The following is a 115343-nucleotide window of genomic DNA, read 5'->3' as shown; positions in this document are numbered from 1 at the left end:
GCCGAAGCGCAAGGCTCACAAGCCCGCTTCTGCGAACCGACAACCGCGACATGCCCATGCGTGCCCCAGCGGCCGCCGCATCGTCGCTTACAAGGGAGGAGTTCATGCAAAAGTGGAAGAGGTTTGCATTCGGCTTCGTGCTGGCCACGCTCGGTCTGACGGGTCTGGCCACCGCCGAGGACTACACCTCCTTGCCGCGCAAGGAGACGCTCATCGTTGAAAATCCGGAAGGGACGATCAAAAATCCCGGCTGGTTCAACATCTGGGTCAATGGCGGCGGCGGGGTTTCGACCGGCCTGCAGCAGCTGACCATGGATACGCTCTGGTATATCGACCCTGAACAGGGGCTTGGCGGCGCGGCCTGGGACAATTCGCTCGCCGCCGACAAGCCGCAATATAATGCCGACTTCACCGAAATGACCGTGAAACTGCGCAAGGGGCTCTATTGGAGCGACGGCGTCGAATTCACCGCCGATGACGTCGTCTATACCGTCAAGACGCAGATGGATCATCCCGGCATGGTCTGGAGTGCGGCCTTCTCGGTGCAGGTGGCCAGCGTCGAGGCGACCGATCCGCAGACCGTGGTGTTCAAGCTGAAGAAGCCGAATTCGCGCTTCCATGCGATCTTCACCGTGCGCTGGAACGGCGCCTGGATCATGCCGAAGCATGTGTTCGAGAAGGTCGAAGATCCGCTTCGCTACGATTTCGCCAATCCCGTTTCGCTCGGCGCCTACAAGCTGAAGGCCTACGATCCGCAGGGCAAATGGTATACCTGGGAGAAGCGCGACGACTGGCAGCGCACCTCGCTTGCCCGCTTCGGCGAGCCGGCCCCGAAATACGTGACCTATACCGATCCCGGCCCGCCGGATAAGCGGACGATCGCCCAGCTCGAGCACAATCTCGATATCATTCACGACAACACGCCGGAGGGCATGTTCACCCTCAAGGAGAAGTCGAAGACCATCGACACCTGGTTCCCGGGCTTCCCCTTCGCCCATCCGGATCCGACGCTGCCGGCCGTCATCTTCAACACCCAGGAAGCGCCCTTCGACAATGCCGATGTGCGCTGGGCGCTGGCCCTCCTGATCGACATCAAGGCCGTCGACATGGCGAGCTATCGCGGCGCGGCGACGCTCTCGGCACTCGGCGTGCCGCCGACGGCGGCGACGATGAAAGACTATCAGGCGCCGATGCAGGACTGGCTGAAGGATTTCGAAATCGATACCGGCAAGAGCAAGATCAAGCCCTATGACCCGACCGTCGGGCAGCAGATCGCCGATATCCTGCGCAAGCAGCCGAAGTTCAAGGACCAGATCCCGACCGATCCCCAGGCGATCAGCGGTGCCTTCGGCTATGGCTGGTGGAAACCGAACCCGAAAGCGGCCGGCGAACTGCTGGAAAAAGCAGGCTTCAAGAAGTCAGGCGGCAAATGGCTGACCCCCGACGGCCAGCCCTTCAAGATCCGGATGACGGTCGAAGGCGACACCCGCTCGGTCTTCACCCGCGCCGGCACGCTGATTGCCCAGCAATGGGCCGCCTTCGGCATCGACGCCAAGGCCGTGCCGGCCGCGAAGCTTTGGCAGACGGCGCTGCAGCCCGGCGACTTCCAGGTGGCGATCGCCTGGAGCGTCGAAACCTGGGGCGGCGATCCCGACCTCTCCTTCTTCCTCGACAGCTGGCATTCGCAGTTCGTCGCCAAGAAGGGCGAGGTTCAGCCGCCGCGCAACTGGCAGCGCTGGTCCAATCCGGAGCTCGACAAGATCATCGAGAGCATCCGCGGCATCAGCGCCGACGATCCGAAGGGCATGGAGCTCGGCAAGGATTATCTGAAGCTGGTCGCCAAAGAAATGCCGACGATCCCGCTGATGTCCTATAACGTCTTCACCTCGATGGATACGACCTATTGGACCGGCTATCCGACGATCAAGGACCCCTATACGGATCCGGTGCCGAACTGGGCGAACTCCAGGTTGATGATGGTCAAGCTGAAGCCGGCTCAATCGCAATAACCCTCCCAACGCCGGCGCGGGAGCCATCGCGCCGGCCCCCTCATCGACGGGCATGAGCCCCAGCTGCCATGCTCGTCGATCCTTTCAAGAAGGGAAGCAGAGAGGAAGCTCCGCCTTATGACGCCCTATCTGATCTTTGTGCTGAAGCGGTTTGGTCAGTTCCTGCTCGTCGTCTTTCTCGGCGTGACGATCACCTTCTTCGTCACCCACCTGACGCCCATCGACCCGGTCGAAGAAAGCATAGGCGCCATCACGCAGATGGGTCAGTCCGATCCCAATGCAATCGAGCTGATGCGCCAGTCGCTGCGCGAACTCTACGGCATGCAGGGTTCGATCTGGCAGCAATATCTGCATTTCTGGCTGCGGCTTGCGACCGGCGATCTCGGTCCCTCGCTCTCGGCCTTTCCGACCCCCGTTTCGACCATCATCCTGCGGTCGCTGCCCTGGACGATCGGGCTGATGACGGTGTCGACGCTGATCACCTTCGTGCTCGGCAATGCGATCGGCGCGCTCGCCGGCTATTACCGCAAGGACATGGTGCTGAAGGCCGTCAGCCTGGTCTTCATCGCGATGCTGCCAATTCCCTATTACATCCTCGCCTTCGTGCTGCTCATCGTCTTCGGCTTCATCTGGCCGGTGCTGCCGATCAATGGCGGCTATGAGATGAACGCCAATCTGGACCTCTCCTTTGCTCTGGTCACCGACATCCTCAAACACTCCATCCTGCCGGCCCTTTCGCTCATCCTGGTCGGCGCCGGCAGCTGGCTGATCGGCATGCGGGCGCTGGTTTCCAACATCATCACCGATGACTATGTCGTCTTCGCCGAGCTCGGCGGCGTGCCGAAGGGCAAGATCCTGCGCTCCTACATCGCCCGCAATGCCATGGTGCCGCAATTCACCGGGCTTGCCATGTCGCTCGGCGCGATTTTCAACGGCACCGTCATCACCGAGATCGTCTTCGGCTATCCCGGCATCGGCAATCTGCTGATCGAAGCGGTGCATGCCGGCGACTACAGCCTGGTGCTCGGCCTCAGCGCCCTGTCGATCGTCGGCGTTGCCGCCGCCGTCTTCATCATCGACGTGCTGAGCCCGCTGATCGATCCGCGCATCAAGGTGGAATAGGCCATGTTTACCATCATCCGCGACCTCGCCCGCCAGAATATGGAATTCCTCTGCGGCCTGCTGCTCTTTGCCGTCATCGTCGGCCTGGTGATCCTGTCCTATTTCTCGCCCTATGGCGCCACCGACATCTATCTGCTGCCGCCCGATATGCCGCCGGACGGCGAATATTGGCTCGGCACCACTTCGCGCGGCCAGGACGTGTTCTGGCAGCTGACGATCGGGCTGCGCAACACGCTCTACTTCGGCATCGGCGTCGCCTTTCTCTCGCGCATCATCTCGCTGGTTGTCGGGCTCGTCGCCGGTTATGCCGGCGGCGCTGTCGACCGGGTGTTGATGGCGATCAACGACAGCGTCATGGTCATCCCGCAATTTCCGCTGCTGATCCTTTTCTATTTCGTGCTGAAGGACAATATGACCTGGGTGGCGCTGATCGTCATCATGGCCTCGCTCGGCTGGTCCTATGATGCGCGGTTGATCCGCTCGGTGGCGCTCGGCCTGAAGAGCCGGCCGTTTACCACCCAGAGCGTCTATTCCGGCATGACCATGCGCAAGATCCTCGTCGAGGAGCACCTGCCCTATGTGCTGCCGATCGTCTTTGCCACGACGATGAACAACATGATCTGGTCGATCGGCATGGAGATCACGCTTTCGGTGCTCGGTTTCACCGACATCGAGACGCCGACCATGGGCATGATGATTTACTGGGCCAATGCGCATTCGGCGCTGATCTCGGGCATATGGTGGTGGGTGGCCGCCCCGGTCGCCGTCATCGTCATTCTCTTCCTGGCGCTCTTCCTGCTGTCCATGTCGATGAACGAATACAATGATCCGCGCAGCCGGCTGAACCGGATGGGAAGTTAGCATGGAGAATCTGGTCGAAATCGACAACCTTAAAGCCTATTACCGCGCCTTCCTCTATGGCGTCGATCGCGAGGTGCGGGCCGTCGACGATATCAGCCTGACGATCCGCCGCGGCGAGGTCTATGGCGTCGCCGGTGAATCGAGCAGCGGCAAGACGACGCTGATCAAGACTATTGCCGGCGCCATCCGGCCGCCGCTCCGGGTCGTCTCCGGCAGCGTCAAGTTCCACTTCGGCGGCGGCACCCAGGATCTCTATGCGATGACGCCGGAGGAGCGCGTGGCGCTGCGCTGGAAGCATCTCTCCTATATCATGCAGGGCTCGATGAATGTGCTGAACCCGGTGCGCCGGATCCGCCATTCCTTCACCGATTTCGCCTTCCGCCACATGAAGGTGAGCAAATCAGTCTTCTTCGAGAAGGTCGCCAACCACCTGCAGCGGCTGAAGCTCGACCCGCAGCTGCTCGATGCCTATCCGCACGAACTCTCCGGCGGCATGCGCCAGCGCATGACCATTGCGCTCGCCACCATCCTGACGCCGGAATTCATCATCGCCGACGAGCCGACGACGGCGCTCGACGTGATCGTGCAGCGCGACGTGCTGCAGATGATCCGCGACATCCAGCGCGAGATGGGCTCGTCCTTCCTGTTCGTCACCCATGATATGGGCGTGCATGCGACGGTCTCCGACCGCATCGGCATCGTCTATGCCGGCCGGCTGGTCGAGGAGGCGCCGACCGCGAAGCTCTTCAGCGCGCCGCTCCACCCCTATACGCAGCATCTCGTCGGCAGCCTGCCGAAGATCGGCGACCCCACCACCCGGCCCTCGCTGGAGGGACGCCCGCCGAACCTCGCCATGCCGCCGGAGGGCTGCCGGTTTCACCCGCGCTGCCCGAAGCGCATGGAGATTTGCTCACAGAAAGTTCCGCCCATGGTCACCGTCGCGCCCGAGCGGCGGGTGGCGTGTTTTGCGGTTACGGGGGATCAGGTTTGACTCTGCTTAGCCTCTCGCATGTGACGAAAATCTACCGCCAGGGCGGCATGCTCGGCCGGCGGCTGATCACCGCCGTCAAGGATGTCAGCTTCGAAATCGGCGACGAGCCGGAGATCCTCTCGATCGTCGGCGAATCCGGCTCGGGCAAATCGACGGTGGCGGCGATGATCCTCGGCCAGGCAGAGCCGACCGAAGGCGAGCTGCAATTTGCCGGCAAGACCGTCGCCATCCACAGCCGGGCCGAACGCAAGGCCTTCATGAAGGAGGTGCAGCCGGTGCTGCAAAACCCCTTCGAAGCCTTCAACCCGCTGAAGCGGGTCGACCGCTACCTCTTCGAGACCGCCCGCAACTTCTCCGCCTCCGGCAAGCGGCCGGACCGGCGGGAGGTGGAGAAGATGGCCGATGCCGCCCTCCACCATGTCGGCCTGACGCTGGAAGAGGTAAAGGGCCGATTCCCCCACGAACTCTCCGGCGGCCAGCTGCAGCGCGTCGCCATCGCCCGCGCGCTGATCCCCGAGCCGCGCCTGCTGGTTGCCGACGAACCGGTCTCGATGGTCGACGCCTCGCTCCGCATGGCCATCGTCAACCTCTTCGGCCGGCTGAAGAACGAACTCGGTCTTTCGATCATCTACATCACCCACGACCTCGCCACCGCCTATTACATCAGCGACAACATCATCATCATGCGCAAGGGTGAAATCGTCGAACGCGGGCGGGCGCGGGTGGTGTTGGACGATCCGCAGCATCCCTATTCGCGGGCGCTGAAGGATGCGGTGCTGGCGGCGGAGTTTGGTGAGGCGGTGTGAGTCCTTAAAGCGGAAATTTCGGTGGCGGTCGCCGCTGCAGCTGAGGCAGGTGCTAGGTAGCCTACATGCCGACGGTGTGCTATTCTGTCGGTAAATATTAAGGTGAAGCTATGCGCCGGTTTCTTACATCGGTAGCGTTGTTTTTATCAGCGACCGCGGCGGCCGCGGGTGATCTATTGTTCGATGCCGTTTCAGCAGGAAACACCGTTGCTGTGGAGCAACTTTTAGCTTCGGGTGCCGATGTCAACAGCCGCACTCGCGATCAGGCGACACCACTCATCAACGCCGCGATTGCAAAGCAGCTTGCCGTTGCCGAGTTGTTAATAAAAAGAAATGCCGATGTTATGGCAAGGAATTCAGGCGGCTTTACGCCCCTTCACGCTGCGGCATTTTCGGGCAGCGTACCCATCAGCAAACTGCTCCTAGACCACGGAGCAATTCTCGACGATGCGTCCAATAAAGCGGGTGTTACCCCGCTCATGGTTGCGGGTGAAGAGAACCACGTCGATCTTGCTGAGTTCTTGTTGGCTAAGGGAGCTGATGTGGGCCACGTAGAGGTTCACGGCTACGCGCCGATCACGAGGGCCATATGGAAGGGCAATTTCGATATCGTCCGGCTATTCAAACAGCATGGCGTGACGTGTCCTCCGCTCAGCGTCCTCGGCGAGGAGGAATTTTACGCGAAGTGCATGGAAATTCACGAATGAACAGGAGGCGAAGATGCACTCTGGAAGCAGAACACAATGCATTGGTCGCTCTTTGGCGATGATCGGTCTCGCTGTCGTACCGGTTGTCGGTGGATCGCCGGCGGTGGCCGACGACTCGGTAAACACGGGGTACTTCGGCGGTGTCGCAATCATGGGATACGACACGGTCGCCTACTTTACCGAAGGCAAAGCGACGAAAGGTTCGGAAAAAAACTCCTACGAGTGGATGGGAACTCCTTGGCATTTCGCCAATGCCAAACACCGCGAGATGTTTATGAGCGAACCGCTCAAATACGCGCCTCAGTACGGCGGCTATTGCACGGGCGAGGTGAGCGACGGGTCAGTCACGGTCAACATCGACCCAGAAGCCTTCAAGATCGTCGAGGGCAAGCTTTACCTGATGTACGACAAGGCGCATGGGGAGGGGTTTGCCGCCCATCCGGCGGACACCGTGGCCAAGGCCGATGCCAAATGGCCGAAGGTCGCCGCCGATCTCGAGCTGGATCAGTATCACTGACCGCGAACGGCTTCTATTTGGCAGCCGAAAAATAGAAGACCTTGGTCGAGTTCACGTAAGCGTAGGTGGTTTCGTCGGTCGGGTTTGCGTGTCTGTAGACCGGTCCGCAATCGGGCTGGCCAAATGCGTTTTCGCTCTGCTCGCAAAGGAGGTCGCCTTTGACAGAAACCGTCTCGGTCATCATCTGAGTTGCCGAGCGGAATGCCGCCTTGCCGTCCATCTGGACCTGCATGATCGCAAGGCTCTCGGACGGCTCGGTCTTTCCCCGCAGAAGTTTGCCCATGACGGTGGCCGCGATCTCGGGACCCTTCAACCGAGATTGCTCGTCCCCGTGGAAGCCGAAGGGCCATTCAGGCAGCCCGGCCTCGCGCAGCGCGTCTAGGATAAATGCCAAATCCTCTTTCCTGAAATGGGCATTGCCGATCCGCCACGCTGCCAGGGAGTCGCGCGCCCCGAGAAGGCGTTCGGCCTCGGCCACAGTCGCTCGAGCCTCATCAATGCGACCGACACGGACATAGGCCATGGCGAGTGCGGTAACAAACTCGCCGTTGCCTTGAGAGCCGTAACCAGCGCGCTTGAGACTGTCTATCGCCCTATCGTAGTCGTGTTGCAGATAAAAAACCATGCCAGCCGTGTATCGGTCGATGGCGGAGGGGTTCGGGTCGTACCTGAGCGCCGTCTCGACAGCCGCGGCGGCGTCGGCGTGATTGCCCCAGACCAATTGAACATATGCGACCGCCATATGGGCTTCGGCATTGGCGGCACCAAGCGACACGGCCTTTTGTGCCGAGGCGATTGCCTGCTCGTAACGTCGGTCTACAGCCTGCATGATGGCGAGAACCGCGTAGGGTGACGGAAGTTCGGGGTCGAGGGCAAGGGCGCGACTAGCCTTCTCGTAGGCTCTTTTTCGCGCCAGGGCGCTCTGGAGGACGTCGTCATATGCGCTTCGCCAGACAAAGGACGTCGCGCGCGCATCGGACGCGAAGGCTTCGGCAAACCCGCCGTCCAGTGCCTCGGCCTGGTCAAAGAGCCCCAATGCCTCGAGCATCAGAGAACGGCGTCCGGTACGGGCGGCCTGCTCGGCACGCAGATAATAATCATATGCCTCGAGATTGGTGGTCGGAGGACGGGCGATGCGCTCGGTCTCGCTTCGAGTCAGTTTCAGACCGAGCGCATCGGCGATCTGTCTGCCCATCGCGTCCTGCACGGCAAACACCTCCGCCGCGCTGCGGTCAAACCGATTGGCCCACAGATGGTCGCCGCTCGAGGTATCGATCAGTTGCGCGTTGACACGGATCAGATCGCCGCTCCGCTGCACGCTGCCCTCAACGACGAAGCGCACGCCGAGGTCACGTCGTATCTCCTCCAGGACGTGGGGCTTACCTTTGTAAGTAAACACGGAATTCTGGGAGATGACGTCAAGGTTCGAAAGCCTGGCGAGATCGGTAATCAGGTTGTCGGTAATGCCATCGGCGAAATAATCCTGGGTTTGGTCACTCAAATTGGCGAAGGGCAGGACCGCGATCGATGCGCGTTGTTTATGCGGCCATTGCCATGCGAAGACGGTCGCACTGGCAGCGATCAATAGTCCTACCAGCGCTAACAGCGCCATACCCCGGGGCCTTGCCCGAGAGGAGAAGACGACTTTGCCGGTGTGGGCTGGGTCGAGCAGGACGCAATACACGCGAACCGGGTCCGTTATGTTTTTCAGTCGATGTTCGCCGAGTGCCGAGAAACCGACATCGACCTTGTGAGCGACGTGGTCGAATGCGGTACCGGAGATGAAAATTCCGCCAGGTTCGGCAATCCCCTGCAGACGGGCGGCAATGTTGACGCCGTCGCCATAGATGTCATCGCCTTCAACAATAATGTCGCCGAGATTGATCCCGATGCGAAGCCGAATGCGCTGTTCCGCAGGAAGTCCCGGGTCTCTGCCGGACATTCCCCGCTGGATTACGGCCGCGCATTGAACCGCGTCCACAACGCTAGCAAACTCGACCAGCGCCCCGTCACCCATGAGTTTGATGATCCGGCCATGGTGCTCTTCGATGGCGGAATCGACCAGCTCCCGACGGCAGGCCTTCAACCGCTCAAGCGTGCCGCCCTCATCCGCGCCCATGAGACGACTATAGCCTACCACGTCCGCGGAAAGTATCGCGGCGAGACGCCTCTCCATTTCTCAGCCCACCCTTTCGATACAGGGAGCTGGACATCTTACCACGCCCGAGGGCGCGTTGGCACCGGACTCGGGTTATTATCGGCAGGCGTTGCGGCCCTTTGAGACAGGAGGCGTTCGTCGGTAATTCCTCAGGAGGCGGATGCGATCTTCACATTCCCGCCATGTCCGCCTCCCCCAAAAACCCGGCGCTCGCCGAAGGAGGAGCGGATTTGCCCATGGGGGCCGGGCAGGCCGATTTCCGGGAAGAGCAACTCGGAAACCCGGTAGGCTTCTTCCAGATGCGGATAGCCGGAGGCGATGACGGTATCGATTCCGAGCTGCTGATATTCCCTCAGACGTTCCGCGATCGTCTTCGGAGATCCGACCAGCGCGGTTCCCGCGCCCGTGCGGACGAGACCGATCCCCGCCCAGAGATTGGGAGAGACTTCAAGCTTGTCGCGGCGCCCCTGATGCAGGGCGACCATGCGCGCCTGGCCGACCGAATCCGAGCTCTTGGCGAACACCTCCTGCGCTGCGGCAATCGTTTCGTCGGAAAGCTTGGAAATCAGCCGGTCGGCCGCAGCCCAGGCCTCTTCATCGGTCTCGCGAACGATGAAGTGAAGACGGATGCCGAAGGTGACGTGCTTGCCCTGCGCCGCGGCGGCCTTGCGGACCTTGGCAATCTTTTCTGCCACCTGCGCCGGAGGTTCGCCCCAGGTCAGGTACTTATCGGTGATGCCGCCGGAAAAGGCGATCGCAGCGTCGGACGATCCGCCGAAATAGAGCGGAGGACGCGGTTCCTGTACGGGCGGCAGACCAAGTCTCGCATCGATGGCCTTGATATACTTGCCGTCGAGGTTGGCTTTACCGGTCTCGACCAGCGAGTTGAATACCTGAAAGAACTCGCCGGCATGATCGTAGCGTTCGTCATGCGGCAGGAAAATGCCGTCACCGGCGAGTTCCTGGGCGCTGCCTCCGACCACGATGTTAATCAGCAGGCGGCCGTTGGAAACGCGGTCGAGCGTCGCGGCGAGGCGCGCATAATAGGCCGGCGATGCCGTGCCCGGCCGAATGGCCACCAGAAATTTCAGTCGCTCGGTATGAGCGGCGAGATCCGCGGCCAGAATGAAGGATTCCTCGCACGCCGCACCCGTCGGGATAAGCACGCCGGAATATCCCAGCCGGTCGGCAGCCTTCGCGATCTCGCGGAAATAGCCGGGATCCGCCGGGCGACTGAGATCGTCCGACCCCAGATACGCACCGTCGCCGGACGAGGGGATGAACCATAGAAAGTCGAGAGGCTTGTCGATTGCCATTATTCCATTCCTGTCAAAGCGGCAGCCGTTGCCGATTGCCCCGAGATTGTGAAATTCCAAAAAATCAGAGGGCGCCGTGCCGCGGGGGCAGGATGCCGTTCAGATAGAAGTTTCCGATATGGTGGTATTTCCAGCGCACCGGATCATGCAGCGAATGCGTCCGGGCATTGCGCCAGAAGCGGTCGAGCCCATAGTTTTCGAGCGTCGAACGCGCGCCACCGAACTCGATCAGCTTGGTGGCGGCAAGCTGCGCCACCTCCGTCGCGAGCGCCTTGACCTCCGCGACGGCGATCGATGCCTGCGCTACGCTCGCCGCCGTCGGTTCTGCAGTGGCGCGGTCGACAATGCGGCCGGCCCTTGCAAGCAGCGCATCGACCGCATGCACTCTGATCGCCACGTCGCCGACGCCGTGTATGGTGTGCGGATCCTCATAACCGTGCTCGATCGCCAGTTCGAAAAATGGCCGCGCATGAGCCCGAACGTAGGAAATCGTTTCGGCGAGCGCCCCGCGCGCGATGCCGACCTGCACGGCGGCATGGATGATCTGCGCGAAAGGACCCATCGGCGTCGGCTGTTCGAAGCTTCCATCATGGTCGACGATCTGGAACGGCGTCACCTCGACGTCGTCGAAGGTCACGGTGCCGCTGCCCGTCGAACGCTGCCCGAAGGACGACCAGTCGTCGACCAAGTCGAGCCCCGGAGTCGCCCGGTCGATGAAGACCAGATGGACGCGGCCGTTCGGTCCCTTCGCCACGGCGACGACGATATGGGCGAAGAGGGAGCCGGTCGCGTAAAACTTCTGCCCGTTCAGGTAGAGCTTTCCGTTGCGATCGGCGAAATGCGTCCTGAAGTCGACCGGCGTCTTCGTGCCGATCTCTGTGAAGGCATTGCCAAGGCGGTCACCTTCCAGCACGCGCCGGAAATAGAGCTGCTTCTGCTCCTCGCTGCCGTTCAGCCGCAGCGCCTCCAGCATGTAGAAATGGTTCTGCGGGATCTGCCCGATCGAGGAATCCGCAGCCGAGATGATGGCGGTAACCTCGGCCAGCGTCACCGCCGAAACGCCGGCGCCGCCATAGGCTTTCGGGATGCCGATTGCCCAAAGACCGCTCTGCGAGAAGCGGTCGATCTCGGCGAGCGGAAGGCGCCGTTCGCGGTCCCGCTGGGCGGCACCGACCGCGAATTCAAGCGCAAGGTCTTTGGCGATCCGGATGGCCTCCGCATCATCGCGGATGACATGGGCCAGGCTCCGACGCGTGGCGATGTGCGGCGCAGGACGGCCGGCGGTGAGCGCGGCCTCCCGGTGCAGCTTGCGATCATTCGTGCTCATCTTGGGCTCAGTTCCAGGCGTGGCGCGGCGGATGGACGCAGTTCAGATAATAATTGCCGACGTGGTAGTATTTCCAGCGCACGGGATCATGCAGCGTATGGACGCGGGCATTGCGCCAGTGGCGGTCGAGTCCGTGCTCGGCGAGGGTCGAGCGCGTTCCCGCAAGTTCGAACAGCTTGTTCGTCGACAGGATCGCAATCTCCGTCGTCAGAACCTTGGATTCGCCTGTCTTGATCGTCGCCTCCGAGACCGTCTCCAGCGTCGGATTGGCGCGGGCCGCGTCGATGGCGTGGCCGGCGATCTCGAGCAGCGCTTCGGCCGCATGCAGCTTGATCTTCAGGTCGCCGATCTGGGCGATGGTGAAGAGGTCTTCGCCGGCCGTCGCCTTGCCGCTATCGATCCAGGGGCGGCTATATTTGCTGACGAACTCGATCGTATCGTCGATCGTACCCCGGGCGATGCCGACATCGATCGCCGACTGGATGATCTGCGAGACGGGACCGCCGACCGTCGGATGGTCGAAAGAAGTAACCTTCAACGCCCGCGCCCTGGGCACGCGCACATTTTCGATCTTGACCGAACCCGACGCGGTGGTGCGCTGGCCGAAGCTCGACCAGTTGTTGGTGACGGTGAGGCCCGGGGCGTCGCGGTCGGCAAAGACGAGATAGCCCTGGCCGGTCTCGTCGACACCGACGATCGGCACGATATGGGCAAGAAGCGCGCCGGTCGTGTAGAATTTCTCGCCGTCGACGATCACCTCGTCGCCATCATGAACGACCTTGGTTTCGAAATCGGCGACGGTCTTGCTCTTCAGTTCGGAGAAGGCGTTGCCGTATCGGATCCCTTCGAGCGCCCAGCCGAAGAACAGCTTCTTCTGCTCTTCCGTGCCGTCGAGATCGACGGTCGCGACGATCGCCAGATGGTTCTGGGTGATCTGCGCGATGGCCGGATCGGCTGCAGCGATGATGGCGATCACCTTGGCGAGCGTGGCATAGGAGACTTCCGGACCACCAAAGGCTTTCGGCACGTTGATGCTCCAGAGACCGCTCTGCGAATAGGCGTCGAGCTCGGCGACCGGCAGCAGCCCCTCACGGTCACGCAGGGCGGCCCCGACCTTGAAGCTCGCGGCCAGCGTCTCGGCGATCTGGATCGCCTCCTCGTCGCTCCAGATCACATGCGCCGGCTTGACCGGGCGCGGACGGGGCGTGAAGGGATCGGTGGAATTGACGCGCGGATGGACGCTGTGATCGATCTTGGTGTCGGTGATGCTTCCCAAGGGAAAACCTCGTCGGGTTGGATTGGAATGTCAGCTGGCATTAGCAAGCGTAATTGCCTGGTTGCGCTTGAAGGCTTCGATGTCGCGGTAACGGTCGGCCGGATGCGCCTTGGGCAAATAAGGCCCCTCGCCGAACAGCTTCTCCCGCAGCGTGCCGGGGCGATAGCCGGTAGGATAGGCGCCGCGCTTCTGCAGTTCCGGCACCAGATAGCCAACGATATCCTCGAAGCTCTCGGGCGTTACGGCATATGCAAGGTTGAAGCCGTCGACGTCGGTCTCGTCGACCCAGGCCTGGAGTTCGTCGGCAACGGTGGAGGGCGATCCCACGACCACCGGTCCCATGCCGCCGATGCCGCCCCATTCGGCCAGCTCCCTGATCGTCCAGCGCTTATTCGGATCGCCTTCCGACAGGCTCTCGATCGCCGAATGGATGGCGTTGGTCTCGACCTTGCGCACGAGGTCATCCGGCGCGTAGCGGGAAAAGTCGACGCCGGTCCAGCCGGACATGAAGACCAGCGAGCCATCATAGGAAACGTAGTCGAGATAGTCGCGGAATTTGGCGCGCGCCTTCTCATCGGTCTCGTCCACGATGACCGTCATCAGATTGTAGATGCGGAACTTCGACGCTTCGCGCCCAACGGTCGCCGCCCGCACCCGGACATCGCGCACATAATTCTTCAGGATCGTCCTGGTCTGTGCCGCGACAAAGACGCATTCCGCATGCTCCGCCGCGAATTGCTTGCCCGGCCCGGAAGCGCCGGCCTGGTAGAGCACCGGCGTACGCTGCGGCGACGGCTCGGTCAGGGCGTATCCCGGGACTTCGAAGAAACGGCCCTTGTGGCCGATCTCGTGCACCTTCGAGGGATCGGTGAAGATGCGCTTCTCGCGGTCGCGCAGCACGGCACCTTCTTCCCAGGACCCCTCAAGGAGCTTGTAGATGACCTCCAGATATTCGCTCGCCACTTCGTAGCGGTTGTCATGCGCACGCAATCCGCCTTGCCCGATGTTCTTGGCGCCGCTCTCCAGATAGGAGGTCACGATATTCCAGCCGACGCGCCCCTTTGTCAGGTGGTCGGCAGTGGCCAGACGCCGCGCGAATGGATAGGGGTGCTCGAACGAGATCGAGGCGGTGATGCCGATGCCAAGATGTTCGGTGGCGAGTGCAATCGGCGCCGCGAGCTGGATCGGATCATTGACCGGAATCTGCGCCGCCTGATGGATGGCGTGGTAGTTGTTGGCCTTGTAGACGTCGTAATAGCCAATCACGTCGGCGATGAAGATGCCATTGAAGACCCCCTTTTCGAGCGTCCTGGCAAGATCCTGCCAGTAGTCCAGATCCTTGTATTTCCAGGATTTGTCACGAGGATGGGCCCAAAGGCCGGGCGACTGGTGGCCGACGCAGTTCATGTCGAAGGCGTTGAAGTGTATCTGCTTGGTCATTCCTCGATCCCATCCGGATTTCAGGCGTGGTCCCTGAAGCATCCCGATGCGGCATCCATTTAACAGTTATTATATGTTTTTTATGTACTATTTCGGGGAATTTTTTTGCGAGTTTTGTCAGCGGGCAACCACCGGCTAGCCCTAGGTTATCACTCGCTGACCGGCCTCATCTGACCGCATCCGATCACACTTTTCCACGCGACCCGCCCTCTCGAAGCAAGAGGTGCCGCTGAATTTGAAAATAAATTCTATAATTTTTATGTACTTTAAATTCCTGTTGGTTAACGGCGCGGGTGATCTGTCGAATGATCCCCCCAAGGCCGACGCAGCTGCCACACGGATCCCCGCTCCGTGGGCATTCCTGCGGCCGGCACCGTCGCAACCGAGGATCAATTCATGTCCAACCCCATCATCGACCAAGCCTATCGCCGCCGCACGGTGTTGAAGACCATGCTGGCATCAGGAGCGCTCCCTCTCCTGTCATCGGGCGTCTTTTCCTCCGCCCTGGCCGCGGACAACCGGTTCGCCGGCCGCACCCTCAATCTCCTGATCATTCAGCCGCATGTCATCACGGGCAAGAAGATCGCCGAGGATTTCGAGAAGCTGACGGGTGCGAAGGTCAACGTGACCGCGGTTCCCTACGACCAGGTCAGCGTCAAGGCGACCCTCGACTTTCAGTCCGGCGCCGGTGAATTCGACGTCATCGACTATTTCTATACCTACAAGGGTCAGCTGGCCGAGGATGGCGTGATCGAGGACGTGACCGACTTGATCGAGAAAGACAAGGCGGAAATCCAGCCCGACGACTTCATCCAGACAATTTATGACCAGTACACGCTGCATGACGGCCGTCGCTATGGCCTGCCTTATGACGGCGACAGCCACCTTCTGTTCTACAACAAGGAACTGTTCGATCGTTACGGCCTCAAGCCGCCGACGACCTGGGACGAATACAACGAAAACGCCAAGGTCATCACCGACGCGGAATCCAGGAACGGCATCTATGGTGCTGCGGTCCTGGGTGCGAAGATTCCCGTCATCATCCTGTCGACCTATGCCAACCGCCTCACCGGTTTCGGCGGCAACTTCCTGAAGGCAGACGGCACCTCGGCCCTCGACAGCACCGAAGCCGTGGAAGCGCTGAAGTCGCTGCTCGCATCCGCACCGCATGCATTGCCGACGCCGCTCGAGACGCGCTTCGAGGAGGGGCTGCCTGCCTTCCTCAGCGGCAAGGCCGCCCAGATCGACTTCTGGACCGACCTCGGCGGCTATGCCCAGGATCCCAAGGGCTCGAAGATCGTCGACAAATGGGGCGTCACCCGCATCCCCGTCGGCGGCGCCAACAAGACGCCGCGGCTTGCCTTCAACGCCGGCTTCGGCTTCGCAATCACCAGCGGCTCGAAGAACAAGGACGTCGCCTGGGAACTGATCAAGCTCGCGACGAGCAAGGACTACCACGAACAACTGCTGACGCTGACCGGCTCCGGGATCGATCCCGATCGTCACTCCGGCCTCAACTCCGAGAAGTTCAAGGCCTTCCAGCCGCTCGTGCAGCCGCTGCTGGCAGACGGCGCGTTGGAAAACAGCCTCGCCTGGCCGACGGCCGTCTATGCCCCGAAGCTGGAAAATGCGCTGACCGATGAACTCGCGCTGGCCCTTGCCGGGACGAAGAATGCCGAACAGGCAATCGCCGATGCCCACAAGGCCTGGACGAACATCATCGAAGCCAATGGCTGATCATTGAGCCTCGGCCACCTGGCCGACGCAAAACACGAGACCCGAAGGCGTGCCTCGCGCGGGGCACGCCTTTCGAGAGAAGAACAACAGGCGCGATGACATGACTGCGATCGATTTTCCCCTCGCTCGAAGACGAGCCGCCTCACCGACCGCCGATCACCGCCTTTCGGCACACCGGCTCGTCCGCTGGCTGTGGATCTCTCCGATCCTGCTCGGGCTCGCTGCGACCCTGGTCTACCCCACGCTGTTCCTGGTGGCGCTTGCGCTCAGCAAGAGCACGCTCGGCAAACCCTTCCGCAGCTTTGTCGGATTGCAGCATGTGCGCGACGTCCTCCAGGATCCGCTGTTTGCGACCTCTGTGATCAAGAGCATCGCTTATGCTTTCGTCACGGCGAGCATCCAGCTGGTGATCGGCTTCCTGATCGCCTTGCTCTTCACCCGGCTCCTGAAGGCCGGACGGTTCCTGGTAAGCCTGATTTTGCTGCCTCTGATGACGCCGCCGGTAATGGTGGGAGTGGCATGGAAGTTGATCCTCGCGCCGGCCGGAGGGCTCCTGAACGGGCTCCTCCTGAACCTTGGCATTGTCGACGCACCCGTGAGCTTCCTCGGCGATCCTGTCTTTGCCTGGTTCGCCATCGCGGTTGCCGATGTCTGGCAATGGACGCCCTTCGTCGTCATCCTCAGCTTCGCCGCCCTTTCGACCATTCCCGAAGGCGTCCACGAGGCTTCGATCATCGATGGGGCATCACCGCTGCAACGCTTTTGGCACATTACTCTTCCGCTCGTGGCGGCGCCGCTCTCCTCAATCTATCTGCTGAAGCTCATCCTCTCTTTCAAGGTCTTCGACCTCGTCTATGTCCTGACGTTCGGCGGTCCGGGCTTTGCCACCACCACGACCGGCTTCTCCATCTATCGCCGCGCATTGGAACAGTTCGATGTCGCCCGCGCCGCCGCCGAGACCCTGATCTACAGTCTGGTGATTGGCGCAGTGCTCTGGCCCGTCATTCGCATTCACCAGCATCTCGAGAGGAAAGACGCATGAAAATCAGCCGCTCCGACATCCCGCTCGTTGCCGCGACAGCACCGATCTTCGTCTTCTTCACCCTGCCGATCGCCTATCTCGTCTCGGTGTCCTTCAAAACCAAAGACGACGTGCTGAGCGGCCATTTCCTGCCGACGAGCCCGACGCTCGACAATTGGCCGGCCGCTTTCGAGGCTGCCCATCTCTCAGGATTCATCGCCAACTCCGTTGCCGTGTCGCTGCTCGCCGGCGCCCTGACGTTGCTGCTTACTTTGCCCGCCGCCTACGCTGTGCTGCGGCTCGGCATCGGTGGCAAATGGCTCGCCGATCTCACTCTGTCGAGCTACATGGCGCCACCGATCGTGGCTCTCATTCCGCTGTTCTATCTTCTCAAGGCCACGGGGCTCCTCAACACCCATGCCGGCCTGGTGATGCTCTACGGCTTTGCCAATATCCCCGTCGCCTTCTGGCTTCTCACCCCTTTTCTCCGGCGCATGCCGCTGGAGATCGAACAGGCGGCGGCGCTCGACGGAGCCGGCCCTCTTCGGATCCTCATCCATATCGTCGCCCCGATCATCGTACCGGGCATCGTGGCGACGCTGATCATCGTCTCGGTCCTCGCCTATAACGAATTCCTCTTTGCCTCGGCCTTCACCTTTTCCGACGAGACGCGCACGCTTCCTGTCGGCATCTCGCTCTTCCAGGGGGATCGGCTGGTCAATTTCGGCCAGATGGCAGCCGCCTCGCTCGCCGGCATCGCGCCGGTCTATCTGGTGGCGCTCTTCCTGCAGCGCTATCTCGTGGCAGGTCTCGCCCATGGCGGACTCAAATGATCACCGCCGACGGCTCGCAACGCTTGCGCTTCCTGCGCAAGCAGGTTAAAACACTGAACTAGATGGTTCAGTATGTAAGTCCTCCCCTTGATCTCACGTTTGCGGCGCTGTCCGATGCGACCCGCCGCGGGATCATCGATCAGCTTGGGCGAGGAGGCGCGTCGATCACCAGTCTCGCTGATACGTTCCAGATGACGCTGACCGGCATGAAAAAGCACGTCCAGGTTCTCGAGCGGGCGGGGCTTGTCGTCACGCAGAAGGTCGGACGGGTGAGAACCTGCAAGCTGGGAAAACGCGGCCTCAAGGCGGAGGCCGAGTGGATCGAGGCGCATCGCAAGCTCTTCGAGGCCCGCTTCGAAGCATTGGACGAAATCATCAGCGAAATAAAACGGGAGGGACGCGATGACCGAGCAAGTTGACAGTGCATTTGGTGCGCAGAACCCCACGTCAGTCGAGCGCAGAGGGGATCGCGAACTTCTGGTAACCAGGACATTCGATGCGCCGCCGAGCACGGTTTACAAGGCGTGGGGCCAGCCCGAGCTGTTCCGGCGCTGGTGGGTGCCGAAAACGGTATCAGGCATTTCGCTCGTATCGTGCGAGCTGGATGTCCGCACCGGCGGCAAATATCGGCTGGAATTCGGCGCCGGCGGTTCGGACACCATGGCCTTCTACGGCAAGTATCTCGAGGTGGTGCCGAACGAACGCATCGTCTGGACCAACGACGAGGGCGAAGAGGGCGCGATCACGACCGTGACCTTCAAGGACCAAGGCGGGCGGACACTCCTGACTTTCCAGGAAGTCTATCCGTCCAAGGAGGCGCTCGAGGAAGCGCTGCAGGGCTCGGCGGTCGCATTGCCGGAGCAGTTGGAGCAGCTCGACGAATTGCTGTCCAGCATCGGCGAGTAGCGCCGGTCGGGAAAATCGCCTCGAGAAAGCGTCTGCTCTTGGGAAGTGACTCCGCCACCCGCCGGAGCGAAGGCGCGTTCCCGGACATTCACCCTAAATCGAAATGTAGCGAATGCTAACCTTGGGGCGAAGCCACCTTCCCGCGGCCGAGCTCGAAATTGCGCCGCCCCAAGTTTTTGCAGTCGCAAATTACTTGACTGACATTATCAAGGATTATACGCGCTTCGGCCAGTTTTCTGCCATTCGAAGCGCGAGCATGATCCCCGCCGACCCGTTTCCTGAAATCGCTCGCGCCGATCAGCGCCCGGCCCTTATCTTCGCCGACGGACGGACCCTCTCCTATGCCGACCTTAATGCCCGGACGCTGCGCTTCGCGGAGCGGCTGGGACGGGGGGAAAAGCGGCTTGTCGCGATCTCGGCCGAAGTTTCGGAACATGTCATCGTCGCCTATCTCGGCGCGCTGCGTGCCGGGCATGCGGTGGCCATGCTGCCGCCCTGCGATGACAGGCTGTGGCAAGAGTTTCTGTCAGCCTTTCAGCCGGATTTCACCTACCGCGCGGCCGGTGGCCGCTGGCGGATCGTTGGGGAAAGCCGGCCTCAGCGAAGCGACGCACCGCTGCATCCGGATCTCGCCTTGCTGCTGATGACCTCAGGCAGTTCCGGGCGCGCCAAAGCCGTGCGCCTGTCCTATGCCAATCTTGACGCCAATGCGCGTGCGATTGCCGGTTATCTCGAACTCTCCCCTGCCGACAGAACCGCGCTCGTTCTGCCGCTGCACTATTCCTACGGCCTCTCCGTCATCCATTCGCATCTCGTTGCCGGCGGCAGCATCTTCATCCCGGGCGTCTCCGTGGTCAGCGAGGATTTTGCAAGATTGCTCGGCGAAAGCGGCTGCACCAATCTTTCGGGCGTGCCCTATTCCTATGAGCTGATGGAAAAGACGCGCTTCCGAAAGCACGAGCTGAAGGCGCTGCGCTTCATGACGGTGGCCGGCGGACGGCTGGCGCCTGAGCTCATCCGCCTCTACCGCGACCATATGCGCGCGACGGGCGGCCGCTTCTTCGTCATGTACGGCCAGACCGAGGCCGCCGCCCGTATCGCCTTCGTGCCGCCGGAAAGCGTGGGCGACAATGAAGAGCGGATCGGCACCGCCATTCCCGGCGGCCGGCTGAGCCTCGTTGGCGATGACGGGCGTCCGCTCGACAGAGCTGGCGTTGCCGGAGAACTCGTCTATGCCGGCCCGAACGTGATGATGGGCTACGGCGCCGACCGCGCCGATCTTCAGCGGGGCGCCGAGATCGCGGCCTTGCACACCGGCGACATCGCCATGCGCGATGCGGACGGGTTCTTCCGGATCGTCGGCCGCAAGAGCCGTTTCGCCAAGATCGCAGGGCTGCGGATCGGCTTCGACATCATGGAGCAGGTTCTGGCTGAAAAGGGGATTGCGGCTGCCGTTGTCGGTGACGATCACGGTCTGCAGGCCTATGTGACCGATGCCGCTTCCGCCGATCGGGCGCTTGATATACTCCTCGAGGCGAGCCATCTTCCGGCAAGCTTGGTCTCCGTCAGGGCGCGACGCGAGCTTCCGAGGCTTGCCTCCGGCAAGATCGACTATGCCGGCCTCAGCGACGACATGCTGGCGACGCGCGAAACGAGCCGCGCGGCGGCGGTCAGCGTGCTCGATGCCTATATCAGGGTCTTCTACCCCCACAGTGTCAGCCGCAGCGACAGCTTCGTCTCGCTCGGCGGCGATTCCCTCCGCTTCCTGCAATTGACGATGGAGCTCGACAGGCTTGGCATCGAACTGCCGGAAGGCTGGGAGCAGACGGCGATCGCCGAGCTCGATATCGGCCCGCAGGTGGCACGGACCGATAGCGCCGAGGTCAGGGCGCTGCCGACCGATCTGGTCCTGAGGGCGATCGCCATCCTGCTCGTCGTCACCCATCACGAAATGCTCTGGCCCATTCCCGGCGGATCGGGCGTGATGCTGCTCCTCGTCGGCTTCAGCCTGGCGCGCTTCCAGTCGGGCCATTTCCTCGCCGGCAATTTCCGCCACGCGCTGCGGCCGGCAATCAATGTTCTCATTCCTTATTTTCTCATCGTCGCCGCCTATGGGCTCGCGTGGCAGACGATTCCCTGGGCTTCGGTGACGCTGACCGGCAATTTCGGCTATGCCGAGCCGGAGCGTCACGAGATGCTTCCCTATCTCTACTGGTTCATCGAAGCCTATGCGCAGACGCTTCTCGTCTTCTCGCTCATCTTCGCCCTGCCTGATGTGCGCCGGCTGGCACGGGCGCGACCCTTCGCCTTCTCGCTGGCGCTGCTGGCGCTCGCGGTCACCGCGCGGTTTTCGCTGCCGCACGTCTTCGATATCGGCCGGCGGCAGATTTTCACCCTCTACTGGGGCCTGCATCTCGGTCTGTTCGGCTGGTGCGCCGGCCTTGCCGGCAAGCCGGCGCAACGGCTCATCCTGACGGTCATTGCCGCCGCCGTGCTCGGTTATCTCGCCTTCTGGGAAACGCTCTGGATCGGCACGACGGTCAAATATCTGACGATCTTCACAGCGCTGATGGCACTGCTTTACCTGCCGCGCATTCCCCTACCCGTGCAGCTGGGGCGGCTGGTGACGCTGATCGCCGTCTCGGCCTTTCCCACCTACCTGCTGCACCGCTTCGTGCCGGAACTGCTGATGCCCGAGGCAGCGGGCGTGCTGCCGGCTCCGCTCTTTCATCTGCTGGCGATATCAGGCGGCCTGGCGGTCGGCGTCATCGCCAACAGAACCGCGGCGGATCTTCGCAATCTGCTGGGCGGCATAGCGACGGTCCGCGGCACGGGCGGGCGCGCCATTGCGGCGGAGACGGCCTGAGCCGTTTTCGGCGCGGCTACGATCGGGCTGACGCAGATCAGGCGAAATAGCGGATATATTAGCGCCACCGCACGAAAAGCTTGCATGCAAGCACTAAATCGGATGTGCTGAACACGGCTTCTGTGGTGTTGGGCGACCGCAAATGAAAACCCTCGACGCACGAATTCGGTTTACAGGTGAGCGGCGACAGGTCACTGCCCTTTTCTATGACATCGTCGGCTCGACGGAACTGCTATTGCGGAGCGAGCCGGAGAAATTCTTCCGATCGGTTTCGGCGTTACATCAGAATGCCGAAACGATCATAAGAAAACGCGGCGGGTTTCTTCATCAGCGGCTCGGCGATGGCGGATGCTGCTTCTTCGGATATCCCGAGCAATCCGAAGATGCCGCCGAAAGCGCGGTGCAGGCCTCCCTGGAACTGCTGCACATCGCCGCCGGGAGCAAAACCAAAGCGCGCACGCCCTTCCAGCTGCGGATCGGGGTCGCCACCGGTCTCGTGGTCTTCTCCACGGAAGGGGATGAGATCGTCGGCACGGCGCCGGTGCTGGCAGCGCGCCTGCAGGCGGAGGCCGAGCCCAATTCCGTGCTGGTCGCCGATTCCACAGTTCGGCTCACCCGGCACAAATTCGACTATAGGCTGGTTCGCGCAGCACGGTTGAAGGGCTTCGAAGATCCGATTGCGCTCTGGCGGCCGCAGGAGCGTGACCGGTCAGCGCCCGAAGCATCGCCGTCCGAGGGGCGCGACAGGCCGATCCGCGGCCGGGAAAAGGAGCTTGCCGCCCTTTCCGGCGCTTGGGCTTCGGCGCTCGAAGGCAAGGGAAGCCTGATCGCCGTCGTCGGCGAGGCAGGCATCGGCAAATCGAGACTGGTTGGCGAATTCGCCGGACGGCTGCGGCAGACGGCGCATGAGACGGTGGTCTTTCAGTGCGGCAGGCGCCTGGAGAGCCAGCCCCTGCATCCCTTCCTTTCTTTTCTCGAGAGGCTGGTCGAGCCCTCGGTTCTGAGGGATGGCGACCGTGAGACCTTCATGCGGGCGCTTCAGGCGTCCGGCCGAGAGGTGGACGCCGCCGTCGCCGACGCAATTCTCTCATTCACCGCCGACCGTTCCTTGCCAATGTCGCGCAATATCCGCGTCTCCGACCCATCCGGGCTGGCGTTCCGGCGCAAGGTGATCGAAGCCGCGGCCGGGATTCTGACCTGCAAGGCGCGGGCTTTCCCGACGCTGCTCATCTTCGAGGATGTTCACTGGGCCGACGACATGACGCTGGAGCTGATCGACCGGCTGGGGTCGCTGGCCGGCGGACTGCCGATCCTCGTGGTGCAGACATCGAGACTCAGGCGGTCTCTGGCGGTTGCAAGCGAGATCGAGCTGTCGGGGCTGAGCTCTGCCGCGGTTCGCGATCTCGTCGCCTCGATCTGGCATGAGCATCCGCCGCCCGGGCTTTCGGATTTCATTCTCGACCAATGCGACGGCATGCCGCTATACGCCGAGGAACTGGCCTATTTCTTCCAGGGAAGGCAGCCATTGGGCAAGTCGCTCTCCGAATGGCAAGGCCTGCTGCGCGACGGCAGCGTCACCTCGCTCAACGATCTGCTGTCCGCCAAGCTCGCTGCGACCGGTTCGGCACGGCGGGTGGCGCAGATTGCCAGCGTCATCGGCCGCGAATTCAGCATCTCGCTGCTCATCTACCTGCTCGAAGGCGTCAGCCGCCGGAGCGTCGACGCCGATATCGACCGGCTGCTTTCCGAGGGCATCATCGAGCGTTCGTCCGCCACGCAGGTCGCCTTTCAGTTCCGGCACGTGCTCGCGCAGGAGGCGGCCTATGGCAGCCTGCTGAAGAGCGACCGGCGCCGCATCCACCGGCGGATCGCCGATCGGCTGATCACGGAGGCAAAGCCCAGCCTGCCGGCTGCGATCGCCGCCTGGCAATGTGCCGAGGCCGGTCTGCATGATGCCGCCGCCCGCTTTGCCCTGGCGGCGGCGGAAGCAAGCGTTCTGCGCTCGGCCATGCACGAGGCCAACGTCTCGCTCGAACTCTGCGCGCGGGAGGTGGCGAGCCTTTCCCGGCGCCACGCCGGGCGCACCGAACTCGCCCTCAGCCTGTGCGAACTTCAAGGCGTCGTGGCGAGCGCCCTCGAAGGCGAGGGATCGGAGAGTGCGCGGCGGGTCTATTCCCGCGCCATGCAGCTTCTGCAGAAACAGCCGCCGGCCGTGCGGATGACCCATTTTCCGGTCTATTGGGGATGGTGGTTCACGGCACCCAACATTCTGACGCAGCAATCACGCGCGCGCATTCTCGTGGCGGACATGCAGGCCGTCGAGGATCGGGAGACGAGGCTTCAATCCTATCACTGCGGATGGGCGACCAGCTTCCACGCCGGCGAACACGGCTTTTGTCTCGATTGCGTTGCCAATGGCCTCAAGCTCTACGATCCGGAAAGCGCGGTCAGACATCGCGCCTTCTTCGGCGGACATGACGCCAAGGTCTGCGGGCTTGGCGAAAGCGCCCTCTCCTATCTGCTGCTCGACGATGCCGGGGCCAGCGAAACTGCGATCAGCGCGTGCCTGGAATGGGCTGGTTCGACCGATCATGCCGGCAGCATGGTGCATGCGCTTTATTACGCCATTGTGCTCCGCCGCTGCCAAAGCCGATATGACGATGTCCATGCGCTCGGCGAACGGATGCTGGCGCTTGCCGAGCGGCACGGGCTGGCCGCCAGCCAGGCGCGCGCCAATATGTATTGTGGCTGGGCGGAGCGCATGACCTCATCGGCCGCGCGCGGCGAGGCGCGTTTCAAGGCCGGCCTGCTGTTGCAGCAGCAACTGGGCACCGACGACAATTTTTCCATGCACAGCGACATGCATGCGCAGGTGCTGCAGCGGGTCGGAAGGCCTGCCGAAGCGCTGGCAACCGTGCAAAATGCGATCAGCGTCGGCCGCAGCAGCGGCCAGTCATTCTGGCTGGCTGAGCTTTATCGCCTCAGCGCCACGCTGAGGCGCGATCTGAATGAGACGCCGTCATCGATAAGAAGAGACCTGACGCGCGCGATCCAGATCGCCGAGGGACAGAAAGCCGCCTGGCTGGCGGCAAGGGCAAAGCGCAGCCTGGACGCATAGCCGCGGCCGTAACCTGAAATGGAAGGATGCGATGGACGAAGGGAGGCGCGATCATATCCTCGATATCATCCTTGATACCGCCCTTGATGCTGTCCTTGATATCGGGGGGGCCCCCTCGCCTCCCGATCCCGGGCAGACGGTGCAGCGCATCCTGGCGCGCAGAGAGGATTACGGCATTACCAGGCTGGGTTCGATCACCGGGCTCGACCGGATCGGCATCCCGGTCGTCCAGGTCGTGCGGCCGCGCTCACGCTCCGTCGCGGTCAGCCAGGGCAAGGGGCTGACCTTTGCCTTAGCGGCGATATCGGGCCTGATGGAATCGCTCGAGGGCTGGGCTTCGGAGCGGATTGCTCCGGAGCGCATCTTCACGGCAAGCCTGCGTGACATGGAACGGGGAGACTGGTCGCACCTCGGCGCCGGCCGCGGCGCGGAGACGCTTTCCTGGATTGACGGGCTCGATCTCTTTTCGGGGCGGAAAATCGCCGTTCCGCTTGCCCTTGTGGACTCCGCCTATATCGTCCCGTCGCCGCATCCCCATTGGCTCGCCCGCGACACGACGGGACTTGCAGCAGGCACCAGCCTTCAAGGCGCGGTGCTGCATGCGTGCCTTGAAGCTCTGGAACGGCAGGCCCGCTGCACGGCAATGAAGACGCCGCATTTCTTCGACCGCTTCCAGATCGACAGCCGGTCCGTTCAACGGGGAAGCGCCGGTGAGATCATCCGGCGTCTGTCCAAGGCAGGGTTTGTCGTCGGGATCTGGCAAATCCCGACGCCGCATGCGCTGCCGGTCTATTGGTGCCATGTCATGGAAGATGCAAGCCGAGCCCCCTTTGCGCCGCTGCCGGCCGAAGGCTTCGGCTGCGATTTCAGCCACGACAGGGCGCTGACGAGCGCCTTGCTCGAATCCTGCCAGTCCCGCCTCGGCGTGATTTCAGCGGCGCGCGACGATATCAGCGCGGAGCTTTACGGCCATGCCGACGCCGCGGAATTAACCGCCTGGCGCGCAGAACTCACAAGAGGCGGCCGGCCCTATGTCTGCGAAGAGGGGTCCGCCGCCGGCAGCCGCTCCATCCGGATGGCCATCGAGGCATTGAAGCTGGCGGGCGCGCAGGCGGCCGCTCTTGTGGTTCTTCATTCCGATGATCGCGTGCCGCTCCACGTCGTGCGAGTGGTTGCTCCGCCGCTGGAAACCAATGCGGAGGCCGATCTTGCCCTGTGATATCGTGGTTTTTCTCGGCCCCACGCTTTCCGAGACCGAGGCCCGGACATATCTCGACGCGATCTATTATCCTCCGGTCGGATGCGCGGATGTGGTGCGGGCCGTGGCGCGACATCAGCCTGCGGCGATCGTGCTGATCGACGGCGTTTTCGGGGAGCTTCCGGCGGTTCGCCACCAGGAAATTCTATGGGCAATGGCGCGCGGTGTGCGCGTCTATGGTGCCGCCAGCATCGGTGCGCTGCGGGCTGCCGAACTCGCGCCCGAGGGCATGATCGGCCATGGGATGATCTACCGCTGGTACCGGCGGCACCCGCTCGCCGACGATGCCGATGTCACCGTGCCGATGGCGCCCGCAGCACTCGGATCACGCGCATTGGGCGATGCTCTGATCGACATCAGTTTGACACTCAGAAAAGCCGAACGCGCCGGCATCATTCAAAGGCGGCTCCGAGACCGGCTTGAAACGCTGGCGCGCGCAATTCACTTCAGCGAAAGATCATATTCCAGGCTTCTGGCGGCGGCAGAAAACAACCGGTGCCCCGCCAACCAGCTTCAAGCACTAAAAACCTGGCTGAAAATTGGCGCCACAAGCCGGAAGCGGACCGATGCGGTAAATCTGCTGACATATCTCGCCGGTCAAAAGATCAATCGGCCGAATACGCCCGCTCCTTGTGAATTTGAACTTACCGAATCATTCGCCAATGACATGGAGTACTACAACATGCTCGACAGTCTCTTGCCGAAAGGCACGTAGTACTGGTATAGTCGACGATCGCTTGACGTTGGGCAACGAGCGGTGGGGGCGGCATTGGATGCCATCACGCATCAGGAGGGCGCAGGCACCGGGGCAGCTGCAGAGCGGCCGTTAGGTACACGTTTCCTTGTCTTTCCCCAGCCTTCCTTCATTCCCGGCTATGAAAAACCCGAGGTGGTGTGGATCGGACCCTCGGCCGGGCCGATTCTGGCGGGGCCGTCCGACGACAGGATCTATGTGGCAAATCCTGTCGAAGCGAAACCGCCCTATGCCGCGCCCTATATTCCGCCTTATCCCGGCCTGCTGCGCCCGCCGGCCGAGCCCGGCCCGGACGGGCATTTCGATCACATCGGGCCGGACTCACCGGCTTTCCTTGCAACCCATAGCTATGCCTGCGCCCGCCGCGTCCTCGATATCTGCGAGGGTTATCTCGGGCGCCCGCTCGTCTGGTTCTTCCAGCCGACGCTGGAACGGCTGGAGATCATTCCGCGCATCCCGCATTGGCAAAACGCCCAATCCGGCTTCGGCTTTCTCGAACTGGGCGAGAGCGAAGGAAAACGCCCGGCCTCCTGCTTCGCGCTGAATTTCGACGCGGTCGCGCACGAGATGGGCCACCTCGTTCTTCTGAGCGAACTCGGCATTCTCGAAGGCGACGGCGCCGGCAGCGACTTCTTTTCCTATCATGAGGCGATCGCCGATTTCACCTCGCTGCTCGGACTGCTGCACTTCGATACGGCGCTTGACCGGCTGCTGCGCCGCACCGGCGGAAATCTGCTCTTGCACAACGAACTCGACAAATTCGCCGAGCTCAGCGACGAGAAGCAGCTGCGGTTGCTGAACAACTCGCTTCGTATCGGCGATGTCAGCCGGGAAGTGCACGACCGATCCAAGCCCTTTGCGGCGGGCCTGTTCGATGGCCTCATCGAGGTCTACCAGTCACTGCTTTTTGCGCGCGGGCTGTCGGACATCGATCCGAAGCGGTTCAGCGACCTGCGCCAGCAGATGGCGCCAAGGCTGATGGAAGAAGGACTTCGGACATCGGCGGCATCCTATGAGCTGCGGCACTTCGCGGTAAAGGCCGCCCTGCAGGAGGCGCGCGACATTGTCGGCGAAGCGCTCCTGCGTTCCTGGAGATATCTCGACCCCGACAGCCTGACCTTCGAAGCGGCGGCAGTTGCCCTCCTCGAGGCGGCGAGCCGCGGGCGCGGGGTGGCTTATCTCGATCAGCTTGAAGATTGCATGAGGTGGCGCGGCATTTTGTAACCAAACGACGGGAGGCATCGATGACAGACGACAGCGTTCCAGCACCTTCTGGACCTCATTATGTAGCGGATGAAATCATACTCTATGGCGTGGATTTGAATGACGCCGGCGGCATTGCCCATCTGGAGGTCGGGATGGCGGGAACGACGGAGCTCCAGATCAGACTACGATCCGGAACGATAATCGGCTCCACAGTGCTTGCCTATGGCTACGCTTTCGAGGGTCACTGCTACAGGCTGGATTCAACTCGCATTTTTATTGTTACAGGTCCGAATGCCGAGCCTGCGGTCGGCTGCGGCTTTGACACGTGCCTCGGTTACAAAATGTGGCGGATCACCGCGTCTGAACAAATCCTCGAAGTCTCAACGGCCTTTGGCGATGCCAGGAGCCTTATCTTGGATTCGCAGCTGCCCGGGAAGAGATCCCCTAGCTCCTACTCTATCACCTTGAGGATGGCGCATCGCAATGGCCGCCTGCAAAACGACTAGCTCGCAACAACGGGAGGACAATCATGGCTTATAGAGTCAAGGTTTGCGTATCGGAAGCCTGTGCAGCGCTCACAGCGACAGACTGGCTCAGCAACAGACCCTGCGTGAACATAGCAACGGGTGAAGAGATCAAAGAGGTTGAAATAGCTGCCCCGACGACCTTCGAGATAGCGGTTGGGATTAGAGACGGCGCAGGTCGTGTCGATATCCATGATCCGGCACATGGTACTTCCAAATACAATATTCCGCGCGAGCTTGATGCGAGTGGAAAAATTACGTTTCCTAAAGATGGGGCCGTATCGCCAAAGGATCTCGACAAGCTTGCCAAAGGGGTCGAGGAGTTAAGGGAGGAGGTCGCGGCTTTAAGGCAAGAGGTCGCGGCACTAAAGTAGCGGATTGGAAGCCGCCCTTACGGCGTCTTGCGCAAATCCGCCTCGTCCCGACAATGGCGGCGGCTTCGTCGAGCAGGACGTCCTTGGCCTTCTTGCGGGCATTTTCCATGGCGATATCGGCCTCATGCTGCGCTCGTCCGCCTGCAGGCCATCGTCTCCCTTTCGCCGAAGCTCGCGAGATCCGACAGTCCCGGCAGGCTAACGCGAAGCCGCGACCGGCTTCATCCAACTCGGGAGCTCCATTTGGCTGCTCCCCAACTCCTCAAGGGCTTCCGTGGCGAAGCTCGGCACGGCGCCTGTCCAGCGCAGTTCGCCATCCGCGTTGGAATGGCCGCCGCCATCGAGCTTGTAGATGCTCTCGACGATATACTGGCCGTCCTCATTGAGGCCCTTGATCTCGGAAATTTCGATGACCCGTCGCCGACCGGTGCGCTTGAACCGGGCAATCTGGACGACGACGTCGACGGCGGAAGCGATCTGTGAGCGCAGCGGCCGCAGCGGCATGTCGATATCCGACATCAGCGCCAGGGTCTCCAGCCGGTGCAGTGCGTCGTAGGGCGTATTGGCATGCACGGTCGAAAGGCTGCCGCTATGGCCCGATGTCATCGCCTGGATCATATCGAGCGCTTCGCCGCCGCGGCACTCGCCGACGATGATGCGGTCCGGCCGCATTCGCAGGGAAGAGCGGAACAGCTCGCGAATGCTGGCGCCGCCGCGACCGAACCTGTCGGGCTTGGTGACTTCGAGATAAACGACGTGCTCCTTGCGGATCTGCAGTTCCGACGTGTCCTCGATGACGATGACCCGCTCATGATCGGCGAAGGCTTCCGATAGCGCGTTCAGCATCGTCGTCTTGCCGGTGCCGGTGCCGCCCGAGATGATCACATTCTTCTGCAGCCCGACCGCCGCCTGCAGCAAGGACAGCGACTCCTCCGTCAGGCTGCATTGGGTGACGAGGTCGCGAATGCTGCGATGTTCTCTCAGAAAGCGGCGGATGGAAATGCAGAGCCCGGTGCGGGCGGCCGGCGGCTGGATCATCTGCACGCGCGAACCGTCCGGCAGACGGGCTTCGACGCTCGGTTCTTCCGGCGTCAGGCGCTTGCCTGAGAATTGCGCGATGCTGCGCGCCGCCGATTCCAGATCCTCGCGGCTGGCGAAGCGCGTATCGGCGCGTTCGAGCTTGCCGCGCCTTTCGACGAAGATATCGGAGGTTCCGTTGATCAGGATTTCGGAAACGCTCGGATCCTCGAGCAGGAAGCGGATCGGCGCCAGGAGCTTGTCCAGCGCCCGGGTCAGAACCTGGAAGGTCGCCTGTTCGGCAGCGTCGTCGGAAACGGCTTTCATCAGAGCGGCATCCCGACAAGGACGGAACTCATGCCGAACAGCGTTACCATCATCTGGACCGCAGTCGGAAAGAACAACATCAGTGGAATGAGGACCAATGCAAGTATCAAGACGCTGCTCATCGTTTCCATGGTTTTGTCTCCGGAACGACTGACGGGCCATAGCCAATATTGAAGACGAGCTTAATCCAGATCGGCAAGCAACGCCATGGGGGCGCCCTCGCCCGCCCGCCACTTTGGCCGTGTTGCTTCTGCCTCTTCTATCGCCTTGAAACCATTGACCAATAATGGAGCAGCAGACGATATCCGCGAAAATCGCTCCACTGCATGCCTCACCCAAAAAAATTATAGCTTAATCAGCCTGTTAGCCTGAAAACGCCGCCGTCAACCGCATGTCTGCAGGCGACGCCTCCAAGACAATTGGAACCCTGCCTTCCGTTTGCTTGACGGAGGGCTGGCCTTGGGCGCACTCTTGGGTCTTAATGATGTTGCTCAACAAGCGTTGGCGACCGGGGAAGAAAAGCAGAAGCAGAAAAAATCATTGGAACGAGCAACGTGCTGGTTCGGATCGATGGCGCATGCTTGCTTCTTCTTCACCAAGGTCTTCGATCCGAAACAAACCATGGAACGAGGAATACGCAGATGTTTGCAAAACTCAAGACTCTCGCAATTGCACTTCACAAGGACGAACGCGGCGACATGGCCCAGATCGTCCTCGCCGTCGCCCTGATCGTCATTCCGCTGATGCTGCTCCTGCTCGCATTCGGCAAACAGATCGGCGAATGGTTCAACGAAAAGAATACGGCTCTCTCCGACGCCGAGAGAATTCCTGAGCCGGGTCAATAAGCGGGGTCGGTGTCATGGACATGACCTACGATCTGACCCTGATGCCAGCGGCGGCGGCTCTTGCCGTCGCCTGCGCCACGACCGCGGCGGTGTTCGATCACCGCCATGGTAAGATCCCGAACGCCGTCACCTACCCCTGCCTGCTTGCCGGGTTCATGCTGGCGGCGATCGGCGGCGGTCTCGCGGGGGTCGGCCTGGCTTTTGCCGGCCTCCTTGCCTCAGGCCTGATCTTCATCATCGCCTTCGCAGCCGGAGGCTGCGGCGGCGGTGATGTCAAGCTGATGGCGGCGCTCGGCGCCGTTCTCGGCCTCTGGCCGGCCATCGACGTGACGCTCGCATCGCTGATGATCGGCGGCACGATTGCCGTCTTCTCGATGGCGCGGCGGGTTCAATGGAGCGTGCTCGTGCGAAGCCTCGGCCTGTTCGCCCTGCTTCTGCCCGCCGGTTTCCGCGACGCCGCCTCGGTGCTGAAGCCGCGCGAAACCCATCATACCGTCCGTTTCGGCGTCGCCGCCGCTCTCGGACTTCTCTGGTGCCTGTTCATGCCTGATTTCACCCCTCTTTCACTCGTGAGGTAACGGCAATGCGCGCGGAACTCGAACGCCCCACTTTCGACGGTGCTTTCTGGAGTTCGATCCTGCACTCGCGGACCTTCTGGATCCCCCAGGATCACGGCGCGCTTCTCGGCACCTTCGCAATCGCCATGCTGTTGCTTGCCTCGATGCTGCTGCTGCCGCGGCTTTCCGCCCGCCGGCGCCGGATGTCGGAGCTTCACGGCGATATCTCAGGCAGCACGACGATGATGGATTTCGTGCTGGTTACGCCAATCTTCGTCTTCTTCATGTTCGTGGTCTTCCAGTTCACGATCCTGGCGAAGAACCACCTCTTCACCCACTATGCCGCCTATGCGGCGGCCCGCAGCGCCCGCGTCTATTTCTGCCCGGCCCTGCCGATCACCATCCACAGCTTCATCGGCCCCAAGACCTGCGATAACGATGCTGCAGCGGGCAAGGCCGATCTCGCCGCCCGCCTGGCGCTGATCCCGGCCGCTCCCTACGACCAGCTGAAATGCGTCGGCGCCTGCCAGCCGCCGGAAGAGGCGCTGAAGAGCCTTGCCGACGCCTCGGGCCTGTCGAAGAACTGGCGCGCCATGCGCAACCAGGCCCGCTACATGTTCGACCCGCAGAACGTCACGGTCACCGTCGATCGCGCCCCGATGGCGCTCTATGCCGCCATCAACCGCTCGCCGCATGTGCCTGTCACGGCCAAGGTCGAAGCGCGCTTCCTGCTGCTCGAATATGCCGGCTGGGTCTTTGCCCGCGGCCAGCGGAAGGACGGGCGTTACTACACTATTTCGACGGCGGAGGTGAACCTGCTATGACCTCGTCCTTCATCAAGCGTTTGCACCGCGACCAGCGCGGCTTCCTGTCTCCGATCATCCTCTACATGACGATCGCGCTCGCGCTGATGATCGTGTGGATCCTCAACACCGGGCAGATGATCTATGACAAGCAGCGCACGCAGGATACCGCCGATGCCGCCGCACTCGTCCATGCCGACTGGGAGGCGCGCTATCTCAACATCATGGCGATGAACAATGTCGCCTCCTCGCAGGCAACCGTGGTCATGGCGACGTCGGTCGCCTACCAGCTGACGACGGCGGAACTGTTTCTGCGCTCGAGCGCCATTCTGGCGAAACTCGCCCAATACTCCTTCACCGAAGGCTTCGGACCGGCGTCGCTCCTGCCGCCGTTGCCGCCGATGCCCTATTGCCCCGGCTGGCAGAAGGTCCCGATCGTCGGCGGCATCATCTACGGCGCTTGCCTGGCGTTCCAGGGGTTCCGCGCGACCGAAGCCACCAAGGCGATCGCCTATACGGTGGCGGCGCAGGCCAAATATGATCCCTGGAATCTGATCAAAAAGTCTAGGGACATCATCGATGCGATGAATGATCTCAACGATTATCTCGTTGAAAGCTTTCCCGAGCGGGTCGGCAATGAGGCCTTGCATCTGGTTCGGTTGAACAAGTCGGATCACGTCGTCTTCCATCCGCCCTGCGAGTCTTGCGGACAGGCCGGAGAAGGTGCCGGCGGCAACCTGCCGGTGGACCGTGATGGCGTCAATCCAGCCGCTGCCTATACGGAAATGTGCCTTGCCATGTCCTATGGCACCCAGGGACAGGATCCGCTCCTGATGCGCGGCGAATACGCCAACCGCGGCTTCCCCAACGGCAAGGGCCCCTTGACGGCAGGCGGCGTAGACGGCAGCCATATCCGCGACTGGGTCAACCATGAGAGCGGCATCGACAATCAGCTGGTGGAGTTCTACATCTTCTACGAAGCCTTCGGGCCGGCCTATCTGAGCAAGGTCCCGTTCAAGGCGATTGTCGAACAATATGCCGGCGATCTCAGCTGGTGGCAGGAACTGACGCTCGATGCCAGCTTCTGGATCGCCGACAAGGTCTTCGGCGTCGGCTTCGGCATCACCAATCCCTTCCAGCTGCCGATCGACGTGCCGCCGCGCTATTCCGACTCGCAGACGAAGGACGAGAACGACTTCACCCGCAAGTTCGACATGATCTGGAACCAGGTCTGCGGCCCGGCGGGCGGGGCGATCTCGGTGACCGGTGCCAATCTGCCGCTCGTCTCCTTCCCGAAGCCCTACTGGCTAAAGGGACGCATCCCCTTCAACTTCACGCCCTTCGGAGGCGACCAGCTCACCGACTACCAGACGCTGGCGATCGTTTCGCGGGCGCCGCGCGCCAGGCTCCAGGTTCGGCTGTTCAAGGACAAGACGCCGTCCGCTTATGCGCTGGCGCAGAGCTGGGTTCACAATTACACGGCCTTCGATCTCTACACCCAGGACTGGCTTGCCTCGCTGGCGCCCGCGACCCTCGCCGATGATGCCGGCGCGGTTTCCAGCACCATCAAACAGAGCCCGGCCGCCGACAGCTTCACCGGCCTGACACGCGTCTTCGACCAGGGAGGAGCCAATGCCTGGGCTGCCGTCAACACACACTGAGCACGACGGAGGCGCGCCGGCCGGCGGGTTCATGATGCGGCTGCACCGCGATCGCCGCGGTCTCGCCTCGATCGAATTCGTGCTCGCCGCGCCGGTTATCCTGCTGATCGTGATCTTCGTCATTCACGCCAACAAGATTTCCACCAAGAAGGTCGCGACCATGCTTGCCATGCGCAATTCTGCCTTCGCCGAGGCGTCCGGCCTCAACTGCACGTCGGATTTCTCGAACGTGTTCCCGATCCCGGCCTTGCCGGCCCTTCCCGGAGGAGACGCCATCAACTGTTCGCGCACGCCTTCGCATGAAGGCGGCGGCGATCCTCAACGCACCTTTATCTGGGACGATGTGCAGAACACCCTCGAGAGTAATGGACGCGAGTTCGGCGATATGGTCGGCGAGCTCGCCGACGAGAAGCCGCAACTCGTGACCGCGACCGCCGACCGCGTCTACAAGTTCAGGGATTCCGACGATCTCGACACCATCCGCAGCATCCGCTGGAAGGATGCGTTCACAGTGGATGACTCGACGCTGTTTATCTCGCACAACAACGACACGACGCGCCGCGGCTACGATCCGACGCTGCGCCGAGAAATCCGCCATGTGGCCAGCCATTCCGGCGATCTCTTCGACGGCGTCTTTCCGGGGGCAAAGTGACATGGCACAGCGGTCAAGCATTTCCGTTCATCTCCTCGGTACGGCCCTGGTCGTCGGGCTCGCCGTGATATTGGCCACACCGGGGCGCGCCGAGATCTATAAGGATATCCGGGTGACGCTGAATTCGATGCTGGCCGGCATTCTCGGGACGCCGGAACGGGCGCCGCGCGATCTCGTCATCAACGGCCAGCCGCTCGAGTTCACGCCGTACCAGAGCGATCGCAGCATTTCCGATATCACCGACGAGTGGCTGCGGGTGCTGGCCGCCAATACCCGGCCCGCCATGCCGAAAAGCAGCGGCCGGGAGGAACTGACCGCCGTCATCGCAGCCAACATGATGATCGTCCCGAAGGTGAGCCGCATCCGCGACGACCTTGCCGTTGTCGTGCGCTTCTTCGACGGCGACGGCGAGGCTGCGCTCGACTACATGAGACGGCAGGATCCGAACGATCCTTCGGCGAAAGCGCCGATTCCGGGCGTCTCGATCATGATCCGCCGGCCTGCCGATGCGCCGATGACCGAGGTGCTGATGAGCCGCTTCGACGATGTCGCCGCGACGCTGCCGGCCTTCGCCGCGCCTGCCGATGTCGGCAAGCTGCCGGTGTCGCTGCGTCCGCCGGCCGGCGTCGAGGTGCTGAGCGATATCGGCGACCGTGACAAAGGCCATATGTCGCGCACGGTCGTGTCGAAGGGCACGCTCGCCGCCGCGCGCTGGTCCGATCAGCGCGCCGACCTGCTAATCCGCGATGGCTTCACCATCGAAACGCCGCCGGCTGAGCGCGGCGGCGTCACCGCGCTTTATGGCCGGCGCGGCAGTGTCGAAGCCAATGTTCTCTACACCAGAAGCAAAACCGACGGCAGGACCGTTGAGGTCATTCAAATCAGGCAACCCTTCGTCGAAGGAATAACACCATGAACTGGAAGCTCATTGCCGCTGTGATCGTCGGGCTCATTACCGGCGTTCTCCTCTACTTCTGGACCGAGAGCGTCAAGAACGAGCAGGTGGCCTACGCCTTCATGCGGCTGCAGCCCGACAAGAAGGTGACGAGAGGACAGGCGATCACCCCGGACATGCTCGCCGAACCGGTGATGCTGCCGGAAAGCTTCGGGGCGCTTGCCAAGCTCGCGGTTCCCGCCGCCAGCGCCTATCAGGAATGGCTGAAGGACCGGACGGCCGCGGCCGATATTCCGGCCGGCTCGGTGCTGCTCTTCCAGTATTTCGACGATACCGACGGCGGGCGGCTGACGACGATGATCGCGCCCGGCAAGCGGGCGCTCACCCTGCCGGTCAACGCCGCCGAGGCGGTCGGCCATTTCGTCGAGCCGGGCAGCTATGTCGATATCCTCGGCACGGTCGATGAACCCGTCGAGCCGGTGGCGCCGCCCGCCGCGACGCAGCCGGGAACGCCCGGGCAGACGCCTGCCGCACCGGCGGCGCCGGCCCAGCCGCCCTCGCCAGTCGAGCAGATGCTGAAGAACTATCTCACCCAATATCCGGGCGCCGACGAGAACGACGTCAACGCCTACCGGAAGCAGGCGCAGGACTACAAGCTCGGCATCAGCTCGCGCACCCGCGTCGTCACCCGCACCTTCCTGCAGAACGTCAAGGTGCTCGCCGTCGGTGCGGCGACTACGCCGGAAGGTGCGGTCACCAAGGCCAATAGCAGCTACAATCACGTGACGGTCGAAGTGACGCCGTCGGAAGCCGAGATGCTGATCTTCGCCATGGGCCAGGCGAATGGCAGCCTCAACCTCGTGCTGCGCAATCCGACGGACAATAGCGTCGAAGACCTGCCAAGCATCAACTGGACGCGCATGTGATCGTTTCAAGGATTGAGCCATGCTGTTGAAGATTTCCTATGAGGACGGCAGCGGACGGGAGGTGATCCCGCTCTTGGCGAACGAGACCTATTTCGTCGGCGAAAGCAGCACGCTTTCGCTGCCGGCCGGCGCCGGCGTCGTGCGGCTGCGCGGCAGCCACGTCTCCTCGCCGCAATTCGTGCTGCGCAAGTCAAGCCAGGGCTGGTCGGTGCAGCATCATGGCCGCAACCCGACGCGAGTCGACGACCAGCCGCTGAGGGCCGGCACGCCGGTGGCGGTTTCGGCCGGCATGTCGATCTGGGTGCCGAATGTCACCATCGAACTCGTCGAGCCGGCGGCGGCGCCGGAGGCGGTGACGCAGTTTCCGGACCAGGAGCGGGTGCTGGCACTGCAGATGGAAATACATGAGCGATTGCTAAAGGACACGCAATATGACCGGCTGGTGAAATCCTCCGATTTCGGCCGCGAGGAGACGCGCAGCCGCATCCGCGAACGCCTCGACCTGTTCATCAAGGAGGCGCTGGACTCAGCACCGCAGGATCTCGTCGTCCTCGTCATCAAGAATGCCGTCTACCGGTGGCTGGCAAAGCGCATCGCCCGTACCGGCCGGCGCGACGGCGCTTCGAATGCGGCGACCCTCGCGCGCGAAGAGCAGGACAACCGCCGGCTCTTCGATGTCGGCAAGGCGCTGATCTCGGCGCTGCAACTGAAGCTGAACTTCGAATCCACCCGTTCCGATTTCGCCCAGCTCGACACCAAGTTCGGCGCCGCCTTCCAGGCCCGGCAGGCGCTGTTCAACGCCGGGGATCGCTACGAGATCGCCCATATGCACCTGCGCTCCAATATCGAGGAGCTGATGTATCGCTGGGGCACGATTTCGGAACTGATGGATCTCGACGTCATCTCGGAAATTATGGTGACGCGTTATGACGAGATCTATGTCGAGAAATTCGGTCTGCTGGAGCGCTACCCCTTCGCCTTCGCCAATGAGCGACAGCTGATGAAGGTGATCGAGCGCATCGCCGTCGATTCCAACCGCTCGATCAACGAGAGCGAGGCGATGGCCGACTTCCGCATGCCGGACGGTTCGCGCGTCAACGCCGTCATCCCGCCGCTCGCCGTCAAGGGCGCCTGCCTCACCATCCGCAAATTCGGCGGCAAATCGCGGCTCGACATCAGCAAGCTGGTCGCCGCCGGCGCGCTCAGCGAACCGATGCGCGCCTTCCTCGAGGCGGCGGTGCGCGCCCGCAAGAACATCGTCGTCTCCGGCGGCACCGGCTCCGGCAAGACGACGCTCCTGAACAGCCTGTCGCAGTTCATTCCGGTCGGCGAGCGCGTCGTTGCGGTCGAGGACACGTCCGAACTGCAGCTCGACGGCATCCATGTCGTCTATCTGCAATCGCGGCCGAAGACGGCGGAGAGCGAAACCAGCGTCACCATCCGCGACCTGGTGCGCAATGCGCTGCGCATGCGTCCCGACCGCATCATCGTCGGCGAGTGCCGCGGTGCGGAGGCGATCGACATGCTGCAGGCGATGAATACCGGCCATGCCGGTTCGATGACCACGGCGCATGCCAACACGCCGCAGGACATGATGACCCGCCTGGAGGTGATGGTGCTGCAGGGCCAGAGCTCGCTGCCGGTGACGGCGATCCGCCAGCAGATCGTCGCCGCCGTCGAACTCGTGGTGCAGCTGAACCGGCTGGAAAGCGGCCGGCGCGCCGTCACCGAGATATCCGAGGTGATCGGCATCGATCCGGACACCGGCCTCATCATCGTCGAGCCGATCTTCAATCTCGTCGGCCGCGCCGGCGGCCAGGCGGTGCATGCCTTCACCGGCTATCTGCCGAGCTTCGTCGCCGAGCTCGTCGCCTTCGGCGAAGACGGCGAGATCAAGAACCTGGATATGTTTGTTTGAGGGTGGAACCATGGACATCAGCATTCTGCAGATCCTGACGATCGCCCTCGGCGCGGTGACCGCGGGACTGCTCGTCTGGGGCGCGCCGGTGCAATGGCCGGCACCACTGCTGCGCGCCACCGAACGCGATATCGCGCTCGCCAGCGAAGCGGCCCAGGTCTTCGGCCGCGATGCGGTGCCGCCCTATACGATGATCCTTGCCTATGCCATCACCGCGATCGTCGTCTTTGCTCTGGTCTCGCTGATCTTCGGCCCGATCGTCGGCATCGTCGTCGCCATTCCCGTCGCCTTCTTCCTGCCCAAGGCGACGATCCGCTATTTCCTGCAGCGGCGCTGGCTGCAGATCGAATCGCAGCTTCCCTATGCCGTCGACCAGATCGTCTCGGCGGTGCGCACCGGCAAGCCGCTCGCCGTCGCCGTCAATGCGGTCGCCGATACCGGCCAGATGCCGTCCTCGCGCGAATTCGAGCGCATCGCCCGCGAACAGAAGCTCGGCATCGGCCTGGTCGAGGCGCTCGACCGCCACGGCCGCACCGTGCCGAGCCTGCATTTCAAGATGGTCGATGCCGCCCTCGGCCTGTTTGCCCGCCAGGGCGGCGACATATCCGAGCCGCTGACGGAAATGTCGAAATCCTTCAAGGAGATCTGGAAGCTCGACCAGAAGATCAGCACCTCCTCGTCGCAGGCGCGGATGAACTTCCGCGTCGTCAATGGCGGCGCGCTGTTCATGATCCTGATGATCTTCTTCGGTCAGCCTGAGCTGATCGACAAGGTGTTCGGCAACGCCATCGGCATCGTCATCGCGATCGTCGGCGCCATTCTCTATGCCACCGGTTTTTTCTGGATGCGCTCGATGATGAAGGTGTCGGTATGATGTCGCAAATCCCCCTCGCCCCGATCATCATCGTCCTTGCCGGCATCACCGCGGCGCTCATCGTCTGGTGGATCGGCGACCTGCTCGGCAGCATCCAGGTCGTGCGGCGAAAGGCCGGCGGCGACGGGCCGCCGCCGAATATCGTCGACAGCATCGGCATGCGCACGCCTGTCGAATTCGTGCTGAGGCACTTCGAGCCGCTCCTCGCCGATTTCGGCGCGCAGCTCGAAAGGAAGCTGATCTATGGCGGCCGGCCGTTCGGCGGGGTGACGGGGCGTGAATATATCGCCCTTCTCATCGTCTTGAGCCTCTTCGGCTTCATCCTGCTCGGCGTGCTGTTCGGCATTGCGAGCGGCAGCATCATCGGCGGGCTGGTCGCCGGCCTGATCCTCGGCTTCATCCCCGCCATCTATTTCTGGGTGGTCGCCGACGACAAGATGCAGGACCGCAAGGAACGCATCTCGCGCGAATTTCCCTATTTCCTCGATCTCGTCGTCATGACGCAGCAGGCGCAGGCGACGCTCCCGGAAAGCCTCAGGCTTTATTCCGAGGCCGCCCCGGGCACCGTGATGAGCGAGGAGATCGAGCAGACACTGAAGGACGTGGCGCTCGGCACCGGCATGATCGAGGCGCTGCAGCGCCTGGAGGCGCGCATGACGGCCGAGGAGGTGGTGCGGGTCATCCGCGCCGTCATCCAGGGCGAGGTCGAGGGCAGCAACCGCGTCGAGCTGTTGCGCGAACATGCGCGCGACCTGCGCTTCCGCCGCTGGGAAAAGGCCGACAGGGCCAGTGAAAAGCTGAAGGCCAAGATCGTCATGCCGGCGATGATGATCGTCGTGTCGATCCTGCTTCTGGTGCTGGCGCCGGCAATCGTCGAGATGATGTCGAGTGGGATGTTCTGATCATGGTCTTTTCCTTCTTTCGCGGCAACAAACCCAGCCTTCTTCAGACCGGCCCCGGCGGCCAGAGCCGCAGCCATGTGCTCGACCGGGCGGAAATGTCGATCGGCCGGGCAGCCAATGCCGATATCGTGGTCGACGATCCGTTCCTGGCGCCGATCCACGCGCGCATCGAAAAGCAGAGCGACGGCGGCTTCATCATCCGCCGCATGGGGCTGAACCCGATCATGCTGCGCGGCGAGGCGCTGCTGCAGACGGCTTCGCTGAAAGCCGGCGACAGTTTCCGCCTCGGCAAGGATGTCGAGTTCCAGTTTGTGGAGAAGGCGCCGGCCAAGGAGGCGCCGAAGAAGGAGGCTGCCAAGGCAGACGACGGCAAGCCGAAAAAGCCGCTCTTCAAGCAGCCGGCCTTCCTCGCCGGCATGGGCCTCGTCTACCTCGCCGTGGTCGGCATCATCGGATATGTGATCCTCTCCGGCGGCGGCAGCACGGAGGCCGGCCCGACAGCGGAGCGCATCAACGCGGAAGCGGCCCGCATCCCGACATGCATCAAGAACGCCAGGCGCCTGCGCCAGGTCTCCGAGCAGACTTTCAACGGCGCCGTCGGCGGCCGCGTCGGCCGCGATGGCGATGTCACCTATGCCGCGCTTTCGCTGGCGACCGAACCCGCCGACGATGCGGCGCTGGCGAAGGCGGCAGAGCCGATCGTCGAGGCCTACAAGCGCACGGCGCTCGCAGCCCTTGCCTCGGAAAACCGCGGCAACAACACGCTGGCGCAGAGCCTCTATCAGCAGACCTACGATCTCGTTCCCGACGTCAACTGCTCGGCCGCGCGTTTCGCGCTGCAGCGCCGCGCCGCCACCAAGCCGCCGGCGCGGCGGTGAGCGCCGATTCGAAACTCTTCAAAACGGCTCGGAGGGTCGACCGGCCAGCGCGCGTCGTAGTCACGCCTACGGCCAAGCCGGCCGGTCGATCAGCGGCCCGCAGCTTCGGTGACAAATCTGCGGAACCCCTGAATGCCGGAGACACCTTGAGTATGCCCTCGCCACGCTTTTCGCCTGACGAAAATCTGCTCCGGCAGAGTTAGCCATCCAATGGTTTGACTTTGCTACGTTTGTCCGGCGCGATGCCGCCCGGATTAACCTCATTTGTTGCCGGGCCCGGTCGAACCGCAGTCGTTGCAGTTGGTGTTGTCCGGGTTGCCCTTGTTTGTTGAGGTGTCCTTGGTGCCGTTGCTGCTTCCTGCGTTGTCGTTCGGTGGCAGGTTGCCGCTTTCGCCCATGGTTGTGGTCTCGTCCCGTGAATTGCTGCTGGCAGCAAACGTCGACTGAAGCCCACCGAGCAGAAGTGCGAGGGCGGTGAAAACCGAAAGCGTAAGTCTCGACATGGTACATGCTCCTTGATCGGGGTTCACTAACATCAGGCATGCGCCAGAGCGTTCCTTTTGGAGATGTGCTGGCTCCCCTCCGGCGTTGGTCGCCAACGGACTACGACTCCTCGCCCCGCCTCGCGGCGGGAGCTGAATCGGATGTTAGGATTCTCCTCATTGGAGGTCGGCTATCGGCTTCGACGCGCGATACTCAAACCATCTGACACGTGAGATTGTTCGCCCATAGCAAAAACCTCCATTTTCGACTGATCTCTGCAGTCGGAGGAGGATTTATGCCTTCCCATAAGATAAAAAGACTATAATCAGAGCGGCGACAGATCAACTTACTAATTGTGTGATTTCCTTAGTTAATTCGGGCTAAGACGTGAGTAGACTTGCACGCCCGGGGATCGGGCTCTGTTATTCATAATCAAGAGGAAGTGCCGTGCGTTCTCATCGGAGGCCTGATGTTCGAGGCCTCTGCGGGGCACCTCACGATGAGGCTCTCTTGGAGGGCCGCGTTGCACCGCTGTTTTACGGTTGCCCGGGAGGCTCCACCTTCCCCGCCTCGCATTCCGGCAGTCGCACAGGTGTAGCGAGATTCGCCAGCGCCTCGGGCTTGGCGCATACCGGGAAGCCGGCGAGCGGCATTGTCTCTATGAACCGATTGCGCTCTACCGTGCTGAGGCCGGGTTCGTTGATCATGCTCTCGACGGTCACGTCAGGGTGCTGCTTGAGAGTTTCCAGAGCTGAAGCATGCGCCTCATCGGTTCGACCCAGGGCCGCAAGCGAGCTGCTGCGGATCACCCAAGTCCACCTTTGGTAGTTGTTGGCCGTCATGCGCTCCAGCATCGTCACCGCGTCCTCATACCGCCCCGCCATGAAATAGGCAGGGGCGAAGAAGTTGGACGCCCACATCGGATAGTTCGGGTCGAGCCGCATGACCTTGTCGACCATTTGAGCACCGCGTTCCGGATCGTTGAAGCGTGCGGCATAGCCGCTGTAAAAAGTCAGTATTTCGGACGAACCGGGAGCCAGGCGAAGGGCCGTGTCGAATTCGGACTTGGCGCGACCCATGTCGCCCCTGCTGGCAAGGCTCATGGCAAACACCACGTGGGCCTCAGCATCGCGCGGATCAAGCCGGACCGCGCGTTCGGCCACATCGGCGCCCGCCTTGCGGTTGCCCTCGGGATCGACTCCGAACACTCTCATCAGATCATGAGCGTGGTAAAGTTCTACCCAGGCCCGCGCCAGCCCCGGGTCCAACTCCACGGCCCGGTTGAGAAAGGCGATGGCCTCCTCGTCATCGGCTTTGGTGATCTTTTCGATCTTCTCCGACCCGAGCAGATAATAATCGTAGGCATTCAGGTTTTCGGGCCGTTTGCGTTTGGCTGCGGCCCGCCCGGCCTCCTGAATCAGTCCCACGCCGCCGCCGAGGCGGTTGGCGACCTGCTCTGCGATTTCGGTCTGAACGGCGAATACGTCCTCAGCCGGCCGGTCCCAATTCTCCGACCAAAGATGGCGGCCGGTTTTTGCATCGATCAACTGCGCTGTGATCCGGACCCGGCCACTCTGCCGCTGGATCGAGCCTTCCAGGACAAAGCCGACATGGAGCGCAGTTGCGACCTGGCGGGCATCCACCGGCTTTCCTTTATAAACTTCCGTTGAATTGCGCGCCACCACCTCGAATTCGGGAAACCGTGCGAGGTCGGTGATGACGTCCTCAGTCAGGCCATCGGCCAGACGCCCGCTCGCCTCGTCGCCCCCGTAATCTTCGAAGGGCAGCACCGCTACCGACGGCTTGCCGCTCAAAGGTTCCGGCTGGAGGAACCACCAGGCGGCCCCGCCACCTGCCAGAGCCAAAACGACGATCGCCGCTGCAGTTGTCCCGACCCAGCGCGGCATCATTGCGAGAAGCGGGCGGCGGCGTGCCCGTTTGCCGTCGAGCCTCAGCCGATACATCCGCACCGGGCGGCTGATGTTCTTGACCTGCCGCTCGCCGGCGAAATCGAGCGGCCAGTCGAGTTTGCCCTGGAGATGATCGTATGCCGTGCCCGACACGACCACGCCTCCCGGCTCGGCCAAATGCTCCAGCCGCGCGGCGACATTCACCCCGTCCCCATAAACATCGCCATCCACCAGGGCCACATCGCCCAGATTGATCCCGACGCGGAACATGATGCGCTCAGGCTCCGGCAGGGCGGCATTGCGCGCCGCCACGGCATTCTGAAACACCGCGGCGCAGACAACCGCATCAACCACGCTGTCGAAGGCGACAAGCGCGCCGTCGCCCATCAGCTTGATGATGGTGCCATGGCGCTCGGAGATAGTGGGATTGATCAGCTCGGCGCGGATAGCCTTCAGCCGCCTGATGGTGCCGGCCTCATCGGCCTCCATCGCTTTGGAGTAGCCAACCATATCCGCCGCGAGGATCGCGAGCAGCTTTCGGTCAAGCGCGGGGGTGCCCATCATCGTTGCCTTGCATGAACATGCAATCGTCTCCGCAGTCTACACCCATCGAAGCGCCGCAACTAGCACACAGCCAGCGCGGCATGTCTGCTTGGGGTGCTTCTGCGTCCCAAGGCGACACTCCTCAGCACGCGCACAAAATCTGGCATCCGCCCGCCGACCCTGCCATAATTGGGTTTCCCAAGGGAGGCACCACGATGCAGAGGAATGCGCCGGACTTCAGCCTTGAGGGCAAAGTGACTTTGGTAACAGGCGCGAGCCGTGGTATCGGCCGAGCTTGTGCGCGTGCCTGTGCCGCGGCAGGTTCCGATATTGTCCTGGGGGTCCGCAATGTCGCAGCGTCGGCGGATCTGGTTGCCGAGCTCGAGGGCGCGGGACGAAAAGCCCTCGCGGTTGAACTCGACATTCCCAACAAAGCCCATATCGCCCAGGCCGTCGACGCGGCCCTGACGGCATTTGGTCGGATCGACGTTCTCGTCAACAATGTCGGTGTGGCTCCAGGCAATCTCGCCGAACTCGTCGAGGAGAAGGACCTCGACGAGATCCTCGATGTCAACATCAAGGGCACCTTCCTGATGACGCAGGCCGTCGGGCGTCAGATGATCAAGCGCAATGGCGGCCGGATCATCAGCATCAGCTCACAGGCCGGCACCGTGGCGCTGCGCGGCGAGGCCATCTATTGCATGAGCAAGGCGGCCATCAATCACCTCTCGCGCTGCCTTGCGGCTGAATGGGCACGCTACAATGTCACCGTCAACACCGTATCGCCGACTTTCATCCATACGGATGGCACGGCACCCTTTCTCTCCGATCCCGCCAATCACCAAGCGACGCTCGATCACATTCCCCTCGGCCGGATCGGTGAAACCGATGACGTGGTGGGCGCCGTCGTCTTCCTGGCGTCGCCGGCTGCGGGCCTGATCACCGGCGCGAACCTGCTGGTGGACGGTGGCTGGTCCGTCGCCTGAGGCCGAGGCCACATCGTCAGTAACTTATGCCGCGCTTTTGCCGGCCGTTGAACCCGCCGAAGATGCGAGTTGGCAAAGGCTTCCGAGTTGATCCTGGAGGCCTACAATAACACGGCGTTGCCCTTGGACGACCGCGGCAACGATACACCGCTGAAATCGCTACTCGGCGCCTTGCAATCAGAGAAATTTGTAGTGATTTGTCTTACCATTTTGAAATTGCGCAATGATAGGAGCACAACCAGGGGACGCCAGTATTCAGAAAAGGGTGCCTGTTTGGGGGCGATTACATTTCTGGTATCGACAGCAGGAATTTCCTTGATTTGGCTTTGCGGTACGGCTGAGCAGAAGCGGCAGCCGACCTATGATGATAAACCGATGGTATGCGCGGTGTTTTACCGAGCCTTGGCAAAGGCATATAACGACACTGGGGACGAAGCAATTTCAGATCGATACATGGCGAAATCGAACGTCTTATATGAACAGGCCGTGGCAAATGTTCTCGCTGTGGGCGGCACAAGGGAGCAAGCCCGCAAGGCCACGCAAAACTTCGCCAATATCATTGAGGAACTGGCCAGTTCAAAGCCCGAGGCGCTGCCCTCGCTAGTAGCGATGTGCAGGCGCGAGTATCCTTGACCGCTTGTTCGCCTGTCGCCTAGGCTCGGTCCATGGGCGGAATTGTCGATCGGCATTGCGGCCCATGAAGACGTCACAACGATCGCGGCTGAGATTTCCTCACCTCCGAGGCAGTAACTCTGCAAAAGGCTGGTGTTGAAACATAAGGCGTCCCGCGCAGGCAGCGGCATCTAGCTGACGATTTCGACGCAAAAATCAATAAAGGCGCGAACCTTGGCCGGCACATGATGGCGGGAGGTGTAGAAGCAGTGCAGCGGAAAGGTCTCATCGGGCCAATCCGGATAGAGATCGACCAACTGACCGCAGTCGAGATAGGGCTTCATGCCGAGCGAGAAGACCTGGGCAATGCCGATGCCCGCGAGACAGGTGGCAAGCGCCGTGCCGGCATCATTGACGAGGACGCGGCCACGAGTTTCGATCGGCACCACCTTGTTTCCGCGCCGCAACTCCCATTCGAAAGGCCTACCCGTCAAAGGGTCCTGATATTGGATGCAGGTATGATCGGTCAGGTCGGCAGGCAGCTTCGGCGTGCCGTGCCGTGCAAGATAGGACGGCGCGGCAACCGTGATCACCCGCGTGCGAAAAAGCTGCCGGGCAATCAGCGAGCTCTTCGCCGGGATTTCACCGAAGCGCACCGCCACATCCATGCCGTCGGCGACAAGGTCGCCGATCTCGTTCCTTGTCACCACCTCGATCTGAAGATCGGGATAGCGGTCGAGAAAGGTGCCGAGATTCGGCCCGAGGATCAGCCGCGAAAAATAGGGATCGACATTGATCCGCAGCCTCCCACGCACCGTCTGCGTCGTCCCGGCCGCATAGGCAGCGGCCTCTTCGATGCCGCCGAGTAGCGGCACGACCTGTTCGTAGAAACGCGTACCGTCATCGGTGAGCCTCAGGGAACGGGTCGTCCGCTCGAGCAGGCGCACGCCGATACGGCTCTCAAGTCGCGCCACTGCCCGGCTGACTCCGGAAGCTGTCAGCCCCAGCGCCTCGCCCGCCCGCGCAAAACTGCCGCTCTCAACAACGGCGGCCAGCACGCTGACGCCATTCAGCAATCGTCCGTCGAACATCATCCAATTTCCTGATATTTTGTCATGAACTATCTGACAAAAGGTCAATTCAGTCAAAAGCGACTTTGGCGCATCTTTTATTCGTGGCGGCGCAGGCGCTGCCAAAAGGAGTCAAAGAATGTTTGCTGTGACTGGAATAACAGGTCAGGTCGGCGCCGTGGTCGGCGCGGAATTGATGGATCAGGGCCTTCCTGTCCGTGCAGTCCTGCGCAATGCGGAAAAAGCGGGGGCATGGCGGGATTGCGGCGCGGAAATCGCCATTGCCGACATGGCGGACGCGCCGGCGCTCGCCTTGGCCTTCGAAGGCGCCGAGGGCGTCTTCCTGCTTCTGCCGCCACGCTTCGATCCTGCGCCGGGTTTCCCTGAGGTAAAGGTAATCATCGAAGCGCTGAAGGCGGCGCTCATCAAGGCATCACCGAAAAAGGTGGTCTGCCTGTCGACGATCGGCGCTCAGGCAAAGCAGGAGAATCTGCTGAGTCAGCTTGGCCTCTTCGAGCAGGCAATGTCGACACTTCCGATGCCGATAGCGTTCCTGCGCGCCTGTTGGTTCATGGAGAATTCAGCCTGGGACATCGCGCCGGCAAGGGAGAGCGGCATCATGCCAACCTTCCTGCAGCCGGTCACCAAACCCGTGCCAATGGTTTCCGTGCGCGATGTCGGCGCCACTGCGGCTGAAATGCTGCAGGAGGACTGCACCGGTAAACGCATTGTCGAGCTTGAGGGTCCTTTCCGCATCACGCCGCTGCAGATGGCGGAGGCCTTCTCTGCCGTGCTCGGCAAGACGATCCGTGCCGAGCCGGTTGCAAGGGAGACATGGGAAGCGCTGTTTTTGAACCAGGGCATGCAGAACCCCCGACCCCGTATGCGCATGCTTGACGGCTTCAACGAAGGCTGGATCGAGTTCGAAGGCGGCGAGGCCCGATCGCGCAAGGGCATAACGACCTTTGAGTCCGCTATCCGCAAACTGGTCGATCGCGGTCGATGAAAAGGCCATCGCGGCTTCAGCGATCCCATGGAGCCGCCAGACTGCGCGCTGATCACCGGCGCGAAGCTGCTGGCGGACGGTGGCTGGTCCGGCACAAGTCCCATACGGAGTGCGTTAGGACGAGCCCCGAACGAGCTCATCTATGTAGGTCTGGAGCGAGATCGATCCGCGAATTGCGTCCTCGGGATATTCGGGGCCATCGACGGTGAGAGCCGTCATCCTGGCATATGAGTGAGCCGCCGCGTCGGAGAAGCCCAAACGGCGGTATGCATCCTCCCAGGCTTCGCGCGGGATCACGTCGACGCGAACGGTCCGGCCGAGGGCGGCGGCGAAGGCTGCGGCAACATCATTGGGGGAGTATCGTTCCGGCCCTTCTACGGGGTATATGCCGATCCGGCCGATCGGCTCCTGCAGCAGCCGCGCAGCCACCCTTCCGAGATCCTCCGGCGCGACCATCGGGAGCGTGAGGTCGGCCGGGAGCATGGTCGACAATACCCCGTCCTTCGTGACAGGCCCCACCATCGCATCCCAGTTGCTGTAGTAATAGGCTGCGCGGATGATACTGGCAGGAATCGGCTGGCTTCTCAGGCCCGCCTCCAGTTCATATAGGGCGCTGAGATCGCCGCATTGCTCGCCCGGCTGCGCGCCCATGGTTGATTGCGCCACCACCTTCTCCAGCCCGGACCCTTCGATCGCCTCGAGCAGGCAGCGCACGGTCTCCCGCTCCTCCCGATCCGTATCGCTCGAGATGTCAGCGTTCGGGTTCAACAGGAAGGCCCGCTTCCCGCGGCGGAACACCGTCCGCAGCGAGGCCACGTCGTGGACGTCGGCGAGCGCAATCTCTGCGCCCCGCCGTCGCCATGCGCCCGCCTTCTCAGCGTTTCGTGTGACGATGGTGACGGCTTCGCCCTCAGCGAGCAGCGCCTTCGCCACGGCGGAGCCGACGCGCCCCGTCCCGCCAACAATGATGTACATCGGCCATGCCTCCCGCAATCATGCCGGGCACAACACTTCGCCCCTGCCAAAGGTTCCCTTGCCGTCGCCCGCACAGTTCACCGATGCGGAGTGCCTGCAGCTCGTCAGCGGGACTTGGCCCCTGCGGCTCAATGCCTCACGCGATTGACGCTTTTATGGGCCGTGATACGCATACTCATCAGCAACAGGACACCCATGATGCGAACTTCGGCTGCAGCAATTTCCGCTCTCCTTCTTCCAATACTGGCGAGCTGCACGACCACCTCGGGTGGCATCGTCACCGAGAACAAGAGCCTTACTGCAGTCAGCGCCGAGCGGACACGACTGGGGCAGGCCTGGCACCTCAAAACCGATTGCCCACCATCAAGCCGTCCGAACGTTCGAACGGTTTCTCCGCCAGCTCATGGGAAACTCGAAATCGTACCGGAAGATGTACTCGCGAATTCGAAGAAGTTTTCCAAATGCGCTGGGGTGAAAACCGCCGGCATGGTTGTTTACTACACGTCTGCAGCCGGATATGTCGGCCCTGATAAAACAACGTTCAGGGAGTCCTATGGAGATGGCGTCGTTCGCGACGTGACTTTCGACGTCAACGTCGTCAAGTAGACCGCGTGGGGGCGGCGGGGCGTTAGAAACGCCTATTCGCAATATTCATTGCATCGGGCAATTTTTTGGGAATCAATCAAGCCTGCCGTGCTTTCAACGATAACACCAAGGTCATAGGGTTTGCCGGCGACGCGACGAACCCATAATGCTCGTGAAAGGCCTTGGCTTCGTCGGAGATTGCGTGAACCAGAAGGCCACGAATGCCCATGATATGGGCCGCCTGTCCGGTGCGCAAAACGGCGTCTTGCAACAGCGCAGCTCCAATGCCTTTTCCCTGCCAGTTCAGATCGATAGCAAGACGGCCGAGCACTGCCATAGGAACGGGGTCGGGCATATTGCGCCGGACAGCTCCCGGCGCGTCCGCGACCGCGAGCGCCCCCGATGACAGGCAATAGTAACCGATGACACGCTCGCCCTCGCAGACCACGTAGGTTCGCGACGCGCCGCTGACCTGATTGGCCCGCGCCCGGCGGCGCAGCCATTCATCGGGACCATCGTGCCCGCTGTCGAATAGCTGGAGATCGTGCGCTTCTCCGAGAAGCGCCGGAGGTGACAACATCACCGCTACCAGGGTTTGGAAGCATTCATCAGCCGCTCAAAACCTTCCCCGCTGGGCGGCTGGTCGAGGACGGCCAGATAGTGTTCATAGCTATCGGGATCGACTTGCACCAATGTCTGATCGAGAAGCGCGTCTTCGGCGGCGCGGCGCGCGGCGTCGATCATGAAATCCGAGCGGGTTTTCCCGTGAGCCTTGGCTGCACGGTCGATCAGGCCGCGAATGTCGTCACGAACCTTCAAATTGACGGCGTGTTTGTGGGTATCGGTCGCGTTTTTGCTGGCCATGGTCTTTTCCTTCGAGATCAGCCTATACCACAGGCGCATACACAACGTGTATCTATTTCTTGCCGCACAGCGGTTCGACTGATCGCTGGTTCTCTACACCGTAGGCGGTGTGCCGCCTTTAAGACTGTTGCCTTGCTCGCGCAGTCTGATCTAGATGCTATGACGACCCACCGGTCGCTGCACCAATTCCCCTGCGTGTTCTTCCATCCAGGCCACTTCGAGCGCTCCTTCGTCAAGGACGCCACGGCGTTCCAGTTCCATTTCCCATGCAGAGCCGGATGCAGCGAGATTGCGCATATGTTGCTGCATCTGCCGAACCCTTTCGATGGCTGCCCGCATGATCTCAATCTCCGGCTCTATCCCGTAAGCGTCTAGGAACAGCTGGAAGCGCCGTGCTTTCTCGCGGATGCCTTTCGGCAAACCATGCGCTTCGCATTTGTCGTCTCGCCAAAAGGGCACCCAACGCCACGCAATGAAGCCAAGGTCCCAAGAGCGCGGTCCTGGTGCTGCTGCATCCCAATCGATAAACGCCACAGGGAGCCCAGCTCGGAAGACGGTATTCCACGGTGACAGATCATTGTGACAGATGGTTTCGACGGGTTCCCGCGGTTCAAGGCGCCAGTTGCGCTCATTCCAGGCGAAGCTTGCTGCAGCATCGTGGTAGGATCGCAGCAATTTCCCCAATTCGACAAGGGCTCGGTCGCTCCAGACGTAGTCAGGAAGCCGGACATCGAAGCGGTCCTGTCGATCAGGGATGAAGCCCTGGCCCAAGCCAACGTCACCTTCGATGTAAGTGAGACATTCGCGTCCCTGATCATCGAAGCCGAGCGCACGGGGAGCCCCTTCAAATCCTTGCCGTTCAACGTGGCGAAGCAGCTCGAGAACGGCAGAAGACCATGCGCGGCCACCCCGCCGAACAGTGCCGCCGACCCGGACAACATTCGAATCTGCGCCGCCTGTAAGAGGAATTTCCGGTTCGCCCATGGGGGACCTTAGGCACGGGCAAACCAGAGGGTCAAGCCGCGGCGCTATCTTCGCTGCGTATCGAACGGCCGAGAGGGCGGCTCCGCAAGGGTGATGCGATTGCCGTCGGGGTCCGCGATCTGGGCAATCCTTCCGTAGTCGCCCTCGGATTCACCTGTGAGCGTCACGCCAATCTCTTCGAGCGCTCTGCGGGCTTCATCCATTTTCGGCACCACAATGGTCAGCCTGCCGAACCCGGCATTCTCTTTGTCGAGGAAGATTTGGATGTTCGCTCCGGCGACGTTGCGCCGATCATCAGGTTCCCGGTCGAACAGCCGAGTGTAAAACTTCTCCGCTTTATCCATGTCTGCCGTTGCGAGCGCGGCGTAGATTCCCTGGATCCGCATTGCCATAACTCCCCTTGCTTGCCGCCTCCACGGTAATGAAACAGGACGAGTTGCGTTCCAAACCAGCGTGGATGGCGGCAAAGGCGGTCTGAGGGCCGTCCGCTATCCGATCAGGCCGGGAAGCAATTGGTCGAGCTGCTCCAACTGCTCCGGCAATGCGACAGCCGAGCCCTGCAGCGCTTCCTCAAGCGCCTCCTTGGACGGATAGATTTCGTGGAAAACCAGCAGTGTCCTGCCGCCTTGGTCCTCGAAGGTCACGGTGGTGATCGCACCCTCTTCGCCCTCGTCATTGGTCCAGACGATGCGCTCGTTCGGCACCACCTCGAGATACTTGCCATAGAAGGCCACGGTGTCCGAACCGCCGGCGCCGAATTCCAGCCGATATTTGCCGCCGGTGCGGACGTCCATATCGCACGATACGAGCGAAATGCCGGGTGCTGATTTCGGCACCCACCAGCGCTGGAACAGCTCGGGCTGGCTCCACGCCCTGTAAACCGTGCTCGGCGGCGCATCGAATGTCCTGGTTATCACGAGTTCGCGATCCCCTCTGCGCTCGACCGACGTGCGGATCTGCGCGCCACCTGCCCTCTGAACCTGCTCAGTCATCGCTTCCCTCCTGTTTCAATTCGCTGATGATTTCGTCCAATGCTTCGAAGCGGGCCTCGAAGAGCCTGCGATGCGCCTCGATCCATTCGGCCTCCGCCTTGAGGCCGCGTTTTCCAAGCTTGCAGGTTCTCACTCGCCCGACCTTCTGCGTGACGACGAGCCCCGCCCGCTCGAGAACCTGGACGTGCTTCTTCATACCGGTCAGCGTCATCTGGAACTGATCCGCGAGACTGGTGATCGACGCCTCCCCTCGCCCAAGCTGATCGATGATCCCGCGGCGGGTCGCATCTGACAGCGCCGCGAACGAGAGATCGAGGGGAGGACTTTCATACTGAACCATATGGTTCAGTGTATAACCTGCTCGCGCAGCAAGCGCAAGTATCCCGAACTGCTGTGGACTGGTTCATTCGAGGCCATGCACCGCGGTGGCAGCAAAAAGACGTCTGGGCGCGAGCCGACAGCTGCCGAATGAGCTCGGCAGCTTCGCGCCCTCATTGCAGCCACGACGACACGCCGTTTGTCGCTCCGAAAGCTGGCGGTGGGAACGGAGGGAGATGCCGCCGATCAGCGTTCAGGCGGAGGACGTCAGGTGAGTTGAGCGAGGATATCGTCGACGACACCGGTAACGCTACCCGCGGTGTTGATATTGATACCGACTGGAAGATATTCCCGGGTCTTATGGTAACGGAGCACCAGAGCCCGCTCGGCCGGCTCGAAGCCCGGCTCATCGGGCCGCCCATCCAATCGTCGGTTCAAAGTCTCGACGTCGATGTCGAGCACGAAAACCTTATCGAACAGGTGCAGGAATTTGTGGAAATTGCGCGAGCCGCCACAGAAGAAGGTAACAGGGTGGGTGGTGTCGGCAGCAATGGCCCGGACCTTTTCGGCAGGCCAGATCCAATGCGCGTATCCCCAGACAAGGCGATCGGCGCCTTCGGGTGGTCCCGCGAGTGCCTGACCTGTCTCGGGGTCGCCCACATATGCCAGGACGCGGTCACCGTGGACAACATGGTAGCCCCGCCGCTCCAGTTCGGAAGCGACAGACGTTTTTCCGGTGCCCGAGCTGCCTTCGATCAAATAGTTCCTGATGCCCATGAGCGCTTTTATCACGGCATTTAATCCGGTGAGAAGGGTCGCGACCTGCCGGCGCTCCCAAAACGAATTCGGCGATCGTCCGCAGCCCGACACAATTCTGCGGCCGGATACGTCGGTCGTGACAAAGCAACTTCTAGGGAGCCCTTTGGAGACCGCGCGGGGGCGGCGCATTAGGCTCGTCGTTCAAACCTAGCGAGACGCTCTCTCGCCGAACAAAAGTCCAATCACAAGAAGACATCCGAAAGACAGAAGATAACCTGTCCACGCGATGGCGGCTGCCTTGCGCAATGAGCGAAACTCGTCGGCGACGTGGTATCTGTCGAAACGGCTGCGCCTGCGTGCTTGCCGTTCCCGCCAGCTGAGGCCGCGGTCTTCTGGCTTATCTACCAGACAGCCGGTCTTAATGAGCACCTTGATTATCACCCAAAGAATGACGGCGAAGCTCACGAGACAGGCACCGAAGCAGGTCCCAACTATTAACTTCAAGACCATCGGTTGACCGTCCACTCAGCTCACCCCATGCATCTAAGCAGGTACGTCCTCAGGATCAGCCATTAGAATAAACCTGTCAATTTCGCTCGCGGATGTTGCGCCTTTAGACGTGAGCTAAATCGACTGTCTTAAAGCTCGAGGCTAACAGCGATGTCGGCCACGGCCTGAGGGCGTCAGCCAAAGCGTTCCACCACGAAATCGATCACCGTCCGCAACATTGGCCGCACCGATGAGCAGAAGCGCGCCTTCGTGCGCGAAGCGACGGAGGCCGCTGTCGACACCTTGGCCTGCCCACCGGAATGCTGGAAATCCTGATTATGGAGATCGCCAAGGATTCCTGGGGCGGTCGGCGGCAAGCTCAAATCGGAGGGCTGAGAGGCGGCCCGGAGCGTGGATCCACTCGGCGGCGGCGCCTTTCTTGCATCCGCTGGCTGAGCCTGTCCTAAGCGGGCTTTCCGTTGCCGAAGGAGACGGCGGCTTTGCGCCGTTATTTCAGCCGTTCAGACACTTTTGTCAGTGTCCCAAAAGCTGCCGTCGAGCTGAGCGCCATAAAACTCAAAGACGACAGCAACGCCGGCCTGAAGTTACCTAACGGCCGGAAGCCGAAAAACAAGCCTATATGGGCATTTCGGAAGCTGGTGCTGCTTCCGACATTAAACTGACTGACACCCCCCGCTCTTAATTCCTAGATGTCGAAGCCGAGACGCCGAGCCATTTCGGCCGGTGGAGTAAGCGGCCACGCAACGAAAAATTTAAGCGTGACAAATTGCATCTTTCACCACGCACCAGGCAATTGCCACTGTCGGAAGCACCCTCCGGGAACGCTCCACATACCAGCACCAACAGGTGTCACCCGGCACTGCCGGGTGATAGATCGTCCGGCCGACGTTGGATGAAGGCCGCGGTCCGGTCGATGTCGTCAAGACCTGATGAACGAGAGCAGGTCGGGGTTGAGGACATCTGCATGTGTGGTCAGCATGCCATGGGGGTAGCCCGGATAGGTCTTCAGCGACCCTTTCTTGAGCAGGTCGACCGCACGCGGCACGGAGCTTGCGAAGGGGACGACTTGATCGGCCTCGCCATGCATCACCAGCACCGGCACGGTGATCTTCTTGAGGTCTTCGGTATAATCTTCCAGCCAAGAGTCGACAGTCGCGTGGTGAGCCAGGGCACCACCGGCCATGCCCTGGCGCCACCAGTTCGCAATGATCGCCTCCGAAGGCTCGGCCCCGTCGAGGTTGTAACCGTAGAACGGGCTCTCAGGGACGAACCGGAAGAACTGCGACCGGTTGCCCAGCACGCCCGCGCGGATCGCTTCGAACCACTCCGGCGGCTGACCGGACGGGTTTTCCTCGCTCCGGTACATGTTCGGCGTCAGGGAAGCAACCAGTACCGCCTTCGCGACGCGCTCCGGGTGGCGGGCGACATAGCGAGCCACCTCACCGCCACCTGTGGAGTGGCCGATGTGGATCGCGTCGCGCAGGTTGAGGTGCTCGGTCAGGGCCGCGAGGTCGGCAACCCAGTGGTCCATGTCGTTGCCGGTGCCGGGCTGGTCGGACCGGCCGTGGCCGCGCCGGTCGTGGGCGATCACCCGGTAGCCGTGGCGAAGGAAGAAGGTCATCTGGGCGTCCCAGTCGTCCGCCGACAGCGGCCAGCCGTGGCTGAAAACGATCGGCTGGCCTGAGCCCCAGTCCTTGTAGAAGATGTTTACGCCGTCCGTGGTAGTGATTGTAGGCATCGTATCGCTCCATCTGCCCTGTTAAACATTCCTTTTGGACACAATTGATTGCGAAATACCTCCGGTGAGGCGCGTTCGATCATATCCTAAAGTTGCGACGTTGACTAAATCCCCTCTTTATCAAAGACAAATACCTTGTACGTTCGAGCTATGCCTTGAATGTATAGCGAGGACCCGATGGAACTGAGGCATTTGCGCTATTTTGTTGCTGTTGCGGAGGAGGGAAGCTTACTGACCGCAGCCGAGCGGCGGCTACACACTTCCCAGCCCTCACTCAGCAGGCAAATTCGTGATCTGGAAACCGAAATCGGTGTAAAACTGCTGGAACGGCAGCCGCGGGGCGTGACGCTCACCGCCGCTGGTAAAGTGTTTCTTGATCACGCGCGGTTGGCGTTATTGCAAGTCGAGGCGGCTGCGGAAGGGGCCCGGCGGGCAGAACGGCCGGAAAAGCAGTCGTTCGTTATCGGCTTTCTCGCAGGACAAGAGGTCGTGTGGTTACCCCATGCATTGCGCATAATTCGTGAGGAAGCGCCGGAGGTTGAAATCATATTGTCCAGTCAGTCTTCCCCGGACCTTGCTCTGGCACTGATGCGAGGCAAGCTGGACGTCGCTTTCCTTCGCCCCGAGACGCAGAGTGTTGGTGTGTCCTTCAAGTTTTTAGCCAAGGAGCCACTGATCGCCGTACTGCCGGCGGACCATCGCTTGACGTCGCGCAAAAAGATCCAACCGCAGGACCTTGCCCGCGAAACTTACGTCAGTTCGGCTAGAATTTCTCCTGTATTGCAATCCGTGATCCAAGATTACGCGTCGAAAGTTGGGATCACACTCAAGGCAGAGTACGAAGGTGACGGCCTACCATCAGCAATGTCGCTCGTCGTGTCTACAGGTGGAATAACGCTTATTCCGCTATATGCGCAAAATATGCTGACGCCAAATGTCGTTGCTAGAGCACTTGAGGGTGTGCCTCCGACAATTGATCTCACCTTAGGATACAACGATTCAAATTCCTCACCTTTGCTCCGCCGATTTTTGTCTCGTTCTGATGAATTAGTCGCCAACGTACAAAATCAGAGCATCATCCGCTATGCTGAAGTTCCATAGTAGAGATAACGCTCATGCGATTCCTGCTTGTTGGCGTGCTCCCGAATTTTGTTCAGCATTCTCGAATTTCGGGTATCGACCCATCTCGACTTTTCCGATCAAGGAGCGCGAGGCAAAAGTGGGCGGCAGGCTTCACCACCATCAGAGGTCGACACAATTCAAGGGCTGTGACAGCAGTCTTGTGGGCAGGAGGTAATTGTTTGCAAAGAGTGCGCGCGGGACTTCGACAAATAGTATATCCGCAGCTTTTGCGCGTAGCGGAAGGCATTATCGACTGACTTGCCGGGTGCTCGGACGGAGCGGAAAGCAGCGGCACCGGCATTTGTCATGCGCGTCTGCTTTGGGCCGATTCCGGACGCCGGCACATGACGCTCGTGTCCATTTTGGTTTTCTGCGATCCGCAGCAGACGGTCTGCTCCCGGCCCCAAATTGGTCATTCCTTCATCCAAGCCCAAAGACTGCCGCTAACGCAAACGCGACGCCGAGGGCGGAAAACCTTGCAATAAAAAACTATGTTCGCATTGCTGGAGGAAGGCCCGGCCGCCGCCCTCCCATTCCCTGTGGAACCAGCGATAGAGTACGGATACCCGCCTCATCGGCCGCACGCAGAAGTACTTCGCGGAATTGTTCCGGGGCAATTTTTCCGGTGATGGCGTCGACGCAGGCTTTGACGGCAGCCATATATTCCTCGCCGTCATCGCAAGGCCAGTCGTTCATCAGAAGGCGCGCCGCGTCGCCCAATGTCCACACGATCTTGCGAGATTTCGGACCTCGCAAAGCAAACCCGACAGGCGTGAATGCTGATGATGTATTCCAGCACATTATCCCCGACCCCTCAACGCACGGATACTTCAGTCCCCATGTTCAATGTACGCGCGTATTTGGAAATTTGGAATTGAAATTTGTCGTGAGACACGGCTTGAACGCGAATTTGTGATGAAGTTCGCCGTAATTCGGCGCTTACGCTGAGGAGGCGGCCGCCGAAGCAGAGGGAGCGACAATCCAAATCATATCGAAACGCAAAACCCTAGCACACGTCCCGATGTTTCGGCTGAACCTGCGAGCGCTTTTGGCGATCTGAGATCCAATCTCGCGTTATCTGCCGATGCGTTAGGTTGCCGGCTTCACGCTGCTTTTTGTTGGCGCAGCTTTCAGGCGGATGCGAAAGGGACGGCCTTCGGCATGATCTACCTCGAAGGCGTTCGTCTTCTTGACCAGATCGCCCAACTTCCTGAATCCGAACGTCCGTGGATCGAAGTCAGAGGCCAAATTGGCAAGTTGCTTTCCAACCACGCCAAGCGAGATCCATCCATCCTCAGACTCCATCTGCGCGATTGCTCTTTTGATGATCGGTGTTGCGGCGCTAGGCGGCCGTAGTGAAGACGCAACCTGTGCGGCGTCCGCTCCGTTCGACACGACTGAAGGCGTCAGATTTTCCGTGTAGATAAACCGCCGGCATGCCTGGCGAAAACTCTCCGGCGTCTTCTGTTCCCCGAAGCCGAAGACATCGATCCCTTGTTCCCGGATGCGTGAGGCGAGACGCGTGAAATCGCTATCGGATGACACCAGGCAGAAACCGTCGAAGCGGCCACTATGGAGCAAGTCCATCGCATCGATGACCAGCGTAATGTCGGACGCGTTCTTGCCCGTGGTGTAGGCAAACTGTTGTTGAGGGATGATCGCGTGTCTTGCAAGGACGTCGATCCATGCCTTGGAGCGAGCATTGGCGAAGTCGCCATAGATGCGCCGGACGCTCGCTTCGCCGATCTTGGCTATCTCCTCGAACAGGCCGTCAACGATCTTCGCGGAGGCATTGTCGGCATCGATTAGAACAGCAAGACGTGGCGAGCGTGGTTCAGGCATGTCGAAGCTCCATGATGGTTGATAGGCCCAGATTCAAGCAGGCTAACTCTGTAGTTCCTTCAACCAAGCGGTTGCATCGCGTATCGTCTATAGCGAATGGAAGCAGCTTAAGGGGCTCATGAATGGTGTGCCGCGTGGCCCCCTCATCCGCCCTACGGGCCACCGACCGGGGTTGAGCCACGGGTCTCAACTCGTCCTTCGGACCCCCGCTGGGGAGAAGAGGGAGCAAGTCCCGCTGACACTTCCCGAACGAGACGCGCCATCCTGGAATCATCCCACTCAGTTGTCAGCGGCACACCAATCTCCCTTTTCATTTTCCAGGTCGCCGCCCTCACCGCAACTCGGCGCTCACCCGAAAAATGCCGCCGGCCGAAGCATCCGAGCAGACGACGAAGGTGGAACCTTCCTGGGCCATGAAGGCAACGTTGCCGCCGGCCTCGCAGGGGGTGGCGCTCCATTGCAGGATGATGTCGCCGTTGTCGGGCAGTTTTTCCGTCGTCAGCTTGACGGCGCTGGCCATCCATTCGGTCGCCGACGGCAGGTGAATGGGGGCGTTCAGCTGTTTCGACAGCCAGGCGGTATAGTTTTGCGCCTCCGCGAGCGGCACGTCGTCGGCCGGCTGCTCGGGATTGCCGGCATAGGCCTGGGCGGAGGCCGGGTCTGCGTTGGCGGTGTAATACTCTGCCATTTCAGCGCGGGTCACCGCCTTTGCCTGCATGCAGAAGGACTTTTCGACCTTCACGGCGCCATTGGCGACGCCGAGCATGCCGCCAAGCTCCTTCAGCGACGAGGTCATCAGCCGGACATTGTCAAGCGAATAGCTGCCGGCCGGGATGGTCTCGAAGGCGACATTCGGTGCAACCGGGCAGAAGCCGCGCGCCGACAGCGCTTCGAGATCGGCCAGGATCGGCTGGTAGGCCGCGACGGCGAGCTTGTAGGCCTCGGCGGTGTAGCGGCCGTCGGCCTCGGTGAGCTTCGGCGCGAGCGCGGCAAGGGTGGGATCGGCGGGGCCGGCGCGGGTCGTCAGCGAGGCGTGGAGATCGGTGACTTTCTGTTTCAGCGCCGTCGCCTCGTCCTTGGCGGCCATGACATCCGATATCAGCGCGGCGAAGAGCTTGGCGGCGTCGCCATAGCCCGAGGTCGCGGCCGGCAGCTGCCACTGCTCGGCCTTGGCCTTGGCCTCGGTCATCAGGCCGCTCGCCTTGGCGACGTCGGGGTTGTCGCCGGCCCCGATGCGGGTGACGGTTTCGCGTTTTGCCGTGGCGTCCTTTTCGGCTGCCGTCAGCGCCGTCAGCGCCTTGGCGAGATCGTCGTAAGCCGTTTTGGCGGCCTCGTAATTATCGACCGCGCCATGCATCTGCTGGGCGGCGGCGCTGTCGGCGGCGGCCTTCATCTTGCTGTCGGCCTCCGCAAAGCTCGGCGCCTTGTCGCCGCCGGCGGCGGCAGCGGCCGATTTGGCCTTTTCGGCATTTTCTTTCGAGATGGCGATGAGTGACTTGCCGAGGCTGATGGCGGCCTTCTGGTAACCGGGAAGCGCCTTTTTATAGTCCTCGTCCTTGAGGGCGGCATTGGCCTCGGTCAGTGCGCCGGCGCCGGCATCATAGGAGAGCTTCGCCTCGTCGCCCGAGGGGCGTTCCGGCGCCTTGGCGGCGATGGCTTTGTCCCTGCGGCTCTCGGCCTCCTTCTTCCAGGTGCCGACATCGGCGACGAGCTTGGGATCGGGGCGCAGCAGCTTCGGGATGGTGACGACGCCGACGCCGATGCAGATCAGGAGCAGCGCACCGATCATCGAGAAATGCGCAAGCGTCCATTTCTTCCGCTTCGGGGTTTCCGGCTGTTGCGGCATGCCGCCGCGCGGATCCCAGGCCATCGGCTGGATGCCCGTGGTCACACGGCTGAATTCGCCGAGCGCATCGGCGCCCATGCGCGGCCGCTGGGCCGGGTCGCGGCTCAGCATTCTCTCGACCAGGCTGGCCAGCCCCTCGGGAAAACCGGGGATCAGCACGTCGAGGCGCGGGAAGATGTTGGAGGGATCGAGATGGATGTTCTTCCAGCTCTGCTCGCGCTGGTGTTCGTCCTCCCAGACCATGACGCTGTCGAAGACGCTGGCATAGGTCTGCCGCGGCAGGAAGAGCTTGTAGGCGATCATGCCCATTGCATAGATATCGAGCGCGGCCGAAGCCGAGAAGGTGCCGCTGGCGTAGATCTCCGGCGCGCCGAATTCCGGCGCATAGGGCGGGATGATGTGCTCGCCGATCCTGGAGATCAGGTGCAGGTTGCCGATCCGGACCGAGAGGCCGGAATAATCCTCCGACACATAGATGCACTGGTCGGTCAGGGCATTGTGGGCGTAACCCGCCCCGTGCAGCGTCGCCAGCCCTTCGAGGATGTGGCGGCCGATCTCGATGGCGCGGTCATAGGCCACCATCTCGGTTTCCTCGAGATATTGGTGTAGCGTCTTCGACGGCCGCTTCTCGACGATGTAGAAATTGTCGTCTTCCGGCGACGGCGGGATGAGGTCCTCGATTTCGACGAAACGCCGCGCCGTCAGCGATTTGGCCTCGTTGACCGAGGTCCAGACCCGCTCGAAGCGGGCCTTGTCCAGTTTCAGCGCCACGTCAGGCGCGACGATGAAGACCGAACGATCCATCCGCTTGTCCTGAGCCGGATAGACGATGAACTCGTTCTCGTAGACCGGCTCGCCGATCGTGTAGCGGGCGATCAGATCACTTCTCATGCACGTGTCCCCCTGGCATTTTGTCTTCATCAAAGCGCATGTCATTCACCCGCCAGAAGCGGATCGCCGATCAGGCCGGCGGCGAGAAACAGGCCGGTCTTCGTGTCCCGCAGCGCAAAGGCGAAACGGGCATCCGCGCTCACCCGCACCAGTTTCGGATCGATGCTGCGCTCGGTGACCACAGCGGTTGCCGCCGCCGCTTCCGTGCCGTTCTCATCGACCTTGATCATCGTCTTCTGCAGAACGCGCGACAAGCTGATGTTTTCCGTGGTGAACCCGGGAAAAGCCGCATCGCTCGCCTTTTCGGGCGAAAGCCCCATCGCGTGGAGTGTCGGCATCAAATCACGCCCGTCATTGAGGGAAAAGCGGGGCAGGAAGATTTCGCCCTTGGCGGGTTCGAATTTCTCGCCCTGAAGCCAGGAGGCAAGGGTTTTGAGATCGGCGCCGCCGACGCCTTTTTCCGAGCGCGCCGCGATCACCACCATGCGATAGGTTTCGCCTGCATAGGCGAGGTCGACGGCGGCGAAACGATCGTCGACGCGGAATTTCTGGCCATCGCCGGCAAGATGCATCATCGGCACCGAGACCGTCGAGCCGTCCGGCCGCCGGAACGGCGCCGCCGGGCTCTGAGCCTCGAAGGCGGTTTTCCAGCGGGCCTTGAAGGAGAGCGCCCCGAGGCTGATGAAGCCGCCGCCGGGCGGGGTTTCCAGGATCGCCGGGATGGCGTCGCGAGTCGCCTGCCTGACCCAGCCGTTGATGTGCTCGACGGATTGGGGTTGGTCGAGATCCTCGATCGACGGCTTGATGCGGTGCTCGGCCAGCATAGAGAGAGCATCGGGAACGAGCGCCAGCTTGTCGTCGAAGACGATCGCAACGCCTGAGGCCAGCGGCGCATCCGCCGCCGGCGGCATCTTCGGGTTCATCTCGTCGAGCACCTTCTCCGGCCCCTTGACCGCATCGCCGAAGCCCAGCCCCTTGGCGATCGCCGCCTTGCCCGCATCCGAGGCGCCGAGGCCTGCGAGGCCGAGAGCGGCGGCAAGGCTTGCCGGCGACACCATGATGTTGGCCGCCCCTTCCTTCGCCAGCGTGCGGTCGATCAGGTCGACGGCAAGCCCGGCCTGGGCGGCAAGGACCGCGCTGGTGTCAGTGGCGTCGCCCGCATGGGCGGGCGCCAGCGCCATCAAGGAAGCGGCGAGGCCCGCCAGCAGAATGGATTTCGACATCATTCGCTCCTCTTTCAGCGGATGCGATAGAATTTGGAATCGAACGACCATTTGCCCTGGACGCCGGTCTCGTCGTCGCCGACGATCCTGAGGCTTCGGGCGAGGTCGTAGACATAGTTGAAGGCGGCGCGCTGGCCGACGAGCGGCGTCGGCACGTCTGGCAGGTCGAGCACTTCGATCGGCTTGTCGCTGAGGATGGCGACGACCATGCCGACGCCGGCCGGCCCCTCCACCACATATTCGAAGCCGATATAGGGATTGCGGGCATCGGGCACGACCACCGGCCGTGCCGGGTCGAGCCGGTTGTCGCCGCCCTTGGCCGTCGGTTTCAGGCCCATCGAGCGTTTGTTCGGATAGAGCTGCGTCAGCTTGCCCGCCGCGTCGATATCGACGAGGATGAGGTAGCCTGATTTCTTGGTGGAGACGCGCATCGCCACCTTGTCGCCGATGCTGACCGAGGTGCCGGGCAGCACGTCGACGGCAACACCCGCCTCGTTGTCGGTCTTCAGCGTGTTTTCGACGGCGGCGACCGGCGTCTTCGCCTCCTCGCCGGTGACGACGTCGCGGCCGAGCGCGTCCGGCAGGCCGTAGAATTGCGGCACCGGCGTGAAGCGGCAATCCCCAGGATGGGCCCGGCAATATTCGTCGGACTTGCGCCTGACATAATCGAGCAGGGCGGCGTTGCTAACGTTCGGCTTGTCGGAAGCGCGCGCCACCCCTTCCTGCACGCCTTCGATGAAGCGGCGGGTGAAGACGCCGAGCGGCGGTTTGGCCTCGGTATCGACCAGCGCCCATTGGCCTGCATTGACCGCCGACCAGACCATCGCCGTTTCGCCGCCGAAGGAGAATTTCGCCTCCTTGCCGGAGCGGTTCGGCGGCTGCAGCGACGCCAAAGCCGGGCCGAGGCAGCGCACCGTGCCGCCGGCGGGTGCGGCGACCGCGCTGCGGCTGCCGGGGCCGACATGGCAGGCATCGATCAGCAGCGTGACGCGGCGGTCCTTGAGGCTGTTCAGCCGGGCGGCGATTTCGGTCTCGCGGATCTGGTTGGTGACGGTCACCTTACCGCCGTCCCGCACCAGCTTGGCATCGGCGGCAACCAGCGTCGGGCTCGTCGTCGCCTCGGCGCCCATTTCCTCGGAGCCCTGGCCGCTGAAATAGAGAAAGACACGGCTGCCGGTCTGCGACTGGCGCACGAGCCAGTCGTCGATCTCGGCAAGGATCGCGGCGCGGCTAGCCTTGCGGTTGGTGAGGGTGTGGATCTGTTCGGGACGGTAGCCGACCGTCTTGACGAGGAAGAGCTGCATCGCCTTCACATCGTCGACCGAGCCCGTCAGCTTCGCCTCGCGCATCTCGTAATCGTCGATGCCGATCAGCAGCGCACGGTCGCCGGGAGAACGCACGGCCATCGGCAGCTCGGCGGCCGGCGCCTGAACCTCGGGCTGACTGCCGTCGGGCGAAGCGGCCGGTGGAGTCTCGGTCGTTCCCGCAGGCGCCTTCGAGCCGTCGGGCGGCGTGGTGATCGCAAGGTTGGCTTCGAGCTCTCCGGCCGGCGTCTGTTTTTGCGTCGTTCCGCCCGCCGGGTCGGTCGCTGCAGGCCGGCGCTTGGTGTCGATCGCCGCCACCTGGTCTCCGGCGGAAACCCCTGAGGTGTCGGGCGCGTTCGGCACGTCGCCGTCCGTCTTGGCGGCGATCCAGTCGCGGAAGGCGGCGACGCGGGTATAGACGCCGTAATGTTCGGCTTCGGCGCAGCCGGCGCCCCAGCTGACGATGCCGAGCTGAATCCAGCGCTTGTCGGGGCGCTGCGCGACCAGCGGCCCGCCGCTGTCACCCTGGCAGGCATCCTTGCCGCCCTCGGCATAGCCGGCGCAGACATTGCGCTCGTCGATCGGGTTCATGCGCATCGAGCTTTCCCGATAGGCGGCGCGGCAATCCTCGCGAGAGACGAGCGGCAGCTCGACCTCCTGCAGTTCGGTCGGCAGGTATTTGTCATCCCAGCCGTGATCGGCCTTGGTGTAACCCCAGCCGGTGACGACGGCGGTGTGGCCGGGGCTTTCGACGGCCTCGTCCGAAGCGGAGGCGAGGATTGCCGGCTTCGAGACGGCGGGTTCGGCAAGCTTGATGAGGGCGATGTCGTTGGCGAAGACCTTGCGGTCGAAATCCTCGTGGATGATCACGTCTTCGACGGACAGCCCCGGCTTGTCAGGCCCGTCGACCGAGATCACCTTGTCGACCTTCTGCTTTCCCTCGACGATCAGCAGGTCGCGGGCGAAGAGATCCTGCTTGCCGGAACGGCCGCTGGTGACGCAATGGGCGGCGGTCAGGATCCAGCGCGAGGAGATCAGCGAGCCACCGCAATGGCCTCCGAAGCGGCCGCGCTGCTCGGGATCGGGCGCCAGGATCTTCACCTGCCAGGGCCATTCGCCTTTCTTCGCCGCCTGGCCGCCGATCACCCGCCCGCCATCCTCGCCGGCAAAATCCGTGTCCTGCTGCGCCAGGGCAGGAGCGGCCAGAAGCAGGAGGACGGCCGCAATGTTGAGGACCCTGCTGATCGACGTGCTCATAGCCTGGCTCCGGCGGAGGTATAGAGGACCGTAAATCCGACGCGTGCGCCCTCGGGAAGAAGTTCGCCGAGGTGTCTGGCGATGTTGCCGGCGGTGCGGCGCCTGTCGTTCTGTTTCAGGAATTCGACCAGACCAGGCATCGGCTGATCGGAGCTGACGGCGACGAGCAGGTCGGTGCCGAAGGGGGCGACGACGGAAAGATCGAGATCGAAGGTTGCAGACATCTCGGCATCGGCTTCCCTGTCGCCGGGATAGAGGAACTGCACGGTGCCGTCGCCGGTGACGTCGAACAGCACGAGCTTGCGGCCGGCAAGATCGGACACCGTGACGCCGACGCGCTCGCCGTCGCGATGGACCTTGTCGGACGGTGTCACCCGCACGGCTTGCGGGTTGGTCTCCGACAGCCGCTTCAGCGTGTCGAGCGCCGCCATCCGGTCGACGACGAAGGGCATGTCGCCGGCGCCGACTTCGGAGGCGACGACATCGCCGCCGGCGATCGCCTCGCGCTTTTGCGGATCGAAGACGAGTTCGGCATGGGCGCCGTCCGTCAAGTTGAACGGCGTGACGGCCGGATCGATACCCTGCAGTACCGGCTCGGAACCGAGGGCGGCGACGGTGATCGGGGCAGGCTCGGGCGGCGGTGGCGGCACATTCGATTTCTGCGCTTCCGCCGGGGCTGTCGTGTCATAGGCATAGACGACGGCGTGGTCGAGATCCGCCCCGGGCGGGCTTTGCGTGAAGATGTTCTGGCGCTGGTCGGTGAACTGATAGACCGACTGGCGGACATATTCGAACAGCTCGCGGCGGGTCACAGTGCCATCGCCGTTGCGGTCGGCCGCGCCTTCGAAGGCGCGGGCGGTGGCATAACTCAGCGCCCCGCGCTTCTGGGCGATGCCGGGAATCGATATCTCCGGCGATTTGGTGTTGTCGTCGACGGCGGCGAGGAAGGTCAGCCGCTTGTAGTCGAAGCCGGTGGAGAGGGCATCTGTTGTCGTCGAGATCGGCGCGAGGTCATCCTCCTCGATCGTATAGGACGGCGCCTGGCGCCAGGTGATCTCGGCGCCGCGCGGATCGACGTTACGGGTCATGCCGCCGGCATGGCAGGTATCGGCGATGAACAGGACCTCGGCGCCTTTTTGCTCCAGCCTGTGGATCAGCACCTTGAATTCGTCGCCGAAGATGCGCTCGCGCGATCCCGGCAGCCTCGTATCGAAGCCGGCCAGCACATAGACTTCGTCGCGGCCGCTCGGTTTGGAGCCTTTGACGCGTTCCGGCTCGCTCGATCCGTGGCCGGCGATGCCGAGCACGACGAGATCGCCCTCGCCTGCCCTTTGCGTGACGGCGCCGATCGCATCGAAGATGCCCTGGCGGTCGGCTGCGCCGTTCTTCAAGAGCGTCATGTCCTCGACACCGAGCGAGCGCAGCGACAGGGAAAGATCCTCGGCATCGGCGACGGCGCCGTGCAGCGGCGGGACATTGCGATAGAGATCGATGCCGATCAGAACGGCTCTGACCGTGCCACGCTCGGGAGCCTCGATCGTCCTGGCGAGGCTATCCGTGCCCGCCAGGGCAAGAAGGGCGAGTGCGGCGGCCATGGGAGCGAATATGGACATGGCCGGTTCCCCCTCGCCCCCTCTATTCGCGGCGCCATTCGACGCGGCGGTTGAGCGCGTCGATATCGTCTTCGGTGAGGTTGGCGGTGGCGGTGACGTCCACCGGCTCGGAGGAGCCGCGGCCTTCGGCATCGATCGTGGCGTCGATGCCGTGGTTTTTCAGGAAATCGGCAACGGCCTGGGCGCGGCGCTCGGAAAGCTTCTGATTATAGTCGTCGCCGCCCTTGCGATCGGTATGGCCGATGAGGATGACGCGGCCGGGCTTCTGCTCCTTCAGCGCTTCCAGCAATTCCTGAGCGGCCTCGGTGCCGATCGAGGTGAAGGTCGATTTGTCGAAATCGAAGGTGATCGGCACCGGGATGGAGACCGGCACGATGCCGCGCACATTCTCCGAATAGATGCCGCCGAGCACGCCACTGCGGTGGTCTTTTTCGGCCGGCACGAAGCTGCCCTGCGGATTGTCGCTGGTGGGATTAGCGGCGAGGATGCGGGCCTGGGCGGCGCGCTGGATGAGATCGGAGATGGTCTCGGCCGGCGGCGCTTTCGGCGTGCGGGTCTCGTTCTTGATGATCTCGATCGCCTGCTGGTAATCGGCGGCGGCATCGGCGAAGCGGCGGGCGGAGAAATAGATCTCGCCAAGCGTGGCGGAGGCCTGCCAGAGCACCTGCGGGCTGTCGGCGGCGACGAGCAGCGGTTCATACTCGGTGACCGGCTTGTCGGCCGCCATCATCTCCTGGGCGGCGGCGAGCCTGAGGGCTGCGACGCGGCGCTGGGCGTTCACCTGGAACTGGCCGCAATCGGCGCTGACGGCAATGGCATCGGCCTCGGAAGCGGCAGCGGTGATGTCCTTGGCGGCAACGGCGGTGTTCAGCTTGTCGAGCAGGGCGTTGCAGGCCGGCGTATCGGCATTGGCCACCTCGATCTCCTCGCCGGTCTGGCCGGGTTCGGCCGAACGGCCGAAGCTCAGCGGCGGCATCTTGATGCTGAAGCCGCCGGGAAGCTTGAATTGCGGCATCTTGATCTGCGGCATCGGCAGTTTCGGCATCTTGGTCTGGGCAGACTGGGACGGCTGCTTATAGGGCTGCTGATATTGGCTCGGTTGTTTATATTGGCTGGGGCGTGTGGATGATGTGGTGTCGGCGGGGCCGATCAGCTGCAGCTCGTCGGCAGCCAGCTCCTGGCCGGGCGCCAGATTGGTGACGATCTTGTATTTCTTCGGCGGCTGCGTCGTCGCCTGTTCGACCGGTTTCGGCGCCGGCTTCGGCTTTTCGATCACCTCGGGCTTCTTGGCGACCTCGGGTTTGACGACCGGCTTCGGCTTCGGGGCGGCCGGCGGTTTCGGCGCAACGGGCGGCTTTGCCGCCTGTTCGACCGGGGCGGGTTTTGCGGCGGGAACGGCGGCGACGGGCGGAACGACGGAAGGCGGCAGGGCCGCCGTGCTGTCGACGGTGGTCAGAGTCAGCGTTTTGCTGCTGATCTTGGTGCCGAGGCTGCGGGCTTCCTCGAGGCTGCGGGAAACGGCGTCCATGCCGCCGTCGATCGAGCGGAACATGCCGCTGCCGCTGCCGCCGAGATCGGCGAAGATCGTCAGCGGCTTGGAGGAATAGAAGACCTTGATCTGCTCCTGCCCGACCGGGCCCGAAACCTGCAGCCTGGCGCCGCTGGCCGGATCCGGCACCTGCACGCGCTTGCCGGCGGCGACGAGGGCATCGGTCTGGTATTTGTTCGGAAAGAGCTTGGTGACGGAGCCGTTCGGCGAGACGTTCAGCACCGTGACATAAGCGTTCTCGCTCGACTGGATGAAAAGGCCGACGACTTCGCCGACGGCGTATCTCGCCTCGGCGCGATCGAAGGTGATGCTGACCGGTCCGCTCTGAGCCGGCGCTTCCGTCAGCGTGCGTTCGTTCTGCGCCCCGACCTCGGGGATCGGCGAAAAAAGCGAAAGACATGTGGCTGCGGCTAGGATGGCTTTGCGGCTGAGCATCGGAACCTCCCCCTTCAAACAATCTCACACTGTGCTGAAGATGAGAATAGCACTGACCGGTGAAATTGGGATGGTCTTGCCTGTCTTGCTTGAGGGAGGGTTACAAATTATTTGGAGCCGGAAAGATTGAGCCAACGCGAGACGCGACAAGACTCGCGGCCGAAAATATCCGGCGTCCATTTATATTCGGACCGGACCAGGGAATGACGGTTAGTTCTTCGGCTTCTGGCCGGCGGATTTCAGAATCGAGATCAGGTCGCTCATTCCCTCCGGCGAGGAATTGTAGAGCCAGAGAATATCCGGATTGTCCGATGTGAATTCCTTGCCGGAGCCCGAGCCCATGTCGCGGCCGGGCGATGTCGTCTGCGGCAGCTTGCCTTGGCCCGGCGTCAGCCCCTCGGCGCGTTCATGGTCGGCGATGACAGCAACGGCGGCGGCAAAGGCCTTTTCATCATGCTGGCGCAGCGTCGCAAGCGCGGGGTTTCGCGCCGCAAGCGCATCCTCGACCGGCCCGGCAAACCCGAGCCCGGGCATCCCAAGCGCCAGAGCCAAGCCGATCGACAAGCTTATGAGCCGTGATTTTTTCATCGTCGTCACATCCGTCCGAGGGGCGCCATCGCGCGACTAAACCGACAATAGGGAGAGACCGGATGGAAGGCAACGGCGCTCGGCGCCAATCGATTGGGAGGGTGGAAATCGGCTGGAGAGACGTCAGAGTATCTTCAGCTGCTGCAGGCCGAGGCGGAGATTGCGCAGCATTTCGCCGAAGATTTCCTCGATCCTGCCGGTCGACCAGACCACCATCGTGCCATAGGGCGAGCGCTTGCGCTGCATGAAGCCGGCCGTCTCGAAATCGATCAGCGTCTTGCGGCAGGTCTCACTCGACATGACGGCGACCAGGAAACGGGCGAGATTGGACTGATCGATGGCGCCTGATTTTTCCGCCCAGTTCTGGATCAGCCGCGGCTTGGTATCGGCGGTGAACATCGAAGCCAGCGCCCGGTCCTGCGAAAGCCCGAGGCGCTGCAGCTTGGCCGGATCGCGGGTGAGCGACACGACGTAATCATTGTGCAGATCGGCGAAGCGCTCGACATCTTCAGCCGTGTTGATGCCGAAGACTTTCATCGAATAGAGAAACTCGGCCATCAGATAGGTCGGTTCGGAGCGCAACTGCGCCAGATGTTTCTCATCCTTGCTGGCCGAGGCGGCGCAGACGCGATCGGAAAACCCGATCCTTGCCGCGCGCACCTGCTCCAACAGGCTGACATCGAGCGCCAGTTCGTCACCGTTCCAGTCCAGCATAGGCTTCCCTGCCACTAAAACTTCAAGACGATGAAGTTGTACTATCGCCGACGCCGATCTCCAAATCGTTTGGAAAGCAACGCCTTGCTGACGAGCCGCTTCTATCCTAACATTTTAAGGACTTGACGGTCATAAGGGGATGATGCCGAAAAACGTGAACGGTTTTCGGACGAGATCATTCTCTCACTCTTTAATTGTGAACAGGCTTCAGATTGGGGCCCGCATGGCCCAAGATGATCCTGTTCCGGGGTTCACGGCAATGCGCAGTTTCAGCTCGCATATTCTGATGGCCGCGGCGATCGCAATCGCCTGGCCTGTCCTCGCAAAAGACACTCTCATGCTCGAGCTGCCGAGCGGCGACGGCGCCCGTTCGGTCGGCATCATTTCCCCCAATGAGGAGGTCGAGGCCTCCGGGCCGGCGGCGATCACCGTCGGCGACGACGGCACCGTCTACATCCTCGACCAGAACAACGGCCGCGTACTCGCCGTCGACGGCGAACGCTCGCAGGCCGATCCCGAGATCCTGCCGCTGCCGGAGAATACGGCGCCGGAGGATCTCGCCGTCGTCCACAACGAGCTCTACCTCTGGTCCGATGGCATCGTGCCGCTCGAGCGCGCCACCGGCGCCGATGGCCGCTCGCAGACCCTGCGCGCCATCGACGGCGGCGATGCCGACGACTACACCCGCTCGGTCTTCGCCTCGATGGGCTCGGTGCCGCCCGGCCCGCTGAACAGCATTGTCGACGAGATCGGCCGCAGCACCAGCCGGCCGCAAGCCCGCCCGCCGGTCGTTCAATACGTGCCGAGCCGCGGGCTCGGCGATATCGTTGCCGAAGTCTCGGCGGCAAACGACAAGGCGGAGATCCTGCTGCGGCGCGCGAGCTCGGAGGAGAATTTCCTCTCGCTTCAGCTCACTGGGGAAAACCGCATCGGCACCGTCGAACTTCTCGACATCGACACCACAGGCAGGCCCTACGCGCTGGTCGAGCTCGTGCCCGCCGACCGGCCGGAACGGACGGGCATGCTGGTGGTGCGCTTCACGCCGAACGGCGTGCTGGAGCGCGTCTATGATCTGCCGATCGAAGCCGGCACCGTCTTCTCAAGGCGCTTCGTGGCGATCGGCCCACGCGGCGACGTGCTTTTCCTTCGCTCGCAGGAGAGACGGGCGCAGGTGCTGAAACTCGAGGGGCGCGAGCCCGGCCGCAGGCTCGCCGTCGCCAGGCCGGCCAAGCCATCGATTGCGGCCAAACCCGGAAAGCTGCCGAAGGTGGCGATCCTGCCGAAATCGCGCGGCGACGTCATCGAGCGGGCGATCGGCTTCGAGACGTTGAACTGGCTGGTGACGCCGGCGGCCTATGGCAAGGATCCGGGGCCGGCTTGCGTCAACATGAACCGCCTGCGCCGGCCATTCTACCTGATCGGCAAACGCGGCCAGACGGTGAAGGGCGTGCCCTATTGCTGGGGCTGCAAGACGCCGCTCGAGGATTTTACCAATGGCGTCATCGACGGCCAGACGGCCGGCAACGTCTGCACCAAGAGCGCGCCGCAAACCAATATTCTCGGCGTCGACTGCTCCGGCTTCGTCAGCGAAGCCTGGGGGCTGAAGATGCATGTCTCGACGCGGGCGATCCCTGGTATCACCAGGCGGCTTGCCGATCCGTGGTCGCTGCAGCCGGGCGACGCGCTGAACCGGCCGGGGTCGCATGTCATGCTGTTCATGCGCTTCACCGACGACCGCAAGGTGGAGGTGATGGAGGCGACGCCCAATGCCTGCAAGGGCCGCGTCTGCCGCAACACCTATTCTCTCGGTAGCCTGCTGCTGCGCGGCTACCAGCCGGTGCGCTTCAAGGGGCTGGATGGCTGAACGGCCGGGTGGCTGCAGGGCGCAGTATTACGGCTGGACGCAAACAAACGTTGCGTCCAGCACGGGCGTTTGGATAAGATTGCCAACGGTTACAGCACGAGTTCCGGAAGTCCGATCAAAGGCTGCGTCTTTGCAGCGTCGACCGAAAGCGCCGCGACGGCAGCGGCTGCCGCTGGCGAAGCCAGCGAAAGGTCATCCGGTATCGAGATCATTCTGATATCGAGCTCGGCATAGTCCACGGTGTAGTATCCGGTTGCATCCTGAGACAGGACATCCGGCCTGATCAGCAGCAGGTCTTGCGCCATCGTACCGACAAAGAGCGGCCCGCCCCAGATGTAACGGAATGCATAGATCGGGATGCCGGCAGGGGACGTGCCGAGGCGACGAATATCCGTCTTCAGACGGCGATCCGAATTCCACCCGCCGGTGGGACCGCCCCCAGGATCGCTGCCGCCGGAGTCACTCCCGGAACTACCACTGTCGGAGCCGCCGCCCATTCCGGATGAGCTGCTTGAGCCGCCGGAACCCTTGTCCGATCGAGCAAAAGTCGACTCCTGGTCATTGCTTTTTGCGACGACCCTTTTCACGGTCGGCGTCTTTTTGCGGGTCGGCTGCGCCGGCTCCTGATTGGCGAAGAGCGTCTTGCCGCCGGGGTCGAAGATGCAGCCCTGCAGTATGGCTCCCGAGCCGGCGATGAAGGTCGAGCAGAGGAGTACACGAATGAAGACTTTGCTGGTCATGTCAGGCGCCCCCGGGATCACCGTTTAAAAAAGATCATATCGCGGATTTCGCTTTGCCCACGTCGCCTTCGCAAGAAGCGTCAGCCTCTCGTTCAGCGACTTCGTCTTCGGCAGAGCCTTCAGTTCCTGCGCAGTCAATTCCGCCGAAAACGACTCTGCGGCCTTCTTTTTGGCAGGCTCGGCCAAGGATGCGAGTTCCTTGTCCGACTGCTTTTTGGGATCGCCGGTTCCGGGCCTGTTGAGTGCGCTTGCAAGCGCGAAATAGTGAGCAGCGATCACGAGGTTTTCCGCATCCGAACCGTCGCTCTTGGCCATCTTGGCCCGTTCGAACGCGCTCCAATAGTCGCCGCGCTCGGCGCCCATTTCCAGCCAGGAGAGGGCTGCAGCCTCGTCCTTAGGCACCCCTTGACCGTCTCTGTACATAAGGCCGATGTTGCGCGGGGCATAAGGCTGGCCGCCATCCGCTGCCTTTTTGAAAAGCTCCAGCGCCTTCTCAAGGTCCTGCGGCACGCCTTTGCCGGCGCGATAAATCATCCCGAGGCTGTTCATCGAATAGATGTCGTCTCTTTTGAGGCCCGACTCGTAAAAGCGAATGCCGCGTTCCATGTCGGCCGGGATGTTGACGCCGTTCGAGAAGATGTAGCCAAGTTCGTTCATTGCATAGGTGTGGCCGAGGTCGGCTGCCTGGAGCATAAGCTTCAGGCCTTCCTCGGTGTCGGCTTTCACACCGCGGCCATAAAACAGGCTTTTGCCATAGGCATAGAGCGCGTAGGGATCGCCCTTCTTCGCGCCGATCGCGGCGATCTCGCTCGATTTGGCGAGATTTGCCGGGACGGACGCTCCGACGAGATAGAGCGAGGCGAGTTCGGAAATCGCCCTGACATGGCCGGCATCCATCGCCTTCTTGATCGTTGCAAAGGCCGTCTTGGCGTCGCGGTTGGCAAGCTGGGCGCGACCGAGCTGATAAACGAAGCGGGCAACGCCGGGATAGGTCTTCACCGCATCCTCGCAGGCGGGCAGCGCGACGGCAGGATCGATTTCATTCGGCAGCTTGCCGGCGGTCACGCCCTGCAGGTCGAGGGGAGCGGCAGCTATGCTATCACAGTCATCAAGCGTCGGTTTAAAGGTGACGGTAGCGGGCTGCAGGTCGTCGTTGGCGGCCTGCAGCGTCAGGGCGAAAGGCTGGTTTTCGGTGCCGATCTGCGGCTCGTAGGACAGCGCCGGAATATCGGCTGCCTCAAGCACGTGGCCGGGCCCGATCACCCGGTCGCCGGCGCGCAGCGTGCCCTTGTCGGGCAGGGCTGCGACCTTGAAGGTCATCTCCGCGGCCGATGCAGGGACTTCAGGCAGATGGGCTTTGACGGGACCGACGCCGATCGTCGTGTCGATGTCGCTCGGCAGCGATTTCAGATAGGCGCCGGCATCGGCAAGCCGCGCCTGCTTTTGCTGTTCGAGCTGGGCGAGCTTGGCGCCGGCATCGGCCGAGACGGTGATGGCGACGACGCCCTGCGTCGCCTGGCCATAGGGATCGCTCACGGAATAACCGATCAGGCCGACCGTTCCGGCGGCAACGCCCGATGAATCATAGCTCAGCGCCGTCAGTGCTGCGGCCGGCAGCTTGGCGCCCTGCTCCACCGGCTTGCCGTCGAAACTGAGCTTGCCGGTCTGGGGAAGCTGGTTCAGCGTGACGAGCAGCGCCGCGCCGGTTTCGTCATGCGGCGGGGCGATCGGCAGCCTGGTCGCGGCAGCCCCCTCCGGTACACTCACCTGCTGCATCGGTTCGACGCTCGGCGGCGGCGGGGCCGGGATGAAATAGAAGCTGTCCATCAGCGAGGAGTTTTCCCAGGGGACCTGCTTGCCATTGGTCATGGCGATCACGTCGCGGCGCACATCGGTCAGGACCTGGCGGATTTCCTTGTTCGGCTCGCTGGCGCGCTTGATGAAGGATTCGGAATAGGGGCTCAGCGCCCCCTCGCCATCGAGCGCCACCTGGCCCGGCTCGGTCGAGAAGGCAATCAGGCTGCCGAGATCACTGTCGATCCGCGCCAGCCCGCGCGTCGCGCCGACCGGTTCCAGCTTTTCCGCCATCCAGAATTTCTGCGCATTGAACGGGTTGTTGCGGCAGGCATCGAGAAAGATCAGCTGCACGCGCGAATTCTGCTTGAGATGGTTCAGGATGAGGTCGAGCGGCATGGTCTGCGTCTCGACGTCATAGGGCGTTTCCAGCGTGGCATCGACCGGCACGAGGAAATTCTGTCCGCCGACCTGGATGCCGTGGCCGGAATAATAGATGAGGCCGGCCTCTGCATTATGGGCTGACCGCAGGAAGCTGCGCACCGTATTCTCGAGGCCGATGCGGTCGACGTTGATGCCGATCGTCACGTCGAAACCGGCCCTGCGCAGCGTGTTCGCGACTTCCTGGACGTCGTTTGCAGGATTGGGCAATGAGGGCAGCGTCTTATAGACGGAATTGCCGACGATCAATGCAACCCGCCGGCCATCCTGATCCCCGGATGCGGAGACAGCGGGTCGTTCAAGCCCGAGAAAGACCAATGCTGTCAGGAAGATCAGCAGTATAGCCGCAAGGCGGTTCGTTCCGTGAAACTCGGGCATAGCTCCACCGCAGATAATACTGGTTGGACGATTTATTGACCGGCCGAATAAAAATATTCTCCTGACTGTAAAAAAGCAAGTTTGGTCACTTCCAAGGCAATTGGAGGGCTCCCAAAAAATGTATCGGCGAGCGTCAACCCATAGTAATCTGAACCATTACCGAGGCTTATACGAATGCAGGACTACCCGCTAACTGTTGCGGGGTGATCGAGGGCTGCCTCGCCGGGCCCGCTTGGCCGCGTGATAACTATCGGGATTTCATGCTCGCCGATCACCGAGGCCTGCTGCTTCGTTTGTGCGTTCATCGCCATCACCAGCGCCCGCACCCCGCGACGTTATGGCAGAGACAGCGGCACACTCACTGAAAAAAGTTTTTGTAAAAAAAATTTCTCACAGAAACTTTTCTCGTTATCTGGAGAACGGCTCTTCAATCCAATTAATCCAACTCATTTATGGGTTTGCGCGTCCTGATCGCTGGAAGCCCTGAAATAAAAGCCTGGCCCGCTCGCATTTTTCTTACAACGCGATTTGGAAGGGGTTTCTCCCTCTTGAAATATTTATTGCAAAGCTCGGCCATTGCGCTCTTAATTGAAAAAAAGGAACCATATGAATGCTCACAAGGTCCGAACGCGCATCCGCGCCATTTTCGCCTGAAGCCCTGCTCGACGGGTTTCAGCCCAGCTTCGAATTCGAGCCGGTCAATCCCTTGCCGGAAGAGGAATTCGCGGAACGTCTGCGCCATGTCAGGCGCGAGGCCACCATGGCCGGCCATGACCTCATCCTCGCCCATGCCGATTCCATCGGTTCCTATCGCGTGTCGAATTCCTATCTGCGCTACATCTGCGACTGGATGCGCGAAGGCGTGCTCGTCATTCCGACGGACGAGGATCAGCCGATGGCGCTGTTCTCCTTCTTCAGCAGCTCCGTCCTGCTGCCGCCGGCCGGCGAACCGGTGCTCGTCGACGATATCTGGCAGATCGGCACCTGGGGGCGCGAAACCTATAATCGCCCCGGCCGCACCGTCGATCGGGTTGTCGAAGCGGTTGCCGCGCATCTGGAGGGACGGGGATTTGCCTGCAGCCAGATCGGCCTTTTCGGAGACGCCACGTCCTCACCTTATTGGGACGGCCTGAAGGCCAGCCTGCCGCGCAGCCACTTCGTTGCCGATGCGGGCATCATCGAGCGGATGCAGCGGCGGCGCAGCAAGCGCGAGCAGGCGATCGTGCGCGCAGCGGCGCAACTGGCCGATATCGGCATCCAGGCCGCCTATCACGTCACCCGCCCGGGCGTGACCGATCACCAGATCTATGCCGCCTTCACCTATGCCCAGATGGCGCGCGGCGGCGAGTGGGGCGACGGCTATCAGATAGGGGTCAATCGTTTCGGCACCCATTGCGGCAAGCCCTATGGCCATGTCGTCAGCCCCGGCGACCTCGTCAATCTCTATATCTCGAGCGTCAGCTATCACGGTTACTCCGCACAGATCGCCCGGATGATCGCCGTCGGCGAGATCACCGACGAGCAGGAGGAAGTCCTGCAAATGTGCGTCGAAGGCGTCGAGGCGGCGGCGGCGCGCGTGCGCCCGGGCGTGCTGGTCTCCGAAGTCGCCAACGCATCCTTCGAGCCCTATATCCGCCGTGGATACCTGAAATCGGCCGACAGTCGAACGATGCCTTATAACTGGCAATCGAATGAGGACGGATCGCCCCGCCAGATCCCGCGCAGCTACGTGGCTGACGCCGATTGGGAACGGCAGGGGCGGCGGCTGATGCATGTCTATCCCGCGACCAAAGGGCCGCACAATCCCAATGTCGGCCATTCCGTCTCGATGGCCAAATTCAAGCCCTACAACATCGCCTCCAACAATCATGACCGGCTGGAGGAGGGCATGACCTTCGTCCTGCATTCGCAGTGGCTCGATCCGCTGGTGGCGGGCTGCAATGTCGGCGACTGCTATCTCGTCACCGACGACGGCTGCGAGAATTTGAGCTGCAACACGCCGCTCGCGCCACACCGCGTCAAGGCCTGATCCAAGAACAACGAAACGTCGACAAAACAAACAAAAGAGGTGAACGAAAATGAATAGAATTTCCCTGCTCTCCGGCGCCTGCGCCGTCATCATGGCATTGGCCGCGGCAGCACCTGCCATGGCGCAAGACAAGGTGAACCTCGTCGTCTCGAACTCCCAATGGCTCGACGCCCTGCGCGGCGAAGCACTGTGGAAGGCGGTCAAGAATTACGAAAAACATGCACCCAACGTGCAGCTCGAATCCCTCGGCATTCCGTCGAAAGATTATGGCGATCGGCTGATGACCGAGTTCGGCGCCGGCCAAGGGCCTGACGTCGCGATCATTCAGGAAGGCGTCTTCTTCGCGCTGGCCGATGCCGGCCTTCTCGTCGACGTCGGCTCCGCCACGGAAGGCGTCACGCTCAACGCCACCGCGAAGAACGGCATTGTCGACGGGGTGACACTCGGCGTTCCCTGGCAGCGGGCGGCCTACGCACTGATCTATAACGGCAAGCTGACCGAAGCCGCCGGCGCCGCCGTGCCGAAAACCGTCGAAGAGCTCATCGAAAACGCCAAGACCGTTCAGGACAAGACCGGCGCGATCGGCTTCACGGCGCGTCACCAGATCAACGACTTTTCCGGCTTCTACATGGATTTCCAGAGCTGGGCCTATGGCTATGGCGTCAACTGGGTGAATGACAAGGGCAAACTGACGATCAACACGCCCGAAGCGGTCAAGGCCGTGGCCGAGTTCAAGAAGATGTATGACGCAAAGATCATCCCTGTCGGTGACGACATGCCGACCCAGCGCACGCGCTTCAAGGAAGGCCGCGTCGGCTTCAGCATCGACAACTCAGGCGGAACGCTGAACATCGGCTCCGGCGGCACGATCAAGAGCACCGACATGCACGCTGCCCCCCTGCCCTTCCCCAATCCGGGCGCCCATCAGCAGATCTATGTCGTCGTCAACGCCAACAGCAAACATCCCGACGAAGCCAAGGACTTCCTGAAATGGCTGATGAGCCCGGAAGGCCAGGCCGATCTGCGCAAGGCGTCTGGCCCGGACATGCTGGCAACCGACGTGCCGCTGACCGAAGAGTTCGTCGCCGCCAATCCCTGGGCTCCGGTCTTCGCCGAAATCGCACAGAAGTCGCGCTCGGTGCTCATTCCCGGCTACGAGGTCGAGACGACGCAGATCATGCGCCCCGTCATGGAAGCCGTCGAGGAAGTTTTGATCAAGGGCACCGATCCTGCCGCGGCGCTGGCAAAGGCTCAGGAGAAAGTCGACGGCATGTTCTGACGAACGAGCCGCTGCTCAACAAGGAAATGAGCCATGACTGACCAAACCCTGCTGGAGCGGCCCCTGGCCGTTCCAGCATACTCCACCGGAAAAACCACGGCCCGCAGGCGGCTGAACGGACTTCTGCCCTACGCCTTCGTCATCCCGCCGGCCCTCTATCTGCTGGTGTTCATGTTCTGGCCGCTCGGCAAGCAGATCTATCTGAGCCTGACCCGCACGCGGCTCGCCAACCCGAACCGCAGCACCTTCATCGGATTGGGGAATTACGAAAGACTGCTCGACAATCCCGATTTCTACACGACGCTGCAGATCACCCTGATCTATTCCGTCATGGCCGTGGTGATCGGCGTCGCCGTCGGTCTCGTCGCAGCGCTTGCGCTGAACCGCCCATTTCCCGGGCGCACTCTGGTGCGCGGCATCCTGCTATTCGGCTGGGCGGTTCCCAATGTCGCCGCAGCGCTCGTGTGGCTGTGGATCTTCAACGAGCGCTCGGGCATCCTCAACACGATCGTCACCGGTCTCGGCCTCGAACGGATCTCCTGGCTGACCAGCACCGAGATAGCCCTGCCCTCGATCCTGCTCGTGACGGTGTGGCAGGTCGCGCCTTTCGTCATGCTGGTGATGCTGGCTGCCCTTCAATCCGTTCCGGAAGAGGTGAAAGAGGCGGCGGTCGTCGACGGCGCCGACAAGCTCAACGTTTTCAAGTCGGTGACGCTGCCGCACATCCTGCCGACATTGCAGCTCGTATCCCTGCTCGTCATGGTCTGGTCGATCCGCCGCTTCGACATCATCTACCTGCTGACGGGGGGCGGCCCGGTCGGCAGCACCAGCACCCTGATCGTCAAGCTGCGGCAGGTCGCCTTCGAGAACCATGACCTCGGCCTCTCCAGTACCTACGGCGTGGTCGGCCTGATCCTGGCGCTCTCTGTCGCCGCGATCCATGCGCTCTTCAATCACCGCCGCCAGAAAATGAGTTCGCGATGAGCAATTTCCATCAAATCCCGACCCGCCTGCTGCATATCCTGCTCGTGCTGGTGCTCACGGTCTTCGGCGGCTTTCCGATCTACTGGATGGCGACAACGGCGTTGTCGCTGAATTCCGAGCTCTATAACAGCGGCCAGGTGCCATGGCCGCAGCTTGCCAACCTGCCTGATATGATCGCCGAACTCGCCCAGCTGCCGCTGATGCGCTGGCTGATGAATACCAGCATCGTTGCCGTGGGAACCACCCTCCTCAGCCTGGTGCTCGGCGCCCTTGCCGGCTATTCCCTCAGCCGCTTCAAGTTCCACGGCAAGAGCATCCTGGGCTTCCTGATGTTCATGACACAAGTGGTCCCCGAGGCGCTGATCCTGGTGCCGCTCTATGCGATGTTCATCACGCTCGGCCTTCTCAACAGCCTGTTCGGGCTGGTGCTCGCCAATGTCGGCTTCTCGCTGCCTGTGGCTGCCTTCATCATCAAGGGCGCCATCGACGCCGTTCCCTACGAGATCGAGGAATCGGCCGTCATCGACAATTGCCCGCGCATCAGCGTGCTGACGATGATCATCCTGCCGATCATCGCGCCTTCGATGGCGGCGGCCGCGGTGATTTCCTTCTTTGCCGGCTGGAACGAATATCTCTTCGCCGCCACCTTCCTGATGGACAGAGACCTCTGGCCGGCCAGCGTCGGGCTCGCATCCTTCGTCGGCCAGTACGAGACGCCGCTTTCGGCAGTCATGGCGGCGGCCTTGATCTTCAGCCTTCCGGCCGTCGTCTTCTTCCTTCTCATTCAACGCAAGATCGTCGCCGGCATCACCGCCGGTGCAGTGAAGGGATAATCCCCATGCCTCAGATCACCATGAAAGGCGTCAGCAAGAATTTCGGCGACGTCACCGTCATTCCCCGGTTCGACGCCTCGATCGATGACGGCGAATTCCTCGTCCTCCTCGGTCCCTCGGGTTGCGGCAAGTCCACCCTGCTGCGCATGATCGCCGGATTGACCGACATCAGCGCGGGAACCCTCAGTTTCGACGGTGAGGACGTCAACGACTGGACGCCCAGCCGGCGCGGCGTCGCCTTCGTGTTCCAGTCCTATGCGCTTTATCCGCATATGACGGTGCGCGAAAACATCGCCTTTCCGCTGCTGATGGATGCGTTCCGCAAATGGCATCACATCCCGCTCCTCAGCAGCATCATGCGCTGGAAGCTGATGCGCCGCCCCGATATCGTCGAGCGCACCAACCAGATCGCCGAACAGCTGGAACTCGCGCCCTTGATGAACCGGCGCCCTGCGAGCCTCTCCGGCGGCCAGCGCCAGCGCGTCGCGCTCGCCCGTTCGCTGGTGCGCAATCCATCGCTCTATCTCCTCGACGAACCGCTCTCCAATCTCGACGCCAAGCTGCGCACGCAGATGCGATCGGAAATATCCACCCTGCATCAGCGCGTGCGCAAGACCTTCGTCTACGTCACCCATGACCAAGTCGAGGCCATGACGATGGCGACGAAGATCATCGTGATGAACCGCGGCGAGATCCAGCAGATCGGCACGCCCGATGAGATCTACGAGCATCCGGCGAACACCTTCGTCGCCCGCTTCGTCGGCGCGCCTCCGATGAACCTTCTTCCCGTTTGGCGGCAAGGGCAGCAATTGACGCTCGAGGCCGGCGCGGCCTTCACGCATCCCGGCGAACTGCCGGCTGAAAAGGAACTGATCCTCGGCCTGCGGCCCGAGCGGCTGAGGCTTCAATCGGCGGAGCAGCCAGGCATTCCCGTCGAGGTGAGCCTTGTGGAAAAACTCGGCGCCGAAGTCATCCTCGGATGCCGTATCGTCCATCCCGGCGACAGGCAATCTGGCGCGCTCCTGCGGCAGGACCTCGTCTTCGTGCGTATCTCGGGCAATCCGCATATCGCGATCGGCACGAGGGCTTCGCTCGGATACGACGCGGCTGACGTCAACTGGTATTCGCCACAGACCGGCAAGGCGCTGCATTCGGCTCCTGCTCCCCTGCTCTCCTGCAGCGCCTGAGGAGCCGAAATGTTCGATTTTCATGTCGCCGCAACCGGCCACAGCCTGAACTATCTTCCGCATTATGTCGCTGTGCGGCGGGGCTTCTTCGAGGCGGAGGGACTGCGCGTCACCGTCAGCGTGCCGCGTCCCTGGGATCTGGTGCTCGACGAACTCCGCCGGGGAACCGCCCAGGCAGCGCTCGGCGGCATCTGGGTGCCGTCGATGTATCTCGGCCGGGGCACGCGTTTCACTCCCTTCGCTCAGATCGCGGCCCGCGCGCCGCTGGCCATTGTCGGCCGGGAAAAACAGGAGGAATTCCGCTGGGAGACGCTGCCCGGCAAGGTCGTCCTGATGAAGGGCAGCAACGGCGCCAGCGTCGGGCTCTTTTTCAAACTGTGCCTGCGCGAGCATGGCATCGACCCCGGCAAACTCGGCTATATCCAGGATCTCGACGGCGCCATGCTTTCGGAACTTTTTCACGGCGGCATGGGCGATTATCTGATCGTCGATTACCCGAATGCGCTGCGGATGGAGGCGGAAGCCCGCGGCCATGTCGTGCAGCCGCTTGCCGTCACTGGAGGCAACGTGCCGTGGAGCGTCTATTATGCGCTCGGCGAGAACGACCCGCAGCGGCAGGAAATCCAGACGCGTTTCGCCCGCGCCCTCAATCAGGGCATGGAATGGATCTTGGCGCAGGACCCGGAAACCTATGCCGATTTTCTCACCGAAACCTTCCCCAGCCTGCCCTTGAACATCGTCTTATCCGTTGCGCGGACCTATATCGCCCACGGCATGTGGACGACGCCGAGGATCGATGCGGATGGCTATCGCCGCTGGCAGGAGGGCATCACGGCAGGTCATCTCACCGCGGCCGCGATCCCCTATGAACAACTGATCGATCCCGTTCCGACCCGGCAATGGCAAAGGATTCAGGAAACAGCATGAAAATAGCCGTCATCAATCCGAACACGACGGTCGAGATGACCCGGGTGATCGGCGTTGCCGCGGCGCGATCGGCCGCGCCGACGACCGAACTCCTGATCCGCCAGTCGAGCCATGGCCCCTCGGCGATCGAAGGCCCCTTCGACGGCGCGGTCTGCCTGCCCGGCCTGCTCCGGGCCATTCAGCAGGCCGAGGCCGACGGCGCGCGAGCCCATGTGATCGCCTGTTTCGACGACACCGGACTGGATGCGGCACGCGCGCTGTCGCATCGCCCGGTCATCGGCGTCGGCGAGGCGGCGCTCCACGTCGCAAGCCTCGTTGCCCAGGAATTCTGTGTCGTCACCACCCTTTCCCGATCGGTGCAGACGCTGAAAATGAACATTCTGCGCTACGGATTCGAGCGGCGCTGCCCGCAGGTTCTGGCAAGCGACATTCCCGTGCTCGACCTTCACCGGCCGGAAAGCGGAGCGCGTGAGAAAATCTCCGACCTCATCATGCGAGCGATGGAAAACGGAGCCGAGGCCGCGGTTCTGGGCTGCGCCGGCATGGCGGACCTGGCCGCGACGCTGCAGCAGGAGCTCGGCATTCCGGTCATCGACGGCATCGATGCCGCCGTCCGCCTGGCGGAAATGCTGGCGGCATCAGGGCTTGCTCCCTCGAAGCGCCGCGGATGGGCCTTCCCATCGCGCGCCGGCGATTTTCTACAAAAGGATTAGCTTTTCGGCCGCGGCGTTTCCCGTTTCGGCGTGGCGACATCGTCGATCAGCTCGACCATCCGGTCGATCCTGCGGAACCGTTCGACGCTGAGTTCGCCGAGCCGCGCCGCGACGGTCCAGGAAATATAGTCGATCATCGTCGCGGCGGCGGTGAAGGAATTGAACGCCGCCAGCGAATGACAGCGGCATCGAATGACATAGTCGGCAGCCTTGGCGCTTTCGGCGGCACTGATATCGGTGATCAGAACCGCAATCGCACCGGTCGTGCGGATTTCGTTTAGAAGCAGGGGAAGCTTGCGCGGCCGGCGGCGGAAGGCGAAGCAGATCACCAGATCGCCCTCGCGAATGCCCGACAATTCATGCGCCATCGAGGTGCCCGTTGCGGGCAGGACCCGCACGTCGTTCTTGATCAGGCCGAGATAATGCGCGGCGTAATGGGCCAGGCCGAAACCGTTGCGCATGCCGACGACGAAGATGCGCTCGGCCTCGATGCAGGCGCTGCAAATGGCATCAAGCGTCTCCGGCGACGTTCCATCTGCGGTGGCGCGAATGTTGTCGATATTGGTCTGCACCACTGCCGCCAAAGTCGGGATTTCCGCGGCGTGCTGCGCGGTATCGATCGCGCCGCCCTGCGGCGATCCCCAATGGATCGCCTCACGGATCTCGCGCTTGGCGGCTGGATAAGAGGAATAGCCGAGGGTGCGGATGAGTCTGGCAGCCGTCGCCGTCGAAACGCCCGCCTTTCGGGCAAGCTCGCCCGCTGTATAGAGGGCGAGGTCCATCTGATGCTCGAGCATCACATCGGCCAGACAGCGCTCCGATGGGGAGAGGCTGGCGTAAGCGGAATAAATTCTCGATTCCAGCGATCTGGTCGGCTGTGGGCTCAGTACGTCACTCGTTCGCTGGGAACACAAGATTGCCGGCCTCTATCCATAAATTTGTCTCCACTTTCTATCTTATGTTTCTCAGGGCCCGGTCAAGGAGAGGCTTGCTGGGCGTTTGCTGCCGGCGCGGTAGACCAACGATAAATCGCGCCGATGGGAATCGAAGCAGGGACCTCATACAGTTGCCGGTCGTTCAGACCAGCCTTGCACCGCCGTCAACGTGTAGGACCTCACCGTTCATCCAGCCGTTTGCCATGAGAAAGACGACGGCGGCGCCGGCTTCATCTGCAGTTCCGAGCCTGCGAAGCGGCAACTTCTCGCTGAGCGAAGCTACATAAGCATCCCGTCCATCACCGAGCGCCTTGGCGAAGATCGGTGTGTCGATGGGACCCGGAGAAAGCACGTTGACGCGGCGTGGGGCCAACTCGAGCGCCATCCCCCGGCCCAGTGCCTCCATTGCGGCCGAAGCGGCGGCAATGATGGCGGTACCATAAGCATTTGGCCGATCCGACAGTGCGCCGGAAATAAGAGTGATCGAACCTTCCGCGGCAAGCCTGTCGCCCAAGATTCTGATCGTATGAACGGCCGCCCAAATGCGTTCATCGAATGCGCGCTGAAGATAGGTCATGTCAGCGTCATGCACCTTCCCGACAACAAAACTGCCGGCGAGCATGACCAGATGGTCGACATGCATAATATCCGCTAGCGCTTCCGATATGGTTTCTGCGCGGGTCACATCTGCGACTCGCCAGTCATCCAGCCCGTATTCATTCGCGCCCTGTTGGGCCCGCGCAGGGTTCGACCCGATGATCGTGACGCGAGCCCCTGCAGCCTTCGCCTGGATGGCGGCGGCAAGACCGATACCGGACGTCCCCCCGAATATCACTATCTTCTTGTCGTGAAGCGATGAGGAAGTGAACTGGCCGGCGCCAGCCGTCGCAAGTCGGTCCATGTTAATCTCTCCTTGAAGGGCCGCCACCGCGGCGTGATGTCAAAGAGATAAACCTTTGCTTATGGATTGATAATTGGGCCGCAGTTCGCTTTAGTAATGCCATGACGGAACAAATCAATATCGACCGGCTGACAGGCATTGTTGCGTTTGCAAGGGCTGCTTCGCTTGGCAGCTACACGGCAGCCGCCCGTTCTTTATCGGTTTCGCCTTCGGCGATCAGCAAGAGCGTGCAACGTCTTGAGGAGCGGCTCGGAGTGCGGCTGTTTACTCGCACTACCCGATCCTTGGCCCTCACATCGGAGGGCCGCGAACTGCATGAGCACGCCGTGCGGCTGCTCCGTGAGGCCGAAGCAATCGAACAGGCTGCGGTCGCCTCGAGGGCGGAGCCGGCGGGGCTAATCAAAGTGACGGCTCCACTGCCTGTCGGCATTCATATCCTCGCACCCGCCCTGCCTCGCTTCCGGGCCCTATATCCACGGGTTTCTGTCGACCTCAGGATAGGAGATCAGTTCGCGGATTTGGTCGAGGAAGGCATCGACGTTGCGATCCGAGTGGGCGATCTTGCCGACTCTCGGCTTATCACCAGGAAGCTTGCTCCTAACCGGATCTCCGCTTTTGCTTCGCCAGCATACCTTGAACGGCGTGGGGTGCCTATGCGGCCGGAGGACCTGGCACAGCATGATTGCGTGAATTTCCGCTATCAGAGCTCGGGGCAGATGCTGCGATGGCACTTCAAGCTGGGCGACAATATTATCGAGATCCTCCCGAATTCGACATTGATCCTCGACAACAGTGACGCAGTGGCGGCAGCGGTCGCAGCCGGCGGTGGGATTGGCATCTCTCCAATCTACGTCGCAGCGCCTTTTTTGAGGCGTGGCGAATTTGTCGCCGTTCTTAAGGATTACGCGATTGACAGAAGTGAGGTGACCGCTCTCTGGCCGGAGAGCCGCCGTGGCAACCCAAACGTAAAGGCGTTCGTCAGGTTCCTGACTGAACTCTTCTCATCCCCTACATCCTGGGACGAAACATTCGCAGAGACGAGGAATTTTTCGTCGCGCAGCATGGGTTAATAGGCTCGCCGTCTAACATGCCTTATCGCGAGCAGGTGGAATGATCAGAAGCCGCAGCAGCGCGCGCGCGGTTTGAACCAAAACGCCATGCTCAGCTTCGCCTGCCTGCCATATTATTGAACTGCGACCGCCGACGCGCCGATGGTGCAGAACGCGAACCTGGTAATAGGTGCGTCATCTGCTGCCCGAGTAGGAAGAAGGGACCTCGATCTCAATCGCTTAGGTGCAAGAACGCGGGGCTGCCATCGACGGATCCCCAGTAGTCGATAGTTGCGCGCGGCGGGATCGGCAGCCTGCTGCTTGCCCGCCGCAAGGGCCATGACTGGGTCTCTGTCGGCTCCGTCGGAACAGGGGTCAATGCCAAGGATGCCGATTGAGAGCCTCTTCCGCGCGCCGTCGCTCCTCCAGTTCGCGCTGCGCAGCCTCAAACAGGCGAGAGTTGTCGATGGCAACAGCGGCCTCACCCGCAAGGTCGAGGAGTCCCCGCTCCGACTCCTCGCTGAACATGCCGATATCGGCATGGCCGAAGAACAAGCCGCCGATCACGTCTCCCGTGCGAGAAATGACAGGCACCGCGAGATAGCTCCTGACGGGGAGATGTCCTTCCGGCATCCCTGCGTAAGGAGCATTTTGCCCATAACGAGGATCCTGCGTGATATCATCCGACCGAACGATGCCTTCCCCAGTGAATGTCGCCGAAAATACGGCCGTGTTTCGAGGCATGGGGAAACTTGAGAACGCCTCATGCGGCACGCCCGCAAGCGAATAGAGCATGTAGCCTTCGCCCGCGTGATCGACGAGGTGTAGAAAACGCGCCGAACTGCGCCCCGGTCAGTTCGACACCTGCGTCCGTCACCGCCTGAACAAGCCTTTCCAGATCATTTTCGCGTGCGAGAATAGCTCCTGCACGATTGAGAATCTGCAGCGCGCGAGTGCGCTCGCGCAAGGCGGTTTCCGTCCGCCGCTGCCTTGTGCGATCTCTGAGAATTTTTACGAAACCGATTAAATCTTGGCCGTCGGCAAAAACCGGTGTGGTTTCGCCAACCGCCCAGATTTTGCTCCCGTCCTTGCGAAATCGCCACCCCTCGCCGCCGCCCTTACTGTTTGCCTTTGCATCGGCCAGCTCGGTGGCGAGCAAGCCCGCGGCGTCCTTATCCGCCGGGAAAATCTCAAGCAGAGTCTTTCCCAGCATCTCATCTTCAGTCCAGCCAAGCAGATTGCGGGCCCCTTTGCTCCAACTGATCACGATTCCGTCCACGACTAAGATAATGATGCCGGTATCGACTGCACTGTCGAGGATCTGCTGAAGTCGCTCGGCAGGCGGGTACGTGGATGAGGTCGTCTTCTACCATTGGAAGTGGAATAAGGGCGAATTGGCTCCAAAGTATCACAAGCATCTTCCTGGTCCAGTTGCTCTGGCGCCGTGGCAATTGGAAAGGCTGCGCCAGACGTCTTATCTTCATAGAAGATCATTTATTGCTCCGACGTCGGACGTATTGGAGTGGAGAACGAGGCGTAGATTTCATCACCAAATGGTGCTATCCATAACACCATAATCAGGAACAAAATGATGCGATCGACTATCAATCTCGACGACACCCTAATGGAAAGGGCCAGGTCCCTAACCGGCACGAAAGAAACCGCCGCTCTGGTCCGCCAAGCTTTGGAGACGCTTGTTCGTGTGGAGTCGGGAAAACGCCTCATCGCTCTCGGCGGAACTATGCCGGATGCGGAGGCAGCCCCACGCCGCCGGAGCGCAGCTGCCAAGTGATACTTGCCGACACTTCCATCTGGATCGATCATTTCCGGCATGCCGATTCAGAGCTGCGTAGGATTATTGAGGACGATCGTCTCTTATGCCACCCAGCCATAATCGGAGAGCTCGCACTTGGCAGCCTTCGGAATCGTAGTAGCGTCATAGCTTTCCTGGCGGCTCAGCGCGAAGCGCTCGTTGCGACGCACGACGAAGTCATGATGATGATTGACCGCCACGCCATTTTCAGTATGGGCATTGGCTACACAGATGCCCACTTGATGGCCTCAGTTCTCCTCGATCAACGAGCGGCCTTATGGACCAGAGACAAGCGTCTGCGGGCAGCGGCCGAAAAGGCGGGCGCTTCACTGCACGCCCCTGACAACGCGCGAAACTAAATGCTGTATCGAAGCGCTCATGCTGGACGGGAGCAGCCTGAGCGCAGAGCTCCGATCGACAGATAATGCGATCATTTTCGCCTAAAAGTGAACACTATAGCAACAGCCGGGCACAAGCCCGCGAAGCTCTCGCCGTGCCGTCGATATAGGAGCTCCAGCGCTGGCCGGTGCTCAACGGCCTCGAGTTCGAACCTCTCGATCAGGTGCAGTTGCCCGGCAAGGCGGGATAGCGGTCGAGTGAAGAGTGTCTGGCAAACAGTCGCAGTCACTGCTGCGAGCAGGTGCGATGGCGCCAATGATGAAGATCACTCGTTCGGTATTGGCATCGATATCACTGGCAAAGGTCGCACGCGGTATCACGGTGATCAGTCGCCAATCTTCGAAAGGCAACTTGCCCGACGACACGAAGACCAGACCGAGGATTTATCTGTCGACCTGCGTCCGAAAGCTGTCAAGGCGCCAGCAGCTCAGTAAACCTGCTCAGCCTTGATATGCTTGGCGATAGCCCGACACCGACGGTGCAGTGATGTGCTGGGCCCTGCTCGCAGCTTCTTGGTGTTGCCTATTTCGAAAATGGGGCCCGCACTGCGGCGCCGGGTTACGCCTATTTCTGCTCCGCCTTTCCCGGCTGCTTCGTGGCTGCCTCTACAGCGCCGCCCTGCAAATCCGCCTCGTCCCCGACAATGGCGGCAGCCTCATCGAGCAGGACGTCCTTGGCCTTTTTGCGGGCATTTTCCATGGCGATATCGGCGCTCAGGCTGCGCTCGTCCGCCTGCAGGCCATCGTCGCCGGCAAGATCTTCGCCATCGCCGGCTTCGGCGCGAGCCTTGAACCGAGCTTCCCGGGCCGCCGCCTCCTTGCGGCGTTCGGCTTCGTTCAGGGAAACGACGCCCTTCTCGCGCTGCGCCTTCAGATCGGCGATGTCCTGCAACAGACGCTGGAAGTCCTGATCGCCCTTGACCCGCGCATCGTGGCGGCTCTGCAAAGCCGGCAGCAATGCCGTAACATCGCCTTCCGGCGCGTATTTCGCCGGCTTGATCTCCGCCCACGGCAGGGCATTGTCATAACTGGTCTCGCCGAAGCTCGCGGGATCGGACAATGCGGGCAGGCTGACATCGGGGGTGACGCCGCGCAGCTGCGTCGTGCCGCCGTTGATCCGGAAAAACTGGGCGATCGTCACCTTCAGCTCGCCGAATTCGGGTTTGCTGTTGTGAACCACCTGGTCGAGATCGACGACCGTCTGAACCGTGCCCTTGCCGAAACTGGGCTCGCCGATGATCACCCCGCGGCCGTAATCCTGGATCGCCGCGGCAAAGATCTCCGAAGCCGAGGCCGAGCCGCGGTTGATCAGAACCCCCAAGGGACCTGTCCAGGCCGGCGTTGTCAGGTCGGCGCTCTTGACCTCGATCTTGCCGTTGCCGGCGCGCTGCTGAACGACCGGGCCCTTGCCGATGAAGAGGCCGGTGAGATCGATCGCCTCATCCAGCGAACCGCCGCCATTGTTGCGCAGATCGATGAGAACGCCATCGACCTTTTCCTCGTTCAGTTCGGCGAGAAGCTTGGCGACATCGCGGCTGGCGCTCTTGTAATCCTTGTCGCCCTTGTTCTTGGCTTCGAAATCTTCATAAAAGACCGGCAGGGTGATGATGCCGATCTTGCGCGTGGCCTCGCCCGCCTTCACCGACAGCACGGTTTTCCTGGCGGCCTGCTTGTCGAGGCTGATCTTGTCGCGCACCAGGTTGACGACGCGATGCACGCCGTCTGCGCCGGCATCGGCCGGCAGGATGTCGAGCCGCACCACCGAACCTTTCTTGCCGCGGATCATCTGCACGACTTCATCGAGGCGCGTGCCCACCACCTCCTTGATCGGCCCGTCCTTGCCCTGGCCGACGCCGGTGATGCGGTCGCCGACGGCGAGCTTGCCGGAGAGCTGCGCCGGCCCGCCGGGCACGAGTTCGCGGATCGTCGTGTAATCGTCGCGCTCCTGCAGCACCGCGCCGATGCCGAACAGCGACAGCTTCATCGAGACATTGAAGTCGGCGGAAGCCGCCGCGCCGAAATAATCGGTATGCGGGTCGATCGAGTTCGAATAGGCATCCATGAACGACTGGAAGACGTCGTCGCTCTTGAACTTGTAAGCGCGCTCGAGCGTGTTTTCATAGCGTTTATCGAGCGTTTCGCGGATCGCCGCGTCGTCTTTGCCGCCGAGCTTCAGCCGCAGCCAGTCGTTCTTGACGCGCTTGCGCCAGAGATCGTTGCTTTCGGCTTCCGACTGCGGCCAGGGCGCCTTGTCGCGCAGCACCGCATAATCTTCCTTGCCGCTGAAATCGAAGCCCTGCTTGAGGAGGCTGCGCGCATAGGTCATGCGGTCGACGACGCGCTGTTGATAGGCGTTGAAGATCGCAAACGGGATCTTCAGGTCCTGCCGCTCGATGGCATCATCGATCTCGCTGCGGTCGGCCATGAACTTGTCGATGTCGGCCTGCAGGAAGAGCATGCGGTCGGGATCAAGCGACTTGACGAACTGATCCATCACCCTGCCCGACAGGGCATCATCGAGCGGAACCGGCTTGTAGCTGTATCGCGAGAGAAATTGCGCGCTGAGCTCAGCCGCCTGCGCCTGCCGCGTCAACGGCTTCAAGACCGGTGGCGCTGCGACCTCGGCATAGGCGGACGGGGCGAGTGCAAGAAATGCACTGAGAAAAACATAGGCTATGCGCATTCAGTCTTGATCCAATTCTTAATGCCGAGGGTGGATGTGAACTAAGTGAGGCAATTGTGGTTTTTTGGCAAGCAGGGGAGAATTGTTGGCCGGCGAAGCCAGGAAAAAACCATCCGGCAATGAATATTGCGACGGCGCGCAAGACCGCACCCCCGTGCGCTCGGAAAGTTTGAGTTGACCGTTTCGGGTGGCGAGGCGACAGTTGATCTGCAGCAAGGCAGGAGGAACATGATGGACGAGCAAGACCGCTGGCGCCAGATGGCAAGCGCACCGAGAGACGGCAGCCGCATCCTGGTGACGATCCGTGCGTCCGAACAGGGGCCGGCGGAAGTCGACCTAGCCTATTGGTCGCATGGCGATCAGTTCGGCGGCGAAGGCTGGCGCGCCTCGGATTCCTCGCCCGGGCACATCATCGAATATGCCGAGCCGGAGTTAAAGTGCTGGATGCCGATGCCCTCGGCCAATCGCACCTCGATGCCCTCGCCCTGGCAAGGCGAAGACGACGAGCAGCTGGATGGGTCGGGCATTTAAGGACTGGCGCAACCCCTGTTTCCTGGCCGGCACGGCAGGTGGAGCAAGGTTCAGTCGAAAAAGCCCGCATCCTCTTCCCTGAGGTATCTCCCGGCCGCTTCAGCGTCGATGTCGAGGCCCAGCCCCGGCGCTTCCAGTAGATCCACCATGCTGTCCTTCACGATCTCAGGCGGCAAGCCGATTACCAGATCCTCCCACCAGGGGTCCGAAGCAGTCGGATATTCGAAGGCGACGTAATTTGCCGGCAACGTGGCGCAGACATTGATCAGCGCGCCGAGACCGAGCAGCCCGTTAGCAGTGCCATGCGGTGCCATCAGGATCGAGTGCATGTAGGCATGCTCGGCGACCCATTTGAGCTCGGCGATGCCGCCAATATCGGCCGGATCGGGGCCGATAACGCGGACTGCCTGCGTCTCGATCAGGTCCTTGAAATTATGCCGGAGGTAGATCTGCTCACCAGTGTGGATCGGTGTCGAAGTGGAGGTTGTCAGTTCCCGGTAGGCCTGCGGATTGACCCACGGCACGTAGTCGCCGGTCAGCATGTCTTCGAGCCACATCAAATTGTACTTCTCGACCGCGCGAGCGAACTTGATCGCATCCGGCAGCATCCAGCCCGGGCCGCAGTCGAGCGCCAGGCTGACCTTGTCGCCCAGCACTTCCTTCATCGCGATCACGCAGTCGAGCATGTGATTGAAACCCCGCTCGCTGATCACGCCCTGATCCATGGCGCCGTGATAGCCGGCCTTCTTCTGCGTCACCCCGTAGTGAAAGCCCTCGATGGTGTCCTTCATGTTGGAGTGGAACGAGATTCCTTGCTTGATCATGAAGAAGTTCTGCGGCTGCCCCATCATCCATTTGACGTCAGCGGCGTAATCCTCCGGCCGGTCGCCGGTGCGTTTCTGGCGGACCGAACCGTTGTAGACCCGCACCTTGTCGCGCACCTTGCCGCCGAGCAGCTTATAGGCCGGCAGACCCGCGGCCTTGCCGGCAATATCCCACAGCGCATGCTCGATCGCGCTCACCGCCGCGCCGTATGGCTTGAAAGAGCCGCGCTGGCGGATCTTCAGCATCACTCTCTCGACGTCGGTCGGGTCCTCGCCGATCAGCGCCTCGCGGAAATGCAGCACCCAGGGCTTGAGATAGGCCTTGGTGAATTCGACTTCGCCCAAGCCATAGAGGCCCTCGTCCGTGACGATGCGGACGATCGGGTGTTTGCCGATAACGGCACAGCGCAGGTCGGTGATCTTCATCTTCGGCCCTTTTCGTCTCAGCTCCAAGTGCGATCCCAGGAATATTCATCGTCCCAGTGATCCGTAGGCTGCCAAATGCCGGCGACGCCCGGCTGCAGATGCTGCGAGATCACTTCGTCGACCACATCGTCGATCCCCAGGCCCGGCTTGTCCGGAACAGTGATGAAGCCGTCCTTCACCAACGGCTTGGGAAGGCCGGTGACAATATCGTCCCACCAGTCCACATCGGCGGAGTGGTATTCGAGCGCCATGAAGTTTTCGGTCGCCGTCGCGACGTGTGCGGCGGCTATTGCGGCGATCGGACTTTCTGCCATGTGTATGGCCATGGGAACACCATGGTCCTGCGCCATATCCCCGATCTTCTTGGTCTCGAGGATGCCCCCACTGGTGAGCAGGTCCGGATGGATGACGGAGACGCCGCCGCTCTTGAGCAGAGGCTCGAAACTCTCCTTGAGGTATATGTCCTCGCCGGTGCAGATCGGCACCGTGGTGGAATCCTGCAGTTGTCGATACTGCTCGGTATATTGCCACGGGATGACATCCTCGAGCCAGGCCGGCACGTATTTCTCAATTCGCCTGGCAAGGCGAATGCCGTTCTGCATGGAGATATGGCCGATATGGTCGATCGCAAGCGGAACCTGCATGCCGATCACCTCACGAACCTCGGCGATGTATTGCTCGAGCAGGTCGAGGCCCTTGTCGGAAAAGTGGAGGCCGGTAAACGGATGCTGGACGTTATGCAGATCGTAGGCTGCGTTGCGGACAAGCCGCTCTTCAATGGTCTTCAGCGGCCCGCGACTGGGACGGTCGCGGTATCCTTCCAGTGAGCCGGCGGGAAACACGACCGCACCGGGCACATCGGCGATCTGCATCAGTCCCAGGTCCATCTTGAGGAACGTGAAGCCGAGCTCCATGCGCTGCTTGAGGCGTTTGCCGGTCTCGGTGCCGCTCGGCACGGTGGCGTCAGTATCGCAGTAAACGCGCACTTTCTCCCGAAAGCGGCCGCCGAGCATCTGGTAGATAGGGACGCCATAGGCCTTGCCGGCAAGATCCCACAATGCGATTTCAACCGCCGATACGCCGCCGCCTTGCCGGCCGTGCCCGCCGAACTGCTTGATCCGGCGAAACATTCGATCGATGTTGCAAGGGTTCTCACCCAGCAACCGGCTCTTCAGCATCAGCGCGTAGGTGGCGCTGGCGCCGTCACGGACCTCGCCAAGCCCGACAATGCCCTGGTTGGTGTAAATCTTCAGCAGCACCGAGGTGAACGGCGCGTCGACAATTTCGGCTACCCGCATGTCGGTTATGCGAAGCTCGGAAGGCTTGGAATGCGTGTTGACCCGATTGAGCGCCTCGTCGGCTCCATATGCCTCTGGCATGATTTATCCTCGTTTCGGTCGGCGGGATCGTTGCCGCACACGACGGCGGCGTAGAGCATTGCTAGGCCAGCTCAATCTCGTGGCCTTCAAGGTAGTCGCGGTTCATCTCAACGCCGAGACCGGGCTTCGGTGTAAGCTTTAGGCTGCCGTCCGAAACATCGAGCGGCCTGTCGATGAGGTGATCGTATTTGCCCAGATTCCACTCTGACGTTTCAAGCTTGTAGAAATTCGGAACGGTCATCATCACCTGCGCTCCGGCAACTACGTTGATCGGTCCTGCGGCGTCATGCGGCGAGACCGGGATGTAGTAGGCTTCGCACAGGGCGGAAATCTTCTTGAGTTCGGTAATGCCGCCGGTCCAGGTGACATCGGGCATGATGTAGTCGGCGAGCCTGTTTTCGAGCACCGGCACGAAATCCCACTTCGTGTGGCCGCGCTCGCCCCACGAGATAGGGGCGTTGATCTTCTCGCGGACCTGTCTGAGAGCATTCAGGCTCTCCGGTGGGCAGGGCTCCTCGAACCAGTCGATTTGGCCAGCTTCTTCGAGGCTCCGACAAAGGCGAATGGCGGTGGGAACGTCGAAGCGGCCATGCGCATCGATGAGGATGTCGACATCTGAGCCCGCCGTTTCGCGGATCAGAGCGGTGAGTTCTGCGGCTTCGCGTTCATCCTTGCGGGTCATGCTGCCATCGAGGTAGCCGTCCCGCTGTTCGCGAGGCCGTCCATCGGCAGTGCTGCCCTGGTAGGGGAAGGGATCGAACTTGAGCGCCGTGTGGCCGGACTCGACGATGTCTCGAATTTCCCTGACCACCGCTTCTTTGCTGGTAAACTTGGCTTGGTTTGGATGGGTGTAGAGCGCAATTTGATCGCGCACCGGTCCGCCCAATAGCTCGTATATCGGCTTGCCAAGCACTTTGCCTCGGATGTCCCAAAGGGCTATGTCGATGGCGCTCACGCATTCGACGGCGGCGCCGCGACTGCCCATGTAGGTGAAGCTGCGGAATATTTTGTGCCAAAGATACTCGATGCGCGCCGGGTCTTCGCCCATCAACGCGGCGCCGATCTGCCGCAAGATCGTGCAGAGGGCGCGATTGGCGAGCCTTGTCGTGGTGGTGATCTCTCCCCAGCCGCTCACCCCCCCGTCGGTCGTCACTTCGACAAACAGAAACTCTCCCCAATAAGAAGCATCCGAGTTGATGAGCCACGGCCGGACGTTGGTGATTTTCATCTCAACTGCCTTTACCTCAGGTGTTCCGGGTAACGATAATCATGCCAAACGTTCATCCTGCGCGAGCGGCGTTGCGCGCACGCATGTGTTCGAGGATGTGCCGCCCTGAGCCTTCGACATGGCGCGCAATAAGTTCGGCTGCCTCGTTAGCGCTTCCGGCTTTGACATGCGCGATGAGCTCGCGGTGTTCACTCAGGATCGCCGCACGCCGGGCAAGCGTAAAATCGAAGCGGCGGCTCACGGCTCGAAGCACTTCGCGATGCTTCCACCAAAGCTCGGCGGCATGGCGGTTGTAGTGCTTCCGGTACATGACGGTATGAAAGGCGGTGTCCAGTTCGCTATGCCTTAGCGTGTCGGCAAAGTTGTTCTCTTCAATGAGGCTTTGGATGCGTTCGAGTTCAGCAATGTCCTCCACCGTCGCCATATTCACGAACCAGCGCGTCAGTGACGGCTCGATCAAAACGCCTATCTCGTAGATATCCCGAACAAAATCCTGATCGATGGGCCGGACGCGCGCTCCGCGATTGGGAACGAAGGTGACAAAGCCCTCCCCGCGCAACAGTTGCAAAGCCTCCCGCACCGGGTTGGTCGAGGTGCCGTGGCGCCGGGCGAGATCGGTGATGACGAGCCGCTCGTTGGCCGCGAGCCGCCCTTCGATGATGTCGTCCCTGATCAGTTGGTAAACAGACGCACCCTCGCTCGACGCCCCTGTAGCATCGATCCCCTCGGGCGGCTGCGCTCTAAATTCACTTGTTTCGGTCAAGACCGTCCCCAATCCATACACATATTCACGAGATATCATGCAAAACTTTCCAAAACAATGTACGATTTTCTTTGGTTGACAGACAATCCTTGACATGAAAACGTATGATAAGGTCGAAGGGATACATTAAGTGGGAGAATCCCACGACCTGGGAGCAAGACCGCCTCAATGCAGAGCGGCTTGGGACAAACTGGGAGAATACCTATGACGAGTCTTTCGCTCGGCGGTGTCGTTGTACGCGGCACTGTATCCGCTGCTTTGATGGTATCGTTGATGTCCGTGTCTGCGCTCAGTGCGCCGGTCGACTTGAGCCAGTGGTCACCGCAATATGTGCGCTCCATCGCCGGCACGCAGGAGTTCGACACGGCGGCTGATTGCGGCAAGGTCACCCCCCTCGACTACAAGGGCCGGCTGACATTCTGGTATCAGGGCGTGTTCGAGGGCGATCCCGACCTGCTGCGCCAGTATTACAAGGACTTCTTCGAGAGCTTCCGCAAAACCTACCCAAACATCCAGCTTGAGGAACAAGCCCTCACCTATAACGACCTGCTGGACAAGTTCCGGACCGCGCTTCTTGGCAACGCAGCGCCGATGGCGGTCCGCCTGCAGATCCTGGGCGGCACCGAGTTCGCCGCCAAAGGCTATTTGCAGCCGCTCAAGCCCGAGGATGTCGGTTATTCGACCGAGGATTTCTGGCCCGGCGCAATGAAGGCTGTTACTTGGGAGGGGGTGACCTACGGCATCCCAACCAACAACGAGACGATGGCGTTCATCTGGAACGCCGACATCTTCAAGCGTGCAGGCCTCGATCCGGACAAGGCTCCGGCAACCTGGGATGACGTCGTCAAGTATTCCAAGCAGATCCACGACAAGCTCGGCATTGCCGGTTACGGCCTCGTGGCTCGCAAGAATGCCGGCAACACGCCCTACCGCTTCATGCCGCAGCTGTGGGCCTATGGCGGCGGCGTCTTCGACGAAGCGACCGCCAACCCGACCTATAGGCAGGTCGAGCTCAATAGCCCGCAGAGCAAGGCCGCATTGCAAGCCTCCTACGACATGTATGTTCGTGACAAGTCGGTTCCGGTTTCGGCGCTCACCAACCAGCAGGCCGACAACCAGCCCCTCTTCCTCGCTGGCCAGCTCGGCATGATGATCTCGCACCCGTCCGACTACAACGTCATGCTCGACCTGCAAAAGAAGACGACGGGCAGCGACAAGGAAAAAGCGCAGACCGTCATCGACAATATGCGCTACGGCCTCATTCCGACTGGCCCAGACGGCAAGCGTGCCGTCGTGTTTGGCGGCTCCAACATCCACATCCTGAAGCCCGAATATGTCGAGGGCGGCAAGGTCGACGAGCCGGCTGCAAAGGCTATCATCTGCATGTGGACGAGCCCCGAATGGTCGCTGAAGATGGCCTATGCCGGCTCGAACCCGGGCAACCTGAACGGCTTCAAGACCAAGTGGATGAAGGAACGTCTTGATAACATCAAGTTTCTCGATGTTACGACTTCGATGCTGCCCTACGGCATCCCGTTCCCGGCACTGCCGCAGTCGCCGGAGATCATGAACATCATCGTCCCGGATATGCTACAGAATGCCCTGACCGGGGCCATGACAGTCGACCAAGCAGCGGACGACGCAGCCAAGAAGGTGAAAGACCTGATGGACGGCGGACTCTAATCATCCTGACGATCTGACCGGCTGCAGCTTTGATTGCAGCCGGTTTGTTCCGAAGAATAAGGGCACCGCACAGTGACGATCTTGACTGGCAAGGCCGAGCCTCACCGAAGACTGCAATCCGATCGGTTCGGCGTGCTGCGAAACATCTTGGAGCATCGCGCTGACTATGCGTACGTGCTTCCCGCGATCGCCGTCATGCTTATCGTCATCGCCTACCCGATCTACTACACGATCGAACTGTCGTTCTTCAATACACCGCCTGGCCTGCAGCTCCGGGACAAGATCTTCGTCGGCCTCGACAACTACACCGCCATCCTCACAAGTCCGGTGTTCTGGAAAGTCACCTCGAACACTCTTATCTGGACACTGGGATCCACTCTCATCTCATTTGTCCTGGGATTTGCCTGCGCTCTGGCGCTCCATCGCGACTTTGTCGGCCGCGGAATTCTGCGGGCCATCCTGATCATTCCCTGGGTCATCAGCGCGGTCGCCGCCTCCTACATCTGGAAGTGGATCTACCATTCAGACTTTGGGATAATCGGCGCGGTGCTCGTCGGCCTTGGATGGGCCGATCGGCCGCCGAATTTCATCGACAGCGTCAGCACGGTGCTGCCCTCGTTGATCGTCGTCAATATCTGGCGCGAGTTTCCGTTTGCCATGATCATGATGATGGCTGGCCTGCAGACGGTTCCCGACCAGTTGCTGCGCGCCGCAAAGGTCGACGGAGCCAACGCATGGCAGCGGTTCTGGCACGTCACCTTTCCGCATTTGAGAAACGTCTCGACGGTCACAATCCTTCTGCTGGCAGTGGCCAACTTCAATTCGTTCATCATTCCCTGGATCATGACCGGCGGCGGGCCCTCGAACGCGTCGCATATCTGGATCACCCACATTTATGAACTCGCCTTCGGCCGCCAGCGCTGGGGAGTGGCATCGGCCTATTCGGTGCTGCTGTTCCTGATCCTGATGTCGCTCGGCTACTTCTACGTCCGCGCGCTGAGCGGGAATGAGCAGAAGGATGGGAGCGCATGAGCACAATTGCCGAGGCCACTCATAGAGGCCGGATCCATCGCCGCGTGCGCATCGACGGGTGGCGGTGGGGCGGACGCATCTTCCTTGTGTTCATGTTGCTTTACACCGCATTACCGATGGTCTGGATGCTGATCACCTCGATCAAGTCCGGTTTCGCTGCCATGCAATTCCCGCCGCAATGGTGGCCGGACCAACCAACCCTCGCCAGCTACCAGAAATTGCTCGATCCGCAAAATAGCGTCGGCCAGGACTTCCTGCGCTTCTTCTGGAACAGCCTTTTCGTCTCCACCGCTACGACCATCCTTTCGGTGATCGTGGCCGTTCCTGCGGCCTACGCGTTTTCGCGTTTCACCTTTCCTGGCCGCAACTTTCTGTTCTTCGCCGTTTTGCTTCGCAACATGTTCCCGGCAGTGATCTTTCTCGTGCCGCTCTTCATCCTGATGCGCGCGATCGGGCTGGTGAACACGCACGGGTCGCTTGTTCTGACTTACCTTACATTCGGCCTGCCGCTGGCAATCTGGCTCCTCAAGGGCTTTTACGACAACATCCCGGTGCAACTCGAGCAGGCTGCGCGCATCGACGGGGCAACGCGGTTTCAGGCCTTTCTCCTGATCGTCATGCCGCTCTCGGCACCAGGAATCATCGCCACCGCGATCTATTCGTTCATCGGCGCCTGGAACGAGTACATCTACGCCTACACCTTTCTCTCGAAGAACGAGCAGCTGACTCTGCCGGTCGGCATCCAGCGCTTTTTCTCGGAAAACACGACGGACTTCCCGGGCCTTATGGCGGCCAGCTTCATGATGAGCGTACCCGTCGTGGTTCTGTTTCTCGTTCTGCAGCGATACTTCGTACGCGCCCTCACGGAAGGCGCAGTCAAGCATTAGGGGAGTTGCCGGTGGCCCACGTGGTCCTCAAAGATCTGGTCAAGACCTATGGCGGCTTCAAAGCTGTCAACAAAGTTTCTCTGACGGTCAACGACGGCGAATTCGTTGCGCTCGTCGGCCCTTCAGGCTGCGGCAAGACAACCACGCTCAATCTTGTGGCGGGGCTCATCCCAATCACATCCGGCGACATCGTCATCGGCGAGCGGGTTGTCAACGACCTCGACCCCAAGGACCGGGACATCGCAATGGTGTTCCAGAACTACGCGCTCTACCCGCAGAAATCCGTATACAAAAATCTGGCGTTTCCGCTGCAGATGCGCAAACTGCCACGGGACGAGATCGACAAGAAGGTCAGGGAAGCAGCGCGGGTGCTCGACATGACGCAGCTCCTCGAGCGCAAGCCACGCGAACTTTCGGGCGGCCAACAGCAGCGCGTGGCGCTCGGCCGTGCGCTCGTTCGCGATCCGGCGGTATTCCTGATGGATGAACCGCTTTCCAACCTCGACGCAAAACTGCGCGTACAGATGCGGTCGGAGATCAAACGTTTTCACCAGGATCTCAAGGCGACGATCATCTATGTGACGCACGACCAGCTCGAAGCGGTCACCATGGCCGACAGGATGGCGGTGATGAACGGCGGCTATCTGCAGCAATACGATACTCCAGCGCAGGTCTTTGCCAATCCGGTGAACATGTTCGTCGCCAGCTTCGTCGGCAGCCCGGCGATGAGCCTAATCCCGTTGGAGGCATCAACGGCAAACGGTGACAATGTGTTGATCAGCGCGGAGGGATGGCGCCTCGAGCTTTCGCCAGAAAATGCCCATAAAGTTGCAAGGTCATCCACCAAGAAAGTCGTGCTCGGCGCGCGCCACTCGACGATCAAGTTGCATAAGAGTGCGACGCCTGGGAGCATCCCTGCCAAAGCCTACACAGTGGAGCCGACCGGTGATGTCACCTTCGTCCAGGTGTTCCTATCAGGCGCCATCGTCAATGTCAGCGTGCCGCCGACCATTGCCGTCACGCCTGACGAACAGATTTGGCTCGAGTTCGATCAGGAGCGGATGCATCTGTTCGACGGCGAAACAGAAATGGCGCTGAAGGTCAACTGAGACCAAGGGGATGCGTGTGGGACGAGGGCGTGGATGACGAAGCTTTACATCACGGCGATCAAGCCCTACCCAGTATGGGTAGGAACGCGCAACCAGATGCTGGTCAAGATCGAGACCGACAGCGGCATCTTCGGCTGGGGCGAGAGCGGCTTGAGCGGTCGCGAAAAGGCCGTTGCCGGTGCGATCGAACACTATCGCGAATTTCTCATCGGCCGTGACGCGATGCAGACGGGTCGGATCTGGCAGGAAATTTATCGCAGCCAATACTTCGAAGGCGGGCGCGTTCTGCAGGCGGCGATTTCCGCAATCGACATCGCCCTTCACGACATCAAGGGCAAGGCGCTGGGGGTTCCAGCCTACGAACTGCTGGGCGGGAAGCAGCGCGACCGCATTCCGACCTTCGCCTCGACCGGGGACGAGGCCGAAGGCGAGGTTGCCATCGAACGAGCCCGCGAACTGCGCGCACAAGGGTGGCAGGCGATCCGCTTCTTCCCGATCGGCCAAAACAGCAAGGACATCTTTGAGCCGCGGGAGTCGATCGGCCCTAGCGCGGCAATGCTGAACAAGGCGCGCCAGGCGCTGGGCGACGACGTCGTCCTCGGCATCGATTATCATCATCGGCTGTCGGTGGCAGAGGCTGCGAGCTTCTGTAACAAGCTCGACCGTGGCGTGCTTGATTTCCTCGAGGAGCCAATACGAGACGAGACACCCGAGGCCTACGAATCCCTGCGCACCATGACCGACATCCCGTTCGCAATCGGCGAGGAATTTGCCAGCAAGTGGCAATTCCTGCCCTACATCGAGCGCGGCATCCATCAGTTCAACCGGCTCGATGTGTGCAATGTGGGCGGGCTCACCGAAGCGATGAAGGTCGCGGGCTGGAGCGAGGCGCACTATGTGGATCTGATGCCGCACAATCCCCTCGGCCCAGTCTGCACGGCCGCGACCATCCATCTCGCCGCCGCGGTGCCGAATTTCGCCTGGCTCGAGACCAGGGCGCCCGAAGCGAAGCTCGGCTTCGACAATTCCGACTTCTTCCCCGTGCAACCGCGGCTCGACGGCCCCGATTATCCGGTCAGCGATCTGCCGGGCCTCGGCGTCGAGGTCAACGAAGAGGCGATCAAGGCGGAGAGCTTTCGTTTCTGGGAAGCGCCGCACCTGAAGCGCCGCGACGGTTCTGTCACAAACTGGTAGCTTCATTCACCGGAGCCTAAAATGACGCATACGCCCGATATTACGCGACCGCCCAGAGACATGATCGACGCACTGAAGGAGATCGGCGCCGCGACGGTTTCCGGCACGCTTGGCCACATGGGCTTCCGCAATCCGCACATGGTCGGTCCCGTGCCGCAGACCCGCGGGAAGTCGATCGTTGGACCGGCGCTGACGCTTCAATTCCTGCCGCAGCGGCCGGACCTCTTCACCGAGGGAGAATATGCGGACCCGGAGACGCAGTTGCACCGCCATGTGCTTTATCACGTGCAGGAGGGCGATGTGGTCGTGGTCGACGCGCGCAGTGACATGAGCTCAGGCGTCTTTGGCGATATGATGTCGACTTATTTCAAAGGCAGGGGCGGCGCCGGCATCGTGATCGATGGGTGCATGCGCGATCGGCCCAATGTCGAGAAGCTCGATCTCCCTTTGTGGCTGCGCGGCTGGACGCCCAACTACCATGTGCAGACCGGCATTTATCCCAACGCCGTCAACGTCCCGATTGCCTGCGGCGGCGTCACCGTGATCCCTGGAGACATCATCGTCGCCGACGATGACGGGGTGGTGGTGCTTCCAGTCGCAATGGCCCCGAAGGTAATCGAAGAATCGCAAAAGCATCACGATTGGGAGGAGTTCTCGCGAGCGAAGCTTATGGAGGGCGGGTCGTTGCAGCGCTACTATCCGCTGCATGATGATGCCCGAACAGAGTACGAAGAGTGGCGCAAAATGCACCGTCTGGGAACAATCTAGACAATGGATTGCTTCAAAGGGCGACGAAATTTGTGAGGCGTTGCCGGTGATCCGCGACTCAACTTCGCAGTGAAAGTCAGGTGTCGGAATCACCGCTCAGCCGAGCTCTTGGCTAGTGATTCTTGATTAATTGTACCCCACCGTAAAACGCTCTATTTTTCTTGCGGGGTGCCGCGACGAGACGAGACGTTCTGCTTCGCAGCGCCGTCGGACCACTTCGGTTTCGCACCAATCCCAGGTGCCGTTCGACGACACAATCTACGAGGAGACGAGCGATGGGCGCAACGACGCCGGACAACATCATGCAGCTTGGCATGGGGTTCTGGGCCTCCAAAGCCATGCTAAGCGCAGTCGAGCTCGGTGTCTTCACCGAGCTTGCAGCCGGCCCGGCCGACCTGCCCGAGCTGCAGGCCAGGCTGAAACTGCATCCCCGCTCGGCCCGCGACTTCCTCGACACCCTGGTGGCCCTGAAGCTGCTCGAACGCGAGGATGGCCGCTATCGCAATGCCACTGATACGGACCTCTTCCTCGACAAGGCGAAGCCATCCTATATCGGCGGCATCCTCGAAATGGCCAATGCCCGGCTCTACGGTTTCTGGGGCTCGCTTACCGAAGCCCTGCACACGGGAGAGCCGCAGAACGAAGCCAAGCACAGCGAGGACTTCTTTGCTGCGCTATATGCGGAGCCGGCACGGCTGCGCGGATTCCTCGCGGCGATGAGCGGGATCAGCGCCGGTGCGGCGCAGGCGATCGCCGCGAAGTTCGACTGGTCGAAATACACGACCTTTGCCGATGTGGGCGCGGCGCAAGGCATGGTACCGGTGGTGATCGCCCGGGCCCATCCGCATCTCCAGGCCCTCGGCTTCGACCTGCCTGCCGTGCAGCCGATATTTGACGAGTTCGTCGCCCGTCACGGCCTTGCCGACCGCATCCGCTTCCACAGCGGCAACTTCTTCGACAGCCCGATGCCGAAAGCGGATGTGATCGTGATGGGGCATATCCTCCACGACTGGGATCTTGCCGAGAAGAGGATGCTGCTGGAAAAAGCCTTCGCCGCGCTGCCGAACGGCGGGGCCCTGATCGTCTACGACGCCGTCATCGACGATGAGCGCCGCAGCAACGCCTTCGGCTTGCTGATGAGCTTGAACATGCTGATCGAGACCCGCGGAGGGTTCGACTACACCGGTGCCGACTGCCAAGCCTGGATGCGCGACGCCGGTTTCGTGTCCACACGCGTCGAGCCGTTGCTGGGACCGGACTCAATGGTGATCGGATTCAAGCCCGAATGAGCGGAAACGGCGAGCTCGGCCCTCCCCCAAAGTTGATGCGCCGTGGGGTTGAAATAGTCGTCTTCAGATCCATCATTTTCTGCATGAAACGAATAGTCATCATTGCGTGTGCGTGCGTGGCGTTTCTCGCCGCCTGCTCACGCACCGAACCTCTCGAAGTGTCTGCCGCGCCTTCCGTTTCACCAGGCGCCGCCCCAGTCAGCGATCAAGCTGTAATTGCAGATGTGGTTGGCCGCGGAGCTGTCGGAACGAAAGCTCTCGCCTGGGCAAATCCGTCGACTGGGAGCGCCGGAGTTATCGAACAGATTGACACCCACGATAGGCTTGATGGATGCCGTGGTTTCGTAACAAGTCGCCAGTCACTTGAGGGTACTACGCGCTTTGGTGGCGTAGTTTGTCCCTCTGGGAATTCTTGGAAATTAGGAGCAACGACCCACTAGTCTAAGCCGATTAACTTATTCGACGAGGCCCCTCGTATCCATTACAAGATTTTTACGCAAAGCCCCGCGGTCGTTGCCACACCGCGGGGCTTCTCGACGCCTCACCCGGGAGAGGGGATCAGGCGGCCTGGACTTTACGTGCGGGCCCATTCGGGCAGCCAGTCGCCGTGGGCGGCGAGCAGGTCGTCGACCAGCGACCAGATCTGGTCGAGGTCGAGCTCGGCCGCCGTATGCGGGTCCATCATCGCGGCGTGGTAGATGTGCTCGCGATTTTCCGTCATCAGCGCCTGCACCGTCAGTTCCTGCACGTTGATATTGGTGCGCATCAGCGCGGTCAGCTGCGGCGGCAGGTCGCCGATGAACGTCGGCTGGATGCCGGAGGCGTCGACCAGGCAGGGCACTTCGGCGGCGCAATTTTCCGGCAGCGAGGTGATGCAGCCATTGTTGCGGACGTTGCCGTAAATGACCGAGGGTTCGCCGGTCCAGACCGAGTTGATGATCGAGGAGGCATATTCCTTCGATGGCGTCACCTCGATCTTGTCGGCGCTGCGGTAGGCTTCCGCCTGGCCCTTCCAGCGCTCGATCTGCTCGATGCAGCGCTTCGGATATTCATCGAGCGGAATGCCGAATTTCTCGATCAGGTCGTCGCGGCCCTCCTTGATGAAATAGGGCGTGTATTCAGCGAAATGCTCCGAGCTTTCGGTGACGAAATAGCCGAGCCTGGTCAGCATCTCGTAGCGCACCTTGTTCGGGCAGCGCGGGTTCCAGCCGGGCTTCGGCGCCCTGCCCTCGCGATAGGCGCGCAGCAGATCGGGATAGAGGTTGCGGTAGGAGCCGTCGGCCTGGCGATGCTCGAATTTGAGATAGAAGGCCATGTGGTTGATGCCGGCGGCGCGGTAGCGGATTTCCTCGTAGGGAATGTCGAGATCGTGGGCCAGTTCCATCGCCGTGCCCTGCACCGAGTGGCAGAGGCCGACCTGGCGAATGGTCGGATATTTCTCCGCGATCGCCCAGGTGTTGATCGCCATCGGGTTGACATATTGCAGCATGATCGCCTCGGGGCAGACGGCGAGCATGTCCTCGCAGACCTTCCACAGATGCGGCACGGTGCGCAGCCCGCGCATGATGCCGCCGACGCCGAGCGTATCGGCGATCGTCTGGCGCAGGCCGTATTTCTTCGGCACTTCGAAGTCGGTGACGGTGCAGGGCTCATAGCCGCCGATCTGGAAGGCGACGACGACGAAATCGGCGCCGGCCAGCGCCTTGCGCTGGTCGGAATAGGTCTCGGCCTTGGCTTTGACGCCGAGCGTCGAGATCAGCTTGTTGACGACGATGGCGCTTTCTTCCAACCGCTGCGGGTTGAGGTCCATCAGGGCGATTGTTGCGCCCGAGAGCGCCGGACGCTGCAACACGTCGCCGATGATGTTCTTCATGAAGACGGTGGAGCCAGCTCCGATGAAGGTGATTTTGGGATTTCCTGCCATTATAGCCTCCGGCATTCGATAATCATGCTACCTCGAAAGCGGCCTTGACGAGCCGTTCCGTGTAGGCGGTCTTGGGATGGGTGAGAACTTCGTCGACGGGCCCCTCTTCCATGATCTTGCCATGCTGCATGACGATGACGCGGTGGCACAGCGCCCGGACGACCTTCAGATCGTGGGAGATGAAGAGGTAGCTCAGGCCCCGCTCGTCTTGCAGCTTGCGTAACAGTTCGATGATCTGCGCCTGGACGGAGAGGTCGAGTGCAGATGTCGGCTCGTCGAGCAGGATGAATTCCGGCTCCAGCGCGATGGCGCGGGCAATGGCGATGCGCTGGCGCTGGCCGCCGGAAAATTCATGCGGGAAACGCGACAGGATATTGCCGGGCATGCCGGCGGCAACAAGCGCCTCACGCACCCGGTCCTGCCGCTCGGCCCTCGTGGCGCCGAGCTTGTTGACGACGAGGCCCTCGTCGATGATCTGGCCGATTGTCATGCGCGGGTTGAGCGATGAGAACGGATCCTGGAAGACGATCTGCATGCGGGCTCGCAGCGGCCGCATCTCTGCCCGGGAAAGGCCGTGGATCGGCTGGCGGTCGAAATAGATCTCGCCGGCCTGGGGCGTGTTCAGCCGCAGGATCGCCTGGCCGAAGGTGGTCTTGCCGGAGCCGGACTCACCGACCAGCCCGAGCGTCTCGTGGCGGCGCAGCGTCAGGCTCAGGCTGTCGACGGCGACGAGCTCGCGCATCTGAGGTTTGAGAATGGTGCCATGGCGCATCATGAAGCCGACGCGCACACCCCTCGCGTCGAGGATGATATCCGATCCTTCCGGCAGCGGATTGGCCTGGCCGCGCGGCTCGGAGGCGAGCAGGTGTTTGGTATAGGCGTGCTGCGGATTGGCAAACAGCGCTTCGGTGACGTTGTGCTCGCGCACCTCGCCATGCTGCATCACATAGACATAGTCGGAAAACTGGCGCACGACCGTCAGGTCGTGAGTGATGAGGATGACCGCCATCCCCAGTTCCTTCTGCAGGTTGCGGATCAGATTGAGGATCTGCGCCTGCACGGTGACGTCGAGGGCCGTCGTCGGCTCGTCGGCGATCAGTACGTCGGGATCGTTGGCGAGCGCCATGGCGATCATCACGCGCTGGCGCTGGCCGCCGGAAAGCTGATGCGGATATTGCTTGAGGCGCGCGGCGGGATCGGGGATCTGCACATGTTCGAGCAGTTCGAGCGCCCGCTTTTCCGCATCCCGCTTGCTGATCCGGCGATGCACGCGGATCGCCTCGACGATTTGGCTGCCGATCGTATAGATCGGGTTCAGCGAGCTCATCGGCTCCTGGAAGATCATCGAAATGCGGTCGCCGCGCAGCTTGCGGCGCGCCCGCTCGGAGAATTTCAGGATGTTGCTGCCGTCGTAGGAGACGGTCGAATTGCCGGAGACGACGGCGCGTTTCGACAGCAGCCCCATCACCGTCCTTGCGGTCACCGATTTGCCGGAGCCGGATTCGCCGACGATCGCGATGGTCTCGCCGCGATAGAGCTGGAAGGAGACGTCCTTGACGGCTTCGACCATGCCGTCCTCGACCTTGAAATTTACCGCGACGTTGCGGGCATCGATGATCGGCGTGTCCGAGCGGCCGTCATGATCGTGACGGACGGGCGGGGCGAAGGAATTGACCAGTGCAAGAGCCATATCAATCACCTCAATAGGGGTCGACCGCGTCGCGCAGTCCGTCGCCGAGCGCATTGAAGGCGAAGACGGTGACGAGCACGAAGCCGACCGGGGAAAGAATCCAGGGATAGGAGCCGATGACCGAATAGGTCGCCGTATCCTGCAGCATCAGCCCCCAGGAGATCAGCGGCGGCTTGACGGCGAAACCGAGGAAACCAAGGAAGGATTCCAGCAGCACGACGCTCGGTATGGCGAGCGTCACGGCGACGATGACGTGGCTCATCACGTTCGGGAAGATATGCTGGATGATGATGCGCCGATCGGTGGCGCCGACCGCCATCGCCGCCCGGACATAATCGATGCGGGCAAGCGCCAGGGTCTTGCCGCGCACCTCGCGCGACATCTGCGCCCAGCCGAGCGCCGACATCACGACGATGACGAAGGCGAGGAAGACATTGGTCGGCGCCGTCACCGGGATCAGCGAGGTCAAGGCGAGATAGAGCGGCAGCTGCGGGAAGGCGAGCACCAGCTCGACGAAGCGCTGCAGCCAGATATCGAAGGTGCCGCCGAAATAGCCTGAGACCATGCCGACTGTCGTGCCGATCAGGGTGACGATGAAGACGACGGTCAGCGCAATCATCAGCGAGATGCGCGAGCCGATGATGGCGCGCGACAGCACGTCGCGGCCGAACTTGTCGGTGCCGAGGAAATGCACCGGCTGGCCGTCGGTCGAGCCGAAGAAGTGCCGGTCGGCCGGGATCAGGCCGAACAGCTTGTATTCGGCGCCCTCGACGAAGAAGCCGAGCAGCCTGGGATTGTCGTAATCCATGCCGACGATCGGCTGGAAGGTGACCGGATCGAGCTCCTCGCTATCCGACAGCGCATAGACGCGCGGCTGGAAGACGAAATTGCCGTCCTTGTCGTGGAAGCTCATCACCTGGGGCGGCGCGAAGCCGACATCGGTCGCCTTCGGATCCATCGGCGCGAAGAAATCGGCAAAGACCGCCATCAGGATCAAGAGCCCGACGAGCACGAGGCCGATCATGCCGGTCCAGGAGCGCCGCAGCCGGCGCCAGACGAGCGCCAGATAACTTTCGCTGCCATGCGAAGGCTTCTTGATCGCCGGTTCGGTTGTCGGTGGTGTGTCGGACGAATCGAAAGCAAGCATCTCAGGCTCCTCCGAACTGGCGCACGCGCGGATCGAGCAGGGCGAGCAGCATGTCGGCGACGATATTGCCGACGATCAGCGTTGCCGACAGCACCATCATGAAGGTGGCGGTGACATAGACGTCGCCGATCGCCATCGAGCCGACGATTGCCGGGCCGACGGTCGGCAGTGCGAAAATGATCGCGGTTTCGATCTCGCCGGTCAGCATGTAGGGCAACACGACGCCCTGATACATGACCAGCGGATGCAGCGCGTTCGGCACCGCATGGCGCATCACCACCGCGCTGCCGGACAGGCCCTTGGCCTTTGCGGTTTCGACATATTGGGCATTCAGCGTATCGAGCAGATTGCCGCGCATAACGCGCATATTGTAGGCGAGCCCGCCGAAGGTGGCGATCGCCACAACCGGCCAGACATGGTGGATGAGATCGACGAACTTCGCCCAGGACCAGGGTGCGCCGCCATATTGCGGCGAGAAGAAGCTGCCGATCTCCGTCACGTTGAACTGGAAGACCAGGAGATAGACGATGATCAACGCCATGAGGAAGCGCGGCACCGTCATGCCGAGGAAGGAAACTGCCGAAAGCGTGCTGTCGATCCAGCTATATTGCCGCGTTGCTGCCCAGACGCCGAAGCCGATACCGAGCACCGAAGCGAAGATGTGGCAGACGAGCGCCAGAAGCAGGGTGCGCGGCAGGCGTTCGCCGACGACGTCGGCAACCGGCTTGTTGTAGAACATGCTGTAGCCGAAATCGCCGCGGGTGAGAATGCCGCCGATCCAGTTGACGTATTGGACGACCAGCGGCTTGTCGAGGCCGTGCTCGACCCGGTAGGCCTGCGCCTGCGCGTCGGCCTGGGCATAGGATGCGCCACCCTGGTTGATCAGCTGGGATCTTATGTAATCGGCATAGTCGCCGGGCGGAGCCTGGATGATCGCGAAAGTCACCACGCTCAGGATCAACAGAACGGGGATCGCGGAGGCTATGCGCACGAGCAGGAATCGTAACATCGGACGGTTCGCTTCGCTTGGCCGCCAGTCGCTCCTGTCGGCGCGGCCGGCTCGTTGGTCATATCAGGCCGCGCGCGGCACGCGCGGCCCGGAACTCACTTCAGCTGGGAGGGAACTTTTCCCGCGCGTCGCATCGGATGCGACGCGCATCAGCTCTTGGTTTCAGGCGACAAGCCTCAGTTGATCGGGCCTCAGTTGATCGGACCTCAGTTGGTCGGGCCCTTGTCGCCAGGCTTGCCGGGCAGCTGCTCGGGGAACAGCTCGTATTTTCCCTGCTTGTCGGCAGCCACCCACAGGCGTTCGCGGATCACCGAATCTTCAGCCCAGTTGAACATGAAGATCGGCGTTCCCTGGGGCACATTGGAGAAGCGCTTGTTGATGATCAGGGCGCCGGGATATTCCGTCAGTCCCACCGTGTTGACGTGTTCGGTCGAGATCTTCTGATACTGCTTCATCAGATCGACGCGCTCGTCATTGTTCTGGCTGGTGGTGAACTTGTTGACGACGTTGACAAGCTCCTGTTCGAACGGCATCAGATCGAGCTTGTCGTCCTTGCCGGCGCGATGATGCCAGCTGGTGCGCGGACCGACGGGGGCAAGCTGCTCGGTATTCTGTACCACCGACGACAGCTCCGTCGTGTTGCGCTGGATCAGCCAGTCGAAGCGGCCGGCATAATGGGCATCGTCACGCTTGGCGCCGTCGAGCGCATTGATGACGATCTTCAGGCCGAGCTTTTCCATCTGGCCGACGACACCTTCAGCAAGGCTCTTGTCGGTCGTGTACTGATTGTTGATCAGCATGACGATTTCGACATCCTTGCCGCCCGCCGTGCCGGCCGGGAAGTTCACGATGCCGTTGCCATCGGTATCCTTGAGGCCGGCTTTGGCGAGTTCCGCCTTGGCGCCCTTGAGATCGAAGGGATAGTAGACGGTGGAGTTGCGGTCGTAGAAGCTGGTGCCGGAGGAAAGTCCGCCCGGATAGATCGCCGTAAACGGCCCCTTGACCAGCGAGTCGCCGATCGCCTTGCGATCCAGCGCCATGCTGACGGCCTTGCGGAAGTCCTCGTTGCGGTTGAGCTCTCGGATTGCCTGACCGCGCTCGTCCGGGTTGCCCCAGCCGTTGGCGGAGAAGTTCATGCGCAGGTTATAACCAATCAGGCGCGGGCCGAAGGCAAGGCGGGCGGGCGCGGTCTTTTCCGCAGCGCGCTTCAGCGATGCGACGAAGTTTTCCGGCTGCTCGAGATTGGAGAAATCGGCGGATCCGGCCACGGCCTGAACGTCGCGGTCGGCCCAGGTCGAGAGCTTGTAGTGCAGCTCATTGAGATAAGGCAGCTGATTGCCCTTTTCGTCGACCTTCCAGTAATAGGGATTGCGGCGCAGGACGATGATGTCGTCAGGGCGATATTCCACCGGCACCCAGGCGCCCATCACAGGCATGTTCATGAACTCCGGCGGGAAGGCGTTCTTGAACTGGTCGTAGGTGTTCTTCGAATATTTCGGATGCTGGGGTTTCAGGATATGCGACGGACCCGGGCAGAAGTTCGGGTAGGCCATCGTGTAGAGATATTGCTTCGGGAAGGCTTCCTTGAAGGTCCACTCGACGGTGTAATCGTCGATCTTCTTCAGCGTGGTGCCGACACCGAAGGCCTCGGGCGAAGCGCCGCCGCCAAGCGGCGAGACGTTGGGATCGATGACCTCGTCTTCCCAGTAGAACATGATGTCGTCGGCGTTGAACGGCGCACCGTCGGACCACTTGGCACCTTCGATCAGGTGCATGGTCAGCTTATGGCCGTCCTCCGACCAGTCCCAGCTCTTGGCAAGGTTCGGCAGCGGCTCGGTATCCTGGGCCTTCACCTGGAAGAGCGGCGCGGTGCGCGTCAGGCATTCGGACAGGCCGATGTCGATGCCGCCCCAGCCCTGCGTCTGGCCGGCGCCGTAATTCCAGCCTTCCGGCCGGCCGCCGATGACATGGCGCATCGTATCGCCGTAAACGCCGATGCCGTCGGGCATATTGCCCGTCTTGAAGACCAGCGGCTCCTTCGGCAGCCGGTCTTTGACCGCCGGCAGCTTGCCGCTGGAGACGAAATTCTTGGTGACCCAGTCGGGCTCGTGATATTCGGGCAGCGCCTTGAACTCCAGGATGGAGTCGCGCGCGACATAGTTGATCTTGCCTTCGGCAGGGAATTCCGGCGGCACCGGCGGAACGGTCGCCTCGGAGGCGTAGGCATTCAACGCCATGACTGAGACGCCGAGCGCCAGTCCGGCCAGAATGCTTGTTTTGCGGAAATTCATCATCGTTTCTCCCTCTGTTTCGGAGCGCGGTCACGCGGGCTCCTGTTCCTCGCACGATGTGAAAGCGGGTTTGATGTCATGGATTTCCCTCCCGGAAACCCATGACGACCCATCTTCCACGAAAAAATCAGACGGCCTGTTTCAGCGCCGCCTTTTCCGCACGCAGCTCCTCGATCGAGCGGACGTTGCGGCGCGCAGCCCCCGCCCAATCGCGGGTCTGCACCTTCGATTTCGACAGCCGCTCCTTGGCGGCCGGCACGGCATCGGCATATTGCGGCAGCCAGCGCGCCTGGGCAACGACCATCTCGTCGACCATCTGCCAGACCTCCTCCGGCGTCGAGACGGCGCCAACCAGCGGATCGTGCAGCACGGCGAGCTTCAGCAGGTCGATATCGCCCGAGATGGCGGCATGCACCGACATGCGCTGGACGTTGATCGAGGCGATGCAGGTGGCCGCGCAGGCTTCCGGCAGGGTGACGCCCGAGACCATGTTGATGCCGAAGCGATCGACGAAGCCGGGCGATTCGATGATCGCATCGGACGGCAGGTTGGTGATGACGCCATTGTTCTTGACGTTGAAATGGCCGCGATAGACCCGGTTCGTTTCCAGCCCTTCCAGGATGTGGCTCGCATGTTCGTTCGAGCGCTTGGCCGGATCGATCGGCTTGGAGGCGGATTCGAGGAACTGCGGGAACTCCGTCTCGAACCAGTTGCGCGTTTCGGTGGAGTGGCGGAGATAGCCGCCGGTCTCGCCGTGGATCCAGTCGGACATGTCGATCCAGCGGGTGATTTCCTCCGGCCGCTTGCGGTACCAGGGCAGGTATTCCGAGAGATGACCGTTGCTTTCGGTCGAATAGACGCCGAACCGCTTCAGCACGTCGATGCGCAGTTTCTCCTGCTGCGAATAGACGGGATGCGCCTCGAAGGCGGCGACCAGTTCGTCCTTGCCGATCTTACGGCCGTTGAGGCGCAGATCGATGAACCAGGTCTGGTGGTTGATACCGGAGCAGACGTAATCGAGCTCGCGCACCGACTTGGCGCCGAGCACCTCGGCGATCTGTTCGGCGCCGTGCTGGACGCCGTGGCAGAGACCGACGGTGTCGACCTTGCCGTATTCGATCGCCGCCCAGGTGTTCATCGCCATCGGATTGGCATAGTTCAGGAATTTCGCACCCGGCTCGGCAACTTCTCTTATGTCCTTGCAGAAATCGAGAATGACGGGGATGTTGCGCTGGCCGTAGAGAATGCCGCCGGCGCAGATCGTATCGCCGACGCACTGGTCGATGCCGTATTTCAGCGGAATCCTGATATCGTCGGCATAGGCCTCGAGCCCGCCGACGCGCACGCAGCTGATGATGTAACGCGCGCCTTCCAGCGCCTGGCGCCGGTTGGTGGTCGCCGTTACCTTAGTCGGCAGCTTGTTCGACTCGACGATGCGGTCGAGGATCGCCTTGATCATTTCGAGATTGTGTTCGCTGAGATCGGTCAGCGCGAATTCGACGTCGCGGAACTCCGGAACGCACAATATGTCGGTGAACAGCTTCTTGGTGAAACCGACGCTGCCCGCACCGATGATAGCGATTTTGAAACTCATGATCTTCACCTCGACCCGATGGAATGCTAGAGAAAATATGGTTGTGAGGGATCAGGCCGCATGCCGGCGCATGTGGTTGAAAGAGCCGTAAAACCTGCCTGTTTTCCTCCCGGCCGCTGTATCGGCCGCGTTCTCCTCGTTTTGTTGAGCGGGATTATGCCCGAATTCGGCAGGCCGACCAGAGAAGGATTATGCTTTCAGGGGTAATTTTGTGCTGCAGGATTTGATCGCCAACGGACAGTCGATGAGGACGGTTTCGCTGCCCCGCGGACGCCAGCGTCTGCACGCCATGCCGACCAGCGCCGGCTACGAAGTGCGGGAGAACGAGACCTATGACTGGGACGGCCGAAAACGCGGCCAGACCCCGTTCACCGTGCTGCAGCACACGATCAGCGGCAGCGGCCGGCTACGCTATTTGAATCGCAATTATCGCCTTCAGGGCGGCGACACGCTCTTGGTGCTCGTGCCGCACAATCACCGCTACTGGCTGGAGAAGGGCGAGCGCTGGGAGTATTTCTGGATCTCGATGAATGGCGAGGAGACGCTGCGCATCCATCAGCTGGTGCTCTCCACCGCCGGCCCGGTCTTGAAGCTGCAGCCTGCGACCATCGATCATCTCGCCGATTGCAGCCTGCGCCTCGTCAAGGGCGCGGCCTCACCGGGTGCGGCCTCGGCAATCGCCTATGAAGCGGCGATGGCGCTTTATGACGACGTCTTCAACTCACCGGCCTTTGCCGCCGAGCTCAGCCCGATGCAGCCTGTCATCGACCATATCAACGCCAATCTCGACAAGCCGCTGCCGGTTAATGAACTCGCCGCCATCGTCGGCCTCAGCCGCGCGCATTTCTCCCGCAGTTTCGCCGAGAGCGAGGGCGTGCCGCCAGCCGAATTCGTGCTGCAGCAGCGGCTGCAGCGCGCCGTCAAGCTTCTGACCAAGGCGGACTTCCTGCCGGTCAAGGAAGTCGCAATCATGTGCGGCTTCGAGGACGCAAACTATTTCTCGAAGGTCTTCCGCCGCGTCTACGGCACCAATCCGACCGAATTCCGCACGACCGGCATGTATGCCAGCATCGGCAGGCCGAAATAGCGCGGCCGCCTCGCCGCCGGCTTTCAGGCCCGGACTTCGAACACCATGTTGAACGGCGTTTCGGTCGCCCGCCGGAAATGCTTGAAGCCGGCGTCAAGCGCCACCTTGCGCAGCCTCATTTCTCCCGCCTGGGCGCCAAGCCCGAGCCCCACCTCCTGGGAGAGCGATGCCGGCGTGCAGATCATCGTCGAGGCGCCGTAATAGACGCGCCCGACGGGATTGAGATTGTCCTTGAGACGATCATGGGCAAAGGGCTCGACGATCAGCCAGGTGCCGTTCGGCGCCAGCGTCTCCTTGACGTGCCGGCCGGCGCCGACGGGATCGCCCATGTCGTGCAGGCAGTCGAACATGGCGACCATGTCATAGCTACCTCCCGGAAACTCGGCCGCCCTGCCCTGCTCGAAGGTGACGCGATCGGCGACGCCAGCTTCTTTCGCGG

101 protein-coding genes and 3 pseudogenes (1 of these 104 cut by a window edge) are annotated in these 115343 nt (G+C 61.7%); 59 read left to right on the top strand and 45 right to left on the bottom strand.

The features are described from left to right. The first annotated feature begins 104 nt into the window (after positions 1-104). From AMK00_RS25665 to AMK00_RS25635, 7 genes are all read left to right on the top strand, one after another. Positions 105-2009: an ABC transporter substrate-binding protein gene (locus AMK00_RS25665; RefSeq protein ID WP_064812148.1), complete on the top strand. Its 1905-nt coding sequence runs from the start codon at positions 105-107 to the stop codon at positions 2007-2009. A gap of 117 nt (positions 2010-2126) precedes the next feature. Further along, positions 2127-3131 (top strand): ABC transporter permease, encoded by a 1005-nt coding sequence (locus tag AMK00_RS25660; RefSeq protein WP_042119874.1) that lies wholly within the window; start codon positions 2127-2129, stop codon positions 3129-3131. Positions 3132-3134: 3 nt separating this feature from the next. Then, positions 3135-3992 carry an ABC transporter permease gene (locus tag AMK00_RS25655; protein ID WP_064808333.1) on the top strand — a complete coding sequence of 286 codons (858 nt, stop codon included), beginning with the start codon at positions 3135-3137 and terminating at the stop codon, positions 3990-3992. Between the two features lies 1 nt (position 3993). Then, positions 3994-4983 carry an ABC transporter ATP-binding protein gene (locus tag AMK00_RS25650; RefSeq protein ID WP_064812147.1) on the top strand — a complete coding sequence of 330 codons (990 nt, stop codon included), beginning with the start codon at positions 3994-3996 and terminating at the stop codon, positions 4981-4983. A gap of 47 nt (positions 4984-5030) precedes the next feature. Continuing rightward, positions 5031-5789: an ABC transporter ATP-binding protein gene (locus tag AMK00_RS25645; RefSeq protein WP_064812322.1), complete on the top strand. Its 759-nt coding sequence runs from the start codon at positions 5031-5033 to the stop codon at positions 5787-5789. Between the two features lie 110 nt (positions 5790-5899). Continuing rightward, the gene (locus tag AMK00_RS25640) at positions 5900-6496 is read left to right on the top strand and encodes an ankyrin repeat domain-containing protein (RefSeq protein ID WP_016736606.1); all 597 of its coding nucleotides are present in this window, start codon (positions 5900-5902) and stop codon (positions 6494-6496) included. 13 nt (positions 6497-6509) lie between these two features. After that, complete coding sequence (locus AMK00_RS25635) at positions 6510-7013, top strand: YHS domain-containing (seleno)protein (protein WP_269465935.1); 504 nt, start codon at positions 6510-6512, stop codon at positions 7011-7013. 13 nt (positions 7014-7026) lie between these two features. Here AMK00_RS25635 and AMK00_RS25630 read toward each other — a convergent pair whose 3' ends face one another. From AMK00_RS25630 to AMK00_RS25610, 5 genes are all read right to left on the bottom strand, one after another. After that, positions 7027-9189, bottom strand: coding sequence for an adenylate/guanylate cyclase domain-containing protein (locus AMK00_RS25630; RefSeq protein ID WP_064812146.1), 2163 nt, complete (start codon positions 9187-9189; stop codon positions 7027-7029). A 131-nt stretch (positions 9190-9320) separates the two neighbouring features. After that, on the bottom strand, positions 9321-10490 hold the full coding sequence (gene ssuD / locus AMK00_RS25625; RefSeq protein WP_123876260.1) for an FMNH2-dependent alkanesulfonate monooxygenase: 1170 nt from the start codon (positions 10488-10490) through the stop codon (positions 9321-9323). 61 nt (positions 10491-10551) lie between these two features. Next, positions 10552-11814 (bottom strand): SfnB family sulfur acquisition oxidoreductase, encoded by a 1263-nt coding sequence (locus tag AMK00_RS25620; RefSeq protein WP_064812144.1) that lies wholly within the window; start codon positions 11812-11814, stop codon positions 10552-10554. A gap of 7 nt (positions 11815-11821) precedes the next feature. After that, positions 11822-13090, bottom strand: a complete 1269-nt coding sequence (locus AMK00_RS25615; protein ID WP_064812143.1) for an SfnB family sulfur acquisition oxidoreductase — start codon at positions 13088-13090, stop codon at positions 11822-11824. 30 nt (positions 13091-13120) lie between these two features. After that, complete coding sequence (locus AMK00_RS25610; protein ID WP_064812142.1) at positions 13121-14530, bottom strand: LLM class flavin-dependent oxidoreductase; 1410 nt, start codon at positions 14528-14530, stop codon at positions 13121-13123. 396 nt (positions 14531-14926) lie between these two features. Between AMK00_RS25610 and AMK00_RS25605 the strand changes: the two genes are divergently transcribed. The 12 genes from AMK00_RS25605 to AMK00_RS32740 all read left to right on the top strand — a co-directional run bounded on the left by AMK00_RS25605 (position 14927) and on the right by AMK00_RS32740 (position 29127). Further along, complete coding sequence (locus tag AMK00_RS25605) at positions 14927-16267, top strand: ABC transporter substrate-binding protein (RefSeq protein WP_064808835.1); 1341 nt, start codon at positions 14927-14929, stop codon at positions 16265-16267. 100 nt (positions 16268-16367) lie between these two features. Beyond that, on the top strand, positions 16368-17309 hold the full coding sequence (locus AMK00_RS25600) for a carbohydrate ABC transporter permease (protein WP_064808320.1): 942 nt from the start codon (positions 16368-16370) through the stop codon (positions 17307-17309). After that, complete coding sequence (locus tag AMK00_RS25595; RefSeq protein WP_064812141.1) at positions 17306-18121, top strand: carbohydrate ABC transporter permease; 816 nt, start codon at positions 17306-17308, stop codon at positions 18119-18121. Before AMK00_RS25600 ends, AMK00_RS25595 begins: the two co-directional genes overlap by 4 nt. A 62-nt stretch (positions 18122-18183) precedes the next feature. Beyond that, positions 18184-18540 (top strand): ArsR/SmtB family transcription factor, encoded by a 357-nt coding sequence (locus AMK00_RS25590; protein WP_064812140.1) that lies wholly within the window; start codon positions 18184-18186, stop codon positions 18538-18540. Next, complete coding sequence (locus AMK00_RS25585) at positions 18524-19027, top strand: SRPBCC family protein (protein ID WP_064812139.1); 504 nt, start codon at positions 18524-18526, stop codon at positions 19025-19027. Before AMK00_RS25590 ends, AMK00_RS25585 begins: the two co-directional genes overlap by 17 nt. A 256-nt stretch (positions 19028-19283) precedes the next feature. Continuing rightward, positions 19284-21893, top strand: a complete 2610-nt coding sequence (locus AMK00_RS25580; protein WP_064812321.1) for an AMP-binding protein — start codon at positions 19284-19286, stop codon at positions 21891-21893. A gap of 142 nt (positions 21894-22035) precedes the next feature. Beyond that, positions 22036-25011, top strand: a complete 2976-nt coding sequence (locus AMK00_RS25575) for an ATP-binding protein (RefSeq protein WP_064812138.1) — start codon at positions 22036-22038, stop codon at positions 25009-25011. 31 nt (positions 25012-25042) lie between these two features. After that, positions 25043-26230: a YcaO-like family protein gene (locus AMK00_RS25570; RefSeq protein WP_064812137.1), complete on the top strand. Its 1188-nt coding sequence runs from the start codon at positions 25043-25045 to the stop codon at positions 26228-26230. Further along, positions 26133-26984, top strand: coding sequence for a TfuA-like protein (locus AMK00_RS25565; RefSeq protein WP_335720579.1), 852 nt, complete (start codon positions 26133-26135; stop codon positions 26982-26984). The genes AMK00_RS25570 and AMK00_RS25565 overlap by 98 nt, the downstream gene beginning before the upstream one ends. Before the next feature lie 42 nt (positions 26985-27026). Continuing rightward, complete coding sequence (locus AMK00_RS25560; protein ID WP_064812135.1) at positions 27027-28247, top strand: hypothetical protein; 1221 nt, start codon at positions 27027-27029, stop codon at positions 28245-28247. 20 nt (positions 28248-28267) lie between these two features. Then, entirely contained in the window at positions 28268-28735 is a 468-nt protein-coding gene (locus AMK00_RS25555; protein ID WP_064812134.1) for a hypothetical protein, read from the top strand. A 23-nt stretch (positions 28736-28758) separates the two neighbouring features. Then, on the top strand, positions 28759-29127 hold the full coding sequence (locus AMK00_RS32740) for a hypothetical protein (protein ID WP_064812133.1): 369 nt from the start codon (positions 28759-28761) through the stop codon (positions 29125-29127). A gap of 198 nt (positions 29128-29325) precedes the next feature. Here AMK00_RS32740 and AMK00_RS25545 read toward each other — a convergent pair whose 3' ends face one another. Next, a complete protein-coding gene (locus AMK00_RS25545; RefSeq protein WP_064812132.1) occupies positions 29326-30471 on the bottom strand; it encodes a CpaF family protein in 1146 nt (381 codons plus the stop codon). After that, positions 30471-30602: a hypothetical protein gene (locus AMK00_RS33480; protein WP_257784635.1), complete on the bottom strand. Its 132-nt coding sequence runs from the start codon at positions 30600-30602 to the stop codon at positions 30471-30473. Before AMK00_RS33480 ends, AMK00_RS25545 begins: the two co-directional genes overlap by 1 nt. A gap of 510 nt (positions 30603-31112) precedes the next feature. Between AMK00_RS33480 and AMK00_RS25540 the strand changes: the two genes are divergently transcribed. The 11 genes from AMK00_RS25540 to AMK00_RS25490 are packed head-to-tail and all read left to right on the top strand — an operon-like array spanning position 31113 to position 41382. Beyond that, a complete protein-coding gene (locus AMK00_RS25540; protein WP_064808298.1) occupies positions 31113-31316 on the top strand; it encodes a hypothetical protein in 204 nt (67 codons plus the stop codon). A gap of 14 nt (positions 31317-31330) precedes the next feature. Further along, entirely contained in the window at positions 31331-31894 is a 564-nt protein-coding gene (locus tag AMK00_RS25535; protein ID WP_064812131.1) for a prepilin peptidase, read from the top strand. A 5-nt stretch (positions 31895-31899) separates the two neighbouring features. Next, positions 31900-32697 (top strand): TadE/TadG family type IV pilus assembly protein, encoded by a 798-nt coding sequence (locus tag AMK00_RS25530; RefSeq protein WP_064812130.1) that lies wholly within the window; start codon positions 31900-31902, stop codon positions 32695-32697. Further along, entirely contained in the window at positions 32694-34337 is a 1644-nt protein-coding gene (locus AMK00_RS25525) for a TadE/TadG family type IV pilus assembly protein (RefSeq protein WP_064812129.1), read from the top strand. Before AMK00_RS25530 ends, AMK00_RS25525 begins: the two co-directional genes overlap by 4 nt. Further along, positions 34309-34989, top strand: a complete 681-nt coding sequence (locus AMK00_RS25520; RefSeq protein WP_064812128.1) for a TadE/TadG family type IV pilus assembly protein — start codon at positions 34309-34311, stop codon at positions 34987-34989. The genes AMK00_RS25525 and AMK00_RS25520 overlap by 29 nt, the downstream gene beginning before the upstream one ends. A gap of 1 nt (position 34990) precedes the next feature. Beyond that, the gene (locus AMK00_RS25515) at positions 34991-35905 is read left to right on the top strand and encodes a hypothetical protein (protein ID WP_064812127.1); all 915 of its coding nucleotides are present in this window, start codon (positions 34991-34993) and stop codon (positions 35903-35905) included. Continuing rightward, positions 35902-36810, top strand: coding sequence for a Flp pilus assembly protein CpaB (gene cpaB, locus AMK00_RS25510; protein ID WP_064812126.1), 909 nt, complete (start codon positions 35902-35904; stop codon positions 36808-36810). Before AMK00_RS25515 ends, cpaB begins: the two co-directional genes overlap by 4 nt. Positions 36811-36829: 19 nt before the next feature. Beyond that, positions 36830-38728 (top strand): ATPase, T2SS/T4P/T4SS family, encoded by a 1899-nt coding sequence (locus tag AMK00_RS25505; protein WP_064812125.1) that lies wholly within the window; start codon positions 36830-36832, stop codon positions 38726-38728. A 10-nt stretch (positions 38729-38738) separates the two neighbouring features. After that, entirely contained in the window at positions 38739-39602 is an 864-nt protein-coding gene (locus AMK00_RS25500; RefSeq protein WP_064808282.1) for a type II secretion system F family protein, read from the top strand. Beyond that, positions 39599-40504, top strand: a complete 906-nt coding sequence (locus AMK00_RS25495; protein WP_064812124.1) for a type II secretion system F family protein — start codon at positions 39599-39601, stop codon at positions 40502-40504. The genes AMK00_RS25500 and AMK00_RS25495 overlap by 4 nt, the downstream gene beginning before the upstream one ends. A gap of 2 nt (positions 40505-40506) precedes the next feature. Continuing rightward, on the top strand, positions 40507-41382 hold the full coding sequence (locus tag AMK00_RS25490; RefSeq protein WP_064812123.1) for an FHA domain-containing protein: 876 nt from the start codon (positions 40507-40509) through the stop codon (positions 41380-41382). Between the two features lie 260 nt (positions 41383-41642). Here the strand turns inward: AMK00_RS25490 and AMK00_RS25485 are convergent, their stop codons facing one another. Further along, on the bottom strand, positions 41643-41885 hold the full coding sequence (locus AMK00_RS25485; RefSeq protein ID WP_064808276.1) for a hypothetical protein: 243 nt from the start codon (positions 41883-41885) through the stop codon (positions 41643-41645). A 516-nt stretch (positions 41886-42401) separates the two neighbouring features. Further along, positions 42402-44336: an adenylate/guanylate cyclase domain-containing protein gene (locus tag AMK00_RS25480; RefSeq protein WP_064812122.1), complete on the bottom strand. Its 1935-nt coding sequence runs from the start codon at positions 44334-44336 to the stop codon at positions 42402-42404. Positions 44337-44533: 197 nt separating this feature from the next. Between AMK00_RS25480 and AMK00_RS25475 the strand changes: the two genes are divergently transcribed. Both AMK00_RS25475 and AMK00_RS25470 read left to right on the top strand, forming a co-directional pair. After that, the gene (locus AMK00_RS25475; RefSeq protein WP_064812121.1) at positions 44534-45304 is read left to right on the top strand and encodes an SDR family NAD(P)-dependent oxidoreductase; all 771 of its coding nucleotides are present in this window, start codon (positions 44534-44536) and stop codon (positions 45302-45304) included. A gap of 69 nt (positions 45305-45373) precedes the next feature. Then, on the top strand, positions 45374-45937 hold the full coding sequence (locus AMK00_RS25470) for a hypothetical protein (protein ID WP_064812120.1): 564 nt from the start codon (positions 45374-45376) through the stop codon (positions 45935-45937). Between the two features lie 170 nt (positions 45938-46107). Here the strand turns inward: AMK00_RS25470 and AMK00_RS25465 are convergent, their stop codons facing one another. After that, positions 46108-47007: a LysR family transcriptional regulator gene (locus tag AMK00_RS25465; RefSeq protein WP_064812320.1), complete on the bottom strand. Its 900-nt coding sequence runs from the start codon at positions 47005-47007 to the stop codon at positions 46108-46110. 118 nt (positions 47008-47125) lie between these two features. On the opposite strand from AMK00_RS25465, the gene AMK00_RS25460 reads away from it, so the two are divergent. Then, complete coding sequence (locus tag AMK00_RS25460) at positions 47126-47992, top strand: NmrA family NAD(P)-binding protein (RefSeq protein ID WP_064812119.1); 867 nt, start codon at positions 47126-47128, stop codon at positions 47990-47992. A gap of 114 nt (positions 47993-48106) precedes the next feature. Here AMK00_RS25460 and AMK00_RS25455 read toward each other — a convergent pair whose 3' ends face one another. Next, positions 48107-48967 (bottom strand): NmrA family NAD(P)-binding protein, encoded by an 861-nt coding sequence (locus AMK00_RS25455; RefSeq protein ID WP_064812118.1) that lies wholly within the window; start codon positions 48965-48967, stop codon positions 48107-48109. 195 nt (positions 48968-49162) lie between these two features. Here AMK00_RS25455 and AMK00_RS32270 point away from each other — a divergent pair, with 195 nt between their 5' ends. Next, on the top strand, positions 49163-49573 hold the full coding sequence (locus AMK00_RS32270) for a hypothetical protein (protein ID WP_123876253.1): 411 nt from the start codon (positions 49163-49165) through the stop codon (positions 49571-49573). Between the two features lie 76 nt (positions 49574-49649). Here AMK00_RS32270 and AMK00_RS25445 read toward each other — a convergent pair whose 3' ends face one another. The 7 genes from AMK00_RS25445 to AMK00_RS25415 form a co-directional block, all read right to left on the bottom strand. After that, a complete protein-coding gene (locus AMK00_RS25445; RefSeq protein WP_064812117.1) occupies positions 49650-50132 on the bottom strand; it encodes a GNAT family N-acetyltransferase in 483 nt (160 codons plus the stop codon). Between the two features lie 5 nt (positions 50133-50137). Next, positions 50138-50416 (bottom strand): type II toxin-antitoxin system TacA family antitoxin, encoded by a 279-nt coding sequence (locus AMK00_RS25440; protein WP_064812116.1) that lies wholly within the window; start codon positions 50414-50416, stop codon positions 50138-50140. 150 nt (positions 50417-50566) lie between these two features. Continuing rightward, positions 50567-51400: an aminoglycoside phosphotransferase family protein gene (locus tag AMK00_RS25435; RefSeq protein ID WP_064812115.1), complete on the bottom strand. Its 834-nt coding sequence runs from the start codon at positions 51398-51400 to the stop codon at positions 50567-50569. Positions 51401-51444: 44 nt separating this feature from the next. After that, a complete protein-coding gene (locus AMK00_RS25430) occupies positions 51445-51786 on the bottom strand; it encodes a VOC family protein (RefSeq protein ID WP_064812114.1) in 342 nt (113 codons plus the stop codon). Positions 51787-51888: 102 nt separating this feature from the next. Further along, positions 51889-52392 (bottom strand): SRPBCC family protein, encoded by a 504-nt coding sequence (locus tag AMK00_RS25425; protein WP_064812113.1) that lies wholly within the window; start codon positions 52390-52392, stop codon positions 51889-51891. Further along, entirely contained in the window at positions 52385-52732 is a 348-nt protein-coding gene (locus AMK00_RS25420) for an ArsR/SmtB family transcription factor (RefSeq protein ID WP_064812112.1), read from the bottom strand. Before AMK00_RS25420 ends, AMK00_RS25425 begins: the two co-directional genes overlap by 8 nt. A 245-nt stretch (positions 52733-52977) precedes the next feature. Then, on the bottom strand, positions 52978-53487 hold the full coding sequence (locus tag AMK00_RS25415; RefSeq protein ID WP_064808258.1) for a hypothetical protein: 510 nt from the start codon (positions 53485-53487) through the stop codon (positions 52978-52980). Between the two features lie 693 nt (positions 53488-54180). Between AMK00_RS25415 and AMK00_RS31580 the strand changes: the two are divergent. Both AMK00_RS31580 and AMK00_RS32265 read left to right on the top strand, forming a co-directional pair. Next, positions 54181-54354 (top strand): annotated as a pseudogene (locus AMK00_RS31580) (tautomerase family protein). Positions 54355-54458: 104 nt separating this feature from the next. Beyond that, on the top strand, positions 54459-54641 hold the full coding sequence (locus AMK00_RS32265) for a hypothetical protein (protein ID WP_123876252.1): 183 nt from the start codon (positions 54459-54461) through the stop codon (positions 54639-54641). A gap of 257 nt (positions 54642-54898) precedes the next feature. Here the strand turns inward: AMK00_RS32265 and AMK00_RS25400 are convergent, their stop codons facing one another. After that, on the bottom strand, positions 54899-55717 hold the full coding sequence (locus tag AMK00_RS25400) for an alpha/beta fold hydrolase (protein WP_064808253.1): 819 nt from the start codon (positions 55715-55717) through the stop codon (positions 54899-54901). 177 nt (positions 55718-55894) lie between these two features. Here AMK00_RS25400 and AMK00_RS25395 point away from each other — a divergent pair, with 177 nt between their 5' ends. Beyond that, a complete protein-coding gene (locus AMK00_RS25395) occupies positions 55895-56818 on the top strand; it encodes a LysR family transcriptional regulator (RefSeq protein WP_064808251.1) in 924 nt (307 codons plus the stop codon). A 510-nt stretch (positions 56819-57328) separates the two neighbouring features. Here AMK00_RS25395 and AMK00_RS31570 read toward each other — a convergent pair. The 9 genes from AMK00_RS31570 to AMK00_RS25350 form a co-directional block, all read right to left on the bottom strand. Further along, on the bottom strand, positions 57329-57640 hold the full coding sequence (locus tag AMK00_RS31570) for a DUF982 domain-containing protein (RefSeq protein ID WP_082240385.1): 312 nt from the start codon (positions 57638-57640) through the stop codon (positions 57329-57331). 288 nt (positions 57641-57928) lie between these two features. Beyond that, positions 57929-58681: an NYN domain-containing protein gene (locus tag AMK00_RS25390; protein WP_064812111.1), complete on the bottom strand. Its 753-nt coding sequence runs from the start codon at positions 58679-58681 to the stop codon at positions 57929-57931. Between the two features lie 331 nt (positions 58682-59012). Then, the gene (locus tag AMK00_RS25380; protein ID WP_064812109.1) at positions 59013-61418 is read right to left on the bottom strand and encodes a protein kinase domain-containing protein; all 2406 of its coding nucleotides are present in this window, start codon (positions 61416-61418) and stop codon (positions 59013-59015) included. A 41-nt stretch (positions 61419-61459) separates the two neighbouring features. Then, the gene (locus AMK00_RS25375; protein WP_064808825.1) at positions 61460-62641 is read right to left on the bottom strand and encodes a serpin family protein; all 1182 of its coding nucleotides are present in this window, start codon (positions 62639-62641) and stop codon (positions 61460-61462) included. 14 nt (positions 62642-62655) lie between these two features. Then, positions 62656-65202 carry a trypsin-like serine protease gene (locus AMK00_RS25370; protein WP_064808243.1) on the bottom strand — a complete coding sequence of 849 codons (2547 nt, stop codon included), beginning with the start codon at positions 65200-65202 and terminating at the stop codon, positions 62656-62658. Further along, entirely contained in the window at positions 65199-66815 is a 1617-nt protein-coding gene (locus AMK00_RS25365) for a caspase family protein (protein WP_064808241.1), read from the bottom strand. The genes AMK00_RS25370 and AMK00_RS25365 overlap by 4 nt, the downstream gene beginning before the upstream one ends. A 22-nt stretch (positions 66816-66837) precedes the next feature. Then, a complete protein-coding gene (locus AMK00_RS25360) occupies positions 66838-68799 on the bottom strand; it encodes a DUF4384 domain-containing protein (RefSeq protein ID WP_064808239.1) in 1962 nt (653 codons plus the stop codon). Between the two features lie 210 nt (positions 68800-69009). Continuing rightward, positions 69010-69387, bottom strand: coding sequence for a hypothetical protein (locus tag AMK00_RS25355; protein ID WP_064812108.1), 378 nt, complete (start codon positions 69385-69387; stop codon positions 69010-69012). Positions 69388-69510: 123 nt separating this feature from the next. Continuing rightward, the gene (locus AMK00_RS25350; protein WP_064812107.1) at positions 69511-70101 is read right to left on the bottom strand and encodes a hypothetical protein; all 591 of its coding nucleotides are present in this window, start codon (positions 70099-70101) and stop codon (positions 69511-69513) included. 259 nt (positions 70102-70360) lie between these two features. Between AMK00_RS25350 and AMK00_RS25345 the strand changes: the two genes are divergently transcribed. Beyond that, positions 70361-71965, top strand: a complete 1605-nt coding sequence (locus AMK00_RS25345; RefSeq protein WP_064812317.1) for a hypothetical protein — start codon at positions 70361-70363, stop codon at positions 71963-71965. 89 nt (positions 71966-72054) lie between these two features. Here the strand turns inward: AMK00_RS25345 and AMK00_RS25340 are convergent, their stop codons facing one another. Continuing rightward, positions 72055-72705: a tail fiber domain-containing protein gene (locus tag AMK00_RS25340; RefSeq protein WP_064812106.1), complete on the bottom strand. Its 651-nt coding sequence runs from the start codon at positions 72703-72705 to the stop codon at positions 72055-72057. Positions 72706-72729: 24 nt separating this feature from the next. After that, positions 72730-75318, bottom strand: coding sequence for a caspase family protein (locus AMK00_RS25335; RefSeq protein WP_064812105.1), 2589 nt, complete (start codon positions 75316-75318; stop codon positions 72730-72732). A gap of 610 nt (positions 75319-75928) precedes the next feature. On the opposite strand from AMK00_RS25335, the gene AMK00_RS25330 reads away from it, so the two are divergent. The 7 genes from AMK00_RS25330 to AMK00_RS25300 are packed head-to-tail and all read left to right on the top strand — an operon-like array spanning position 75929 to position 83270. Then, positions 75929-77347 carry a M24 family metallopeptidase gene (locus AMK00_RS25330; protein WP_064812104.1) on the top strand — a complete coding sequence of 473 codons (1419 nt, stop codon included), beginning with the start codon at positions 75929-75931 and terminating at the stop codon, positions 77345-77347. Positions 77348-77396: 49 nt separating this feature from the next. Next, entirely contained in the window at positions 77397-78626 is a 1230-nt protein-coding gene (locus AMK00_RS25325; protein WP_064812103.1) for an ABC transporter substrate-binding protein, read from the top strand. A gap of 33 nt (positions 78627-78659) precedes the next feature. Continuing rightward, positions 78660-79610 carry a carbohydrate ABC transporter permease gene (locus AMK00_RS25320; protein WP_082240384.1) on the top strand — a complete coding sequence of 317 codons (951 nt, stop codon included), beginning with the start codon at positions 78660-78662 and terminating at the stop codon, positions 79608-79610. Continuing rightward, the gene (locus AMK00_RS25315) at positions 79607-80443 is read left to right on the top strand and encodes a carbohydrate ABC transporter permease (RefSeq protein WP_064808224.1); all 837 of its coding nucleotides are present in this window, start codon (positions 79607-79609) and stop codon (positions 80441-80443) included. The genes AMK00_RS25320 and AMK00_RS25315 overlap by 4 nt, the downstream gene beginning before the upstream one ends. Before the next feature lie 5 nt (positions 80444-80448). Continuing rightward, entirely contained in the window at positions 80449-81630 is a 1182-nt protein-coding gene (locus AMK00_RS25310; protein ID WP_064812102.1) for an ABC transporter ATP-binding protein, read from the top strand. 9 nt (positions 81631-81639) lie between these two features. Continuing rightward, positions 81640-82557 carry an ABC transporter substrate-binding protein gene (locus AMK00_RS25305; protein WP_064812101.1) on the top strand — a complete coding sequence of 306 codons (918 nt, stop codon included), beginning with the start codon at positions 81640-81642 and terminating at the stop codon, positions 82555-82557. Then, entirely contained in the window at positions 82554-83270 is a 717-nt protein-coding gene (locus tag AMK00_RS25300) for an aspartate/glutamate racemase family protein (protein WP_064812100.1), read from the top strand. Before AMK00_RS25305 ends, AMK00_RS25300 begins: the two co-directional genes overlap by 4 nt. On the opposite strand, the gene AMK00_RS25295 is transcribed toward AMK00_RS25300, so the two are convergent. Together AMK00_RS25295 and AMK00_RS25290 are read right to left on the bottom strand one after the other, a co-directional pair. Then, positions 83267-84184, bottom strand: coding sequence for a MurR/RpiR family transcriptional regulator (locus AMK00_RS25295; protein ID WP_064812099.1), 918 nt, complete (start codon positions 84182-84184; stop codon positions 83267-83269). The two genes, AMK00_RS25300 and AMK00_RS25295, sit on opposite strands and share 4 nt — an antisense overlap. Positions 84185-84347: 163 nt before the next feature. Continuing rightward, a complete protein-coding gene (locus AMK00_RS25290; protein WP_064812098.1) occupies positions 84348-85106 on the bottom strand; it encodes an SDR family oxidoreductase in 759 nt (252 codons plus the stop codon). 101 nt (positions 85107-85207) lie between these two features. Here AMK00_RS25290 and AMK00_RS25285 point away from each other — a divergent pair, with 101 nt between their 5' ends. Next, positions 85208-86176: a LysR family transcriptional regulator gene (locus AMK00_RS25285; protein ID WP_064812097.1), complete on the top strand. Its 969-nt coding sequence runs from the start codon at positions 85208-85210 to the stop codon at positions 86174-86176. 263 nt (positions 86177-86439) lie between these two features. Continuing rightward, positions 86440-86550 (top strand): annotated as a pseudogene (locus AMK00_RS33315) (non-homologous end-joining DNA ligase); the annotation flags it as partial. A gap of 1 nt (position 86551) precedes the next feature. Here AMK00_RS33315 and AMK00_RS25280 read toward each other — a convergent pair. Beyond that, positions 86552-87476 (bottom strand): annotated as a pseudogene (locus tag AMK00_RS25280) (GAF domain-containing protein); the annotation flags it as partial. Positions 87477-87746: 270 nt separating this feature from the next. Here AMK00_RS25280 and AMK00_RS25275 point away from each other — a divergent pair. Next, positions 87747-87947, top strand: coding sequence for a type II toxin-antitoxin system VapB family antitoxin (locus AMK00_RS25275; RefSeq protein ID WP_017958375.1), 201 nt, complete (start codon positions 87747-87749; stop codon positions 87945-87947). Beyond that, positions 87944-88327, top strand: a complete 384-nt coding sequence (locus tag AMK00_RS25270; RefSeq protein WP_064808214.1) for a type II toxin-antitoxin system VapC family toxin — start codon at positions 87944-87946, stop codon at positions 88325-88327. Before AMK00_RS25275 ends, AMK00_RS25270 begins: the two co-directional genes overlap by 4 nt. 604 nt (positions 88328-88931) lie before the next feature. Here the strand turns inward: AMK00_RS25270 and AMK00_RS25265 are convergent. Continuing rightward, positions 88932-91049 carry a carboxy terminal-processing peptidase gene (locus tag AMK00_RS25265; RefSeq protein ID WP_064812096.1) on the bottom strand — a complete coding sequence of 706 codons (2118 nt, stop codon included), beginning with the start codon at positions 91047-91049 and terminating at the stop codon, positions 88932-88934. Between the two features lie 231 nt (positions 91050-91280). Here AMK00_RS25265 and AMK00_RS25260 point away from each other — a divergent pair, with 231 nt between their 5' ends. After that, positions 91281-91580, top strand: coding sequence for a hypothetical protein (locus AMK00_RS25260; protein ID WP_064808211.1), 300 nt, complete (start codon positions 91281-91283; stop codon positions 91578-91580). Between the two features lie 50 nt (positions 91581-91630). Here AMK00_RS25260 and AMK00_RS25255 read toward each other — a convergent pair whose 3' ends face one another. The 4 genes from AMK00_RS25255 to AMK00_RS25240 all read right to left on the bottom strand — a co-directional run bounded on the left by AMK00_RS25255 (position 91631) and on the right by AMK00_RS25240 (position 96200). Beyond that, a complete protein-coding gene (locus AMK00_RS25255) occupies positions 91631-92830 on the bottom strand; it encodes a mandelate racemase/muconate lactonizing enzyme family protein (RefSeq protein WP_064808209.1) in 1200 nt (399 codons plus the stop codon). Between the two features lie 17 nt (positions 92831-92847). Beyond that, entirely contained in the window at positions 92848-94209 is a 1362-nt protein-coding gene (locus AMK00_RS25250) for a mandelate racemase/muconate lactonizing enzyme family protein (RefSeq protein WP_064808207.1), read from the bottom strand. Between the two features lie 61 nt (positions 94210-94270). Further along, positions 94271-95437, bottom strand: a complete 1167-nt coding sequence (locus AMK00_RS25245) for a mandelate racemase/muconate lactonizing enzyme family protein (RefSeq protein WP_064812095.1) — start codon at positions 95435-95437, stop codon at positions 94271-94273. Positions 95438-95489: 52 nt separating this feature from the next. Further along, positions 95490-96200, bottom strand: coding sequence for a GntR family transcriptional regulator (locus AMK00_RS25240; RefSeq protein ID WP_064812315.1), 711 nt, complete (start codon positions 96198-96200; stop codon positions 95490-95492). 204 nt (positions 96201-96404) lie between these two features. Between AMK00_RS25240 and AMK00_RS25235 the strand changes: the two genes are divergently transcribed. From AMK00_RS25235 to AMK00_RS31560, 8 genes are all read left to right on the top strand, one after another. Next, positions 96405-97883 (top strand): ABC transporter substrate-binding protein, encoded by a 1479-nt coding sequence (locus AMK00_RS25235; RefSeq protein ID WP_064812094.1) that lies wholly within the window; start codon positions 96405-96407, stop codon positions 97881-97883. A 72-nt stretch (positions 97884-97955) separates the two neighbouring features. Next, positions 97956-98915, top strand: coding sequence for a carbohydrate ABC transporter permease (locus AMK00_RS25230; protein WP_064808202.1), 960 nt, complete (start codon positions 97956-97958; stop codon positions 98913-98915). After that, positions 98912-99802, top strand: coding sequence for a carbohydrate ABC transporter permease (locus tag AMK00_RS25225; protein ID WP_064812093.1), 891 nt, complete (start codon positions 98912-98914; stop codon positions 99800-99802). The genes AMK00_RS25230 and AMK00_RS25225 overlap by 4 nt, the downstream gene beginning before the upstream one ends. An 11-nt stretch (positions 99803-99813) precedes the next feature. Then, a complete protein-coding gene (locus AMK00_RS25220; RefSeq protein WP_064812314.1) occupies positions 99814-100911 on the top strand; it encodes an ABC transporter ATP-binding protein in 1098 nt (365 codons plus the stop codon). A gap of 33 nt (positions 100912-100944) precedes the next feature. Further along, positions 100945-102105, top strand: coding sequence for a mandelate racemase/muconate lactonizing enzyme family protein (locus AMK00_RS25215; RefSeq protein WP_064812092.1), 1161 nt, complete (start codon positions 100945-100947; stop codon positions 102103-102105). 21 nt (positions 102106-102126) lie between these two features. Then, positions 102127-102873, top strand: a complete 747-nt coding sequence (locus AMK00_RS25210) for a ribonuclease activity regulator RraA (RefSeq protein WP_064808197.1) — start codon at positions 102127-102129, stop codon at positions 102871-102873. A 275-nt stretch (positions 102874-103148) separates the two neighbouring features. Continuing rightward, positions 103149-104162, top strand: a complete 1014-nt coding sequence (locus AMK00_RS25205) for a methyltransferase (protein WP_064812091.1) — start codon at positions 103149-103151, stop codon at positions 104160-104162. Continuing rightward, positions 104159-104602, top strand: a complete 444-nt coding sequence (locus AMK00_RS31560; protein ID WP_335720578.1) for an RT0821/Lpp0805 family surface protein — start codon at positions 104159-104161, stop codon at positions 104600-104602. Before AMK00_RS25205 ends, AMK00_RS31560 begins: the two co-directional genes overlap by 4 nt. Positions 104603-104736: 134 nt before the next feature. Here AMK00_RS31560 and AMK00_RS25200 read toward each other — a convergent pair whose 3' ends face one another. From AMK00_RS25200 to AMK00_RS25175, 6 genes are all read right to left on the bottom strand, one after another. Continuing rightward, positions 104737-106086, bottom strand: a complete 1350-nt coding sequence (locus tag AMK00_RS25200; protein WP_123876251.1) for an alpha-glucosidase/alpha-galactosidase — start codon at positions 106084-106086, stop codon at positions 104737-104739. A gap of 22 nt (positions 106087-106108) precedes the next feature. Beyond that, positions 106109-107776, bottom strand: a complete 1668-nt coding sequence (locus AMK00_RS25195; protein ID WP_064812090.1) for an ABC transporter ATP-binding protein — start codon at positions 107774-107776, stop codon at positions 106109-106111. Between the two features lie 10 nt (positions 107777-107786). Continuing rightward, the gene (locus AMK00_RS25190) at positions 107787-108923 is read right to left on the bottom strand and encodes an ABC transporter permease (RefSeq protein WP_064808189.1); all 1137 of its coding nucleotides are present in this window, start codon (positions 108921-108923) and stop codon (positions 107787-107789) included. 1 nt (position 108924) lies between these two features. Continuing rightward, on the bottom strand, positions 108925-109932 hold the full coding sequence (locus AMK00_RS25185; protein WP_064812089.1) for an ABC transporter permease: 1008 nt from the start codon (positions 109930-109932) through the stop codon (positions 108925-108927). 206 nt (positions 109933-110138) lie between these two features. Then, positions 110139-112226, bottom strand: a complete 2088-nt coding sequence (locus AMK00_RS25180; RefSeq protein ID WP_064812088.1) for an ABC transporter substrate-binding protein — start codon at positions 112224-112226, stop codon at positions 110139-110141. A gap of 124 nt (positions 112227-112350) precedes the next feature. Continuing rightward, complete coding sequence (locus AMK00_RS25175) at positions 112351-113817, bottom strand: alpha-glucosidase/alpha-galactosidase (protein ID WP_064812087.1); 1467 nt, start codon at positions 113815-113817, stop codon at positions 112351-112353. Positions 113818-114061: 244 nt separating this feature from the next. Between AMK00_RS25175 and AMK00_RS25170 the strand changes: the two genes are divergently transcribed. Beyond that, on the top strand, positions 114062-114904 hold the full coding sequence (locus AMK00_RS25170) for an AraC family transcriptional regulator (RefSeq protein WP_064808820.1): 843 nt from the start codon (positions 114062-114064) through the stop codon (positions 114902-114904). Between the two features lie 23 nt (positions 114905-114927). Here the strand turns inward: AMK00_RS25170 and AMK00_RS25165 are convergent, their stop codons facing one another. Next, on the bottom strand, positions 114928-115343 hold the 3' portion of the coding sequence (locus AMK00_RS25165; RefSeq protein WP_064812086.1) for a class I SAM-dependent methyltransferase. The gene runs 646 nt beyond the window's last position; the window shows 416 of its 1062 coding nt (coding positions 647-1062); its start codon lies beyond the right edge, outside the window — the gene reads right to left on this strand; its stop codon occupies positions 114928-114930.

This window comes from Rhizobium sp. N621, assembly GCF_001664325.1.
Taxonomy (GTDB): Bacteria; Pseudomonadota; Alphaproteobacteria; order Rhizobiales; family Rhizobiaceae; genus Rhizobium; species Rhizobium esperanzae.
This window is presented reverse-complemented; position numbering and strand designations above follow the sequence as displayed.

Excerpts from the sequence above, each read along its gene's own strand:
- AMK00_RS25305 (WP_064812101.1), top strand. The coding sequence starts at position 81,640 with ATGTTCGATTTTCATGTCGCCGCAACCGGCCACAGCCTGAACTATCTT.
- AMK00_RS25325 (WP_064812103.1), top strand. The coding sequence starts at position 77,397 with ATGAATAGAATTTCCCTGCTCTCCGGCGCCTGCGCCGTCATCATGGCA.
- AMK00_RS25225 (WP_064812093.1), top strand. The coding sequence starts at position 98,912 with ATGAGCACAATTGCCGAGGCCACTCATAGAGGCCGGATCCATCGCCGC.
- AMK00_RS25535 (WP_064812131.1), top strand. The coding sequence starts at position 31,331 with ATGGACATGACCTACGATCTGACCCTGATGCCAGCGGCGGCGGCTCTT.
- AMK00_RS25185 (WP_064812089.1), bottom strand. The coding sequence starts at position 109,932 with ATGTTACGATTCCTGCTCGTGCGCATAGCCTCCGCGATCCCCGTTCTG.
- AMK00_RS25485 (WP_064808276.1), bottom strand. The coding sequence starts at position 41,885 with ATGTCGAGACTTACGCTTTCGGTTTTCACCGCCCTCGCACTTCTGCTC.
- AMK00_RS25360 (WP_064808239.1), bottom strand. The coding sequence starts at position 68,799 with ATGCTCAGCCGCAAAGCCATCCTAGCCGCAGCCACATGTCTTTCGCTT.
- AMK00_RS25640 (WP_016736606.1), top strand. The coding sequence starts at position 5,900 with ATGCGCCGGTTTCTTACATCGGTAGCGTTGTTTTTATCAGCGACCGCG.
- cpaB (WP_064812126.1), top strand. The coding sequence starts at position 35,902 with ATGAACTGGAAGCTCATTGCCGCTGTGATCGTCGGGCTCATTACCGGC.
- AMK00_RS25475 (WP_064812121.1), top strand. The coding sequence starts at position 44,534 with ATGCAGAGGAATGCGCCGGACTTCAGCCTTGAGGGCAAAGTGACTTTG.
- AMK00_RS25500 (WP_064808282.1), top strand. The coding sequence starts at position 38,739 with ATGGACATCAGCATTCTGCAGATCCTGACGATCGCCCTCGGCGCGGTG.
- AMK00_RS25635 (WP_269465935.1), top strand. The coding sequence starts at position 6,510 with ATGCACTCTGGAAGCAGAACACAATGCATTGGTCGCTCTTTGGCGATG.
- AMK00_RS32270 (WP_123876253.1), top strand. The coding sequence starts at position 49,163 with ATGATGCGAACTTCGGCTGCAGCAATTTCCGCTCTCCTTCTTCCAATA.
- AMK00_RS25365 (WP_064808241.1), bottom strand. The coding sequence starts at position 66,815 with ATGTCCATATTCGCTCCCATGGCCGCCGCACTCGCCCTTCTTGCCCTG.
- AMK00_RS25630 (WP_064812146.1), bottom strand. The coding sequence starts at position 9,189 with ATGGAGAGGCGTCTCGCCGCGATACTTTCCGCGGACGTGGTAGGCTAT.
- AMK00_RS25175 (WP_064812087.1), bottom strand. The coding sequence starts at position 113,817 with ATGAGTTTCAAAATCGCTATCATCGGTGCGGGCAGCGTCGGTTTCACC.
- AMK00_RS25290 (WP_064812098.1), bottom strand. The coding sequence starts at position 85,106 with ATGGACCGACTTGCGACGGCTGGCGCCGGCCAGTTCACTTCCTCATCG.
- AMK00_RS25605 (WP_064808835.1), top strand. The coding sequence starts at position 14,927 with ATGTCCAACCCCATCATCGACCAAGCCTATCGCCGCCGCACGGTGTTG.
- AMK00_RS25425 (WP_064812113.1), bottom strand. The coding sequence starts at position 52,392 with ATGACTGAGCAGGTTCAGAGGGCAGGTGGCGCGCAGATCCGCACGTCG.
- AMK00_RS25420 (WP_064812112.1), bottom strand. The coding sequence starts at position 52,732 with ATGGTTCAGTATGAAAGTCCTCCCCTCGATCTCTCGTTCGCGGCGCTG.
- AMK00_RS25345 (WP_064812317.1), top strand. The coding sequence starts at position 70,361 with ATGCGCAGTTTCAGCTCGCATATTCTGATGGCCGCGGCGATCGCAATC.
- AMK00_RS25495 (WP_064812124.1), top strand. The coding sequence starts at position 39,599 with ATGATGTCGCAAATCCCCCTCGCCCCGATCATCATCGTCCTTGCCGGC.
- AMK00_RS25515 (WP_064812127.1), top strand. The coding sequence starts at position 34,991 with ATGGCACAGCGGTCAAGCATTTCCGTTCATCTCCTCGGTACGGCCCTG.
- AMK00_RS25340 (WP_064812106.1), bottom strand. The coding sequence starts at position 72,705 with ATGACCAGCAAAGTCTTCATTCGTGTACTCCTCTGCTCGACCTTCATC.
- AMK00_RS25260 (WP_064808211.1), top strand. The coding sequence starts at position 91,281 with ATGGACGAGCAAGACCGCTGGCGCCAGATGGCAAGCGCACCGAGAGAC.
- AMK00_RS25350 (WP_064812107.1), bottom strand. The coding sequence starts at position 70,101 with ATGCTGGACTGGAACGGTGACGAACTGGCGCTCGATGTCAGCCTGTTG.
- AMK00_RS25530 (WP_064812130.1), top strand. The coding sequence starts at position 31,900 with ATGCGCGCGGAACTCGAACGCCCCACTTTCGACGGTGCTTTCTGGAGT.
- AMK00_RS25620 (WP_064812144.1), bottom strand. The coding sequence starts at position 11,814 with ATGAGCACGAATGATCGCAAGCTGCACCGGGAGGCCGCGCTCACCGCC.
- AMK00_RS25555 (WP_064812134.1), top strand. The coding sequence starts at position 28,268 with ATGACAGACGACAGCGTTCCAGCACCTTCTGGACCTCATTATGTAGCG.
- AMK00_RS25455 (WP_064812118.1), bottom strand. The coding sequence starts at position 48,967 with ATGTACATCATTGTTGGCGGGACGGGGCGCGTCGGCTCCGCCGTGGCG.
- AMK00_RS25525 (WP_064812129.1), top strand. The coding sequence starts at position 32,694 with ATGACCTCGTCCTTCATCAAGCGTTTGCACCGCGACCAGCGCGGCTTC.
- AMK00_RS25285 (WP_064812097.1), top strand. The coding sequence starts at position 85,208 with ATGACGGAACAAATCAATATCGACCGGCTGACAGGCATTGTTGCGTTT.
- AMK00_RS25540 (WP_064808298.1), top strand. The coding sequence starts at position 31,113 with ATGTTTGCAAAACTCAAGACTCTCGCAATTGCACTTCACAAGGACGAA.
- AMK00_RS25590 (WP_064812140.1), top strand. The coding sequence starts at position 18,184 with ATGGTTCAGTATGTAAGTCCTCCCCTTGATCTCACGTTTGCGGCGCTG.
- AMK00_RS25595 (WP_064812141.1), top strand. The coding sequence starts at position 17,306 with ATGAAAATCAGCCGCTCCGACATCCCGCTCGTTGCCGCGACAGCACCG.
- AMK00_RS25335 (WP_064812105.1), bottom strand. The coding sequence starts at position 75,318 with ATGCCCGAGTTTCACGGAACGAACCGCCTTGCGGCTATACTGCTGATC.
- AMK00_RS25205 (WP_064812091.1), top strand. The coding sequence starts at position 103,149 with ATGGGCGCAACGACGCCGGACAACATCATGCAGCTTGGCATGGGGTTC.
- AMK00_RS25265 (WP_064812096.1), bottom strand. The coding sequence starts at position 91,049 with ATGCGCATAGCCTATGTTTTTCTCAGTGCATTTCTTGCACTCGCCCCG.
- AMK00_RS25315 (WP_064808224.1), top strand. The coding sequence starts at position 79,607 with ATGAGCAATTTCCATCAAATCCCGACCCGCCTGCTGCATATCCTGCTC.
- AMK00_RS25255 (WP_064808209.1), bottom strand. The coding sequence starts at position 92,830 with ATGAAGATCACCGACCTGCGCTGTGCCGTTATCGGCAAACACCCGATC.
- AMK00_RS25430 (WP_064812114.1), bottom strand. The coding sequence starts at position 51,786 with ATGCGGATCCAGGGAATCTACGCCGCGCTCGCAACGGCAGACATGGAT.
- AMK00_RS25465 (WP_064812320.1), bottom strand. The coding sequence starts at position 47,007 with ATGTTCGACGGACGATTGCTGAATGGCGTCAGCGTGCTGGCCGCCGTT.
- AMK00_RS25645 (WP_064812322.1), top strand. The coding sequence starts at position 5,031 with ATGCTCGGCCGGCGGCTGATCACCGCCGTCAAGGATGTCAGCTTCGAA.
- AMK00_RS25520 (WP_064812128.1), top strand. The coding sequence starts at position 34,309 with ATGCCTGGGCTGCCGTCAACACACACTGAGCACGACGGAGGCGCGCCG.
- AMK00_RS25440 (WP_064812116.1), bottom strand. The coding sequence starts at position 50,416 with ATGGCCAGCAAAAACGCGACCGATACCCACAAACACGCCGTCAATTTG.
- AMK00_RS25250 (WP_064808207.1), bottom strand. The coding sequence starts at position 94,209 with ATGCCAGAGGCATATGGAGCCGACGAGGCGCTCAATCGGGTCAACACG.
- AMK00_RS33480 (WP_257784635.1), bottom strand. The coding sequence starts at position 30,602 with ATGGAAACGATGAGCAGCGTCTTGATACTTGCATTGGTCCTCATTCCA.
- AMK00_RS31560 (WP_335720578.1), top strand. The coding sequence starts at position 104,159 with ATGAGCGGAAACGGCGAGCTCGGCCCTCCCCCAAAGTTGATGCGCCGT.
- AMK00_RS25195 (WP_064812090.1), bottom strand. The coding sequence starts at position 107,776 with ATGGCTCTTGCACTGGTCAATTCCTTCGCCCCGCCCGTCCGTCACGAT.
- AMK00_RS25300 (WP_064812100.1), top strand. The coding sequence starts at position 82,554 with ATGAAAATAGCCGTCATCAATCCGAACACGACGGTCGAGATGACCCGG.
- AMK00_RS25380 (WP_064812109.1), bottom strand. The coding sequence starts at position 61,418 with ATGAGAAGTGATCTGATCGCCCGCTACACGATCGGCGAGCCGGTCTAC.
- AMK00_RS25435 (WP_064812115.1), bottom strand. The coding sequence starts at position 51,400 with ATGGGCGAACCGGAAATTCCTCTTACAGGCGGCGCAGATTCGAATGTT.
- AMK00_RS25655 (WP_064808333.1), top strand. The coding sequence starts at position 3,135 with ATGTTTACCATCATCCGCGACCTCGCCCGCCAGAATATGGAATTCCTC.
- AMK00_RS25330 (WP_064812104.1), top strand. The coding sequence starts at position 75,929 with ATGCTCACAAGGTCCGAACGCGCATCCGCGCCATTTTCGCCTGAAGCC.
- AMK00_RS25200 (WP_123876251.1), bottom strand. The coding sequence starts at position 106,086 with ATGGCAGGAAATCCCAAAATCACCTTCATCGGAGCTGGCTCCACCGTC.
- AMK00_RS25370 (WP_064808243.1), bottom strand. The coding sequence starts at position 65,202 with ATGAGCACGTCGATCAGCAGGGTCCTCAACATTGCGGCCGTCCTCCTG.
- AMK00_RS25660 (WP_042119874.1), top strand. The coding sequence starts at position 2,127 with ATGACGCCCTATCTGATCTTTGTGCTGAAGCGGTTTGGTCAGTTCCTG.
- AMK00_RS25400 (WP_064808253.1), bottom strand. The coding sequence starts at position 55,717 with ATGCCTACAATCACTACCACGGACGGCGTAAACATCTTCTACAAGGAC.
- AMK00_RS25575 (WP_064812138.1), top strand. The coding sequence starts at position 22,036 with ATGAAAACCCTCGACGCACGAATTCGGTTTACAGGTGAGCGGCGACAG.
- AMK00_RS25610 (WP_064812142.1), bottom strand. The coding sequence starts at position 14,530 with ATGACCAAGCAGATACACTTCAACGCCTTCGACATGAACTGCGTCGGC.
- AMK00_RS32740 (WP_064812133.1), top strand. The coding sequence starts at position 28,759 with ATGGCTTATAGAGTCAAGGTTTGCGTATCGGAAGCCTGTGCAGCGCTC.
- AMK00_RS25480 (WP_064812122.1), bottom strand. The coding sequence starts at position 44,336 with ATGGGCACCCCCGCGCTTGACCGAAAGCTGCTCGCGATCCTCGCGGCG.
- AMK00_RS25395 (WP_064808251.1), top strand. The coding sequence starts at position 55,895 with ATGGAACTGAGGCATTTGCGCTATTTTGTTGCTGTTGCGGAGGAGGGA.
- AMK00_RS25580 (WP_064812321.1), top strand. The coding sequence starts at position 19,284 with ATGATCCCCGCCGACCCGTTTCCTGAAATCGCTCGCGCCGATCAGCGC.
- AMK00_RS25585 (WP_064812139.1), top strand. The coding sequence starts at position 18,524 with ATGACCGAGCAAGTTGACAGTGCATTTGGTGCGCAGAACCCCACGTCA.
- AMK00_RS25235 (WP_064812094.1), top strand. The coding sequence starts at position 96,405 with ATGACGAGTCTTTCGCTCGGCGGTGTCGTTGTACGCGGCACTGTATCC.
- AMK00_RS25170 (WP_064808820.1), top strand. The coding sequence starts at position 114,062 with ATGAGGACGGTTTCGCTGCCCCGCGGACGCCAGCGTCTGCACGCCATG.
- AMK00_RS25600 (WP_064808320.1), top strand. The coding sequence starts at position 16,368 with ATGACTGCGATCGATTTTCCCCTCGCTCGAAGACGAGCCGCCTCACCG.
- AMK00_RS25490 (WP_064812123.1), top strand. The coding sequence starts at position 40,507 with ATGGTCTTTTCCTTCTTTCGCGGCAACAAACCCAGCCTTCTTCAGACC.
- AMK00_RS25245 (WP_064812095.1), bottom strand. The coding sequence starts at position 95,437 with ATGAAAATCACCAACGTCCGGCCGTGGCTCATCAACTCGGATGCTTCT.
- AMK00_RS25215 (WP_064812092.1), top strand. The coding sequence starts at position 100,945 with ATGACGAAGCTTTACATCACGGCGATCAAGCCCTACCCAGTATGGGTA.
- AMK00_RS25355 (WP_064812108.1), bottom strand. The coding sequence starts at position 69,387 with ATGAAAAAATCACGGCTCATAAGCTTGTCGATCGGCTTGGCTCTGGCG.
- AMK00_RS25320 (WP_082240384.1), top strand. The coding sequence starts at position 78,660 with ATGACTGACCAAACCCTGCTGGAGCGGCCCCTGGCCGTTCCAGCATAC.
- AMK00_RS25415 (WP_064808258.1), bottom strand. The coding sequence starts at position 53,487 with ATGGGCATCAGGAACTATTTGATCGAAGGCAGCTCGGGCACCGGAAAA.
- AMK00_RS25505 (WP_064812125.1), top strand. The coding sequence starts at position 36,830 with ATGCTGTTGAAGATTTCCTATGAGGACGGCAGCGGACGGGAGGTGATC.
- AMK00_RS25445 (WP_064812117.1), bottom strand. The coding sequence starts at position 50,132 with ATGTTGTCACCTCCGGCGCTTCTCGGAGAAGCGCACGATCTCCAGCTA.
- AMK00_RS25210 (WP_064808197.1), top strand. The coding sequence starts at position 102,127 with ATGACGCATACGCCCGATATTACGCGACCGCCCAGAGACATGATCGAC.
- AMK00_RS25460 (WP_064812119.1), top strand. The coding sequence starts at position 47,126 with ATGTTTGCTGTGACTGGAATAACAGGTCAGGTCGGCGCCGTGGTCGGC.
- AMK00_RS25190 (WP_064808189.1), bottom strand. The coding sequence starts at position 108,923 with ATGCTTGCTTTCGATTCGTCCGACACACCACCGACAACCGAACCGGCG.
- AMK00_RS31570 (WP_082240385.1), bottom strand. The coding sequence starts at position 57,640 with ATGTGCTGGAATACATCATCAGCATTCACGCCTGTCGGGTTTGCTTTG.
- AMK00_RS25375 (WP_064808825.1), bottom strand. The coding sequence starts at position 62,641 with ATGTCGAAATCCATTCTGCTGGCGGGCCTCGCCGCTTCCTTGATGGCG.
- AMK00_RS25665 (WP_064812148.1), top strand. The coding sequence starts at position 105 with ATGCAAAAGTGGAAGAGGTTTGCATTCGGCTTCGTGCTGGCCACGCTC.
- AMK00_RS25275 (WP_017958375.1), top strand. The coding sequence starts at position 87,747 with ATGCGATCGACTATCAATCTCGACGACACCCTAATGGAAAGGGCCAGG.
- AMK00_RS25180 (WP_064812088.1), bottom strand. The coding sequence starts at position 112,226 with ATGATGAATTTCCGCAAAACAAGCATTCTGGCCGGACTGGCGCTCGGC.
- AMK00_RS25390 (WP_064812111.1), bottom strand. The coding sequence starts at position 58,681 with ATGCCTGAACCACGCTCGCCACGTCTTGCTGTTCTAATCGATGCCGAC.
- AMK00_RS25570 (WP_064812137.1), top strand. The coding sequence starts at position 25,043 with ATGGACGAAGGGAGGCGCGATCATATCCTCGATATCATCCTTGATACC.
- AMK00_RS25310 (WP_064812102.1), top strand. The coding sequence starts at position 80,449 with ATGCCTCAGATCACCATGAAAGGCGTCAGCAAGAATTTCGGCGACGTC.
- AMK00_RS25650 (WP_064812147.1), top strand. The coding sequence starts at position 3,994 with ATGGAGAATCTGGTCGAAATCGACAACCTTAAAGCCTATTACCGCGCC.
- AMK00_RS25545 (WP_064812132.1), bottom strand. The coding sequence starts at position 30,471 with ATGAAAGCCGTTTCCGACGACGCTGCCGAACAGGCGACCTTCCAGGTT.